Here is an 82,499-nt window from a genome sequence, read left to right on the forward strand (position 1 = left end):
GGAGACGGTCAGCCAGACGCGGGCGAGTTCGGGGTCGACCTCCAGGCGTCCTTCGCCTCGGACGGTCACCTGGGGCGCGTCCGGGGTCGCGTGTTCCTGTGGCATGTCCTGGCTCCTCCGTGTTCGGTGGCGAGCGTCCTCCGAACACTTTCCCACTCCGTAACCCGGGAGGTCTGTTGTCGGCGTGCCGTCTGAGCCAGAATCTACGCGCGTTGTGCGCCATGGTCGGCGCGGGCGTCACAGAACCACAAGGGGAGAGAACACATGCCGCTGAACCGCAGGACGTTTTTGGAGCGCTCGGCCGCCGCCGGGGCCGGAGTGGCCGTCGCCGGAGCCGTAGCCGTTCCCGCCGAGGCCCACGTCCCCGGCCGCCCGCGTCCGCAGAAGCGGTACTCCTTCACCGTGATGGGCACCACCGACCTGCACGGCAACGTCTTCAACTGGGACTACTTCACGGACAGGGAGTTCGACGACAAGGCGCACAACGACATCGGTCTCGCTAAGATCTCCACGCTGGTCGACCAGGTCCGTGCGGCCAAGGGCCGTCGCAACACCCTCCTGATCGACGCCGGTGACACCATCCAGGGCACGCAGCTGTCGTACTACTACGCCAAGGTCGATCCGATCACCCGGGCCGGGGGTCCTGTCCATCCGATGGCGCAGGCCATGAACGCCATCGGCTACGACGCCGCCGCGCTCGGCAACCACGAGTTCAACTACGGCATACCGGTGCTGCGGAAGTTCGAGGAGCAGTGTGACTTCCCGCTGCTCGGTGCGAACGCGCTCGACGCGAAGACCCTGCGTCCGGCTTTTCCGCCGTACAGCATGCACTGTCTGCGTACCCCGCACGGCAGGGACGTGAAGGTCGCGGTGCTGGGTCTGACCAATCCGGGCATCGCCATCTGGGACAAGGCGAACGTCACGGGGAAGATGGTCTTCCCGGGTCTGGAGGAGCAGGCCGCGAAGTGGGTGCCGAAGCTGCGGTCGATGGGTGCGGACGTGGTCGTCGTCTCGGCGCACTCGGGTTCGAGTGGTACGTCTTCGTACGGTGACCAGCTTCCGCACATCGAGAACGCGGCGGGGCTCGTCGCCGAGCAGGTGCCGGGGATCGACGCGATTCTCGTCGGTCACGCGCACACCGAGATCCCGGAGTGCCGGGTGAGGAACAAGGAGACCGGGAAGGACGTCGTCCTGTCGGAGCCGCTGAAGTGGGGTCAGCGTCTCACCCTCTTCGATTTCGACCTGGTGTGGGAGAAGGGCCGCTGGGTGGTCGAGAAGGTCGGCGCGCAGGTCCTGAACTCGAACGCGGTGGCGGAGGACCCGGAGATCACGGGGCTGCTTGCGGACGAGCACAGGAAGGTCGTGGCGTACGTCAACCAGGTGATCGGTACGTCGACGGCCGCGATGACCACGGCGGACGCGCCGTGGAAGGACGAGCCGATCATCGATCTGATCAATGTCGTCCAGGCGGAGACGGTGAAGGCGGCTCTGGCGGGTGGCGCGTACGCGGATCTGCCGGTGTTGTCGCAGGCCTCCTGCTTCTCGCGTACGGCGCGGATTCCGGCCGGTCAGGTGACCATCAAGGACGCGGCCGGTCTGTATCCCTTCGAGAACACGCTGGAGGCGCGTCTGATGACGGGGGCCCAGCTGAAGGAGTACCTGGAGTACTCGGCGAAGTACTACGTCCTGACTCCGGCGGGGGCGCCGGTGGAGACGGCGAAGCTGACCAACGCGGACGGCACCCCGGACTACAACTACGACGCGGTGTCGGGTCTGACGTACGAGATCGACATCGCGAAGCCGGCGGGGTCGCGGATCGTGAACCTGTCCTTCGGGGGTGCGCCGATCGATCCGGTGGCGAGGTTCGTCCTCGCGGTGAACAACTACCGGGCGAGTGGTGGCGGCGCGTTCCCGCACGTCGCGAACGCTCAGCAGCTGTGGGCGAACTCGGACGAGATCCGTAACACGATCATCCAGTGGGTGACGGCGAAGGGGACGGTGGACCCGGGGCAGTTCGCGTCGGTGGACTGGAAGCTGACCCGGGACGGTGTGCCGGTGTTCTAGTACCTCACTGTTGTACGAGGGGCGTCAGCTTCCTGTCCTGGGACGGGATGCTCGGCGCCTCTCGTGTTTCCAGGCCGAAGCTGGTGAAGGCGGTGCGGCGGGGCAGTGGGTAGGGCTCCTTGCCGGTGATGGAGTTGAGGATGGTGGCGCTGCGCCAGGCGGCGAGGCCGAGGTCGGGGGCGCCGACGCCGTGGGTGTGCTTCTCGGCGTTCTGGACGTGGACGGCGCCGGTGACGGAGGGGTCGAGGACGAGGCGGTAGTGCTGGTCGATCCGGGCGCGGCCGGCGGAGTCGTGGCGGAGGTAGGGGTCGAGGCCGGCGAGCATGCGGTCGACGGGGCGTTCGCGGTAGCCGGTGGCGAGGACGACGGCGTCGGTGGTGAGGCGGGTGCGGGTGCCTTGCTGGAGGTGTTCGAGGTGGAGTTCGACCTGGGTGGTGGCGACGCGGCCGGCGGTGCGGACGCGGACGCCGGGGGTGAGGACGGCGTCGGGCCAGCCGCCGTGGAGGGTGCGGCGGTAGAGCTCGTCGTGGATGGCGGTGATGGTGTCGGTGTCGATGCCTTTGTGGAGTTGCCATTGGCGGGGGACGAGTTCGGCGCGGGTCGGTTCGGGGAGGCCGTGGAAGTAGCGGGTGTAGTCGGGGGTGAAGTGTTCGAGGCCGAGTTTGGAGTACTCCATGGGGGCGAAGGCTTCGGTGCGGGCGAGCCAGTGGATCTTCTCGGCTCCGGCGGGGCGGGCTCTGAGGAGGTCGAGGAAGACTTCGGCTCCGGACTGGCCGGAGCCGATGACGGTGACGTGGCCGGCGGCGAGGAGTGTCTCGCGGTGGGTGAGGTAGTCGGCGGAGTGGAAGACGGGGACGCCGGGGGCGTCGGCGAGGGGTTTGAGGGGTTCGGGGACGTAGGGCTCGGTGCCGACGCCGAGGACGACGTTGTGGGTGTAGGCGCGTCCGAGGGCTTCGGCTTCGCCGTCGGGGTCGATCTGGGTGAAGTCGACTTCGAAGAGGTGTCGTTCGGGGTTCCAGCGGATGGAGTCGACCTGGTGGCCGAAGTGGAGTCCGGGGAGGTGTTCGCTGACCCAGCGGCAGTAGGCGTCGTACTCGGCGCGCTGGATGTGGAATTTCTCGGCGAAGTAGAAGGGGAAGAGGCGTTCGCGGGCCTTCAGGTAGTTGAGGAAGGTCCAGGGGCTGGCGGGGTCGGCGAGGGTGACCAGGTCGGCGAGGAAGGGGACCTGGAGGGTGGCGCCGTCGATGAGGAGGCCGGGGTGCCAGTGGAAGGCGGGTTTCTGCTCGTAGAAGGTGGCGGTGAGGCCGCCGGGGACGCCCTGGGCGAGGGCGGCGAGCGAGAGGTTGAAGGGGCCGATGCCGACGCCCACGAGGTCGTGGGGCCGGTCGAGGTCGTCCTTCGGGGTGCTGCCGGTCATCGGTGCGTGCCGCCTTCCACGAGGGTGAGGATCTGTGCCAGGTCGTCGGGGGTGGTGTGGGGGTTGAGCAGGGTGGCTTTGAGCCAGAGGCGGCCGTCGGCGTGGGCGCGGCCGAGGACGGCGCGGCCTTCGGTGAGGAGGGTGCGGCGGATCGCGGCGACGGTGTCGTCGTCGGCGCCGGTCGGCCGGAAGAGGACGGTGGTGAGGGTGGGCCGGGCCCGCAGGTCGAGTCGTGGTGTCTTCTCGACGAGGTCGGCGAGGTCCTGGGCGAGGTTCATGCAGGTGTCGACGAGGGTGGCGAGGCCGGTGCGGCCGAGGGCGCGGAGGGTGACGGCCGTCTTGAGGACGTCGGGGCGGCGGGTGGTGCGCAGGGAGCGGCCGAGGAGGTCGGGGAGTCCGGCGTCGGTGTCGTCGTCGGCGTTGAGGTAGTCGGCGGTGTGGCCGAGGACGGCGAGGTCGGCGGCGTCGCGTACGGCGAGGAGTCCGGCGGCGGCCGGTTGCCAGCCGAGTTTGTGGAGGTCGACGGTGACGGTTCGGGCGCGGTCGAGGCCGTGGAGGAGGTGGCGGTGGGTGGGGCTGAAGAGGACGGGGCCGCCGTAGGCGGCGTCGACGTGGAGTTCGGCGCCGTGGGTCTCGCACGTGTCGGCGATGTCGGGCAGCGGGTCGATCAGGCCTTCGTCGGTGGTGCCCGCGGTGGCGGCGACGAGAGCGGGGCCGGGGATCGTCGCCAGGGCCTCGTCGAGGGCGGCGGGGTCCATCGTGCCGTTCGGGGTGGGGACGGTGAGCGGGGCGGGCAGGCCGAGGAGCCAGGCGGCGCGGTGGAAGGAGTGGTGGGCGTTGGCGCCGACGACGGTGCGGAGGGTCGGGCCGTGGCGTTCTCTGGCGAGGAGCAGGGCGAGTTGGTTGGACTCGGTGCCGCCGGTGGTGACGAGGGCGTCGGGGTGGTGGGCGGTCGGGTGGATCTCGGCGGCGAGGGCTGCGGTGACCTGGGCTTCGAGGGCGGAGGCTGCGGGTGCCTGGTCCCAGGAGTCCATGGAGGGGTTGAGCGCGGAGGCGGCGAGGTCGGCGGCGGTGGCGAGGGCGAGGGGTGGGGTGTGGAGGTGGGCGGCGCAGAGGGGGTGGGCGGGGTCGGCGGCGCCGGCGGTGAGGGTGTGGACGATCGTCGCCAGGGCCTCGTGGGGGTCGGTGCCGTGTTCCGGCAGGGCTTCGCCCAGTGCCTCGCGCATCTGGCGTGCCACGGTCTCGGGGCCGCCGGCGGGGAGGGGGCCGCCGCGCTGTTCCGCGCCGGTGCGAAGGGCGTCGAGGACGGTGTTCAGGAGGGGGCGGAGGGCGTCGGGGCCGGGGGTGGCTCCGGCCAGGGGTGGGGGTGCGGCACGCATGGACGACAGGGTGCCGGGGTTTTAGGTGGTGTGTCCGGAGACGGCCTCCGCGTGACCCGAACGGGGGACAGGGACTCGACGGGGCGCCGCGGAGGGGGTACGGGGCCGGGTACGGCCCGGTGGTCGGGTTGTGCCCACCCGTTCCGCCCCAGCGGAACAGATGCCCACAACCCGACCGGTTCAGCAGACCCTCAGGCCTCGCGGACGCGCAGGGCTCGGCGGAGGTCGTCGAGTTGGTCGGTGAGTTTGCGGTGGAGGGCCGGGATCATCGTGTCGTCCTTGAGGTGGTGTTCGCCGAGGGCGAGGGATTCCGGGTCGATCGCGTAGGAAGGGAAGGCGTAGCGGCCTGCAGCTTCGGCCATGGCGGGGCCTCGGCGGGTGCCGAGGGCGATGGCGGCGTCGTAGAAGCGGGGGACGTATTCCCGTACGAGGTCGGCCTGTTCGGGCTGCCAGAAGCCTTGGGCGGTGGCGGTGAACAGGTAGTTGGAGAGGTCGTCGGAGTCGAAGAGGGCGGCCCAGGCCGTGGCTTTCGCCTCGGGGGTCGGGAGGGAGGCCCGGCAGCGGGCGGCGCCTTCCTGGCCGGTGGCGCTGGGGTCGCGTTCGAGTTCGGCGGCGATCGTGGTCTCGTCGGTGGCGCCGAGGACGGCGAGGCGGGCCAGGATGCGCCAGCGCAGTTCGGGGTCGAGTTCGGGGCCGCCGTGGACGGTGTCCTCGGCGAGCCAGGAGGCGATCTGGTCGGGGGTGGTGGCGCTGTCGACGAGAGCGCGTACGGCGGTGAGGCGCAGGCCGGGTGAGTCGCCGTCCTCGGTGTGGCGGAGCAGGGCGCGGGCGATCTCGCGGAGGGTGGCGAGGGCGGCGGGGCGCTCGTCGGGGGTGACGTACCGGTCGGCGATCTGGGTGCGGGCGAAGCCGAGGACGCCTTGGACGAGGGCGAGTTCGGTTTCCTCGGTGAGGTGGGCGAGGGCGGTCGCCAGGTACTCGCCGGGGGCGAGGTGGCCGTCGCGGACCATGTCGCGCATCGCGTTCCAGGTCACGGCTCGGGTGAGTGGGTCCGGGATGCGGGAGAGGCCGCGGAGGGCGGTTTCTTCGGAGGTCTCGTCGAAGCGGAGTTTGGTGTAGGTGAGGTCCTCGTCGTTGAGGACGACGAGGGCGGGGCGCGGACCGGAGAGCTCGGCGGGGGTCTTCTGGGGGATGTCGAGTGCGCGGCGCTCGCGCAGGACGAGGTCGCCGGAGGGGTCGCGGTCGTAGAGGCCGGCGGCGATGCGGTGGGGGCGGCTGCCGTCGCGGTCGACCGTGAGTTTCCAGTGGAGGCCTTCGCCGCTGATGGTGGGGGTGAGGGTGTCGACGCCGGTGGTGCGGAGCCATTGTTCGGCCCAGCCGTGGACGTCGCGGTCGGTGGCGGCGGCGAGGTTGTCGAGGAAGTCGGCGAGGGTGGCGTTGCCGAACTTGTGGCGTTTGAAGTGGATGTTGATGCCGGTGAGGAAGTCCTTCTCGCCGAGCCAGGTGACGAGCTGGCGGAGGGCGGAGGCGCCCTTGGCGTAGGAGATGCCGTCGAAGTTGAGGAGGGCGGAGGCGGTGTCGGGGACGGCTTCGGGGTCGGGGGCGACGGGGTGGGTGGAGGGTCGTTGGTCGGCTTCGTATCCCCAGGCCTTCCTGGTGACGCCGAAGTCGATCCAGGTGTCGGGGAAGAGGTCGGGGCAGGCTTCGTTGACGGTCTGGTAGCCCATGTACTCGGCGAAGGACTCGTTCAGCCAGATGTCGTCCCACCAGCGGAGGGTGACGAGGTCGCCGAACCACATGTGGGCCATTTCGTGGGCGATGACCATGGCGCGGGTCTGGCGTTCGGTGAGGGTGACGGCGGAGCGGAAGACGAATTCGTCGCGGAAGGTGACGAGTCCGGGGTTCTCCATGGCCCCGGCGTTGAACTCGGGGACGAAGGCCTGGTCGTAGGAGTCGAAGGGGTAGGGCTCGTCGAACTTCTCGTGGTAGCGGTCGTAGCAGGCCTTGGTGACGGCGAGGATCTCGTCGGCGTCGGCGTCGAGGTGGGGGGCGAGGGAGCGGCGGCAGTGGATGCCGAAGGGGAGTCCGGCGTGTTCGGTGCGGATCGTGTGCCAGGGGCCGGCGGCGACGCAGACGAAGTAGGTGGAGAGCAGGGGGGTGGGGGCGGCTTTCCAGGTGCCGTCGGGTTGCTGTGTGGTGATGCTGTTGGAGAGGACGGTCCAGTTGTCGGGGGCGGTGACGGTCAGTTCGAAGGTGGCTTTGAGGTCGGGCTGGTCGAAGGCGGCGAAGACGCGTTGGACGTCTTCCATGAAGAGTTGGGTGTAGACGTATGCCTCGCCGTCGGTGGGGTCCGTGAAGCGGTGCATGCCTTCGCCGGTGCGGGAGTAGCGCATGGTGGTGGTGACGCGCAGCTCGTGGTCGCCCTCGGTGAGGTTCAGGGGGAGCCGGTTGCCGGTGAGGGTGGCCGGGTCGAGGGTTTCTCCGTCGAGGGTGGCGGAGTGCAGGGTGACGGGCTTGAGCTCGACGAAGGTGTTCCCGGCGGTGCGGGCGGTGAACCGGACGGTGCTGGTGGACTCGAAGGTCTCTGCGCCGGTGGTGAGGTCGATGTCCACGAGGTAGTGGTGGACGTCGAGGAGCTGGGCACGGGTCTGCGCTTCGTCGCGCGTCAGTACGGACATGGGCCCTATGCTGCCCGATGCCCGGGGCGGTGGGCAGGGGTGGTGGGGAGCCGTGGGGGATCCCCCGTCGGGTGGTGCCGTCAGGCGACGCCGGTGCCGTCGAGGTGGGCGAAGGCGGCGGTGATGCGGGGGCGGTCGTAGCCGGCCGGTCCCGTGGCGCCGCTGGAGAGCAGGGTGTGGAGCAGGATGCGGGCCTTGGCGGGGTCGAGGGGGCCGGCCGGGATGAGTCCGTGGTGCAGCAGGTCGTGTTCGGAACCGGGGCTGCGGTAGGTGTCCGTGAGGGTCGTGCCGCCGCCGGTGCGGGAGGCGAGGACGACCGGGATGCGCCGGGCGAGTTCGGCGAGGGGTTCGACGAGCGGTGCGGGGGCGTGTCCGCCGCCGAAGGCGGCGACGACGAGGCCTTGGAAGCGGTCGTCGACGGCGTCGAGGAGTTCGCCGCGGTCACCGAGGGAGAGGGTCACCAGGGCGACGCGTACGGAGGGGTCGAGCTTCAGCGGGCGGAGCGCGGCGGGGACGGCGGGGCGGAGCAGGATCCGGGGTCGGCCTTCGACGACGGCGCCGAGGGGTCCCGTGCCGGGCGAGGTGAAGGTGGCGATGGAGGTGGTGTGGGTCTTGCGGGCGTGGCGGGCGGCGTGGATCTCGTCGGCGAGGACGACGAGGACGCCGAGGTTCCGGCAGGCGGGGTCGGCGGCGACGGCGAGTGCGGCGGCGAGGTTGGCGGGGCCGTCGGCGCCGGGCAGGTCGGGTCGGCGCATGGCGCCGGTGACGGCGATCGGCTGCTCGGTGGTGCAGAGCAGGTCGAGGAGGAAGGCGGTCTCCTCCAGGGTGTCGGTGCCCTGGACGACGACGACGCCGGAGCCGTCGGCGACGGCCGCGCGGACCTCGTCGGCGAGGGCGGCGAGGTCTTCGAAGGAGAGGGTGGAGCTGGGGATGCGGCGGAAGTCCCGCAGGACGACGTCCTCGGGGGCGCCGAGGCCGGCGAGGACCTCCTGGCCGGTCATGCGGGCCGCGTCACCGCCTCGTGCGGAGATGGTCCCTCCGAGGGTGAAGACCGTGACGTGGGCCATCAGCGTGCTCCGTCCGCGATCGTCTCGTGGTGGCGGATGACCTCGGCGATGATGAAGTTGAGGAGTTTCTCCGCGAAGGCCGGGTCCAGTTTCGCGCTCTCGGCGAGTTCCCGCAGTCGGGCGATCTGGCGGGCCTCGCGGGCGGGGTCGGCGGGGGGCAGCTGGTGCCGGGCCTTGAGGACGCCGACCTGCTGGGTGCATTTGAAGCGCTCGGCGAGCATGTGGACGACCGCCGCGTCGATGTTGTCGATGCTTTCGCGCAGGCGGGTCAGTTCGGCCCGTACGGAGTCGTCGACGGGCTGGGACGGGGTGGAGTCGCTCATGATCTGCGAGCTTAGACGGATCTCGGGAGGATCGTGGGCGGGTGTTCGGGATCCGGAACGCGGTCGCTCCAGCCGCCGTGTACGGATCGTCCCTGCTGTTCGCGGAAGCGGATGGGGGCGGTGCCGACCCGGCGGGTGAAGAGGCGGGAGAAGTAGGCGGGGTCGTCGTAGCCGACGCGGCGGGCGACGGCGGCGACGGGCAGTTCGGTGGCGGCGAGGAGTTCCTTGGCGCGGCCGAGGCGGACGGTGAGGAGGTAGTCCTTGGGGCTGCATCCGGCGGCGCGGCGGACGGCGGTGCGCAGTTCGGCGGCGGTCATGCCGTGCCGGGCGGCGTGGTCGGCGACGGAGAGGGGCTGGAAGGCGTCGCGGGCGAGGGCGGCGAGGACGGGGTCGCCGTCGGCGTTGGTGTCGGCGCGGGCGCGGCGGAGGGCGACGAGGAGTTCGTGGACGGCGGCGCCGGTCTCGACTTCGAGGAGGGGGTTGCCGGGGCGGGCGGCGCGGGCGATGCGGCCGATGGCGGCGCGGGCGGGGGCGGCGTCGGAGAGGGGGACGACGGGCCGGTCGGGTTCGATGTAGCCGAGTTCGGTGTAGGTGGTGGTGGCGGGTCCGGTGAAGTCGACGAAGGATTCGTCCCAGCCGGTGCCGGGGTCGGCGGCGTAGTGGTGGGGTGTGCCGGGGGTGAGCCAGAGCAGGGCGGGGGCGGTGACGGTGGTGCGGCGGCCGTCGGCGGCCCGGTACCAGCCGCTGCCGGCGGAGATGACGACGGCGACGTGGTGGTCGAGGGTGCGGGGGCCGACGGTGGGCAGGGTGCCGTGCTGGAGTCCGACGCCGAGGCAGACGAGGCCGAGGCGGTGGTGGACGGGGCTGGGTGTGAAGTAGCGCATCCAGGTGTGGTACATGCGGTGGGCCCCTCCGTAACGTCCAAACTGCGACGATCTTTGTCCATGGACCGGCGTGCCGCCAGGGGGTGAGGGTGAGGCCATGAGCACGTTCGCTGTGGGTGACGAGGACTTTCTGCTCGACGGGCGGCCGGTGCGGCTGCTCTCGGGGGCTCTGCACTACTTCCGGGTGCACGAGGGGCAGTGGGAGCACCGGCTCGGGATGCTGCGCGCGATGGGTCTCAATTGTGTCGAGACGTACGTCCCGTGGAACCTGTACGCGCCGGAGCCGGGCCGGTTCGGGGACGTGGAGGCGCTCGGCCGGTTCCTCGACGCGGTGGAGCGGGCCGGGATGTGGGCGGTCGTGCGTCCGGGGCCGTACATCTGCGCCGAGTGGGAGAACGGCGGTCTGCCGCACTGGCTGACCGGTCCGCTCGGACGGCGGGTGCGGACGCTCGACCCGGAGTTCCTGGCGCCGGTGGAGGTCTGGTTCCGGCGGTTGCTTCCGCAGGTGGTGGAGCGGCAGGTCGACCGGGGCGGGCCGGTGGTCCTGGTCCAGGTGGAGAACGAGTACGGGAGTTACGGCAGCGACCGGGGTTATCTGGTGTGGCTGGCGGAGCTGTTGCGTGACTGTGGGGTGAGCGTGCCGCTGTTCACCTCGGACGGGCCCGAGGACCACATGCTGACGGGTGGTTCGGTGCCGGGGGTGCTCGCGACGGCGAACTTCGGTTCGGGGGCGCGGGAGGGGTTCGCGACGCTGCGGCGTCATCAGCCGTCGGGGCCGTTGATGTGCATGGAGTTCTGGTGCGGCTGGTTCGACCACTGGGGGACGGAGCACGCGGTGCGGGGCGCGGGGGACGCGGCGGACGCGCTGCGGGAGATCCTGGAGTGCGGGGCCTCGGTCAATGTGTACATGGCGCACGGGGGGACGAACTTCGGGGGCTGGGCGGGTGCGAACCGGGCCGGTGAGCTGCATGACGGGCCGTTGCGGGCGACGGTGACGTCGTACGACTACGACGCGCCGGTGGACGAGGCGGGGCGGCCGACGGAGAAGTTCTTGCGGTTCCGGGAGGTGTTCGCGGCGTACGCGGAGGGGCCGCTGCCGGAGCTGCCGGAGCCGCCGGTCCGGCTCGCGGTGCCGGTGTCCGGTGTGCCGGACGGCTGGGCGTCGCTGGACGCGGTCCTGGAGGTGCTCGGTGACGAGGAGTCGGTGTCGCCCGTGCCGCCGACCTTCGAGGAGCTGGGCGTGGACCGGGGTCTGGTCCGTTACCGGGTGGCGGTGCCGGGGCCGCGGGAGCCGTACCCGCTCTCTGTGACGGGGTTGCGGGACCGGGCGGTGGTGTACGTCGACGGGGTCCCGGCGGGGGTTCTGGACGCGGAGGAGTCGGTGCTCGCCGGGCCGGTGCCGGGGCCGGCGGTCGTCGACCTGTGGGTGGAGTCGCTGGGCCGGGTGAACTACGGGCCGCGGCTGGCGGAGTCGAAGGGGATCACGGGCGGGGTACGGCACGAGCGGCAGTATCTGCACGGGTTCCGGGCGCGGGGGCTGCGGCTTGACGCGTTCGGGGCGGCGGCGGTTTCGAAGGTGCCGTTCGAGTCCGGGGCGGGCCGGGGCGGGCCGGGCCTCTACCGGGGGTCGCTGGAGGTGGCCGGTGCCGGGGACGCGGTGCTGCGGCTGCCGGGGGCGACCCGGGGCTTCGTGTGGGTGAACGGTTTCTGCCTGGGCCGGTACTGGTCGGTGGGCCCGCAGGAGTCGCTGTTCGTGCCGGGTCCGGTGCTGCGGGAGGGCGCGAACGAGGTGTGGGTGCTCGAGCTGGAGGGGGACGGCGTGCCGGGTGTCGAGCTCGGCGTGCCGTGAGGTCGCGCGATAAACAACGGAGTCACGCGAACGACAGGTGCCCCGGGGCGGAGGCCGCTCCGGGGCACCGGTTCACGTGTCGCCGTTACAGCGTGGCCGCGGCCGACTTGATGGCGGCGGCGAAGGTCGAGACCTCCGTGTAGACACCGGGGTAGCCGGCCCGTGCGCAGCCCTCGCCCCAGCTCACGATGCCGACCTGGATCCAGGCTCCGGCGTTGTCCTTGCGGAACATCGGGCCGCCGGAGTCGCCCTGGCAGGTGTCGACGCCGCCCTGGCTGTAGCCGGCGCAGATCTCCTCGGACGGGACGAGGTCGCTGCCGTAGGAGGCCTGGCAGGAGGCGTCGGAGACGAACGGGACGTTCGCCTTGAGGAGGTAGCGCTGCTGCGATCCGCCCTCGCGGGCGGCGCCCCAGCCGGCCACGGTGAAGGTGCCGCTGTTGTACGCGGTGGTCTCGGCGATCTTCAGGTTGGGCAGGGAGGTGATGGGGCTGGCGAGCTTGATGAGGGCCCAGTCCTTGCCCTTGCCGTTGTAGCCGGGGGCCTGGAGGACCTTGGTGGACCTGACCTTGATGGCGCTGCTGCTCTGCAGGTCCACGACTCCGGCGGTGGCGGTGATGCCGGTGTTGTTGCCGGAGCCGCTCACGCAGTGGGCCGCGGTGAGCACGATCTGCGGGGTGATCAGCGAGCCGCCGCAGCCCATGGAGAGCCGGACCATCCAGGGGAACTCGCCCTGGGCGGCGCGGACGCCGCCGACGACGGGGGCGGGGGCCGCGGAGGCGGTGGTGGTGGGCTGGAGGCTGACGGCCGCCAGGACGACGGCGCCGGCCGCGGCGAGCTTCTGGAGTGCCCGGACCATTCTGTTCTGCTTCACGTGTTCTTCCTTCTTTCATGGGGGGTTGAACCCGACGAGCGATGACATGCGCCCGTCAAGTCGTGTCCGAATTATGGGCAGCGCCCAACTGCCGCCACAAGAAAGCCTTTTCGGCCAGACCGGGTGGCGGGACCGTACAGTGTGAGGGAGGGGGGAATCCGGCATGCCGAACCGTCAGGAGGGCGACCACGTCGCCCACGGCTTCCCGCACCACGCCACCGTCGGGGCCTCGCTCACGGCGCTCTACCGGCGCCTCTCCCCCGACGGCGTGCACCGCTACCCGGCGAGCGTGCCCGCCTCCGACGTGGCCGTCACCGACACCGAGGACCTCCACCTGGGCACCCAGCGGGTGGCCCGCGCCCTCGTCCGGCACCTGCGACTGCCCGAGGCGCGCATGGTGGTGAGTTTCCGGCCGATGGAACACGCGGCGACCGTCGAACTCACCGCCGGGCCGGAGTACTTCGTGGAACTCAACGACCGGTTCAGGACCCGACGCCGGGACATCGGTGCCGCACTCTCCCACGAGATCACCCATGTCCTGCTGCACCGGCTCGGCCTCACCTTCCCCGACACCCGGGAGAACGAGATCCTCACCGATGTCGTCACCACCTACCTGGGCGCGGGATGGCTGCTGCTCGACGCGTACCGGCGGGACGGCGTGGAGAGCCAGAAGCTGGGCTATCTGACCCCGGAGGAGTTCGGGTACGTCCTCGCCAAGCGGGCCGGGGTGTTCGGCGAGGACCCGTCACCGTGGTTCACCAGCGCGGTGGCGTACGAGGCGTGGCAGCGGGGCCGGGCCGAGGCCGACCGGGAGCGGACGTCGCCGCCGCTCGCCGGGGCGGGCTGGGCCGAGCGCCGGCGGTACGGCTGGGAGCGGCGCCGGGGCCGGGCGGGCGCGGGCGCCCCGTACGCCTTCGAGGGCGGAGCGCCCGCGACCGGCGTCTCCTTTCCCTGCCCGGTCTGCCGCCGGCGCCTGAGGATCCCGACGGGGCGGGCGCTGCGGGCCCGGTGCGGGGTGTGCCGGACGGTCCTGGAGTGCGCGGGTTAGGGCGTGCCCGGCGGATCGGGCCGGGGGCGCCCCTGAGGCGTCGCCCCGGGCGGGTCCTGGGCCAGGCTCTTGTGGAAGTGGACGTCCTCGGCGCCGCCCGGGATACCGAGGACGCGTCCGGTCTCCACGTATCCGTGCCGCCGGTAGAAGTCCGGGGCCTGGAAGGTGAAGGACGACACGGTGGCCCGGTCGCAGCCGCGCCGCCTGGCCTCGTCCTCGGCCGCGCGCAGGATCCGGCTCCCCCAGCCGTCCTGCCGGCTCTCCTCCCGCACCCACAGCATGTCGATGCCGAAGAGCCCGCTCCAGGTCCAGCCGGTGAGCCCGCCGATGAGCCCGCCGTGCTCGTCGACGACCTTCACCGACAGCTCGCCCTGGTCCTCGGGGGTGGTGCCGGTGGCCGCGAAGTTGAACGCGTCGAGGCCCTGCTCCAGGAGCTTCGCGAGAGCGGCGTCGCCGTGGCCGACGATCGGCACCGTGCCGTCGTGATCATGGGTCATGCGGCCCGATTCTGGCACGGGCGCGCGGGCGGACGGGCGGACGGGAAGCGCGGGTCACGCCGGTCCCGCTCCCGGGGCCGGGAATCGGATTTGCGCCAGAACCGGACGGCGGGTCAGGGTCGGCGCATGGACACGCTGTTCGACGCCATCCGTGACGGGGACGAGGACGGGGCCGTACGGGCCTTGCGGAACGGGGCCGACCCCGAGTCCCGGGAGGACGGGGAGACCGCCCTGTACCGGGCGGCCGTCGGCGACGAGGCCGGAATCGTACGGGTGCTGCTGGCCGCCGGAGCCGACCCGGGCCGGGCCAGCGGCGAGGACGGCGACGAACTGCCGCTCTGCGGCGCGGCCGTCGGCGGGCACACCGGGGTGGCGCGGGCGCTCCTCGCGGCGGGCGCGCATCCGGACCAGGAGGAGGCGTACGGCTTCACGGCCCTCGCGTGGGCGTTGCGGCTCGGGCACGCCGACACGACCCGGGTGCTCCTGGAGTACGGGGCCGACCCCGACCGGCGCGGGCCCGACGGGATCCTGCCGCTCGTCGCCGCCGCCCGGCGCGGCTCCACCGGCTGCGTACGGGCACTCCTCGACCACGGGGCGACGGCCCGTGAGGCCGCGCTGCGGGAGGCGCGGCGGTGGATCGGCGCCGACATCGCGGCCGAGCTGCGACGCGGGCTCGTCGCCGGGAACGAGGGCGGGCAGACGTACGAGGCCGTGGTCCGCCGGGTCCGGGAGGACGGCGGGGTGACGGTCGTCGTCGAGCTGCTGCGGGAGAACGGTGCCCCCGGGCGCGGCGACGAGCGCCAGACCGGCCACGCCGCGATCGCCACGCTCCTCGAGGCGTCGCTCGGACTGCGCACCTCGCACGAGGAGCTGGCGGCGCGGGCCCTGCGCTGCGGCGATCCGGAGCTGGACGACTGGACGACGGCGGTGGCCGAACTGGCCGGGCGGGCCGACGAGGAGACCTTCGTGGCGGCGGCCGCGTGGTGCGCGTACCGCGATCCGATGCGCCGGGCCCTGGGCGCTCGGGTGCTCGGCGCCCTGCCCGGCTTCGCGCCGAGCGCGGTCCCGGTGCTGCGGCGGCTCGCGGCGGAGGGGGCGACCCAGGCGCGGGAGCCGGCGCTGTCGGTGGTGTCGGCGCTCGGGGAGTGCGCGGACCCGGCCGCCGTGCCCGACCTCCTCGCGGTGGCGGGGCATCCCGACGCGGCGGTACGGCGGGCGGTCGCGGGGGCCCTCGCCGGGATCGTGCCGGCCGGGCACGTGGAGGCGCTCGGGGTGCTGCTCGCGCTGAGCAGGGACGGTGACGCGCGGGTACGGGACTGGGCGACGCTCGCGCTGGCCGAGCTGCCCGACGACACCCCGCTCGTACGGGAGGGGCTCGCGGAGCGGCTCGGCGACACCGATCCGGAGACGGCGGCGGAGGCGGCCCGCGGGCTCGCGATCCGGCAGGACCCGCGCGCGGTGGACGCCCTGGCGTCGGCCCTCGCGGACGGCGCCCCGGAGGGCGCGGCGCGGGAGACGGCACTCGCCGCCCTGGAGTACGTCCACGACCCCCGGGTCAGGACCCGCCTGGAATGGACGCTCCCGCGCCGGACCTGACCGCACAGGAGGTGACGGTTCCGGAACGGCCCGGCAGTTCCGTGATCGATCGGGCCGGCCGGGGTGACCAGGCCCGTCGGGACGGCCGGGGTGACCAGGCCCGTCGGAACGGCCGGGGTGACCAGGCCCGTCGGGACGGCCAGGACGGTCGGGGAGACCAGGCCCGTCGGGACGGCCGAGTCAGTCGGGTCGGTCAGGTCGGTCGGGTCGACCGGGGAGAAGGAAGCGTAGGGGGTCGGGCGTGTCGTCCGTGTCCGCCCTCGGGGCGGCGGCCGGGCCCTGACCGGCTGCGATGAGCTGGTCCACCACGGACATGACGAAGGCGGCGTGCGTACTCCGCACGCCGCCCCGTCCGTCGTGGCCCGAAGGCCCTGGGTGCCGGCCGGCCGTGCGCCCGTCGGCCCCGGGCCGGGAGGGCCCGTGGGCACCGGCCCGCGGGCCGGGAGGTGACACCGGGACCGGTGTGACCACGGCCAGGCACCCCGAGGTGTCGCCAAGACGGTGTGGAGCCGAGGGCCCGGCACCACTCTCGGCCGGGCCCGCACCCGAGCGCTCGGCCGAACCCGTACCTCGCGCACTCGGCCGGGCCCACGCCTCACGCCCCGTACGGGAGCCGCTCCGGCCTACGTGTCGGTCGGCCTCGGCCTGGAGCTCCGCGTGCTGCCCGCGCTCCGCGCGCGGCCGGTGCCCGGGGCCTGGCGCCCGACGCGGCCGGCGCCGGCGGCTCCGCCGCGCCCGCCGCCCGTACCGGAGCCGGAACCCCGGCCCGAGCCGGAGCCGCGACCGGAGCCACCCGTGGAACCGGCGGCGCGGCCCGAAGCCGTGCCCGTGGCCGCGGAACGTCCCGAGCCGGAGCCCGAGCCCGTACCGGCCGCCCCGCCGGCGGGAGCCGGACGGCGGCGGCGACGGCTGCCGCCGCCGCTTCCGCCGCCGGAGGCCGTCGCCTTGCGCGCCGGGGTCGGCTGCGGGGTCTCGATGACGACCGGGACGCCCGAGGGCTCCCGCGCGCCGGTCAGCTCGGTCAGGTGCTCGTCACTGGACTTGATCTGCGCCGTGCGGGGGCTGATGCCCGCGTTCGACATCAGACGGCCCATGTCGCGCTTCTGCTCCGGCAGGACCAGGGTGAAGACGCTGCCGGACTCACCGGCGCGGGCGGTACGGCCGCCGCGGTGCAGGTAGTCCTTGTGGTCGATGGGCGGGTCGACGTTGACGACCATGTCGAGGTCGTCGACGTGGATGCCGCGCGCCGCCACGTTCGTCGCGACGAGCGCGGTCACCTGGCCGGTCTTGAACTGGTCCAGGGTCCGGTTGCGCTGCGGCTGCGAGCGGCCGCCGTGCAGGCCGGAGGCCCGTACGCCGTTCGCGAGGAGCCGCTTGACCAGCCGGTCCACGGACCGCTTGGTGTCCATGAAGAGGATCGTCCGGCCGTCGCGGGCCGCGATCTTCAGCGTGACGGCCTTCTTGTCGGTCTCGTCCATCACGTACAGGACGTGGTGCTCCATGGTGGTGACCGCGCCGGCCGACGGGTCGACCGAGTGCACGACCGGGTCGTCGAGGAACATCTTGACCAGCCGGTCGATGTTCCGGTCGAGGGTCGCCGAGAACAGCAGTCGCTGTCCGCCCGGCTCGACCTGCTTCAGCACCTTCGTGACCTGCGGCAGGAAGCCCATGTCGGCCATCTGGTCGGCCTCGTCGAGGACGGTGACGGCGACCTGGTCGAGCCGGCAGTCGCCCCGCTCGATGAGGTCGTGGAGCCGGCCCGGCGTGGCGATGAGGACCTCGGCGCCGCGCCGCAGCGCGGAGGACTGCCGGCTGATCGACATGCCGCCGACGACCGTCGTGATCCGCAGCCGCAGCGCGGAGGCGTACGGGGTGAGGGCGTCGGTCACCTGCTGGGCGAGCTCGCGGGTGGGCACCAGGACGAGGGCGAGCGGCGCGGTGGGCTCGGCGCGGCGGCCCGCGGTGCGGGCGAGGATCGCGAGGCCGAAGGCGAGGGTCTTGCCGGATCCGGTGCGCCCCCGGCCGAGCACGTCGCGGCCGGCCAGCGAGTTCGGCAGGGTCGCGGCCTGGATCGGGAACGGCTCCGTGACGCCCTGCTCGCCCAGGGTCCGCAGCAGGCCCTCGGGCATGTCGAGGTCGGCGAAGGCGGCCACCGCGGGCAGCGCGGGCGTGACCGTCTCCGGCGGCGTGAACTCGCTCGGCGGCGGGGGCGCGGTGGGACGGCGTCCGCCGCGCGAGCCCTTCGGCTGTGACGTGGACTTCGTCTGGGCGGTGCGGGGGCCGCGCTTGGGGGCGCGTTCGGAGCGGGTCATGCGTGCCTTTCTGGCCGGTGCTCGCGGCACAGCGGGGGCCCGCACCTGCACGGTGCGGGCCCCGGCTGCTCTACCCGGAACACGAGAACGGGCCCCGGATGCTTCTCCCGGAACGCGTGATACGAGCCCCGGCTGTGCTCCCGGGGCACGTGATAGGAACCCCGGATGTCTCTACCGGAACAATAGTGCGCCCCGGGACCTTCCCGCCCCGCGTGACCGGTGCACGGACGGATCAGACCTGACCAGGGCGGTGTGACGTGGGCGACCTCACAGATCGCCCGCCGCCCCGGGCCGGTCAGCCGGACCGCGTGGCGATCCCGTCCAGGACCATGGAGAGGTACTGGCGGGCGATCTCCTCGGGGCTGTGCCGGCCGCCGGGCCGGTACCAGGACGCGGCGACCCAGACGGTGTCGCGGACGAACCGGTAGGTGAGGCGGATGTCGAGGTCGGCGCGGAAGACGCCGTCCGCGACACCGCGCTCCAGGGTGCCGAGCCAGGCCTTCTCGAAGTTGCGCTGCGAGTCGGCGAGGTAGCCGAAGCGGGGCTGGTCGGTGAGGTGGCGGGACTCCTTCTGGTAGATGGCGACGGCGGCGCGGTGCCGGTCGATCTCGCGGAAGGACTCGGTGACCAGGGCCTCGATGGTCTCGCGGGGCCCGAGACCGGCGGCGAGCACGGCGTCGTACCGGCCCCACAGCTCACTCAGGAAGGCCGAGAGGATCTCGTCGAGCATCGACTCCTTGGAGTCGAAGTGGTAGTAGAGGCTGCCGGCGAGCATCCCGGCGGCGTCCGCGATCTTGCGGACGGTGGTGGCGTTGTAGCCCTGGGCGGCGAACACCTCGGCGGCGGTGTCGAGGAGTTCGCGGCGCCGCTCGGGCGCGGCACTCGCCTGGGTCTTCTTCTTGGTCGCTGACACACGCCCATTCTGGGCCTAGGGCCTCTCTTTTGGATCAGGCCGGATCAGGGAGCGGCGTCTGGCGCGTGCGATCGCAAGGCGGAGGAGGGAAGCGACGCGGAGCGGTGGGGGTACCGCCCTGCTCGAGCGAAGCCGAGAGCTTGGGGGAGACCGACGACAACGCGGCGAGCATGCGTGCCAGACGCCGCGAGCCCGGCTTGGTCCGAAAGAGAGGCCCTAGGGGTGCGGTTCCCGGCGCGGCGGGCTGTCGTCGTTGCCTCGTCGGTAGGTCCGTGTCGGGCGCCCCGCCGCCCAGCTGTGGAGGACCATCTCGTCGCCCTCCACCCAGGTCCGTACGATCTCGGCCGGTTCCACCCGGAAGAGGTGGAACGGCAGGGGCGCGCCCGTGTCGGTCGCGTACCGGTCCACGGTCTCGGGGTCGGTGACCTCGACCGCCCGCCCGGAGATCCGGACGTCCCCGCCGCCCATGCCGGTGCCGGAGCCGGGATTGGCGAGGAGCGCGAACCGGGGGTCGCGGCGCAGGTCGAGGGCCTTGCGGGAGTTCGGCATCATGCCGAGCCAGAGTTCGCCGAAGCGGAAGTCCGCCTCGATGCCGCTGAGCCGGGGCGAGCCGTCCTTCCGCAGGGTGGCGAGGGCGTGGTGGGTGTACTGCCCGAAGCGCTCGCGCACGGTCGCGGCGAGTTCGGGTTCGGCGGCCTCGAAGGCCGACCAGGTGGTTCCGGTGTCTTCCATACGTCCAGGAGACACCGGATACCCGACAGCCACTGTCCGGATTGCTCCGGCCGTTCCCGGGCCGGTCGCTCCCGGGCCGGTCGCTCCCCGACAGCCTCAGGAGGTGGCGGCCTCAGGAGGTGGCGGCCTCAGGAGGTGGCGGCCTCAGGAGGTGGCGGCACGTTCCGCCGCGCTGCGCTCGACGCAGAACTCGTTGCCCTCCGGGTCCGCGAGGGTCGCCCAGCCGGTGCCGTCCGGGTTCCTGCGGTCGTCGAGCAGCGTGGCGCCGAGGCCGATCAGCCGCTCGACCTCCTCGTCGCGGGTCCTGTCCTGCGGCTGGAGGTCGAGGTGGACGCGGTTCTTGACCGCCTTCGCGTCGGGCACCTGGATGAAGAGGAGGTTCGCGCCGGGCGACTCGACGGACGCCTCGGGGTCGCCGGGGAAGTCGTCGTCGGCGAGCTTCGCGTCCAGTGCCGCGGCCCAGAAGCTCGCCAGGGCGTGGGCGTCGGCGCAGTCGATCGTCACGTGTCGTACGAGAGATGTCATGGCGTCATGTTCACCCGCGACCCGCGACCGGGACCACCGGTTTCCCACCGCTCAGTCAGCGGTGGCGAGTTGTCTGCCCCCGGTCCCCGCCACGAGCGCCGCGAGGGAGGAGCGGGTGCCCTGGAGGTCGTGGATCTTCTCGTCGATGGCATCGAGCCGGGCGACGAGCATCGGGCTGAGGCAGGGCTCGATCTCCGCCTCGCTGCCGCAGACGCAGTTCAGGACCTCGGCGATGACCCGGGTCGGCAGCCCGGCGCCGAGCAGGGCCCGGATGCGGCGGACGACGGCCGGGGCGTCGGGACCGTACACCCGCTGCCCGCCGGGGGTGCGCTCCGAGTCGAGGAGTCCCTGCTCCTCGTAGTAACGGAGCAGTCGTACGCTCACCCCGGTCTCCCGCGCCAGTTCACCGATCTTCACTGTGACCCCCCTCACTTTCGCCCGGGTGGGCTTGAAGCTCACATCCGTGTGAGCTCCTACGGTTCCGAGCATGACGAACAACACGAACTCCCCGGACACGACGATATTCCAGCTCGGCGGCGACCTCCCGGTCCGGCGTGTCGGGTACGGCACGATGCGACTCGCCGACGGTCCCGGCGACCCGACGGGCCCCGAGGCCCGGATCTGGACGGCGCCGGCGGACCGGGCGGCCGCGGTGGCTCTGCTGCGGACGGCCGCCGAGTCGGGTGTCACCCTCTTCGACACGGCCGACGCGTACGCCCTGGGGGCCGGTGAGGAACTCCTCGCCGAGGCCCTCCACCCGTTCGGCGACGGGATCGCGGTGGCCACCAAGGTCGGCGTGGTCCGGCCCTCCCCCACCGAGTGGGTGCCGCTCGGCCACCCCGCCTATCTGCGCCAGCAGGCCGAACTGAGCCTGCGCCGGCTCCGTACCGAGCGCATCGACCTGCTCCACCTGCACCGCCTCGACGAGAACTTCCCGGTCGCCGAGCAGGTGGGTGCCCTGCGGCAGCTCCAGGAGGAGGGCAAGGTCCGGCACATCGGGCTCTCCGAGGTGACGGTCGTCCAGCTGGCGGAGGCCGAGGAGGTCGCGCCCATCGCCGCCGTGCAGAACCTCTACAACCTGGCGACCCGCGACCACGAGGCCGTCGTCGAGCACACCGCCGGGCGCGGGATCGCCTTCGTACCCTTCTTCCCGGTCGCCATGGGCGGCCACGCGGGCCCGGACGGTCCGGTCGCCCGGATCGCCCGCGAGGTCGGTGCCACCCCGTCCCAGACGGCCCTGGCCTGGCTGCTGCACCGGGCTCCGCACATCGTCCCCATCCCGGGCACGTCCTCGGCGGCCCACCTCGTGGAGAACCTGGGCGCGCTCGACGTCACCCTCACCGAGGAGCAGTTCGCGCGCCTCGACAAGGAGGTGGGAGCGGGAGCGTCCTCATGAGCGGACGATGCCGTGGCCCCGCGCCGCGGCGAGCCACGCCGGGAAGTCGGCGACGATCCGGTCGTACAGCTCCGCGTCGGGGACCCGGCTCGGGTCCTGACCGGCGTGGAAGAAGCCGGAGTTGTCGACGGGCCGCTTCGCGGGGACGTCGAGCTCGTCGAGCCGGCGGAGGAACTCGAACTGCCGGCTGCCGGGGTCGCCGAAGCCGACGAACTGCCAGAAGATCGGCAGCCGGGCCGCCTTGCACACGTACCGCTCGGCGGCGAGCTTGTTGATCGGCCCGCCGTCGGTCTGGAAGACGACGAGCGCGGGTGCGGTGGAGCCGCTGTCCAGGTAGTGGTCGATGACGGCGTCCATGGCGAGGTGGTAGCTGGTCTTGCCCATGTGGCCGAGTCCGGCGACGATCCGGCCGATCCGGCCGGCGTGGTCGTCGAGCCGGATGTCGGTCTCGGCGTCGACGTCGGTGGAGAAGAAGACCACCGGCACGCGTCCGTCGTCGTCGAGCTGCGCGGCGAGCCCGAGGACACGGTCGGCGAGGGCCTGGACGGCGCCGCTGTTGTAGTAGGGCTTCATCGACCCCGAGTAGTCGACGACGAGGTAGACGGCGACCCGCTGCCCGTCGACCCCGTGCCGCTGGAGCGAGGCCCCCGCCTCCTTGTAGAGGCTGACCAGCGCGGGCGCGGTCTCCTCGACCTTCCGCAGACTCAGTGCCATGGACGGTTTCCCCCTCGTTCCTTCGACGTGCTCTGCGCGCTGTCGAAGATACGGCTGTTCGGGGGTGCCCGGTTCCCGTATGGCCATCCGTCAGGCCGTGGAATCATGGCCCCTCCGGGGCGGAGCGGACGGAAAGCGGGGACGGGGCGCGTGAGCACGATGGCGGGGACCGGCGCGGTGGCGGAGACGGGTACGGGTACGGGAACCGCCACGGGGACGGAGACGGGGCCGGGTGGCGACCACAGGGCCCTCCTGATCGGCATCCGGGACACCGAGTACCTGGCGCGCAACCCCCGTCTCGCCGCCGCCTATCCGCCCCTGGCGTGCGTCGACGAGGACGTACGACGGATCGAGGCGGCGCTGCGGGCGTCCGACTACAAGGTGATGTCCTTCCACCCGGGCCACTCGGACGAGGAACACCGCGACACCAGCAAGGACATGATCCTCGCGGCCATGGTCGACTTCTTCGGCTCCTGCGCTCCCGGGGACACCGCCCTCGTGTACGTCTCCGGACACGGCGTCGTGATCGACGGCCAGGACTACATCCTCCCGTGGAGCGCCCGCGCCAGCGCCAGCGGCACCCTGATCCCCGGGACGCTCATCGAGACGGTCGCCCCCGAACTCCTCGGCAGCGTCCCGGAGGGCGTGTCGGTCGTCGTGTGCCTGGACACCTGCCGGACGGAGACCCCCGGTTCCGCGCCCAAGGCGAACAAGCCCCTTGTGGGGAACGAGTACGACGACGTGGTGTGGCTGCGGGCCGGAAGCCAGGGGCAAGCGGCGTTCGCCGACCCGAAGCGGGGCAGCCACTTCGGCTTCGCCCTGTCCGAGGCCCTGTCGCCCGGGCATCCCCCGCAGACCCTCGGAGAGATCACCGGCTTCGTCCGGACCCGGGTCAGATCGCTCACGCAGAAGCTGCACGTACCGCCGCCCGCCGTCGAACTCAAGGCCGCCCGGGGGCGCGAGGACTGGGCGCGGGACCTGCCTCTGTGCCAGGGCTCCGAGGAGACCGTGCGCTGGGCGGAGGTCCTGGAGAAGTCCGCTCTCTGGACGTACACCTCGGGAACTCCGGAGGTCCACATCCGAGTGCAGGAGGCGCTGGGGGAGCTGGCCGCCGAGGTCGCCAGAAGCCGCATCGACACGCAGTCGGAACTCGCCACTCCCTGGCACGACCCCCTCTACCTGGAACGGGTCGTCCATGTCCTCGGCCGGCTCGTCGAGGACGCCCGGCTCCAGCCCTTCGAATACCTCTCCCCCGCCGAGACGGCCACCCTCCTCGCCGCCCCGCTGCTGCACGAGGGCGTCGTCGCCGTCGCGCTCAGCGAACTCGCCTCCCTCCGTCCGGACCGGCTCGACCGCATGGAGGGCAATCGGGGCAAAGACCCCGCGAACGGCCACGACCGGCTGGTGTGCGACGCCGCCGCCGACGTCTGTCGGGCCCACTCCCGCGTGAACGTCACCGCCGCGACCCTGCGGAAACGCAAGGAGGACGGTGCCGCCAAGGCCGCCGACCACTGGCTGCGCCACCGCTTCATCGCGGACTGGGACCGGCTGTGGGACCGGAGCCACAACGACTACGGGAGCGTCCACCACCTGCTCGACATGGTGGTGAAGGCCGTCTCCGCCGGCGCGGTCGGCACGAGCACCCAGCCGGCCACCGTGGACCAGCATGTCCGCCGGGTCCTGCCCCACATGACGGTCGCCCCCGGGTCGAGCCCACGCATCGACGACACCGGCAGCCCGAAATGGAGCCGTACCGAGAAGCCCGTGCCCGGCAACGTCTGGCGGGACCTCGAACTCGCCTACCTCCTGTGGCTCGCGGCCCTCCTCGCCGCGGACCCGCGCCGCATGTCCAGCGTGCTCGTCGACCACCTGGGCGCGCATCTGCCCCTCGCCCCCGCCCGCGTGGTCGCCGCGCTCGCCGGGACCGACTGGGAGAGAGAGGAACGCGACGGCGTCCCGCAGTACGCGCTCCGCCTCTCCTGCCCGCACCCCGCGCTGCACGCCGCGCTCGAAGAACTGACGGCCACCGCCGACGCCTCCGTACGCGACCGCCATCGGCGCTGGCGCGACGCCGGGCAGACCGCGCCAGACCTGCTCAGGGGCGTCCCCCGGCGGGTGACCACCGAGCACCTGAACCCGGACGACCGCACCACGTACACCAAACCGCTGGAGCGCTTCCGGCTCGCCGAGGACGAGATCCGCCCGCTGCTCATGGGCACCCAGCTGTACGGCGATCGGATGCTGGCCGTGCGCGAGCTGTACCAGAACGCCCTGGACGCCTGCCGCTATCGAAAGCAGCGGACCGAGTACGGCCGCAGTCGGGAGGTGTTCCACAGCACCGACCCCGAACTCAGGATCACGTTCCGTCAGGGGTACGAGGGCAACCGCGCGTACATCGAGTGCGAGGACGGCGGCGCGGGCATGAGCCGCGAGAAGCTCACCTCGATGTTCGCCCGCGCAGGCAAGCGGTACGAGCAGGACCCCGACTACGTCCAGGAGCGGCGCAACTGGCGTCGGGCCGGGATGAAGCCCATCCCTTTCAACAGCCGCTTCGGCATCGGCGTGTTCAGCTACTTCATGCTGGCGGAGGAGGTCACGGTCGACACCGCGGCCGTCGACCGCCACGGCAACCTCGCCCGCTCGGTCCTCCCCCTCCACGCCACCGTCCAGTCGGGTTCCGGCCTCCTCCAGATCCGTGAGATCGAGGGCGGCGAACCGAAGGACGGCGGCACCGTCGTGCGCCTCTATCTGAGCGCGGAGCAGGACGGGGAGCAGCCGCCGTCGGTGGTGGAGACGCTGCGACGGCTGCTGTGGGTGAGCGAGTTCCATGTGACAGCGGAGGAACGGGACCGGGACGGGAATCACATCCGCTCGGAGAGCTGGGACCCGGGGGTGCTCAAGGCGCCGGAGGAGCGGGCGGAGGAGTGGTACGGAAAGCCCGTGCCGGCTGGTGCGGGGAGCTGGCTCGTCCAGGGTTACGGGCAGCTCCTCCTCGACGGCATCGTCATGGAGGAGGCACAGGACGTACACGGGTACGTCTTCAATCTTCAGGAGAGGCACCGTCCGGTTCCCAGCGTGAACCGCAACTCCCTGCTCAAGTACGACACGAAGGCCGTCGAGAAGGAACTTCTGGACGCCGTAACGAACGCGGCCCGGCTGCTCGACGAGATGTCGCTCGAGTGGCTGTGGGAACTGGCTGAGCGCGAACCCCGCCTGGCGGTGCGGTTGTTCGGCGAAGCCCGGCCGGATGCGGTCGGGGTGATCGACGCGGACATGACCGAGAACATCCTGTCTTCCGTCCGTGTTCCCCTGCGCCGCGCGGGCCTCCTCGCGATGGACGCCGTCTACATCCACGGCACGAGCGAGACCGGCCCTTGGCCCCGCGGCAGCATCTCCGAGCGCAGGCTTCTGGGGGCGTGGCGCTCGACGGTGCTGGGCGTGCTGTCGGGCGGCGAGGCCGCTTTCAGGCCCGAGCGGTACCCGGGGCCCATCGGTCTGGATGCCGTCCTCTTCTCCCAGAACACATTCCGCAACGACTGGTCGTCCCCGCTGATGGCAGCAGCGAGGGCCGAGGTCCCCTTGGTGGAGAGCGTCCGAGCGCTTCGCCGGTACGCGATCGCCGGTATCCGTGTGCCGGCGGCCCGGAGCATCCGGGAGCTGCGCGAGGTCGGCACGCCCACGCGAAGGATGGTGGAACTCCACCGGGCCTACGCGCAGGCCTCCCGGCCCCGTCACGCGCACGACGACGGAATCCCTGCTGTCCACGCTCCCCTGGTGGCCGTGTCGGCGGACTACGACGTGCCCCCGTCCAGCCTCCTGGACGATCTGGACACCTTGATGCGTCTGGGGATCGAGTTTCCCGATCCGGGACTGCTGCGCTCGGCGGACCTCGGCACGAAGCTCCTCGCTTCCGAGGCCTCACGGCTGGCCAGGATCTCCTCCGACGGGGAGTCCTGGCACAGCGGCGAGGTCCATCCGATCGATCTGTTCGTACGAGCCGGCGTGCCCGCGCAACGGCGCGGGCTGGCCGAGCGCGTCCGGGCACTGGCACCGCTCGGTTTCTCCCTCTCCGACACGGTGGTCGAGGAGACCCTCGACCACCGTCCCCTCACCCCCGCCGAGCAGAGGTTCCTCTCCCGTGACGTCGACGGAATAGGTCCCTGGCTCCCCGTCGGCCGCCTCTCCCTGTGGCAGCTCATCGACCGGGGTGCCCTGCTGAAGCGCCCTCTCGGCCAGGTGGCGAGGGAGATCGACGCCCTCGCTCCCGTCATCGGCGTCCACGCTCCGGAGGTCCCCGCCGTCTGTCACGCCTGGACCCCGGCACTGTGGACCCTCCGCTCGACGGCGAACGATCCGCGCCCGCCCCTGGTCGACGCCATGCGGGGGGACTGGCGGCTACTCCTCGGCGCCCACGAGGCGCAACCCCGCCCGACGGCGGAGGAACTGCGCCGGGAACTCACCTTCCTGGAGGCGTGCGGCGTTCTGACCGCCCCCGTCGAGACGCTCGTGGAACAGTTCGAGCGCCTCTCCCCCTTCCTGGTCTCCCTCCTCGAACTGGCGATCCCCGACTGGCTCGACAGGGAGGACGAGTGGGAGTTCGGCACCGGCGAGGCCCGCTTCCCCCTCCTTCTGAGGCTCGCGACCGACCGTCGCACCACCGTGGGCTCCGTCGTCGACGAGCTGGCACGGGCCGACGTCCGGCTCCCGCTGCGGCTCCCCGACCTCCCGGAACAGGCGCGCTCCCTGACACCCGACCACGCGGAGACAGCCCTCGTCGTCCAGGAATCGCCTGCCGGAGTACGCACGTTCAAGGACTTCCTGACCACCAAGGACCTTCTCGGCCTCGCCGAGAAGCGCCGCTGCACCCTCGGCGAGGCCGCGGCCGCCCTCGACGCGTACCGCTGTCTCGGCGGCCCGGCGCTCCCCGGCACGCTGGACGGCCCGCTCGCCGAGCTCGAACCCACGCTCTTCGACCTCGTAGCCTTCGAAGAGAGCCTGCTCGGACCCGGCGTCCTCGGCCCGCTCGAACTGGTCCTCGTCGCGGGGCGGTTCGGCTGGACGCTCGGCGAGGTGTACGACCGGTACGCGCCCTTCGAGGCCCTCGGGCTGAGGGTCGACATCGAGCCGAAGGGCAAGGAGCGGGACATCGTGCCGGGCTGGGCCGATGTCATCGTGCTCACCGAGCAGTTGACCGGCAGGGCGCCCGCGATCGAGGGAACCGTCACCCCGGAGCACGTCGTTCTGTGTGCGGAGGAGACACGACGCACCGAGGACGAGGTCATCGGCCTGCTGCGGCCCTACGTCCGACTGTTCGAGCTCGACCTGCCTGTGCCCGGAGGACCACGTCCATGAGTTCCACCACGCTCTACAACGAGAACAACCGGCCGCCGGACCAGTTCCTCACAACCTTCCTGTGGGAGGTGCGGGCACCCGACCGTGTCGAGGCCACGGGTGAGTGTCCGCAGTGCCGGTGCGTGATCACCCCGTACTGGACGGACGTGCAGTACGTCGCCAAGGGACCTGCCACACCCGACAGGAGGAAGTTCGACAACGGGGAGCCCAAGCACGTCATCTGCGCCTGCCCGACCTGGCACGTGGGCAGGCCCTCGTCGGTCCCGAGCGGCTGCGGCCACCTCTTCTACATCGCGATGCCACCACAGCGTCTGGGCATCAAGTGGTGACCCCGGAGTTCACGCCCGAACAGATCCGCGAGGCCGAGAAGCGGGTGAGGGAGTGGGAGGAGCCGCCCACGCGGCTGCGGGCGGCGCTTCAGCAGGCGGAGGGGTACCGGAACTTCCTGACCTCCCTCACCGGCCTGCTGACGGTCGTCTTCGTGCTCAAGGGGCAGGAGAACCTGAGCAAGATGACCACCGGGCCGCGGTGGTGGGTGATCGGGCTGCTCGCCGGGGCGTTCCTGCTGCTGCTCGTGGCGTCCTGGCTGATGGTCTCGGCCGTCCACGAGCCTCCGGGGCGCACACTGCCGTCGAGCGGGCTGTACCTGCTCCGCTACGAGAAGGACCGCGCAAAGTCCGTGATCCGCGTGACGTCCTGGTCGCGCTGGATGGCTCTGGTCGGTGTGCTCGCGGTGTCGGCGGCCTCGCTGATCACCTGGATCTTCCCCGGCCCGGTCACCTGACCGGCCACCCGCGTCGGAACGCACCGCGGCGCCCGCCCAGTCGTCCGGTCGGGGACATTCGGGGGGCGCCGCGCTCAGTTCCGCACGTCGTTGTACGGGACGTTCTTGGGTGATCCGGCGGGATGGTCCGGCGGGATCAGACCGTCAGCGAACGGTCCGTCGGGCGGATCGGGGCCGGCAGGGAGCTGGCTCCGGTCAGGTAGCGGTCCACGCCACGGGCGGCGGAGCGGCCCTCGGCGATGGCCCAGACGATCAGCGACTGGCCGCGGCCGGCGTCTCCGGCGACGTAGACGCCATCGACGTTGGTGGCGAAGTCCGCGTCACGGGCGATGTTACCCCGCTCGTCGAGGGCGAGGCCGAACTGGGCGACCAGGCCGTTCTCGACGTCCGTGCCGGTGAAGCCCATCGCGAGCGTGACCAGCTGGGCGGGGATCCTGCGCTCGGTGCCCGGCTTCTGGGTCAGCTTGCCGCCGACGAACTCGACCTCGACGAGGTGGAGGAACTGGACGTTGCCGTCCTCGTCGCCCTCGAAGTGGGTGGTGGAGACGGAGTAGACCCGCTCGCCTCCCTCCTCGTGCGCGGAGGTGACCTTGTACAGCATGGGGAAGGTCGGCCAGGGCTGGCCGGGGTTCCGGTCCTCGCCCGGGCGGGGCATGATCTCCAGCTGCGTGACGGAGGCCGCGCCCTGGCGGTGGGCCGTGCCGACGCAGTCGGCGCCGGTGTCGCCGCCGCCGATGACGACGACGTGCTTGCCCTCGGCGGTGATCGGCGGGGCCACGAAGTCGCCCTCGACGACCTTGTTGGCGAGCGGCAGGTACTCCATCGCCTGGTGGATGCCGTTGAGCTCACGGCCCGGGACCGGCAGGTCGCGGGCGGTGGTGGCACCGGCGGCGATGACCACGGCGTCGAACCGCTTGCGCAGGTCCGTCGCCGTCAGGTCGCGGCCGATCTCGATGCCGGTGCGGAACTTGGTGCCCTCCGCGCGCATCTGCTCGATGCGGCGGTTGATGTGCCGCTTCTCCATCTTGAACTCGGGGATGCCGTAGCGCAGCAGGCCGCCGATGCGGTCGGCGCGCTCGTACACGACCACGGTGTGGCCGGCCCGGGTCAGCTGCTGGGCGGCGGCGAGACCCGCCGGGCCCGAGCCGATGACGGCGGCCGTCTTGCCGGAGAGGCGCTCGGGCACCTGCGGCTTGACGTCGCCCCCGTCCCAGGCCTTGTCGATGATGGAGACTTCGACGTTCTTGATGGTGACGGCCGGCTGGTTGATGCCGAGCACGCACGCGGACTCGCAGGGGGCCGGGCACAGGCGGCCGGTGAACTCCGGGAAGTTGTTGGTGGCGTGCAGGCGCTCCTGCGCCGCCGACCAGTCCTCGCGGTAGGCGTAGTCGTTCCACTCGGGGATCAGGTTCCCGAGGGGACAGCCGTTGTGGCAGAACGGGATGCCGCAGTCCATGCAGCGGCCGGCCTGCTTGCTGATGATCGGCAGCAGGGAGCCGGGGACGTAGACCTCGTTCCAGTCCCGGACGCGCTCGGCCACGGGGCGGGTCTTCGCGACCTCGCGACCGGTGGTCAGGAAGCCCTTGGGGTCAGCCATGGGTCGCCGCCTCCATCATCTTCTCGGTGGTCTCGGCCTCGGAGAGACCGGCGAGCTCAGCGGCGTCCTTGGCGGCGAGCACTGCCTTGTACGTGGTGGGGATGATCTTGCTGAACCGGTCGGCGTTCGCGTCCCAGTCGGCGAGGAGCTTCTCGGCGACCGTGGAGCCGGTCTCCTCCTGGTGGCGGCGCACGACGTCGTGCAGCCACGCCTTGTCGGAGTCCGACAGGGCCTCGATCGCGCCCAGGTTGCCGGAGTTGACGTTGTCCCGGTCGAGGTCGACGACGTAGGCGACGCCGCCGGACATGCCGGCCGCGAAGTTGCGGCCGGTCTCGCCGAGGACGACCGCCGTACCGCCGGTCATGTACTCGCAGCCGTGGTCGCCCACGCCCTCCGAGACGACCAGGGCGCCGGAGTTGCGGACGCAGAAGCGCTCACCGGTGCGGCCGCGGAGGAACAGCTCGCCGCCGGTCGCTCCGTAGCCGATGGTGTTGCCGGCGATGGTGGAGTACTCGGCGAGGTGGTCGGCGCCCCGGTCGGGGCGGACGATCACGCGGCCGCCGGAGAGGCCCTTGCCGACGTAGTCGTTGGCGTCGCCCTCCAGGCGGAGGGTGACACCGCTCGGCAGGAAGGCGCCGAAGGACTGGCCGGCGGAGCCGGTGAAGGTGATGTCGATGGTGTCGGCCGGGAGGCCGGCGCCACCGAACTTCTTCGTGACCTGGTGGCCGAGCATGGTGCCGACCGTGCGGTTGATGTTGCGGATGGCGACCTGGGCGCGGACCGGCTGGGCCTCCTCGGCGGAGGGGGCGTTCAGGGCCTCGGCGGCGAGCTGGATCAGCTCGTTGTCGAGGGCCTTCTCCAGGCCGTGGTCCTGCTCGATCAGGGCGTGGCGGACCGCGCCCTCGGGCAGCTCCGGCACGTAGAAGAGCGGCTCCAGGTCGAGACCCTGCGCCTTCCAGTGGGAGACGGCGCGGCTGGTGTCGAGCAGCTCGGCGTGGCCGACGGCCTCTTCGAGGGTGCGGAAGCCCAGCTCGGCGAGGAGCTCGCGGACCTCCTCGGCGATGAACTCGAAGAAGTTGACGACGAACTCGGCCTTGCCGGAGAAACGGTCCCGCAGGACCGGGTTCTGGGTGGCGATGCCGACCGGGCAGGTGTCCAGGTGGCAGACGCGCATCATGACGCAGCCGGAGACGACGAGCGGCGCGGTCGCGAAACCGAACTCCTCGGCGCCGAGCAGCGCGGCGATGACGACGTCGCGGCCGGTCTTGAGCTGGCCGTCGGTCTGGACGACGATCCGGTCGCGCAGGCCGTTGAGCAGCAGGGTCTGCTGGGTCTCGGCGAGGCCGAGCTCCCAGGGGCCGCCCGCGTGCTTGAGCGAGGTCAGCGGGGAGGCGCCCGTTCCGCCGTCGTGTCCTGAGATGAGGACGACGTCCGCGTGGGCCTTGGAGACACCGGCGGCGACCGTGCCGACGCCGACCTCGGAGACCAGCTTCACGTGGATGCGGGCGGCCGGGTTGGCGTTCTTGAGGTCGTGGATCAGCTGGGCCAGGTCTTCGATGGAGTAGATGTCGTGGTGCGGCGGCGGCGAGATGAGGCCGACGCCGGGCGTCGAGTGACGCGTCTTGGCGACCCACGGGTAGACCTTGTGGCCGGGCAGCTGGCCGCCCTCGCCGGGCTTGGCGCCCTGGGCCATCTTGATCTGGATGTCGTCGGCGTTGACCAGGTACTCGCTGGTGACGCCGAAGCGGCCGGAGGCGACCTGCTTGATCGCGGAGCGGCGGGCCGGGTCGTAGAGGCGGTCCGGGTCCTCGCCGCCCTCACCGGTGTTGGACTTGGCGCCCAGCTGGTTCATGGCGACGGCGAGGGTCTCGTGCGCCTCCTTGGAGATGGAGCCGTACGACATGGCGCCGGTGGAGAAGCGCTTGACGATCTCGGAGACCGGCTCGACCTCGTCGATGGAGATCGCTTCCCGGTCGGAGGAGAAGCCGAAGAGGCCGCGGAGCGTCATGAGGCGCTCGGACTGCTCGTTCACCCGCTCGGTGTACTGCTTGAAGATGTCGTACCGCTTGTTGCGCGTGGCGTGCTGGAGGCGGAAGACGGTCTCCGGGTCGAACAGGTGCGGTTCGCCCTCGCGGCGCCACTGGTACTCGCCGCCGATGTCCAGGGCGCGGTGCGCCGAGGCGACGCCGGAGACGGGGTACGCCTTGGCGTGGCGGGCGGCGACCTCCTTGGCGACGACGTCGAGGCCGGCGCCGCCGATCTTGGTGGCCGTGCCGTTGAAGTAGGTGGCGACGAAGGTCTCGTCGAGGCCGACGGCCTCGAAGACCTGGGCGCCGCGGTAGGAGGCGACGGTGGAGATGCCCATCTTGGACATGACCTTGAGGACGCCCTTGCCGAGGGCGTAGATCAGGTTCCGGATGGCCTGCTCGGGCTCCAGGCCCTCGATGAAGGTGCCGGCGCGGACCAGGTCCTCGACGGACTCCATGGCGAGGTACGGGTTGACCGCGGCGGCGCCGTAGCCGATGAGCAGGGCGACGTGGTGGACCTCGCGGACGTCACCGGCCTCGACGAGCAGACCCACCTTGGTGCGCTGCTTGGTGCGGATGAGGTGGTGGTGGACGGCCGCGGTGAGCAGCAGCGAGGGGATCGGGGCGTGCTCGGCGTCGGAGTGCCGGTCGGAGAGCACGATGAGGCGGGCGCCGCCCTCGATGGCGGTGTCGGCCTCGGCGCAGATCGCGTCGATGCGGGCGGCGAGGGCCTCGCCGCCGCCGGAGACCCGGTAGAGGCCGGAGAGGGTCGCGGCCTTCATGCCGGGCATGTCGCCGTCGGCGTTGATGTGGATGAGCTTGGCCAGCTCGTCGTTGTCGATCACCGGGAAGGGCAGCGTGACGCTGCGACACGACACCGGCGTCGGCTCCAGGAGGTTGCCCTGGGGGCCGAGCGAGGAGCGCAGGGAGGTCACGAGCTCTTCGCGGATGGCGTCGAGCGGCGGGTTGGTGACCTGCGCGAAGAGCTGGGTGAAGTAGTCGAAGAGCAGCCGCGGGCGGGCGGACAGGGCCGCGATCGGCGAGTCCGTGCCCATGGAGCCGAGGGGCTCGCCGCCGGTGCGGGCCATCGGGGCGAGGATGACGCGGAGCTCTTCCTCGGTGTAGCCGAAGGTCTGCTGGCGGCGGGTGACCGAGGCGTGGGTGTGCACGATGTGCTCGCGCTCGGGGAGGTCGGAGAGCTCGATCTCGCCGGTCTCCAGCCACTCCGCGTACGGGTTCTCGGCGGCGAGGGCGGCCTTGATCTCGTCGTCCTCGACGATGCGGTGCTCGGCGGTGTCGACGAGGAACATCTTGCCGGGCTGGAGGCGGCCCTTGCGGACGACCTTGGCGGGGTCGATGTCGAGGACGCCGACCTCGGAGGAGAGGACGACGAGGCCCTCGTCGGTGACCCAGTAGCGGCCGGGGCGCAGACCGTTGCGGTCGAGGACCGCGCCGACCTGGACGCCGTCGGTGAAGGTGACGCAGGCCGGGCCGTCCCAGGGCTCCATCATCGTGGAGTGGTACTGGTAGAAGGCGCGGCGGGCCGGGTCCATGGTCTCGTGGTTCTCCCACGCCTCCGGGACCATCATCAGGACCGCGTGCGGCAGCGAGCGGCCGCCGAGGTGGAGCAGCTCCAGGACCTCGTCGAAGGAGGCCGAGTCGGAGGCGTCGGGGGTGCAGATCGGGAAGATCCGGTCGAGCGCGCCCTCGCCGAAGACGGTGGAGTCGAGCTGGGCCTCGCGGGCGGTCATCCAGTTCCGGTTGCCCTTGACGGTGTTGATCTCACCGTTGTGGGCGACGAAGCGGTACGGGTGGGCCAGCGGCCAGCTCGGGAAGGTGTTGGTGGAGAACCGGGAGTGGACCAGGGCCACGGCGGTGGCGCAGCGGCGGTCCGACAGGTCCGGGAAGAAGGGCTCCAGCTGGCCGGTGGTCAGCATGCCCTTGTAGACGATGGTGCGGGCGGAGAGCGACGGGAAGTAGGTCGCGGCCTCGCGCTCGGCGCGCTTGCGCAGCACGAAGGCCTTGCGGTCCAGCGCGATGCCGGACGTCTCGCCGTCGGCGACGAAGAGCTGCCGGAAGACCGGCATGGTGGAGCGGGCGGAGGCGCCGAGCAGCTCGGGGGCGACGGGGACCTCGCGCCAGCCGAGGACGGTCAGGCCTTCTTCGGCGGCGATCGTCTCGATCCGCTCGACGGCCTGTGCGGGGCCGTCGGCGGGAAGGAAGGCGATGCCGACGGCGTACGCCCCGGCGGTGGGGAGCTCGAAGCCGGTGACCTCGCGCAGGAAGGCGTCCGGGACCTGGAGCAGGATGCCGGCGCCGTCTCCGGAGTCGGGCTCGGAGCCGGTGGCGCCGCGGTGTTCGAGGTTGCGCAGTACGGTCAGCGCCTGCTCGACCAGTGCGTGACTGGCTACACCGGTGAGGGTGGCCACGAACCCGACACCACAGGCGTCGTGTTCGTTACGGGGGTCGTACATCCCCTGCGGAGCGGGGCGACCGTCCATGGGCGACCAGGCGTCGGAACGCATCGGCTCTCCCGTCGTCGTCGTGGCATATGCAGATGCCGAGGGACGACGTTGGCCCTCCGCGAAATTTCGTGCAGGTTACATGATGGCTGGCTTCTCGCGAAGCGGATAGCTCATTCCAGCATGCGGACACCGCCGACACGCAGCGGTGGTGGGGGTTCACCTGTGGGGTGCGGGCACGGATGCCGTCCCGCGGGGGACGGATCGAGGTGGTCCGGATGATCTCCGGGTCTACGGCGACCCGTCACTGTGTGGGCTTCATTGCCCAGTGACGCTCATGCCTCATTCCCGTTGGTCACAGGTTCGAAACCGCCGAGTAACCGGCTACATATGTGGCGTCCTGCATAGTGTCTCATCGAGGTGGCGGTTCGGGCCAGGGATATACGTCACAGGCGATATGCCCGTCTTCTCCCACTAGGGTGCCCCGAAATGACCGAAAGGCCCCGCGGAGGGGCCTCTCGGTCGTCTGTACGGGTACGGAATCCGTTCCCGTCACGGGTCACGGCGCGGGGTTACGGCGCGTGGTTACAGCGCCGGGGGCACGGCGCGGGGTCACAGCGCCGGGGTTACAGCGCGGCCCCGAGGAGCATGCCGAGCCCGTACGTGACGGCCGCCGCGGCCCCGCCCAGGAGCAGCTGGCGCAGCCCGCTGAAGAGCCAGCCGCGGGCGGTCACCCGGGCCACGAGCGCGCCGCAGGCGAAGAGGCCGAGGAGCGCGAGGAGCACGGCCGGCCAGAGCGCGGTCGCCCCGAGCAGGTACGGCAGTACGGGGAGCAGCGCGCCGAGCGCGAAGGAGCCGAAGGAGGAGACCGCGGCGACCATCGGCGACGGAAGGTCGTCCGGGTCGATGCCGAGTTCCTCGCGCGCGTGGATCTCCAGGGCCTGCTCGGGGTCCTTCGACAGCTGCATGGCGACCTCGCGGGCGAGCGCCGGCTCGACGCCCCGGGAGACGTAGAGCGCGGCCAGCTCCTCCATCTCGTCGATCGGGTGCTTGCGCAACTGGCGCCGCTCGACGTCCAGTTCCGCCTGGACGAGTTCGCGCTGCGAGGCGACGGAAGTGTATTCGCCCGCGGCCATCGAGAAGGCGCCCGCCGCGAGTCCGGCGAGGCCGGTGATGGCGACGGTCTGCGGGGAGACCGCGCCGCCGGCGACGCCGGTCATCAGGGCGAGGTTGGAGACCAGGCCGTCCATCGCGCCGAACACGGCGGGACGCAGCCAGCCGCCGTTGACGTCGCGGTGCGTGTGGTTGTCGCGGTGGGCCTCGTGCAGTGGCGCCTGAGCTTCGATGATGGACATGACTCTCCCTCGTTCCGGCGGGCCGGGTCGCACCCGCCGCCCCCAACTCACTCGAACATACGCATGATGTAAGGGGCGCGCCAGCAAGGCAGGCCGTACTTACTAAGGCCTGCCTTGCTGCGTGAACCGGGTCCTGGCGTGGTGTCAGGCGGGTGACAGAGACGTTTCTTCGGCGAGTTCGCGGCCCGGGGTGGCACAGATCCAGGCATCGGGGCGCCATGGGTGCGCCTCTCCCGAGGAAGGGGCCGCGAGATGGTGACCACCACGGCACGCGACACACGTGAACGGGCGAGAGGGGCGCTCCTCGGCCTTGCCGTCGGCGACGCGCTCGGCGCGCCCGCCGAGAACATGCGGCCCTCCGAGATCCGCCGCCGCTGGGGCCGGATCGAGGGCTTCGTGACGGACAGCCCGGCCGGCACCGACGACACCGAGTACGCCATCTTCTCGGCGCTCCTCCTCGCCCGGCACGGCTCGGCCCTCACCGTCCAGCACGTCGAACGGGCCTGGCACCACTGGATCGCCGACCTCGACGAGGGGCCGTTCCGCGGGGCGGGCTTCTCCGAACGCGGCACCCTGGAGAACCTCCGCCGGGGGCTCGCCGCCCCCATCTCCGCCCAGCACCGCCACGCCTGGAGCGACGGTCTCGCCATGCGCGCGGCGCCCTTCGGGGTGTTCGCGGCCGGGCGCCCGGCGGAGGCGGCCCGCCTCGTCGCGATCGACGGCAGCGTCAGCCACGACGGCGAGGGCATCTACGGCGGCCAGGCGGTCGCGGCGGGCGTCGCGGCGGCGATGGCGGGCGCGACGGTCACGTCCGTGATCGCGGCGGCCCTCTCCGTCGTACCGATGGACTCGTGGACGGCCCGCTCGCTGCGCCGCGCGGTGGTCGCCGCCCAGCGCGTCCAGCCGGACCCGCTCACCCGTGAACGCCAGGTCCGCTCGGCGGTCGTCATCGGCGGTTACCCCTGGACGGACCTGGCCCCCGAGGCGGTGGGCCTGGCGTTCGGCGCCTTCGCCGCGGCGCGCGGAGACTTCCGTACGGCCGTCCTCACCGCCGTCAACATGGGCCGCGACGCCGACACCACGGCGGCGGTGGCGGGCGCCCTGGCCGGCGCGATGGCGGGCGCCTCGGCGATCCCGGAGGAGTGGTCGACGGCCATCGCCCCCGTCACCGGCAGCTGCCTCCCCTCGATGCGCGGCTACCACGTCCTGGACGTAGCGGACCTTCTGACCCCGGAGGCGGACACCTGATGAACACGAACGACACGACGACGACGGACATCGCACTCACTGCTGTGGGCAATCGTTCCGCAGGGCGGGACGGGTGGGCACGGCACTTGGTGCCGGGTCCCGAGCCCTTGCTCGCCGCCCACCAGGACCTCGCCGCGCCCACGGTGCCGGGCTCCGGCTTCCTGCTCGGCGCCCACCGGGAACCGCCGCCACCCCCGGCACCGGACGCACAGGTCCACGCCCCGGCCAACGCGAGCCGCGACGCCGTCGAAGGCCTCCTCCTCGGCCTCGCCGCGGGCGACGCGGCGGGATGGCCCGCCGCCAGGCACCGCGCCGCCCGCATGCCCGAGTGGACCCGCCGTCTCACCCGCGAACTCGACACCTTCGCCGAACAGAACGCCACGACCACCCTCCCCGTCCCCATCGCCCTCAACCAGCCGCCGGAACCGCTCCGTCTCGGCCCCTCCGACGACGCCGAGTGGGCGGCCTTCACCGCCGAGGCCGTCCTCACCGCCTCCGGCCAGGTCTTCGCCGGCCTCCCCCCGGAGCGCCGCCTGCGCGCCGCCGTCGACCTCGCCTGGAACGCCCTCGCCGGGCAGGTCGCCGCCGCCGCGGACCGCGCCCCCGAGGTCGAGTCCGCCGTGCTCCCGCTCCGCGCCCGGATCTCCGTACGGGCGGGTCTCGGCAATCTCGCCACCGGGCTGCGCCCGCCCGCCACCGGCCACGACAACCCGCACTTCTTCGACGACGCCGCCTGTGTACGGGCCGTCGTCCTCGCCCTCGTCCACCCCGGAGACCCGCGCGCGGCCGCCGAACTCGCGGAGTTCGACGCCCGGTACACCCAGGACGGCGACGGCGTCCACGGCGCCCGCGCGATGGCGGCGGCCGTCGCCGCCGCGTTCGGCGGGGCGACGGTCGACGAGAGCGTCGAGGCCGCGCTGGAAGAACTCCCGTCCGTCACGGAGATCGGCCGCAACGCCCGGTACGCGGTGAAGCTGGCCCGGACGGCCGGTTCGGCCTTCGAACTGGTGCCGCTCCTGGAGCACCAGATCGTGGACCACGTCTACAGCTACGGGATCGCGGCCGCCGAGACCGTTCCGGTGGCGCTCGCGCTCGCCACCGCCGCCCGGGGCGAGATGACGGCCGCCGTACCGGCCGCCGTCTGCCTCTCGCGGGTCGCCGACTCCGCCCCCGCGCTCGCGGGCGCGCTCACCGGGGCGCTCGGCGGGGGCCGTTCGGTGCCGGCGACGTGGCGCGAGGCGTGCCGGACGCTCGCGGGCTGCGCGCTGCCCCGGCTGGCGGGGACGGATCTGGTCGAACTCGCCGGGCTGCTCGCAGCCACGGAACCGGCCACCCCGGGTGGACAATTCCGACATGACACCCACACTGGATGACCGGATCACCGGCAGTCTCCTCGGGGCCGCCGTCGGCGACGCGCTCGGCGGCCCCGTCGAGGGCTACACCCCCGAGCAGATCGTGGAACGGCACGGCGGCCGGGTCACGGGGATCGTCGGCCCCTGGAACGGCGGCGAGTGGCGCACCGCCCGCCCCATCGCCCCGTACCACAAGGGCGACGGGCACGTCACCGACGACACCTTGATGACCCACGCCCTGATCAGGGTGTACGAGAAGGTCCGCGGCCACCTCGACGCGTACGCGGTCGCGGACCACCTCGTGCCCGAACTCATGGGCTCCCCCGTCTGGATCCCGGAGCTGGAGGCGGAGGCGCTGCCGCTCCAGCGGATCTTCCTGGCCGAGAAGTGGATCGTGGCCCGGCTCCACTACGGCCATGTGGACCCCCGCGAGGCCGGCACCGGCAACATCGTCAACTGCGGCGCCGCGATGTACATGGCACCGGTCGGGCTCGTCAACGCGGCCCACCCGGAGGCCGCGTACGCCGAGGCCCTCGACGTCGCGGGCGCCCACCAGTCCTCGTACGGCCGTGAGGCGGCGGGGGTGTTCGCGGCGGCGGTGGCGGCGGCGTGCGCACCGGACGCCACACCGTCCTCGGTGGTCGGGGCGGCCCTCGCCCTCGCGAAGGACGGCACGCGGTCGGCGATCGAGGCGGTCGCCGAAGTGGCGGCACGGTACACGGACTTCGAGCCGGCCCTGACCCCGCTCCGCAAGGCGGTGGCCCCCTTCGACTCGGTCGGCCCCGACTACCGCTCCCCCTCCCTCGGCGCCCGCCGCCCCTCCCGCCTGCACGCGATCGAGGAGCTCCCGATCGCCCTCGGCATGCTCCTGGTCGGCGAGGGCGACTTCCGCCGTACGGTCCTTGGCGCGGTCAACTACGGCCGCGACTGCGACTCGATCGCCACGATGGCGGGCGCGGTCGTGGGCGCGCTGCACGGAGAGTCCGCGGTGCCCGCCGACTGGGCGAAGCGGGTGGCGGAGGCGAGCCGTCTGGACCTGCACGCCCCGGCGAGGGCGCTGACCGAGGTGACCCGCGAGGTCTTCGCCCGGGACACGGAGCGCCGCCGGGCCCACGAGTCGGCGTTCTCGGCCCTGACGAGCGGCGCCCGGTGAACCTCCGCCTGACCTGGGTCCAGCCGGAGGACCTGGTGGGCCACGAACTCCGCCAGGCCAGGGAGGACGGCCGCGACGCGAGCGCCCTCGCGGCCCGCTGGGCGGCAGCGGGCGGCCCCCCGGCCCCCGGGCCGGCCGGTGCCTCCGAGACACCCCGCCCGGACCTCCGCGACCTGGCGACAGAACTCCTGGACGCCCTGGCGACCCTCCCGACCCCCCTCGCGGAACGTGAACCGACCCGGCTCCCCGCCATCCAGGCTTTGACGACCCCCCGCACCACCCCTCCCCCAGACCCTGACGGGACCGGGGGCTCCGCCACCGCTGTGGGCAATCGTCCCGCAGGGCGGGAGGGGTGGGCGCAGCCCCCGTTGCCGGGTCCCGGCCTCCCGCACCGCGCCCACCAGGCCCCACCCGCACCCCCGCTGCCCGGCACCGACCAGCCGCGCGTAGCGCCGAGCCCCCAAGGGCTCGGGGGGCTCGGGGGGCTCGGGGAGCTCGGGGGGCTCGGGGGGCTCGGGGGCGAAGCCCCCGACGGTCTCCTCCACCGCCTGCACGCCGCCTGGCTCGGTCGTGCCGTCGGGTGTCTGCTCGGCAAGCCCGTCGAGAAGCTGCCCCTCCCGGCCATCCGCGCCCTCGCCCGTGCCACCGGCAACTGGCCCCTCTCCACCTGGTTCACCGCCCGCGGCGTCCCGCCGGAACTGCTCGCCGCCCATCCCTGGAACCGTCGCTCCGCCGCCACCTCCCTCGCCGAGAACATCGACGGGATGCCCGAGGACGACGACCTCAACTACCCCCTGCTCAATCTGCTGCTCCTCCAGCGGCACGGCCGCGACTTCACCACCACCGACGTCGCCCGCCTCTGGCTCGACGAGCTTCCCGCCGGCCGCACCTTCACGGCCGAGCGGGTCGCCTACCGCAATCTCCTCGACGGCGTGGAACCCCCGCTGACCGCCGTCCACCGCAACCCCTTCCGCGAGTGGATCGGCGCCCAGATCCGGGCCGACGTCCACGGCTGGACCCGTCCGGGCGATCCGGTCGGCGCCGCGGGACAGGCCTACCGGGACGCGGTGCTCACCCACACCGCGAACGGCGTCTACGGCGCCATGTTCGTCGCCGCCACCCTCGCCACGGCGGCGAGCGGCACCGCCGACGTCCATCAGTCGCTCGCCGCCGGCCTCGGCGTGGTCCCGCCGCGCTCCCGCCTCGCGGAGGCCGTCCGCCGAGGGATCGGGCTCGCCCACGAGGCGACCGACTTCGACGCCGTCGTCGACCGGCTGCACGCCGAACTCGGCGGGTACCACTGGGTGCATGCCGTCCCGAACGCCGCCCTGCTCGCCGCCGCCCTCACCCACGCCGACGGCGACTTCTCCCGCTCCGTCTGCGCGGCCGTCTCCGGAGGCTGGGACACCGATTCCAACGGGGCCACCGCCGGCTCCGTCGCCGGGCTGCTCGCCGGGCACCCCGACCGGCTGCCCGAGCACTGGACCTCCCCCCTCAAGAACCGTCTCTCGACCTCGGTCCCGTCCTTCGACGGCATCGGCTTCGACACCCTGGCCGAACTGACCCACCTGGAGGCAGTACGCCCATGACCAGCATCGTCGTACTCGGCAGCACCAACATGGATCTCGTCACCTACGTGCCGAGGGCCCCGGCCCTCGGCGAGACGGTCACCGGCCGTTCCTTCCGTACGATCCCGGGCGGCAAGGGTGCCAACCAGGCCGTCGCCGCCGCCCGCGCGGGCGCCGAGGTGGCGATGATCGGCGCGGTCGGCACGGACGACTTCGGGGCACGGCTCCGCGCCACCCTGGAGCACTGCTCGGTGGACACCGATCTCCTGCGCACCGCCGAGGGCTCCTCCGGCACCGCGCACATCGTCGTCGACGACGAGGGCGGCAACGCGATCGTCGTCGTCCCCGGCGCCAACGGCACCGTCACCTCCCTGACCCATGGCGACGAGGCGCTCATCGGCACCGCGGACGCCCTGCTCCTCCAGCTCGAACTGCCCCTCTCCGTCGTCGTGGAGGGCGCCGCGACCGCCCGCCGGCTCGGCGTCCGCACCGTCCTCACCCCCGCCCCCGCCCAGCCCCTTCCGCCCGAACTCCTCGCCGCGACCGACCTGTTGGTGCCCAACGAGCACGAGGCCGCCGCGCTCACCGGACTCACCGACCCGCGCGAGGCCGCCCTGGCCCTGCTCCGGGACGTCCCCGAGGTGGTCGTCACCCTGGGGGCGGCCGGCAGCCTGTACGCGGTGCGGGGCGCCGATCCGATCACGGTGCCCGCCCCCCGGGTCCGGGCCGTCGACACCACCGCGGCCGGCGACACCTTCGTCGGCTCCCTCGCGGTCGCCCTCGGCGAGGGCCGCCCCGCCCCGGAGGCCCTGGCCTGGGCGCAGACCGCCGCCGCGCTCTCCGTCCGGCGGGAGGGCGCGTCGACCTCGATGCCGTACCGCGTCGAGATCGAGGCGGCCTTCCTCTCCCCCGACTCCCTGGAGGCCGACCCCGTATGACCGTCCACGCACCGGTGACCGCGCACACCCCGGCCACCGCACCCCCCGCGCCTCCCGCTCCGCCCCTGCACGGACTGCGCGTCCTGGATCTCGCGACCCTCTTCGCCGGTCCGCTCGCGGCCATGATGCTCGGTGACTTCGGCGCCGACGTCGTCAAGGTCGAGCACCCCCGCAAGCCCGATCCGTCCCGTGGCCACGGCCCCGCGAAGGACGGCGTCGGCCTCTGGTGGAAGGTCCTCGGCCGCAACAAGCGGACGATGACCCTCGACCTGTCCTCGCCGGGAGGCCGTGACACGCTCCTGGCGCTCGCCGCCGACGCCGACGTGATCGTGGAGAACTTCCGCCCCGGCACCCTGGAGCGCTGGGGTCTGGGCTGGGAGGAGCTCTCCACGGTCAACCCGCGCCTCGTCCTCGCCCGGGTCACCGGCTTCGGCCAGTTCGGCCCGTACTCCCACCGCCCGGGCTTCGGCACCCTCGCTGAGGCGATGAGCGGTTTCGCCGCCATCACCGGCGAACCCGAGGGCCCGCCCACCCTGCCGCCCTTCGGCCTGGCCGACTCGATCGCCGCTCTGGCCACGGCGTACGCGGTGATGACCGCGCTCACCGCCAGGACGACGACCGGACGCGGCCAGGTCGTCGACATGGCGATCATCGAACCGATGCTCGCCGTCATCGGACCCCACCCCCTCTGGTACGACCAACTCGGTTACGTCCAGCCCCGGACCGGCAACCGGTCCCGCAACAACGCCCCCCGCAACACCTATCGGACCGCCGACGGCTCCTGGGTCGCCGTCTCCACCTCCGCCCAGTCGATCGCCGAGCGGGTGCTCCGGCTCGTCGGCCGGCCGGAGCTGATCGACGAGCCGTGGTTCGCCGACGGCACGGGCCGGGCCGAGCACGCGGACGTCCTGGACGAGGCGGTCGGCGCGTGGATCGCCCGTCGCACCCGGGACGAGGCGATGGCGGCCTTCGAGAAGGCGGAGGCGGCCATCGCCCCCGTCTACGACATCCGGGACGTCGTCGACGACCCCCAGTACCGGGCGCTCGGCACCGTCACCGAGGTGCAGGACCCCGAACTCGGCCCGATCAAGATGCAGAACGTCCTCTTCCGCCTCTCCGAGACGCCCGGAGGCATCCGCTGGCCCGGCCGCCCCCACGGCGCCGACACCACCGCCGTCCTCTCCGAACTCGGCCTCAGCCCCGCCGAGATCGACCGCCTCCGCGACCAGGGAGCGGTATGAGCGCCCTGGCCGAAGTCGACGCTCTCCACCGGGTCCGTACACCCCTCACCTGGCTGTACGCCCCCGGCGACCGCCCCGAGGTCGTCCGCAAGGCGCTCGCCTCCGGCGCCGACGTCGTGATCGTCGACCTGGAGGACGCGGTCGCCCCGCACCGCAAGGCGTACGCCCTGGACGCCACGGCGGATCTCCTCGCGGACGTCCACCCCGTCCCGGTGCACGTCCGTGTCCACTCCCCGCACGACATCCCCACCCTGGCCTCCCTCCCCGGCCTCCGCGGTCTCCGTGTACCCAAGGTGACACACGCCGCTGACATCCACCGGATCGCCGAGCTGGCCCCTGACGTCGCCCTCTACCCGCTCCTGGAGAACGCCCTCGCCGTGGAGCACGCGTACGCCATCGCGACCGCCCACCCGGCGGTGCGCGGGATCGCGCTCGGCGAGGCCGATCTCCGCGCCGACCTGGGCGTACGGGAGGACAGCGGCCTGGACTGGCCGCGCGGCCGGGTGGTGGTCGCGGCCCGGGCGGCCGCCCTCCCGCCGCCGGCCCAGTCGGTCCACCCCGACATCCGCGACCTGGGCGCGCTGGCCGCGAGCTGCGCCCGGGGCCGGGCCATGGGCTTCCTCGGCCGGGCCGCCATCCACCCCTGCCAGCTCCCGGTCATCGAGCGGGCCTACCTGCCCACCCCTGAGGAGGTCGACGCGGCACGGGAGGTCGTCGCGGCGGCCGGGACCGGGCGGGGCGCGCTCGCCCTCCCCGACGGCCGCTTCGTCGACGCGGCGGTGGTGGAGGGCGCCCACCGGGTCCTCGCCCTCGCGGCCCGGTCGGACTGACACCCGTACCCCGGCAGACGGAAGGGCCGCCGGGACCTCTCGGTCCCGGCGGCCCTTCCCCTGCTGTGAACGATCAGCTCTTGGCGGCGGACCCGGCGCCGTTGTCGGCACCGTGCTCCACGTCCTTCTCGGAATCCGTGCCCTTGCCCGCGTCCGCATCCGTGTCCGCGTCCGCGTCCGGTGCGTCGTCCCGCGGCTCGGCCTCGTCCGCCGGCTCGACATCGTCGGCGTCGTCGACCTCATCCGTCTTGTCGGTCTTATCGGCCTTGTCGGCCTTGTCGGCCTTCGGTTCCACGATCTCCTCGCGGCCGGGGCGGACGCGCGACGAGATCACGATGTAGACCACCGCGAGCACGAAGACGACGATCGCCGTCCACACGTTCAGCCGCAGGCCGAGCACGTGGTGCGCCTCGTCGACGCGCATGTACTCGATCCAGGCCCGACCGGCGCAGTAGGCGGCGACGTAGAGCGCGAAGGCACGCCCGTGGCCGAGCTTGAAGCGGCGGTCGGCCCAGACGACCAGGACGGCGACGCCGACGCACCAGAGCGACTCGTAGAGGAAGGTCGGGTGGTACGTCCCGGCCTCGCGGTTCGCGCTCTCGGTGATCTCGAGCGCCCAGGGCACCTTGGTCGGCTTGCCGTAGAGCTCCTGGTTGAACCAGTTGCCCCAGCGGCCGATGGCCTGGGCGAGGGCGATACCGGGGGCGATGGCGTCGGCGTACGCCGGGAGCGGGATGCCCCGGCGGCGGCAGCCGATCCAGGCGCCCACCGCGCCGAGCGCGATGGCGCCCCAGATGCCGAGGCCGCCCTCCCAGATCTTGAAGGCGTCGACCCAGTTCTCACCCTCGCTGAAGTACAGCTGGTAGTCGGTGATCACGTGGTAGAGGCGTCCGCCGACGAGGCCGAAGGGCACCGCCCAGACGGCGATGTCGGCCACGGTGCCGGCGGTGCCGCCCCGGGCGATCCACCGCTTGTTGCCGTACCAGACGGCGACGAAGACACCGATGATGATGCAGAAGGCATAGCCGCGCAGCGGGATCGGTCCGAGGTTGATCACGCCGGTCGACGGGCTGGGAATGTAGGCAAGGTCCATGGCAGGACCGACGCTACCCTGCCGGGCGGGCGGGACGGCAGCCCGCCCGGCAACGTATGGGTAACTAAGCCGCCGGACTATCCCGCCGAGGGCGAGGCCGTACCGGGCTTCTTGCCCTTGTTGGCCTCGGCGACCCACTTCTTCAGGTTCTCCGGGGAGATCTGCTCTCCCCCCTTCGTCGGGAAGATCGATTCTCCGTTGAGGAGGACGGAGGGCGTGCCGCGGAAGCTGCCGCTCCGGAAGGCCTCGTTCGACTTGACGACCCAGCTGTCGTGCGTGCCCTCGTTGACACAGCTGCGGAAGGCGGGCGTGTCGAGCCCCGGCACCTTCGCCGCCAGCTCGATCAGCTTCTCGTTCTTCCCGAAGGCGTCGTCCGTCTCCTGCGGCTGGTTGATGTACAGCGTGTCGTGGTACGCGGTGAACTTCCCCGCGTCCTGGGCGCACGCGGCCGCGTTCGCCGCGCGCAGGGAGCCGCTGCCGCCCATGTTCCCGTCGATGAGGGTGGCGAGGTGGTACTCGGTCCTGAGGGCGCCGGAGGCCTCGAGCTCGTGGATCGCGTCCCGCATGACGTTCTCGAACTGGGCGCACGCCGGGCAGCGGAAGTCCTCCCAGATCTGGAGCGTCGACGGCGCGTCCGCCCTGCCCGTCGGGATGGCGGGCTTGCCGTCCTCCTCGGTCGCCCCGGTCGGCGCGACGACCGGGCCCGCCTTGTCCGACCCGCCGTCCTTGTCGCCTCCGGCGGCGATCACGCCGACGACCGCGGCCAGGCCGAGGACGCCGACCACCGCCGCCGACACGATCAGGACGCGCCGCTGCTTCTCGCGGGCCTTCTCGCGCTCACGCTGCTGTTGGAGGCGCTCCCGCGCGCTCCCTGACCCGTCACCACGGTTCTTCTCGCTCACACCCCAGGAACGAACCGGGGAGGCACGTACGCGCCTCCCCGGTCCCAGATCCACCCAAATGGGTTACGAAACGCGGCGCACGCCCTCGGCGAGTTCGGCCGCCAGTTCCCTTACGGCGGCGAGTCCCGCGGCCTCGTCGCCGTCGGCGTCGAGGATCCGCTTCACGAACGCGGAGCCGACGATGACGCCGTCGGCGAAGGCCGCGACCTCCTTGGCCTGGACGGCGTTGGAGACGCCGAGCCCGACGCAGACCGGGAGGTCCGCCCTCGTGGCCCGGGTGCGGCGGACGAGATCGGCCGCCTGCTCGCCGACCGACTCGCGGGTGCCGGTGACGCCCATCAGGGAGGCGGCGTAGACGAAGCCGGAGCCGGCCGCCGTGATGGTGGCGAGGCGCTCGTCCCTGCTGCTGGGCGCGACGACGAAGACGGTGGCGAGACCGTGCTTGTCGGCGTGCTCGCGCCAGAGGGCGGACTCCTGGACCGGCAGATCGGGCAGGATGCAGCCGGCGCCGCCGGCCGCGGCGAGCTCCTCGGTGAAGCGCTCGACGCCGTACCGGTCGATCGGGTTCCAGTACGTCATGACGAGGACCGGCTTGCCGGTGGCCTCGTGGGCCTCGCGGACCGTGCGCATCACGTCGGCGATCCGGACGCCGCCGCGCAGGGCGATGTCGTCGGCGGTCTGGATGACCGGCCCGTCGAGGACCGGGTCGCTGTGCGGGAGACCGACCTCGACCACGTCCGCGCCGCCGTCGAAGACGGCCTTGATCGCCGCGATGCCGCCGTCGACGGTCGGGAAGCCGGCCGGGAGGTAGGCGATGAGCGCGGCCCGGTCCTCGGACTTCGCCCGGGCGAGGGTGTCGCTCAACAGCTGGATGTTGCCGCTCACTTCGCGTCCCCCTCGATCTCGGCGGTGCCGGTGCCGGCGTCCGCGGCGACCTCGGCGTCGGTGTCGTACAGGCCGAAGTAGCGGGCGGCCGTGTCCATGTCCTTGTCGCCGCGCCCGGACAGGTTGACGAGCAGCAGGGCGTCCCTGCCGAGCTCCTTGCCGACCTCCAGGGCCCCGGCGAGGGCGTGCGCCGACTCGATGGCCGGGATGATGCCCTCGGTACGGGAGAGCAGCCGCAGCGCCTGCATGGCGGCGTCGTCGGTGACGGCGCGGTACTCGCCGCGCCCGCTGTCCTTGAGGTACGCGTGCTCGGGGCCGATGCCCGGGTAGTCGAGGCCGGCCGAGATCGAGTACGGCTCGGTGATCTGGCCCTCCTCGTCCTGGAGGACGTACGACCGGGAACCGTGCAGGATGCCGGGCTCGCCGGCGGTGAGGGTGGCCGCGTGCTCGCCGGTCTCGACGCCGTGGCCGGCCGGCTCGCAGCCGATCAGGCGGACGTCCGCGTCCGGGACGAAGGCGTGGAAGAGGCCGATGGCGTTGGAGCCGCCGCCGACGCAGGCGATCGCCGCGTCGGGAAGGCGTCCGGCGCGCTCCAGGAGCTGACGCCGGGCCTCGACGCCGATGACCCGGTGGAAGTCCCGGACCATGGCGGGGAAGGGGTGCGGTCCGGCGACGGTGCCGAACAGGTAGTGGGTCCTGTCCACGTTGGCGACCCAGTCGCGGAAGGCCTCGTTGATGGCGTCCTTGAGGGTGCGGCTGCCGGACTTCACGGCGACGACCTCGGCACCGAGCATCCGCATCCGGGCCACGTTGAGGGCCTGGCGCCGGGTGTCGATCTCACCCATGTAGATGGTGCAGTCGAGGCCGAAGAGGGCGCAGGCGGTGGCGGTGGCCACGCCGTGCTGTCCGGCGCCGGTCTCGGCGATGACCCGGGTCTTGCCCATGCGCTTGGTCAGCAGGGCCTGGCCGAGCACGTTGTTGATCTTGTGCGAGCCGGTGTGGTTGAGGTCCTCGCGCTTGAGGAAGATCCGGGCGCCGCCGGCGTGCTCGGCGAACCGCGGCACCTCGGTGAGGGCGCTCGGCCGGCCCGTGTAGTTGACCATCAGGTCGTTGAGCTCGCGGGCGAACTCCGGGTCGGACTTGGCCTTGTCGTACTCGACCGCCACCTCGTCGACGGCGGCGACGAGGGCCTCGGGGATGAACTTGCCGCCGTAGGCGCCGAAGTAGCCCTCGGGGGTGGGGACCTGACCCTCCGGGTCGGGAATGAAGAACTCGCTGGACATGCGGCTGCTCCTCGCGGGGCGGACGCCCCGGATCGCGTGCGGTGATGGGTCACGGTATGCGCGCGACTCGCTCACGTACGGCAACGCCACCGGGCCGAGCCCGTCGCCCGCCCCCGTGTGGGCAATCGTCCCGCAGGGCGGGACGATTGCCCACACGGGACGGCGCCCTAGGCGGCGCCTCCGCCCCTTGTACCCGGACCCGCACCAACAGGTGCGGCGCACATGGGGTGCGGGTCAAGGCGCGGAAGCCTGGGCCCGGCAAGGGGCGGCGGGGCGTGGCCGTGTCAGGTGGCGTTGAAGTCGTACGTGAGAACGCGCGCGAGGCGCGGGCGCCATCGCATGCCGTTGACCTGGCCGGGCTCGGAGCCGATGACGTACCGCACCCGGCGGCCGTGGACACGGCGGGCGGGCGCCCGGCAGCCGCGCGGCCGGCAGCCACGGGCGAGCGGGGCGTGGGCGGGGACGGACGCGGCGGTACGCAGCATCCGGCGCCGTCCCACGGGGTTCGCCGACGGCATGCCGACCGGACCCGGGGCGGTGCCCCGGGAGGTCGGCGTGGCACGGCGGACGGTCATGGATCCGGTCAGCTCCGGCCGTGTCGCAGGGCGGGGTGGGCGCCGGCGGCGACGAGGTCGGCGACGGCGGCCTTCGGGTCGCGGCCGGTGACGAGGGACTCGCCGACGAGGACCGCGTCGGCGCCCACGTTGGCGTAGGCGATGAGGTCGTGCGGACCGCGGACGCCGGACTCGGCGATCTTGACGATGTGCGCCGGGATCTCGGGGGCGACGCGCTCGAAGGTGGTGCGGTCGACCTCGAGGGTCTTGAGGTTGCGCGCGTTGACGCCGATGATCCGGGCGCCCGCGTCGACGGCGCGGTCGACCTCGTCCTCGTCGTGCACCTCGACCAGCGGGGTGAGCCCGATCGACTCGGCGCGCTCGATGAGGGAGACCAGCGCCTCCTGCTCCAGGGCGGCGACGATGAGGAGCGCGAGATCCGCTCCGTACGCCCGGGCTTCCCAGAGCTGGTACGCGGTGACGATGAAGTCCTTGCGCAGGACCGGGATGTCGACCCGGGCCCGGACGGCTTCCAGGTCCGCGAGCGAACCGCCGAAGCGGCGCTGCTCGGTGAGGACGGAGATGACGGCGGCGCCGCCCGCCTCGTAGTCCGCGGCGAGACCGGCCGGGTCGGCGATCGCGGCGAGCGCGCCCTTGGACGGGCTGGAGCGCTTGACCTCGCAGATCACCTTGACGCCGTCCCCGCGCAGTGCGGCGACGCCGTCCTTGGCCTGCGGAGCCTTGGCGGCGCGCTCCTTGAGCTCGTCGAGGGTGACCCGCGCCTGCCGCTCTGCGAGGTCGGCGCGTACGCCTTCGATGATCTCGTCGAGCACACTCACGCGAGGGGCCCCCTTCCGGGACGGTGACGGTGATGATGAACCAGGTTCAGCCACTTCGATCCTATCCGCAGGACGGCCCCGTGACCGCATCGGCCGGAGGCGCGTCCCACCTGCTGGGACTCCCGTCGGGGTCCCCGTGGTGCCGTGCGGAGCCCTCAGGGGGCCAGCGCGGAGCCGAAGGGGAGGTTCCTGACGAGGGTGAAGAGGGCGAGAGCGGCCCCGATGCCCCACCACAGGACCGGGGAGACCGCGAGGCGCATGGGCATCCCGCGGACGGCACGAATCAGCCAGAGGGCCATGAGGACGCCGAAGAGTCCGTAGCCGACGACGGCGAGGGCGTTGGCGCCGAGGGCGGCCGGGAGGTCGCCGTGGACGAAGGCGTGGGCGCTGCGGAGTCCGCCGCATCCGGGGCAGTAGAGACCGGTGAAGCGGAGCAGCGGGCAGACCGGGTAGTGCCCGGGTTCGTTGGGGTCGACGGTCCCGACGTACGCGAAGGCGGCGGCGACTCCGGCGAGGGTGGCGACCGGCGCGGTCAGTCGTCGCGCGAGCGACCTGGGCGGCGGTACGTGGCCTCCGGGACCGGGTCCGGGCCAGGAGGGCGCGTGCGGGGGTACGCGGGCGTCCCCCGGCACCGGGCCATCGGTCCACGCGGGCGCGTGCGGGACCGTGGGAGGACTCTGCGGCCCGGACGCGCCGCTCCCCGCGGGGACCGGCGGGTCCGCCCGGTCGGGCCCGCCCGCCGGGCCCGGTGGGTCCGCCGGGGCGGGTTCACCCGGTCGGGTGGGGGAAGTGTCGGTCACGGCTCCGGCCGTCGGCTGCGGGTCCACCCGGTGATTCTCGCCCCGGACGCGCGGGAGCGCAGCCCGGCACGGCCGGACTGCGCTCCCGGATGCGGCGTGTCGCGTCAGGAACGGGCCCGCGCGGTCGTGGTGGCGGCCTCGCGGGCGGCGGCGACGGTCTCCGACTCCTTCGGCATGCCGAGACCCGCGGCCTTCATCGCGCCGCCGACGATGCCGCCGAGCACGACGACGGCCATGCCGGCCCAGAAGCCGGGTCCGTTGGCGGCAACCATGAAGACTCCGGCGATGCAGAAGCCGATGAAGGAGATGATGACACCGGTCCAGGCGGCCGGGGTGTGTCCGTGGGCGCTGCCCGCCATGAGTTGCTCCTCGTTGCAGTTGCTCGATGGTGAGGTCTCGCGTGCGCGGACTCTCGGCGCTCATTGTCCCGCACGCGGGCGCGTGAGGATGAATCGGGGGTACCGGGACGATCACGCGTCACGGTCGGCGCGCCCGTCACGGGGCGTGGGTGGGGTCCTCGCCGCGGTCCAGGGCCTTCCACAGGTCCTCGGGCCGGTCCGGGTCGGTCGTGGGGGCCTTGCGTCCGGCGCGTGGGACGCCGGAGCGCTCGTAGCGGCCGCCCATCGCGGGCCAGGTCTTGCCGAAGCGCAGCGCGAAGAGGCCGGCGAGCAGGATGAGGGCGGCGCCGGCGGCGGTCACGTACGGCCAGACGGTGTGGGTCAGGCCGGCCACGGCGGCGGCGGTGTCGCCGCTGATCCGGGCGGCCTCCGCGTTCAGGGCGGAACTGTCGGAGGCGCCGAGGACGGCGGCGAGCCCGGCGCCCGCGCCGCTGAGCGCGAGGAGCGCGGCGACGAGGGTGCGGCCGGTGCGGCGGACGGCGAAGACGGCGAAGAGCGCGGCGAGACCGACGATCGCGAGGGCGGTCGGCACGCCGGTGACGGTGCCGCCGTCGGCCTCGACGGGGACGGTGCCGCCGCCGACGGACGCGGTGCCCTCCGCCCAGATCTGGCCGGCGGAAAGCAGGACGACGGTGGCACCGAGGGCACCGAGGAGGAGGGCCGCGGCCAGGCTGCGGCGGCCGCCGGTGGGGACGGCCGCGCGGGCGGCCCGGGGCTGGGGTACGGGTACGGCACTCACGTACCCCACTATCCCCTACCTGCTCAGCCCTCGTTCATCCGGTTGGCGGTGTGGACGGCGCGGAGGACGGCCGCGGCCTTGTTGCGGCACTCGTTGTCCTCGGCGACGGGGTCGGAGTCGGCGACGACACCCGCTCCGGCCTGCACGTACGCGGTGCCGTCGCGGAGCAGGGCGGTGCGGATGGCGATGGCCGTGTCCGCGTCTCCGGCGAAATCGAGATAACCGACACACCCGCCGTACAGGCCGCGCCGGGAGGGCTCGAGCTCCTCGATGATCTGCATGGCGCGGGGCTTGGGCGCGCCGGAGAGCGTGCCGGCGGGGAAGCAGGCGGTGAGGACGTCGAAGGCGGTCCTCCCCTCGGCGACCTCGCCGGTCACGGTGGAGACGATGTGCATGACGTGCGAGTAGCGCTCGACGGACATGAAGTCGACGACCTCGACGGAGCCGGGCGCGCAGACCCGGCCGAGGTCGTTGCGGCCGAGGTCGACGAGCATGAGGTGCTCGGCGCGTTCCTTGGGGTCGGCGAGCAGCTCCTCGGCGAGGTCGTGGTCCTCCTGCGGGGTGGCGCCGCGGTGCCGGGTGCCGGCGATGGGGTGGAGCATCGCGTGCCCGTCCTCGACCTTGACGAGGGCCTCGGGGCTGGATCCGACGACGTCGAAGCCGTTCTCGAAGCGGAACAGGTACATGTACGGGGAGGGGTTGGTGGCCCGCAGGACCCGGTAGACGTCGAGCGCGGAGGCGGTGCACGGGGTCTCGAACCGCTGCGAGGGCACGACCTGGAAGGCCTCGCCGGCCCGGATGCGTTCCTTGACGTCCTCGACGGCGTCCTGGTAGGCCGGACCGCCCCAGAGGGCCGAGAACTCGGGGAGTTCGGAGGCGGGCAGGGCGGTGGGGGCGGTGGCGACCGGGCGGGCCAGGTCGGCCTGCATGGCGTCGAGGCGGGCGACGGCGTGCGCGTACGCCTCGTCGACGCCGGTCTCCAGGTCGTTGTGGTTGATCGCGTTGGCGATCAGCAGGACCGAGCCGTCCCAGTGGTCGAGGACCGCGAGGTCGCTGGTGAGGAGCATGGTCAGCTCGGGGAGCCGCAGGTCGTCCCGGCCGTGCTCGCCGATCTTCTCCAGTCGGCGGACGATGTCGTAACCGAGGTAGCCGACCATGCCGCCGGTGAAGGGCGGCATCCCGGACGCGAGGTCCCGGGGGGTGTGGAGGGTCTCGACGGTGGCGCGCAGGGCCTGGAGGGGGTCGCCGTCGGTGGGGACGCCGACGGGCGGGGTGCCGAGCCAGTGCGCCTCGCCGTCCTTCACCGTCAGGGTGGCGTCGCTGCGGACGCCGATGAAGGAGTAGCGGGACCAGCTGCGGCCGTTCTCCGCGGATTCGAGGAGGAAGGTGCCGGGCCGTTCGGCGGCGAGCTTGCGGTAGAGCCCGACCGGGGTGTCGCCGTCCGCGAGGAGCCTGCGGCTGACGGGGATGACGCGGCGGTCGGCCGCCAGCTTGCGGAAGGTGTCGAGATCCATGGCGCCAGACCCTACTCGGATGCGAGGAGCACGTCGGCGTCGAAGCAGGTCCGGGCGCCGGTGTGGCAGGCGGCCCCGACCTGGTCGACCTTGACGAGGACGGTGTCGGCGTCGCAGTCGAGGGCGACGGACTTGACGTGCTGGACGTGCCCGGAGGTGTCACCCTTGACCCAGTACTCCTGGCGGCTGCGGGACCAGTAGGTGCAGCGGCCGGTGGTGAGGGTGCGGTGCAGGGCCTCGTCGTCCATCCAGCCGAGCATCAGCACCTCGCCGGTGTCGTACTGCTGGGCGATGGCGGGGACGAGCCCGTCGGGGCTGCGCTTGAGCCGGGCGGAGAGGGCCGGGTCGAGATTGCTGCTCATGGCGCCATTGTGCCGCGCCCGCGGGTGGTGTCCGGCGGAGCGTCCACTGGGCGGACCGGCGCCGGCGGTCGTACGCTGGCGGTCATGTCGACCCATGCCAAACGTGAACGGCTTCTGCTCGCCGACCTGTTGGAGGCGGCCGGTCCGGACGCCCCGACGCTCTGCGAGGGCTGGCGGACCCGGGACCTCGCGGCCCATGTGGTGGTGCGGGAGCGCCGCCCGGACGCGGCGGCCGGTTCGCTCGTGCCGGTACTGAAGGACCGGCAGGACCGGGTGATGGCGGAGTTCGCCGACAAGCCGTACGAGGAGCTGATCCGGCTCATCCGTACGGGTCCCCCGCGGTTCTCCCCGTTCACCATCAAGCAGGTGGACGAGGGGGCGAACGTCGTCGAGTTCTACGTCCACGCCGAGGACGTGCGCCGCGCCCAGCCCGACTGGTCGTCGCGCGAGCTCGACCCGGTCTTCGCCGACGCCCTCTGGTCCCGTCTGGAGCGCACCGCCCGTCTCCTCGGCCGCAAGGTCCCGGTGGGCCTCGTGCTGCGCCGCCCGAACGGCCAGACGGTGGTGGCGCACCGGGGCACCCCGGTGGTGACGGCCTCCGGGGAGCCGGGCGAGCTGACGATGTACCTGTACGGGCGCCAGGCCTCGGCCAAGGTGGAGCTGGACGGGGAGCCCGAGGCGATCGACCGGCTGCGGGAGACGAAGCAGCTGGGGCTCTGACGCACCCTGGGACCTGATCCGCCGGACAGGGCCTAGCGGGGCAGTTCGGCGCGGCGGAGGGCCGGGACCACGAGGGCGTACACGCCGGACAGGGCGCAGACCGCGGCGCTGACGACGAAGACGGGGCCGGGTCCCCAGAGGCCGATCGCCGCGCCGGTGAGCGGGAAGCCGAGCGGGGCGATGCCGAGGCTGCCGAGGCCGGAGACGGCGCTCACCCGGCCCAGGTACGCGGGGTCGCACGCGGTCTGGACGACGGCGCCGCACAGGGCCCCGGAGAGGCCGGCGAGCAGGCCGACGCAGAGGGCGAGGCCCACGGCGACCGGCAGCAGCGGGGTGTGGGCGAGCCCGCCGATCGCCACGGCTCCGAGGACGATGGTCCAGCCGAGGACGGCGCCGGCCCGGGGTATCCGGCCCTTGACGGTGAGCAGCAGGGAGGCGGCGCCGGCGCCCGTACCGAATCCGGCGAGGATCCAGCCGATGCCGGAGGCGCCCCAGCCGCGCTGGTCGGCGAGGATCGTGAGGCCGACGTTGAGGGGGCCGGCGAAGCCGAGGTCGCCGAGGAGCACGACGATCATCATCGGGCCGAGGACGCTGTGGCGGCGGAGGTAGCGCAGGCCGTCGACGAGGTCGCCCAGGGCCGTGCCGTCGCCGGTCACCCCGTCGGTACCGTCGCCGGTCGTCCCGTCCGTGCCGGGCAGCGGGCGGAGCTTGAGCGCGGCGAGCAGCGGCAGGGAGAGGGCGAAGAGGATCCCGGCGACGCCGAAGGCGGTGGCGGAGCCGCCGACGGCGATGGCGAGGCCGCCGAGCGGGGCGCCGATGACGGGGCCGAGGCGCTGGGCGATGCCGCGCATGCCCTGGACGCGGGCGAGCTGGTCGCGGGCGGTGATCCGGGGCGGAAGGGCGCCGACGGCCGGCATGAAGAGGGCGTCGACGACGCCGAACACGAGGGCGACGAGGGCGAGGGCCCACAGGCCGGGCGAGGCGAGGAAGAAGACCGCGGCGAGGCCGAGGGCGACGAGGCAGCGGACGGTGTCGGAGGCGATGACGACCCGGCGCGGGCCGAGGCGGTCGGCGATCACTCCCCCGACGAGCATGAGCAGCGCGCGGGGCACGGCGGAGACGGCCATGACGAGCCCGGCCTGGGCGGGGGTGCCGCTGCTGACGGCGGCCCAGGAGAGGGACAGGTAGTAGACGCTGTCGCCGAGCGTGGAGGCGGTGTAGGCGCCGAGCCAGCGCAGGACCTGGGGGTCGCGGTGGGCGGGGCGGGCCGCCGGCGCGATGACGGTGGCCGTCATGAGTGGTACGGGAACGCGTGGAGGTGGACGGCGACGTTCTCGCGGCCCTCGGTGTCGCCGGCCGCCTCGGCGGCACGGGCCTTCTGGTCGTACTTCTCGCAGACGGCGTCCAGCTCCTCGCCGAGTGCCTTGAGTTCGGCCGCGGTGAGGCGGGGCAGCCACTCGCTGCTGACGGAGGCGGAGCGCCACTCGTCGGACCAGGTCAGCCGCTCGTCGAGGAAGCGCCGATGGAGCTCGGTGCGCTGTTCGTTGATGGTGCGGCCGAGGGCGTCGCTCGCGGCGGCCAGCTCGGGCGTGCCGCGGACGTCCTCGTCGTGGATGCTCACGCCGTACGAGCTGGGCTGCCACCAGCGTTCGCGGCCGTCCGTGGACTGGGTCTCGGCCTCCTCGATCAGGCCGTGGTCGGCGAGCTTGCGCAGGTGGTAGCTGACCAGGGAGACGGCCTCGTCGACCTGGTCGGCGAGCTGGGAGGCGGTGGCGGTGCGGGCCACGAAGAGGGCGCGGTAGAGGCGCATCCGCAGGGGGTGCGAGATGGCTTTGAGGGTGCCGAGATCGGTGATCCGGCGGTTCTCCGGCGAGGTCATGACACGACACTAGATAGGAAAGAAAACTTGCGCAACGAACTTTGCACAAATAATCCTGTGCGTCTCGGGAAAGGAAGAGGGCCCCCGGAGGGGCCCTCACGCGCGCGTGCTCAGCGGACCGGCCGGCCCGCCTCCCGCAGCGCGTCCTTGACCTGCGAGATCCGCAGGTCACCGAAGTGGAAGACGGAGGCCGCGAGCACCGCGTCCGCGCCCGCCGCCACGGCCGGCGGGAAGTCGGAGAGCTTCCCGGCGCCGCCGGAGGCGATCACCGGCACCGTGACGTGCTTGCGCACGGCCGCGATCATCTCGGTGTCGTAGCCGTCCTTCGTCCCGTCCGCGTCCATCGAGTTGAGCAGGATCTCCCCCGCGCCGAGCTCGGCGGCCCGGTGGGCCCACTCGACGGCGTCGATGCCGGTGCCCTTGCGGCCGCCGTGCGTCGTCACCTCGAAGGAACCCGACGCGGTGCGCCGGGCGTCGACCGACAGGACGAGCACCTGGCGGCCGAAGCGCTCGGCGATCTCCTGGATCAGCTCGGGGCGCTCGATGGCGGCGGTGTTGACACCCACCTTGTCGGCACCGGCCCGCAGCAGCTTGTCGACGTCCTCCGCCGACCGGACGCCGCCGCCGACCGTGAGCGGGATGAAGACCTGTTCGGCGGTGCGGCGCACCACGTCGTAGGTGGTCTCCCGGTTGCCGGAGGAGGCGGTGATGTCGAGGAAGGTCAGCTCGTCGGCGCCCTCGGCGTCGTACAGCTTGGCCATCTCGACGGGGTCGCCGGCGTCCCGCAGGTTCTGGAAGTTGACGCCCTTGACGACCCGGCCGTTGTCGACGTCCAGGCAGGGGATGACACGTACCGCGAGGCTCACGCGTCCTCACCCCGGTACGCCTCGACCTCGACCTCGACGACCAGGCTGGGGTCGACGAAGCCGGAGACGATGATCATGGAGGCGGCGGGGCGGACGGCGTCGAACAGCTCCTTGTGGGCGCGGCCGACCTCGTCCACGTCCCGGGCGTGGGTGATGTACATCCGGGTGCGCACGACGTGCTCCGGGCCCATGTCCAGCTGCTTCAGCGCCGCGAAGGCCACGTTGAAGGAGTTCATCGCCTGCTCGTAGGGGCCTCCGCCGGCGATCTGGCCGCCGACCACCGACGTACAGCCGGAGACGAGGACCAGCCCGTTCGGCAGCTGCACCGCGCGGGAGTAGCCGAACTGGTCCTCCCAGGGGGTGCCGGTCACCACCTTGCGGAGCTCGGAGGTCACGGCTTCACCGCCGCGAGCGCCTCTTCCAGGGTGAACGCCTCGGCGTACAGCGCCTTGCCGACGATCGCGCCCTCCACGCCCAGCGGGACCAGGCCGGACAGGGCCCGCAGGTCGTCCAGGGAGGAGACGCCGCCGGAGGCGACGACGGGCTTGTCGGTGACCGCGCAGACGTTCTTCAGGAGCTCCAGGTTGGGGCCCTGGAGGGTGCCGTCCTTGGCGATGTCGGTCACGACGTACCGGGAGCAGCCCTCGGAGTCGAGGCGGGCCAGCGTCTCGTAGAGGTCGCCGCCGTCGCGGGTCCAGCCGCGTCCGCGCAGGGTGGTGCCGCGTACGTCGAGGCCGACGGCGATCTTGTCGCCGTACTCGGCGATGACCTTGGCGACCCACTCGGGGGTCTCCAGGGCGGCGGTGCCGAGGTTGACGCGGGTGCAGCCGGTGGCGAGGGCGGCGGCGAGCGAGGCGTCGTCGCGGATGCCGCCGGAGAGCTCGACCTTGATGTCCATGGCCCTGGCGACCTCGGCGATCAGCTCCCGGTTGTCACCGGTGCCGAAGGCGGCGTCGAGGTCGACCAGGTGCAGCCACTCCGCGCCGGAGTTCTGCCAGGCGAGGGCCGCTTCGAGGGGGGAGCCGTAGGAGGTCTCGGTGCCCGACTCGCCGTGCACGAGGCGGACGGCCTGGCCGTCGCGGACGTCGACGGCGGGGAGGAGTTCGAGCACGCTTCCGGTCGACACAGTCACAGGGTTCCGATCCAGTTGGTGAGGAGCTGGGCGCCGGCGTCGCCGGACTTCTCGGGGTGGAACTGGGTGGCCCACAGGGCGCCGTTCTCGACGGCCGCGACGAAGGGCTCGCCGTGGGTGGCCCAGGTCACCTTGGGGGCGCGGATGTTCTTGTTGCCGACCTCCAGGGTCCACTCGCGCACGGCGTAGGAGTGCACGAAGTAGTACCGGGCGTCGGCGTCGAGGCCCGCGAACAGCTCGGTGTCCTCGGGCGCGTCGACCGTGTTCCAGCCCATGTGGGGGACGACGGGCGCGTTCAACGGCTCGACCGTACCGGGCCACTCGTCGAGGCCCTCGCTCTCCACGCCGTGCTCGATGCCGTGCGCGAAGAGGATCTGCATGCCGACGCAGATGCCCATGACCGGGCGGCCGCCGGAGAGCCGGCGGCCGATGATCCAGTCGCCGCGGGCCTCCTTGAGGCCGCGCATGCAGGCGGAGAAGGCGCCGACGCCGGGGACGAGGAGCCCGTCCGCGTTCATCGCCTTCTCGTAGTCGCGGGTGACCTCGACGTCGGCGCCCACGCGGGCGAGCGCGCGCTCGGCGGAGCGGATGTTGCCGAAGCCGTAGTCGAAGACGACGACCTTCTTCGGAGCAGTGCTCATGGTCACGCCCACACGCTCAGTCGGAGGACGCCGGCCGCGAGACACATCGCCGCGCCGATGGAGAGCAGCACGATGAGGGCCTTGGGCATCTGCTGCTTGGCGAAGGAGTAGATGCCGCCGAGCAGGAAGAGCCCGACGACGATGAGGATGGTGGAGAGGCCGTTCACGACTAGAGGGCGCCCTTCGTGGAGGGGAGGATGCCGGCGGCGCGCACGTCACGCTCGGAGGCGTAGCGGAGGGCGCGGGCCAGGGCCTTGAACTGGCACTCCACGATGTGGTGGGCGTTGCGCCCGTACGGGACGTGGACGTGCAGCGCGATCTGGGCCTGGGCGACGAAGGACTCCAGGATGTGCCGGGTCATCGTCGTGTCGTACGAGCCGATCATCGGCGCCATGTTCTCGGGCTCGGTGTGCACGAGGTACGGGCGGCCCGAGAGGTCGACGGTCACCTGGGCGAGCGACTCGTCGAGCGGGACGGTGCAGTTGCCGAAGCGGTAGATGCCGACCTTGTCGCCGAGGGCCTGCTTGAAGGCGGCGCCGAGGGCGAGGGCGGTGTCCTCGATGGTGTGGTGCGAGTCGATGTGCAGGTCGCCGTCGGTCTTGACGGTCAGGTCGAACAGACCGTGCCTGCCGAGCTGGTCGAGCATGTGGTCGTAGAAGCCGACCCCGGTCGACACGTCGACCTTTCCGGTGCCGTCGAGGTCGATCTCGACGACGACGGAGGTCTCCTTGGTGGTGCGCTCAACGCGGCCTACGCGGCTCATCGCTCCTGCTCCTTCATCAATTCACGAACCGCGTCGAGGAACGCGTCGTTCTCTTCGGGGGTGCCCGCGGTGACCCGCAGCCATCCCGGTACGCCGTTGTCCCGGACCAGGACGCCCCGGTCGAGGATCCGCCGCCAGGCCGCGTGCGTGTCGGTGAACTTCCCGAACTGCACGAAGTTGGCGTCCGAGTCGGTGACCTCGCAGCCGATGGCCCGCAGCTCGGTGACGAGCCGGTCGCGCTCGGCCTTGAGCTGTTCGACGTACCCGAGCAGGGTGTCGGTGTGCTCGAGGGCGGCGAGCGCGGTCGCCTGGGTGACGGCGGAGAGGTGGTACGGCAGGCGGACCAGCTGGACGGCGTCGACCACGGCCGGGTGGGCGGCGAGGTAGCCGAGGCGCAGTCCGGCGGCGCCGAAGGCCTTGGACATGGTCCGGGAGACCACCAGGTTCGGGCGGCCCTCGATGAGGGGCAGCAGCGAGTCCCGGTGGCTGAACTCCACGTACGCCTCGTCGACGACCACCATCGAGGGCTTGGCCGCCTGGGCCGCCTCGTACAGGGCGAGGACGGTGTCGGCCGCGACGGCGGTGCCGGTGGGGTTGTTGGGGGAGGTGATGAAGACGACGTCGGGCCGGTGCTCGGCGATCGCCTTCTCCGCCGCCGCCACGTCGATGGTGAAGTCCTCGTTGCGCGGCCCGGAGATCCAGCCGGTGCCGGTGCCGCGGGCGATCAGGGCGTGCATCGAGTACGAGGGCTCGAAGCCGATCGCGGTACGGCCGGGGCCGCCGAAGGTCTGGAGCAGCTGCTGGAGGACCTCGTTGGAGCCGTTGGCCGCCCACACGTTCTCGACGGCGACCGGGTGCTTGCCGGTGCGGGTCAGGTAGCGGGCGAGCTCGGTGCGGAGCTCGACCGCGTCCCGGTCGGGGTAGCGGTTGAGGCCGCGGGCGGCCTCGGCGACCCGTTCCGCGATCCGGGCCACCAGGGGCTCGGGGAGCGGGTAGGGGTTCTCGTTGGTGTTCAGCTGGACGGGGACGTCGAGCTGGGGCGCGCCGTAGGGGGACTTGCCGCGCAGCTCGTCGCGGACGGGGAGATCGTCGATTCCGGTCACTTGGTCTCCGGCACCTTCCATCCGAACCTTGCCTTGATCGCCGCGCCGTGGGCCGGGAGGTCCTCGGCCTCGGCGAGGGTCACCACGTGGTGGGCGACGTCGGCGAGCGCGTCCCGCGTGTAGTCCACGATGTGCACGCCGCGCAGGAAGGACTGCACGGAGAGGCCCGAGGAGTGGCAGGCGCAGCCGCCGGTGGGCAGGACGTGGTTGGAGCCGGCGCAGTAGTCGCCGAGCGAGACGGGGGCCCAGGGGCCGACGAAGATCGCACCCGCGTTGCGGACGCGGTCGGCGACGGCGGCGGCGTCGGCGGTCTGGATCTCCAGGTGCTCGGCGCCGTACGCGTCGACGACCTTGAGTCCGTCGGCGAGGTCGCGGACGAGGACGATCGCGGACTGGCGGCCGGCGAGGGCGGGGACGATCCGGTCGTCGACGTGCTTGGAGGCGGCGACCTGGGTCTTCAGCTCGGCCTCGGTGGCGGCGGCCAGCTCGTCCGAGTCGGTGACGAGGACGGACGCGGCCATCGGGTCGTGCTCGGCCTGGCTGATGAGGTCGGCGGCGACGTGCACGGGGTCGGCGGTGGAGTCCGCGAGGATCGCGATCTCGGTGGGGCCGGCCTCGGCGTCGATGCCGATGCGGCCCTTGAGGAGGCGCTTGGCGGCGGCGACGTAGATGTTGCCGGGGCCGGTCACCAGGTTGACGGGGGCGCAGCCGGGCTCGTCGGCGGTGCCTTCCGTGCCGTACGCGAACATGGCGACGGCCTGGGCGCCGCCGGCGGCGTACACCTCGTCGACGCCGAGCAGGGCGCAGGCGGCGAGGATCGTGGGGTGCGGCAGTCCGCCGAACTCCTTCTGCGGCGGCGAGGAGACGGCCAGGCCCTCGACGCCGGCCTCCTGGGCCGGGACGACGTTCATCACGACGGAGGACGGGTAGACGGCGCGGCCGCCCGGCACGTACAGGCCGACGCGGTCGACCGGGATCCACTTCTCGGTGACCGTGCCGCCGGGAACGACCTGGGTGGTGTGGGTGGTGCGGCGCTGTTCCCGGTGGACCATGCGGGCGCGCCGGATGGACTCCTCGAGGGCGGCGCGGACGGCCGGATCGAGTTCGTCGAGGGCGCGGCTGATCGCCTCGGCGGGGACGCGCAGGCTCGGGACGCGGACGCCGTCGAACCTCTCCCCGTAGTCGATCACCGCTGCGGCGCCATGATGCCGGACGTCCTCGCAGATCGGCCGCACCTTCTCCAGGGCGGCTTCCACGTCGAACTCGGCACGGGGCAGCAGGTCGCGCAGGGCGGAACCCTCGGGGAGGGCCTCGCCGCGCAGATCGATTCGAGAGATCACGGGTCAATTCTCGCAGACGGCCCGGAACGCCGGTCGTCCGTATCACCAGCTGATACATGCCAATCACTGACTGATACACGTCACACTGGCGTCTTGTCGCCACTCCTGACCGTTAGCGTTCAGCCCGTCACGCAGCGGGAAGAACGGCTGTACGAATCCGCGGAGCCCCCGGGAAGGGCGTCGCGGAATCGTGGGAACGGATCGTGGAAAGCGAGGGGGGCGGCAGTGACCGAGCCGCACGAGGACGGGATGCCGGACGGTCTCACGGGCCCGGAGCGGGCCGTGTGGCGGGCGTTCCGCATCGGCAGGACGTGTGATCTGACGGAGGGGATCGCGGAGCGGGACGACCCCTTCGGGGGCTGGGAGTGGGGGGAGGAGCGGAGCGTCCGCGCCGACGTGGTGGCGCTGCTGCTGCTCGCGGGACCGACGGCCTGGTCCGGGCGGGTGGCCGCGCTGAAGCTGCGCGGGGTGCGGATCACGGGCGTGCTCGACCTGGCGGGCGGCACGGTAGGGCCGTACGTCGAGCTGCACGGCTGCCGGTTCGACAGCGAGGTGGTGGTGCCCGAGGCCCGCTTCGGCACGCTGCGGATGGTCGGGTGCGCGCTGCCGCGCCTGGAGGCCGCCCGGCTGCACACCGAGGGGGACCTGCACCTTCCGCGCTGCCGGGTGAGACACGGCATCCGGCTCACCGACGCGCAGATCGGCACGGACCTGCTCGTCAACCAGATCCAGGTGTGGCCGGACCGGCGGGGCCGGGCCATCACCGCGGACGGTCTCGTGGTCGCCCAGGACCTCCAGGCGGAGCTGATCGAGACGTACGGGGAGCTGAGCCTGCGCGGGGCGAAGATCGGCGTCTCGCTCAGCCTGCGGGGCAGCGTGCTGCGCGGCGCGCAGGGCCGCCGCGCGCTCAACGCCCCTCAGCTGACGGTGGAGCGCTCGCTCTATCTGAACGCGGCCTGGGTGTACGAGGAGTCCGGGGACGCCGGCTCCGCCGGCGGCTCGACGGCCACCCCGCCGTACGGGGTGACGCCCGCCCAGGGCGCCCGCCGCAAACCGGTGGAGTTCCACGGCGGGGTGCGGCTCGACGACGGCCGGTTCGGTGACGCGGTGGATCTCCATTACGCCCGGTTCCTGCTCGACGGGGGCCGCCGGGAGGAGGTCTCGCTGCGCCGGATAGTCACCCCGGAGCTGAGGTTCAACGGGGAGCGCCCCGAGGAGGGCCGTGTCGTGCTCAACGGCGCCAAGGTCGTCACGCTGATCGACCTGTCGACCAGCTGGCCGGGCCCAGGCGGGCTCGCGATGGGCGGCTTCGCCTACGAGAACCTCGTGCCGTACGGACACTTCCCGCTGGCCCGGCGCCTGGAGTGGGTGGCGGCGGCGACCCCGGAGTACGCCCCCGAGCCGTACGAGCGGCTCGCGACGGTCCTGCGCAACAGCGGGGAGGACGCCGACGCCCGCGTGGTGCTGCTCGCCAAGCAGCGGCGCAGACGGGAGACCCTGCCGGTGGCGGGCAAGCTCTGGGGGTACCTCCAGGACTGGACCGTGGCGTACGGCTACCGGCCGGGGCGGGCGGCGCTGTGGATGGCGGTCCTGTGGGCGGCGGGCACGGTGGCGTTCTCCCGTTACCGCCCGATACCGCTGAAGGCGGAGGAGGCGCCCGCCTGGAACGGTCCGCTGTACGCCCTCGACCTGCTGATCCCGGTGATCAACCTCGGCCAGGACGGCTACTGGCGGCTCGAAGGCGCCTGGCAGTGGGCGGCGGCGGTGCTGATCCTGCTCGGCTGGATCCTGGCGACGACGGTGGCGGCGGGCGCGACCCGGCTCCTGAGCAGGGGCTGAGGCGGCGGAGGTTTGGTGTACGGGGTGTGAGGCGGGCTGCCGTGGCGGGGGGAGCCGGGAGAGAATACGTCGCACCATGTCCTTGCTCCGTGTCCTGATCGGCGCCGCCCGCTCGGCCCGGCACGCCCCGCGACTCGCCGCCGGGTTCGTCCCGGACGACGACGTGCTGCTCGACGCCCCGGACGAGCGGCTCGCGCCCGCCCTGGTCGCCGCCGCCCTCGCCGATCCGGAGCCCGCCGCGAAACTGCTCGCCACCACCAGGGACGCCGGCGAGTGGGAGGACCGCGACCGGTACGTCACCCGGCTCGCCACCTTCGCGTACCACCGGGGCGACTGGCTGACCCGTTGGCTCTCCGCCGCGCCCGGCGACCCCGACGCCCTGCTCGTCGGGGCGCAGCTCGCCGTCCGCAAGGCCTGGGAGTCCCCCGCGCGGGCCGAGCGGCTGCGCGAGCTGGGCCCGCTGGTCCGGGCGGCCGCCGAGACGGCTCCGCGCGACCCGGTGCCGTGGCGGCTCGCCCTGGACCACGCGCGCGGGGCGCACGCCGGGCACGCCGTCTTCGAGTCGCTCTGGGAGCAGGCCGTGCGCCGCTCCCCGCACCACTACGGCTCTCACGTCGCGGCCCTCAAGTACCTCTCCGCGCAGTGGTACGGCTCGCACCGCGCCGCCTTCGACTTCGCCGAGCAGGCGGCCGACGACGCCGCCCCGGACTCGCTGGTGCGGGCGTTGCCGGTCCGTGCCGCCTACGACCGACTCCGGGTGCGGACGCACCGGGACCCGTCCGTGCCGGAGACGCGGATCGACCGGGCGGTGAACCGCGCCCTCGCCCTGTCGGCGGCCTTCCCCACCGGCGACCCGTGGCCGGCGGAGGTCCGCAACCTGCTCGCGTACGTGCTGGTCGAGCGCGCGCGGTGGGAGGAGGCGGGGGAGGAGTTCGGCCGGATCGGTGTCCACGCGACCTCGTTCCCGTGGGGGGCCGCGCGGGGTGCCGTACGGGAGGATCCTCCCCCGAGCTCTCGGCTTCGCTCGGGCAGGGGGGACCCCCTCCTCCGGTTCCTCGCCGCGCGGGACCTGGTCCGGGGCGAGCTGGCCCGCCGGACGCCCCTGTGGGACACCGGACGTGGACGGGCCGGACGGGGCGGGTCCGGCGGCCATTAGGCTTGACCGCTGTGACCACCGCTCGCCTGCCTCTGTTTCCGCTCAACACGGTGTTGTTCCCGGGCCTCGTGCTGCCGCTGAACGTCTTCGAGGAGCGTTATCGCGCCATGATGCGCGAGCTGCTCACGATCGACGACTCGGAGCCGCGCCGCTTCGCCGTCGTCGCCATCCGCGACGGCCGCGAGGTCGCGCCGACCGCTCCCGGCCTGCCGGACCAGACGGCGCTGCCGGAGAAGGGCCCGGCCGCGGGCTTCGGGTCCGACCCCATCCAGTCCTTCCACCGGGTCGGCTGCATCGCCGACGCGGCGTCGATCCGGGAGCGCTCGGACGGCAGCTTCGAGGTGATGGCGACCGGGACGACCCGGGTGAAGCTGCTCTCGGTCGACGCGAGCGGGCCGTTCCTGGTGGCCGAGATCGAGGAGCTCCCGGAGGAGCGGGGCGAGGAGGCCGGCCCCCTCTCCGAAGGGGTGCTACGGGCCTTCCGCAACTACCAGAAGCGGCTCGCGGGAGCGCGGGAGCGTTCGCTGACGACGAGCGAGCTGCCGGACGACCCCTCGGTGGTGTCGTACCTGGTGGCGGCGGCGGCGGTGCTCGACACCCCGTCGAAGCAGCGGCTGCTCCAGGCCCCGGACACGGCGACCCGGCTGCGCGAGGAGCTGACGCTGCTGCGCGCGGAGACGGCGGTGCTGCGGCATCTGCCGTCGCTGCCGGTGGTGGACCTGACGCAGACCCCGACGTACCCGAACTGACCCGGCCCCGGCCGGCACCGACCCGGCCGGCCCGGGTCGAGGAAGAGCGAGCGCGTGGCGAAGAAGCAGAAGAAGAACGGCGGGGGCACCCCGGCGACGGTGGCCCTGACGGCGGCCGGCACCGCGTTCACCCTGCACGCGTACGAGCACGACCCGGCCTCCCCCTCGTACGGCGAGGAGGCGGCGGAGGCCCTCGGCGTCTCCCCCGACCGCGTCTTCAAGACGCTGGTGGCGGACGTCGACGGCGAGCTGACGGTCGCGGTGGTCCCGGTGGCGGGCCAGCTCGACCTGAAGGCGCTGGCCTCGGCGGTCGGCGGCAAGCGCGCGGCGATGGCGGACCCGGCGGCGGCGGAGCGCACCACGGGCTACGTCCGCGGCGGCATCTCCCCGCTCGGCCAGCGCAAGCGGCTGCGCACGGTCCTCGACGCCTCGGCCTCGGACCACGCGTCGATCTGCGTCTCGGCGGGCCGGCGCGGCCTCGAGGTGGAGCTCTCCCCCACGGATCTGGCCGCCCTCACGGCCGCGGTCGTGGCCCCGATCGGCCGCGCCTGACGGTCGTCCTCCCGGCGGCCGCCGGGAGGACGACCGCCGGGACGGCCCGTCAGCGCGGGCTGTCAGCGCGGGCTGTCAGCGCGGGCTGGGGCCCTGGTCGTACGCCTTCGGCTGGTCCCACGGCTCCGGTTCGGGGTCGCGGGGGCCGAAGAGGGCCGTGAGCGCCAGGTGCGTGACCATCGCGGCGAGCGGCCAGGCCAGCATCGCCGCGGCCGCCAGGTTCAGTTCGAGCGGTGCCTCGAAGACGACGTCGGGGCCGACCTCCTTCGCGTGGGCGACGACGTTCCGGGTCGGGCCGAAGTACGTCCCGAGGCCCCAGGCGAGCAGCGAGCCCAGCACGCCGCCGAGCGCGAGTCCGAGCACCAGCGGGACGCCGCCCTTGCGGCGCAGCAGGAAGACGACGAGGCCGGCGACCGCCCCGAAGGCCAGCGCGAGGAGCACGAACGTACCGTCCGCGCCGATCGCCGACTCCCCCTCGGAGTTCCGGAGGTAGACCCCCTCGCCGTCCGAGATGAGCAGGACGCGCGGGGCCAGGTTCAGCCACAGCACCCCGAGCAGCGCCCCCGCGACCGCCGAGACGAGGGTCACCAGCACGCCCTGCACGACCTCGGCCGCCGTGATGGGATCCCCCGCCGGGCCGGGCATCGGCAGGGACGGCGGCGGCCGGTCGGGGTCGTGCGGCTGCGGCTGGTGAGGCGGAGTCAGAGGTGCGGTCACCCCGCCATCGTGCCAGGTGTGCCCGTGTCCCGCCTCAGCGGACGGCGGCCCGCCGGTACGCCCAGGTGGCGACCACGAGGGAGACCACGCCGACCACCCCGCAGACGGTGAGGTCGAGGGCGACGGCCGCCCAGTCGGGGCGCGGGCCGAAGGTACGGGCCAGGGCCTCCACGCCGTACGTCGACGGCAGCAGGTCCCGTGCCCAGCCGATGGGCTCCGGCAGCCGCTCCGCCGGGAGGACGCCGAGGAGCAGCGCCGCCGACATGCCGAGCTGACCGAGGAGGGTGGCCAGTTCCTGACGGGGCGCGAGGAGTCCGAGGGCGGCGCCGAGCCCGGCGAGCGCCGCGCCTGCGAGCGGGACGACGGCGGCGAGGATCCAGAGGTGGCCAAGCGGCAGCCCGAAGAGCACGGAGCCGACGACGGCGGTGACGGCGGTGCCGGGCACGGTGAAGGAGGCGTACGCCCCGGCCGCGCCGAGCACGACTGCGGCGGGCGGCACGGGCAGGGTGGCGTAGTGGTCGAGGCCGCCGGTCGCCCGCAGCTGCCCGAAGTACTGGGCGAGCAGGTTGAGCGCGACGAAGGCGACGACGAGGACGGTGGAGCCGGCCACGACGGCGCGTGCCTCGGAGCCGCCGTCGACGACCCCGCGCATCAGGACCATGATCCCGATGGACTGGAAGGTGGCCACGAAGAGGAGCGGGATCCGGGCGACCCGGGCGCGGGAGAGCTGCGCGCGGTAGACGGCGGCCATGGCCGGAAGCAGCCGGGCTCGTGGGGCGAGGGGCGCCGCGGCGTCCTCGTCGTCGGCCCGGGCGGAAAGCGCGCCGGTCGGCAGGACCTCGGCGGGCACGGTGCTCACTGCGTACAGCTCCTGACGGTCACGTGCGGGACGCGGAGGCCTCGGGGATACGGGCGGGCGGGGAGCGCCCGGGGAGCGTGGGACGCCCAGGGATCGGGGAGCGCCCGGGGGTCGGAGAGCGCCCGGAGGTCGTGGAGGGTCACGCCTTCACCAGTCCCTCGGTCGCTCCGCCCAGCGCCAGGTACACGTCCTCCAGGCTGGGCGTCGCCAGGGTGAAGTCGTCGAGTGCGGCGAAGGCGGCCCCGCCGGTGACGGTGGCGACGGCCGCGCGGGCCGCGTCGGGGGCGAGCCGGAGATGCCAGCGCCGCCCCGTCTCCTGGGCGAGTCCGCGCAGCGCGGCGACCTCGGGCAGGTGGAGGGGCGCCGACTCGCGCCACACCAGCTCGACGCGGACCTCGCCCGCGACGCGTTCCTTGAGTCCGGCGGGGGTGTCGCAGGCGATGACCCTGCCGTGTTCCAGGACGGCGACCCGGTCGAGGACGGTCTCGGCCTCGATGACGTTGTGGGTGACGAGCAGCACGGTGGTGCCGTGTTCGGCGCGCCGCCGGTCGACGGCCGCCCAGACGGCGCGGCGGGCGACGGGGTCCATGCCGGTGGTGGGTTCGTCGAGGACGAGGACGGGGCGCCGGCCGACGAGCGCGGCGGCGAAGCAGGCGAGCCGTCGCTGTCCGCCGGAGAGCTTCCTGAGGGGCCGGGAGGCGAGCTCGCCGAGGCCGAGTTCCGCGAGGACGGCGTCGCGCTCGGCGCGTGCGTCGCGGGCGGTGAGGCCGCGCAGCCGTCCGGTGGTCTCGGCGGCGAGGGCGACGGTCAGCTCGTCGAGGGCGGTGGACTCCTGGCCGAGGTACGCGAGGAGCCGGGCGGCCCGCTCGGGGTGGCGCACGAGATCGTGGCCGAGGAGCCGGACGGTGCCGGAGTCGGGACGCATGAGTCCGGTGAGCTGGCGGACGAGGGTGGACTTGCCGGCTCCGTTGGGGCCGAGCAGGCCGAAGATCTCGCCGCCGCGCACGTCGAGGCTGATCCCGTCGGTGGCCCGCACCTCGGGTGTCGCGGGCGTGCCGCGCCTGCCGCGCGTGGCGGGGTACGTCTTGACCAGTTCCCGCACCGCGCACACCGTACTCACGGGGGAAGAGACTACGGGGTCGCCGGGCCGGCTCCGGGCGCGGGGGCGTGTTCGGTGGCGGCCCGGACGTCGATCTCGCGCCAGAATCCCGCCCGGATCGCGTACCGGTCGTGCTCGTCGATCTGGTCGTCCTTGTGGGCGAGCAGACCGAATCGCGCCGCGTAGCGGAGGAGTTCGCCGTCGATGCGGTGGGGGATGCGGGGGTAGAGGGTGGACAGCTGCTGGACGTGGCTCTGCTCGGGGAGCCGTTCCATCCACCGTCGGGCGAACACCTGTCCGACCTCGAACGGGTCGCCCCCGACGGTGGTGATGTCCTCCTCGCGGTCCGCCCAGCGCTGCTCGGCGCTGGTGAGGGTGGCGAGGGTGGGCAGGGAGGCGGTCTCGGCCGGTTCGCCGAGGGTGGGGGCGGGGCGCTCGATCCAGCCGCGGTCGGAGGACCAGCGGAGCGCGCTCGTACCCTGCGGCACGGGGCCGCCCTGGCCGGCGGAGGGTGTGCCGGGGCCGCGCAGTCCGGCCAGGTCCTTGGGGGTGGGGACGACCTTGCCGGGGGCGGGGACGGGTGCGCCGGCGCCGTGGCCGGGTTCGCCGTCGCGGACGTGACCGTTGCTTCCGGCGTGGCCGTCGTCCCGGTGGGCGTGACCGCCGCCGTGGGCGTGGCCGTCGCCGTGGGCGTGGCCGTCGCCGTTGACGCGGCCGTCACCGCGTCCGTGGCCTCGGCCGTCGGCGGTGGGGGCCTCCCCGGCGGGCCGGGTCGCGGCCGTCTCGCCGGCGGACCGTCCAGCGGAGGCCGCGAGGGCCGCCTCGGGCAGCGGCGCGGAGAGGATGGCGGCGATCTCGGGGCGCGGCGCGGGCGGCGGCGAGCAGATGCCGGTGAGGTCCTTGGGGCGGACGGCGCGGGTGATCCAGGCCCGGTCGAGGACCCGGCGTTCGTCGGCCTCGGCGACCAGGTCCTCGGACTGGTTGTAGTCGCCGTCGGCGGCCTGGACGGCCCAGAGGTGGACGGCGACGCCGTGCTCCTTGGCCGACATCAGGCCGGGCAGCAGGTCGCCGTCCCCGGTGACGAGCACGATGTCGGAGCAGGCCCTGTTCCTGGCGAGCTCGGTCAGCTCGGTGTGCATGGCCGCGTCGACGCCCTTCTGGGCCCAGCGTCCGTCGCTCCGGGTCAGCGCGCCAAGCCGGACGGTGACCCGGGGCATCACCCGCAGCCGGCGGTGCTCGGGCTGGGGCACCCGGTCGGGGGCGCCGTCGAACCAGTAGATCCGCAGGAGGGGCAGCCCGGTCTCGGCCTCGGCGCGCTGGCGCAGCTGCTGGATGAGCCCGGCGTGGTCGACGGTGATCCTGGAGCGGGTCGGTTCCCCGGCGAGGAGACTGGCGGCGGCGCCCAGCAGGTAGCCGGCGTCCACCAGGACGACGCAGCGGTCCACGTGTTCCACCCTCTTTCGGGAACCTCGGGATCGGAGTTGCTTCGGATTTCCTTCGAGTCTGCCCGAAGGCCGGGAGCTCGACGGCCGGAACTGGATCATCGGCGTGGCGGATGTCACGTTCGCGGCGACCTTACGCTCCGCAATGATCCAACATGCGACGGTTCGCGCGGTATGTGAGTCTGACAGCGGCCCTGGCCCCTAGGTCCCTTTGAGGAGGCATCCCCATGGCCAAGAACCGCAATCAGAGCCGCAGCCAGAAGCAGCAGTCGCCCGCCGAACGCGGCGCCCAGCAGGCTCAGCAGTCGTCGATGGAGTCCCAGGCCGAGCAGCGCGCGAGCCAGGTCACCCCGGGTGACATGGCACGCAAGGGCCGTCAGAAGCGCTTCGGCCACAACTGACGGTTTCCGAGTACGGCAAAGGGGCGCGCCCGTGACCACGGGCGCGCCCCTTGCGCGGGGGCCGGGAGGTGCTAGCCCGCCAGGCAGGACGGGCCGAGCAGCACCTTCAGGTCGCCGAAGAGCGCCGGGTCGGGCTGCACCCGGTGCCGGTCGAGCCGGAGCACGGTCGTCTTCCGGGGGCCCTGGAGCTTGATCCGTACCTCGGTGTTGCCCTTGTGGTGGCCGAGGATCTCGCCGAGCCGGGTGACCATCGGCGGGGTCACCTTGACGGTGGGGATGGTGAGGATCACCGGCGCGTTGGTCCCGGCGTTCGACAGGTCGGGGACCATCAGCTCCATGGCGACGAGACGGGGCACGTCCTCGCGCTTGTCGAGCCGTCCCTTGACGAAGACGACGGTGTCCTCGACGAGCTGGGTGGAGACCAGCTGGTAGGTGGCCGGGAAGAACATGCACTCGATGGAGCCGGCCAGGTCCTCGACGGTGGCGATCGCCCAGGCGTTGCCCTGCTTGGTCATCTTCCGCTGGAGGCCGGAGATGATGCCGCCGATGGTGACGACCGCGCCGTCGGAGTGCTCGCCGCCGGTGAGCTGGGAGATCGCGGCGTCCGTCTTGTCGGACAGGACGTGCTCGATGCCGAAGAGCGGGTGGTCGGAGACGTACAGGCCGAGCATCTCGCGCTCCTGGGCGAGCAGGTACGACTTCTCCCACTCGACGTCGGAGAACTCGACGTCGAGGCCGAAGCCGGGCTCGTCGGTCGCCTCGTCGCCCATGCCGCCGAAGAGGTCGAACTGTCCCTCGGCCTCCTTGCGCTTGACCGCGACCACGTTGTCGATCATGGGTTCGTGGTGGGCGACCAGGCCCTTGCGGGTGTGGCCCATCTCGTCGAAGGCGCCGGCCTTGATCAGCGACTCGACGGTCCGCTTGTTGCAGACGACGGCCTCGACCTTGTCGAGGAAGTCCGGGAAGGAGGAGTACTTCCCCTTCGCCTTGCGCGTCTTGATGATCGACTCGACGACGTTGGTGCCGACGTTGCGGACGGCGGAGAGGCCGAAGAGGATCACGTCGTCGCCCTGGGCGGCGAAGTTCGACTCGGACTCGTTGACGTTGGGCGGCAGGACCTTGATGCCCATGCGGCGGCACTCGTTCAGGTAGACGGCCGACTTGTCCTTGTCGTCCTTGACCGAGGTGAGCAGTCCCGCCATGTACTCGGCGGGGTGGTTGGCCTTGAGGTAGGCGGTCCAGTAGGAGACCAGGCCGTACGCGGCCGAGTGGGCCTTGTTGAAGGCGTAGCCGGCGAAGGGCACCAGGACGTCCCAGAGCGCCTTGATGGCCTCGTCGCTGTAGCCGTTCTTCTTGGCGCCGGCCTGGAAGATGGTGAAGTTCTTCGCCAGCTCGTCGGGCTTCTTCTTGCCCATCACGCGGCGGAGGATGTCGGCCTCGCCGAGCGAGTAGCCGGCGATGATCTGGGCGGCCTTCTGCACCTGCTCCTGGTACACGATGAGGCCGTAGGTGACCGCGAGCACCTCTTCGAGCGGCTTCTCCAGCTCGGGGTGGATCGGGGTGATCTCCTGCTGCTTGTTCTTGCGCAGGGCGTAGTTGGTGTGCGAGTTCATGCCCATCGGGCCCGGCCGGTACAGGGCGGACACGGCGGAGATGTCTTCGAAGTTGTCGGGCTTCATCAGCCGCAGCAGCGAGCGCATGGGCCCGCCGTCGAACTGGAAGACGCCGAGGGTGTCGCCGCGCTGGAGCAGTTCGAAGGTCTTCGGGTCGTCGAGCGGCAGGGCGAGCAGGTCGAGGTCGATGCCCTTGTTGGCCTTCACCATCTTGACGGCGTCGTCCATGATGGTGAGGTTGCGCAGGCCCAGGAAGTCCATCTTGAGCAGGCCGAGCGACTCGCACTGCGGGTAGTCCCACTGCGTGATGGTGACGCCGTCGGTGTGCCGCACCCAGATCGGCGCGTGGTCGACGATCGGCTCGCTGGACATGATCACGCCGGCCGCGTGCACGCCCATCTGGCGGACCAGGCCCTCGACGCCCCGGGCGGTGTCGATGACCTTCTTGACGTCCGGCTCGTTCTCGTACATCGCGCGGATCTCGCCGGCCTCGCTGTAGCGGGGGTGCGAGGGGTCGGTGATGCCGTTGAGGTCGATGCCCTTGCCGAGGACGTCGGCGGGCATGGCCTTGGTGAGCCGGTCGCCCATGGCGTACGGGTAGCCGAGGACGCGCGCGGAGTCCTTGATCGCGTTCTTCGCCTTGATCTTGCCGTACGTGCCGATCATGGCGACCTTGTCGGAGCCGTACTTCTCGGTCACGTAGCGGATCACCTCGACGCGCCGGCGCTCGTCGAAGTCGATGTCGACATCGGGCATCGAGATGCGCTCGGGGTTGAGGAAGCGCTCGAAGATCAGGCCGTGCGGGATGGGGTCGAGGTCGGTGATGCCCATGGCGTACGCGACGATCGAGCCGGCCGCGGAGCCTCGGCCGGGGCCGACGGCGATGCCCTGCTTCTTCGCCCACATGATGAAGTCGGCGACGACGAGGAAGTAGCCGGGGAAGCCCATCGAGATGATGGTGTCCATCTCGTACTCGACCTGCTTCATGCGGTCCTCGGGGATCCCGTTCGGGAACCGGCGGTGCATGCCCCGCATGGTCTCCTCGCGGAACCAGCTGACCTCGGTGTACCCCTCCGGGATGTCGAACTTCGGCATGAGGTTCTTCTCGACGAACATGCCGTCGGTGCTGACCTGCTCGGCGACCAGGAGGGTGTTGCGGCAGCCCTCCTGCCAGGCGTCCGAGGAGTCCACGGCGTACATCTCGTCCGTGGACTTCAGGTAGTAGCCGGTGCCGTCGAACTTGAACCGGTCCGGGTCGGAGAGGTTCTTGCCGGTCTGGATGCAGAGCAGGGCGTCGTGGGCGGTGGCCTCGTGCGCGTAGGTGTAGTGCGAGTCGTTGGTGACCAGGGGCGGGATGCCGAGCTTCTTGCCGATCTCCAGGAGCCCGTCGCGGACGCGGCGCTCGATCTCGATGCCGTGGTCCATCAGCTCCAGGAAGTACCGCTCCTTGCCGAAGATGTCCTGGTACTCGGAGGCCGACTTGAGGGCCTCGTCGAACTGGCCGAGGCGGAGCCGGGTCTGCAGCTCGCCGGAGGGGCAGCCGGTGGAGGCGATGAGCCCCTCCGACCACTTCGAGATGGTCTCCTTGTCCATCCGGGGCCACTTCTGCAGCCAGCCCTCGGCGTACGCGTCGGAGGAGAGCTTGAAGAGGTTGTGCAGTCCGGTGGCGTTCGCCGCCCAGATCGTCTTGTGGGTGTAGCCACCGGAACCGGAGACGTCGTCCCGCTTCTGGTGCGGCTGGCCCCACTGGATCTTCCGCTTGTTGCGCCGGGACTCGGGGGCGACGTACGCCTCGATGCCGATGATCGGCGTCACCCCGGCCTTCTTCGCCGAGTGGAAGAAGTCGTACGCCCCGTGCAGGTTGCCGTGGTCGGACATGGCGATATGGGTCATGCCCATCTCGTTGCACGCGTTGAACATGTCCTTGAGCCGCGCGGCACCGTCCAGCAGCGAGTACTGGGTGTGGACGTGGAGGTGCGTGAAGGGCGGCTTGGTCACGGCGAGGGGTCTCCGTAGCGGTCACAGGGGTGGCTGGGGGGACCGTGGAAGTCTACGTCGGGCGAATGACGGTCGAGGGGCACTCACCGCTAGGGTCGCGCGTTGAGAGGCAAGGAACACCTGTCCCAATTGTCGCGCTCAGTCTTCCCGCACGCCCGGTTCCAGGAGGCACCTTCGATGTCGGTCCCGCAGCCCACCGCCGCCGAGCGCGGTGAGCACATCCTCGCCGTCTTCGACACCGCCTTCGGCGAGCTCCTCGCCGCCGACCCCGCGGCCTTCCGCGTCAAGTTCCGGAAGATGGCCGGCTCCGCCTTCGCCTTCTACCGGGGCACCGCCTGCCTCTTCTACGCCGACCTGGAGAAGGAGGCCCACGGCGGCCCCTACCTGGACGAGCGCACCGGCCGGGTCTGGATCCACGGCGATCTGCACGCCGAGAACTTCGGCACCTACATGGACGCCAACGGCCGGCTGATCTTCAACGTGAACGACTTCGACGAGGCGTACGTGGGCCCCTTCACCTGGGACCTCAAGCGGCTCGCCGCCTCCCTGGCCCTCCTCGGGTACGCGAAGGCGCTCGGCGACGGCCAGATCACCGACCTCGTGCGGATCTACGCCGCCGCCTACCGGGAGCGGATCCACGCGCTCGCCACCGGCGCCGAGGGCGACTACGCGTCGGAGCTCTCCTCCTTCACCCTGGAGACCTCCGACGGGGCGCTGCTCGGCGCCCTGCGCGAGGCGCGCTCGCTGACCCGCTTCGGGCTGCTCGACTCGATGACGGAGATCCGCGACTCCGAGCGCCGCTTCTCCGCGGGCGGCGGCGCGATCGAGCTGGACGCGGCCACCCGCTACAAGGTCCTCGCCGCCTTCGACGGCTATCTGGAGACCCTGCCGGAGTCCAGCCTGGCCCGCCCCGACTCGTACCGGGTCAAGGACGTCGTCGGGCGGCGCGGCATCGGCATCGGCTCGGCCGGCCTCCCCTCGTACAACATCCTGCTCGAGGGCAACAGCGACGCCCTGGAGAACGACGTCGTGATCTACCTGAAGCAGGCGCAGACCCCGGCGGTCTCCCGCCACGTGACGGACGCGGCGGTACGGGAGTACTTCCGGCACGAGGGCCACCGCACCGTGATCTCGCAGCGGGCGCTCCAGGCGCACGCGGACCCCTGGCTCGGCTGGACCGAGCTCGACGGGGCCGGGCAGCTGGTCGCGGAGGTCTCGCCGTACGCGGTGGACCTGGACTGGTCGGACATCGACGACCTGGAAGAGATCGCCGCGACCGTCGCGGACCTGGGCCGGGCGACGGCGACCATGCACGCGGCGGCGGACGACTCCAGCGGCCACTCGCTGGTGCCGTTCTCGACCGAGCGGGCCATCGACGCGGCGATCGCCGCCGACGAGGAGGGTTTCGCGGACCTCCTGGTGGACTTCGCGCACGACTACGGGGCACGCGCGCGGGCCGACCACCAGATCTTCGTGGACCTCTTCCGCAACGGCCGGATCCCGGGACTCTGAGGGTGGGGCCGGTGAGGCTTCGCACAGCTTTCCCTTAGCGACTCCTTACGGCCCGGCATGGCACACTCCACGACGATGGACATGGCAGGGACGCAGCTGAGAGCGCTGCGGGCGGCGTTCTTCACGGCGGTGGTCGTGACGCTGTCCGTGGCGTCCCACGTGCTGCTCTCGCGCGTGCCGCTGCCGCTCGGCACGGTCGTGCCCGTCGCCGTCGGCGTCTTCGCCGTGGCGTACGCGCTGGCCGGCCGCGAACGCGGGCTCGGCCCGATCGCCGGGCTCCTCGTCCCGCTGGAACTGGCCGCCGACACGCTCTTCACCAGCGGTCAGGCGGTCTGTTACGGCGCCGCCGGCGGCCCGGTCGCCGGTTCGCTGCGCACGGTGGGCGTGGAGGTCTTCTGCGGCGGCGCCGTGGGCGCCCCGCTGCCCGGTGTGGCGGGCGCCGGGAGCGGCACCGCGGCCGCCCTGCTCGACTCCCCCGACCCGGCGCTGCCGTGGCTGCTGCTCCTCGCCCATGTGGGCGTCGGTCTTTCGGCCGCGGTCTGGCTGCGCGGCGGCGAGCGGGCGCTCGCCCGGCTGCTCACCGCGGCCGCGGCCGCCGCTTTCCGGCCGCTGCTGCTCGTGGCGGCCTTCTTCGGTACGGTCGGTCCGGCGCCGCGGCGCGCCGAGCCGACCGTGGGACGGCCCCGGCCCTCCCGTACCCGGCTCCTCACGCACTCCGTGGGGCGGCGGGGACCGCCGTGCCCGGCCTTCGCCCTCGTCTGAGCGGCACAGGCCCACCGGCACGCAGCCCCTTCCCCTTCCGGTCCCGGCACGGACCCTTCCGGTCCCGGCGGACCCCACCTCACGGAGATCACGATCATGAGTGCACGCAATTCCCAGGCCAACAAGGCAGCCGCCCGCGAGCGGCTGCGCGTCGAGCGCGAGCGTCAGGCGAAGAAGGACCGGGCGCGCCGGCAGGTCGTCGTCGGCGTCTCGGCCGTGGCCGTACTGGCCGCCGCCGGCGGCATCGGCTACGCCGTGGTGCAGTCCAACAAGCCCTCCGCGTGGGAGGCCGCGGCGAAGGCGACGACCGTGACGGCCCCGAAGAACACCTCGGGCACGAACGGCACGACCGTCGTCGTCGGCGAGGCCTCCGCGAAGAAGACCCTGGAGCTGTACGAGGACTCGCGCTGCCCGGTCTGCGCGACCTTCGAGCAGTCCGTGGGCGCCACGGTCGAGAAGGACGTGGCGGCCGGCAAGTACAAGGTCAAGTACGTCGGTGCCACCTTCATCGACGACGCCGCCACGGGCGAGGGCTCGAAGAACGCCCTCTCGGCGCTCGGCGCGGCCCTGGACGTGAGCCCCGAGGCCTTCCTGAAGTACAAGTCGGCGCTCTACTCGACGAAGTTCCACCCGGAGGAGAACGACGACAAGTTCGCCAAGGACTCCTACCTCCTGGAGGTGGCGGACTCCGTACCGGCCCTCAAGGGCAACGCGGCGTTCAGGAAGAACGTCGAGGACGGCACCTTCGACGCGTGGGCGATGAAGATGTCGAAGGCCTTCGACGCCAGCGGGGTGACGGGCACCCCGACCCTGAAGATGGACGGCAAGCCGGTGACGGTGGCGGGCAGCGACAACCCGCCGATGACGGCGACCGAGTTCACCACGGCGATCGACGCGGCCCTCAAGGGCTGACCGCGGCCGTCCTCCCCTTCGCTCCCCTGGTCCGCGCCTCTCCGACGGATCAGGGAGCGACGGGCGAAGCGACGGATCAGGGAGCGAAGGAGAGCATGCGGGGCTCGTTCCGGGTGTCGTCGCCGTCCAGGTTCGCGGGTGTGAGGACGAGCCGGTCGCCCACGTAGGCGTTCTCCCCGACGACCCCCACTCCGAACTCGACCCTCGCGGTGGACGCGGGGAGCTTCAGCACGTCCTTGATCGTGCCGACGCCGCCCGGGCCGACCCGGAAGACCCGCCCGGGCTTGCCGCCCGTGCTCACCTCGTAGACGAACCCGGTCCTCCCCGGTCCGACGCGCAGGGGGAAGTAGCCGTACGAGGGCGTGTCCGACTTCACGCCCCAGACCAGCTTTCCGGTACCGAGGTCATAGGCGCCGACACGGTCGGTGCCGCCCAGGACGACGAGCCCTCCGCCGACGACGGCCTCCCGGCACGCCTGGGCGTCGCCGGAGGTGTCCACCGAGTCCCCGCAGTGCTCGAAGCCCTTCCCCCGGGGGTCGATGGTCCTGCGGGCCCGGCCGTCGGGCCCGAGGGCGACGACCCGCCAGTCGTCGGCGTGCGTCTCCCGGCCCGCGGTGGTGATCACGACCGGGTCGACGGAGAGCACCTGGCCGACCCTCCGGCCCGGCTCCGTCCGGAAGCGCCACCGGACCTTGCCCGTGGCCGGGTCGATCTCCCGGACCTGGTGGTACGACTTCTCCGTCAAGGAGATCGCGCAGACGGCGAGCACCAGGAGCCGGCTGCCGCCCGCCACCCGGCCGGGATGGCACTTCCCTGGGTTCTCCATGGGGATGTCGTACAGCTTCCTTCCGTCGGCGACCCGGTACGCGGCGGCCTTCATGCTGTAAACGAACGCGACGGTGCCGCCGCCGATCGCGCTGTCCACCATGATCGTGTCGTCCCCCGCGCCCGTCTCGGTCAGCTCCTTGTGCCAGCCCTCCTTGCCGGTGCGCAGGTCGATCATCCGGAGCTGGTTGCACCGGGCGCCGGTCCACGCCTCGACGTTCTGGAGGATGATGACGACCTTGCCGTCGGGGGTCGCGTTGACCGGGGTCTCGCAGACGGGGGTCGGGAGGGTGATGCTCCACAGCTCGGCGCCGTCGCCGAGCCGGTGGGCGACGACCTTCTTGTAGACGGCCTGGACGACGGTGTCGCCGACGATCCAGAGGTCCTCGGTCGGGATGTGCCGGCGGGGCAGGTCGGTGCGGTCGTCGACGATCCAGGCGCTCGCCTCGCCGGCCACGCGCTTGCGTGCGATCTCCTCGTTGGTCGGGATCCGGGAGGGCTTCGGCGCGGGGCGGGCGGTCGCCGTCGGCGGTGCCGTCGTGGTGGGCGGGGTTCCGCGCTCCGCCCTGGCGCGGTCCGCCCCGTCGCGCTCACCGAGGACGTACCCGCCGGTGCCGACGAGCAGCAGCAGGGCGAGGCCCGCGGCGACCAGCGGCCACCGGCGGCGGTGCGGGCGGGGTGGTGGCGGGCCGTATCCCCCGGGGGCGTACGGGTTGTCCGGCACGGGCCAGGACGGCGGACGGTGCCTGTACCAGGGCTCGTTCGACTGCGACATCCGGTTCCCCCTGCGACGGTGCGAGCGGCCCCTCCGAACTGCCTTCCGGAAAGGCCTCCTGATCCCGGGTCAGGTTAGCGACCACCCAGGACACCCGCCCGCGGCCGGGGTGCGACCGGTGGGCGACGGGCCGGCGAACTTCCGGATATCGCCTGCCCTTCGACCATACCCGCCAGTAATCTGACCGACCGTGACCAGTCGAATCCTTTCTTCTTCCCCCAGCCGGCGCACGGTCGTCAAGGCCGCCGCCGCCACCGCCGCCACCGTGCCCGCCCTCCTGGGCGCGGCCTCCGCGGCCCACGCGGTCTCCGGGGCGACCGCGTTCCTGCACGGCGTCGCCTCCGGCGACCCGCTGCCCGACGGCGTCCTGCTCTGGACGCGCGTCACCCCCACTCCCGAGGCCATACCCGGCTCCGGCCTCGGCGCCGACGTCCGGGTCGGCTGGGAGCTCGCCGAGGACCGGGGCTTCACCCGGATCGTGGCCTCCGGTACGACCACGGCGACCGCGGCGTCCGACCACACGGTGAAGGCGGACGTCCGGGGGCTGCGCCCGGCCACCTCCTACTGGTTCCGCTTCACCGCGGACTCCGCCGTCTCCCCCGCCGCCCGCACCCGTACCGCGCCGGCCGTCGACGCCGCCGCGCCCGGTGTGCGGTTCGGCGTGGTCTCCTGCTCGAACTTGGAGGCCGGCCACTTCTCCGCGTACCGCCATCTCGCCGCCCGCGCCGACCTGGACGCGGTCCTCCATCTCGGCGACTACCTCTACGAGTACGGCAGCGGCACCTACCCGGAGGAGAAGTACACGGTCCGCCGGCACGAGCCGCGCCACGAGATCGTCTCGCTGGCCGACTACCGCACCCGGCACGGCCACTACAAGACGGACCCGGACCTCCAGGCGCTGCACGCGGCCCATCCGGTCATCGCCATCTGGGACGACCACGAGTTCGCCAACGACGCCTGGGCGGGCGGGGCCGAGAACCACACCCCCGGCGCCGAGGGCGAGTGGGCGGCCCGGGTGGCCGCCGCCAAGCAGGCGTACTTCGAGTGGATGCCGGTCCGCGCCTCCACGGAGGGCACGGTCTACCGCCGCCTCCGCTTCGGCAGGCTGGCCGATCTGCACCTGCTCGACCTGCGCTCCTTCCGCTCGGCCCCGGCGAAGACGGGCAGCGGCACGGTCGACGACCCGGAGCGGAGCGTCACGGGCCGCGCCCAGCTGGACTGGCTGAAGTCGGGTCTCGCGGACTCGGACGCGACCTGGCAGCTGGTCGGCACCTCGGTGATGATCTCGCCGGTCGCCTTCGGCGCCCTGCCCGCCCACCTCCTGGAACCGCTCGCCGGGCTGATGGGTCTGCCGAAGGAGGGGCTCGCGGTCAACGTCGACCAGTGGGACGGGTACACGGACGACCGGAGGGAACTGCTCGCGCACCTGACCTCGCGGGCCGTCCGCAACACGGTCTTCCTGACCGGCGACATCCACATGGCCTGGGCCAACGACGTTCCGGTGAAGGCGGCGACGTATCCGTTCTCGGCCTCGGTCGCGACCGAGTTCGTCGTCACCTCGGTGACCTCGGACAACCTCGACGACCTGCTGCACGTGGCTCCGGGGACGCTCTCGGTGGTGGCCGCGGGCGCCGTCAAGGCGGCCAACCGGCACGTGAAGTGGGTGGACATGGACCACCACGGTTACGGCGTGCTCGACGTGACCGCCGACCGCTCGCAGATGGACTACTACACGATCTCCGACAAGGCGGATCCGGCCGCGACGACGGCCTGGGCGCGCTCCTACCGGACCCTCAGCGGCACGCAGCGCGTCGAGCGGGTGCACCAGCCCGTCCGCTGACGTTCTCCTGTTGTTCCCCTGGCGGACCATCATGGTTGATTTTCAGCCATGATCACTTCTGTTAACAGGAGCTCACATCGCTACGGCGGGTGGCCGGTTTTCGAGATCGAATCCGGACACACCACCCGCCTCCGCCACCTCGACTGTTACGTCGACGTCTCAAACTCCGGAACCGGCCCAAGATTTTCTTCCCGATGCCCCGAATTGCTCCATGAATGATTGGGCCTGATCACTTCTCAACGAGCCCTGACATGGACGCGTAATCTCCCCGCAGTGGCGAGGAAGTTCCTCCCCACCACCCCCCGCGAGGAGTCACCGTGCGTGCTCTTGTCCGTATATCGCCGCGTATGTCACGTCGTATGCTCGGCACTGCCGTGATGGCCGGAACCCTGGCCCTGGCACCCCTGTCCGCCCCGGTGGCCACCGGCGCCGCCACCACCACCCTGGCCGGCGCCTCGGCCGAGGAATGTGTCGACGGCCACGACGACCACGAGGCCCTCTCCGGCGCCCGCAAGGCGCGCGGTGCCGAGAGCCACGCCCACGAGCCCAACGAGGTCACGGCCGCCCAGGCCAAGGCCATGGACGACGACTTCAAGAAGAAGCTGTCCGCGGCCCGCGCCGAGGGCCGCCTCAGCGCCACGGCCGGCGCCGCCGCCGTGGTGAACATCCCGGTCTACTTCCACGTCATCCACTCGGGCACGACGGGCAAGCTGTCCGCCACCCAGATCAACAACCAGATGGCGGTCCTGAACGCGGCGTACGCCGGCCAGGGCACCGGCAACGTGAACTCCAACTTCCAGTTCACGCTGGCCGGAACCACCTACACGGACAACGCCTCCTGGTACAACCTGGCCTCCGGCTCCACCGCCGAGAAGGCGATGAAGCAGACCCTCCGTCAGGGCGGCGCCGGCGCGCTGAACTTCTACACCGCGAACCTGAGCGGCGGCCTCCTCGGCTGGGCGACCTTCCCGTCCTCGTACGCCTCGAACCCGTCCATGGACGGTGTCGTCGTCCTCGACTCCTCCCTGCCGGGCGGCTCGGCGGCCAACTACAACGAGGGCGATACCGCCACCCACGAGGTCGGCCACTGGATGGGCCTCTACCACACCTTCCAGGGCGGCTGCAACGGCGCCGGTGACTCCGTCGCCGACACCCCGGCCGAGAAGAGCCCCGCGTACGAGTGCCCGACCGGCCGCGACTCCTGCGCCTCCAAGGCCGGCGTGGACCCGATCCACAACTTCATGGACTACACGTACGACGCCTGCATGTACCAGTTCACCCAGGGTCAGGTGACCCGGATGAACGACTACTGGACCGCGTACCGCGCCTGATCAGGCCGGACAGCGGCGTGGGGGGGGGGGGGGGGGGCCCCCGCCCCCCGCCCCCCCCGGCGCCGCCGACCGCAAAACGACAAAAGGGCCACGCCCCCCCCCCCCCCCCCCCCCCCCCCCCCCCCCCCCCCC

General features: G+C 72.4%; 71 protein-coding genes (1 of these 71 only partly in view). 26 read left to right on the top strand and 45 right to left on the bottom strand.

Annotation, left to right across the window (positions count from 1 at the left end):
- On the bottom strand, positions 1-105 hold the 5' end (the start) of the coding sequence (locus ACFWUY_RS02000; RefSeq protein WP_384100941.1) for an SIMPL domain-containing protein. Its footprint begins 582 nt before the window's first position; 105 of the gene's 687 nt are visible here — the first part of the coding sequence; it begins with the start codon at positions 103-105; the stop codon falls past the left edge of the window.
- 159 nt (positions 106-264) lie between these two features.
- On the opposite strand from ACFWUY_RS02000, the gene ACFWUY_RS02005 reads away from it, so the two are divergent.
- The gene (locus tag ACFWUY_RS02005) at positions 265-2,064 is read left to right on the top strand and encodes a bifunctional metallophosphatase/5'-nucleotidase (protein ID WP_384100943.1); all 1,800 of its coding nucleotides are present in this window, start codon (positions 265-267) and stop codon (positions 2,062-2,064) included.
- A 4-nt stretch (positions 2,065-2,068) separates the two neighbouring features.
- Here ACFWUY_RS02005 and ACFWUY_RS02010 read toward each other — a convergent pair whose 3' ends face one another.
- The 6 genes from ACFWUY_RS02010 to ACFWUY_RS02035 all read right to left on the bottom strand — a co-directional run bounded on the left by ACFWUY_RS02010 (position 2,069) and on the right by ACFWUY_RS02035 (position 9,827).
- Complete coding sequence (locus ACFWUY_RS02010) at positions 2,069-3,481, bottom strand: lysine N(6)-hydroxylase/L-ornithine N(5)-oxygenase family protein (RefSeq protein WP_384100945.1); 1,413 nt, start codon at positions 3,479-3,481, stop codon at positions 2,069-2,071.
- Positions 3,478-4,860: a pyridoxal phosphate-dependent decarboxylase family protein gene (locus ACFWUY_RS02015; RefSeq protein WP_384100947.1), complete on the bottom strand. Its 1,383-nt coding sequence runs from the start codon at positions 4,858-4,860 to the stop codon at positions 3,478-3,480. The genes ACFWUY_RS02010 and ACFWUY_RS02015 overlap by 4 nt, the downstream gene beginning before the upstream one ends.
- A gap of 191 nt (positions 4,861-5,051) precedes the next feature.
- Positions 5,052-7,538 (bottom strand): aminopeptidase N, encoded by a 2,487-nt coding sequence (gene pepN, locus ACFWUY_RS02020; protein ID WP_384100949.1) that lies wholly within the window; start codon positions 7,536-7,538, stop codon positions 5,052-5,054.
- Positions 7,539-7,618: 80 nt separating this feature from the next.
- Complete coding sequence (locus ACFWUY_RS02025; RefSeq protein WP_384100951.1) at positions 7,619-8,605, bottom strand: asparaginase; 987 nt, start codon at positions 8,603-8,605, stop codon at positions 7,619-7,621.
- Complete coding sequence (locus tag ACFWUY_RS02030; protein WP_384100953.1) at positions 8,605-8,928, bottom strand: chorismate mutase; 324 nt, start codon at positions 8,926-8,928, stop codon at positions 8,605-8,607. The genes ACFWUY_RS02025 and ACFWUY_RS02030 overlap by 1 nt, the downstream gene beginning before the upstream one ends.
- 11 nt (positions 8,929-8,939) lie before the next feature.
- Positions 8,940-9,827, bottom strand: a complete 888-nt coding sequence (locus ACFWUY_RS02035; RefSeq protein WP_384100955.1) for an AraC family transcriptional regulator — start codon at positions 9,825-9,827, stop codon at positions 8,940-8,942.
- Positions 9,828-9,909: 82 nt separating this feature from the next.
- On the opposite strand from ACFWUY_RS02035, the gene ACFWUY_RS02040 reads away from it, so the two are divergent.
- Positions 9,910-11,661: a beta-galactosidase family protein gene (locus ACFWUY_RS02040; RefSeq protein ID WP_384100957.1), complete on the top strand. Its 1,752-nt coding sequence runs from the start codon at positions 9,910-9,912 to the stop codon at positions 11,659-11,661.
- Positions 11,662-11,746: 85 nt separating this feature from the next.
- On the opposite strand, the gene ACFWUY_RS02045 is transcribed toward ACFWUY_RS02040, so the two are convergent.
- Complete coding sequence (locus ACFWUY_RS02045) at positions 11,747-12,517, bottom strand: S1 family peptidase (RefSeq protein ID WP_384101398.1); 771 nt, start codon at positions 12,515-12,517, stop codon at positions 11,747-11,749.
- A gap of 178 nt (positions 12,518-12,695) precedes the next feature.
- Between ACFWUY_RS02045 and ACFWUY_RS02050 the strand changes: the two genes are divergently transcribed.
- The gene (locus ACFWUY_RS02050) at positions 12,696-13,580 is read left to right on the top strand and encodes a hypothetical protein (protein WP_384100959.1); all 885 of its coding nucleotides are present in this window, start codon (positions 12,696-12,698) and stop codon (positions 13,578-13,580) included.
- Here the strand turns inward: ACFWUY_RS02050 and ACFWUY_RS02055 are convergent.
- Complete coding sequence (locus ACFWUY_RS02055; protein ID WP_384100962.1) at positions 13,577-14,077, bottom strand: GNAT family N-acetyltransferase; 501 nt, start codon at positions 14,075-14,077, stop codon at positions 13,577-13,579. The two genes, ACFWUY_RS02050 and ACFWUY_RS02055, sit on opposite strands and share 4 nt — an antisense overlap.
- A gap of 126 nt (positions 14,078-14,203) precedes the next feature.
- Here ACFWUY_RS02055 and ACFWUY_RS02060 point away from each other — a divergent pair, with 126 nt between their 5' ends.
- Complete coding sequence (locus ACFWUY_RS02060) at positions 14,204-15,673, top strand: ankyrin repeat domain-containing protein (protein ID WP_384100964.1); 1,470 nt, start codon at positions 14,204-14,206, stop codon at positions 15,671-15,673.
- A 623-nt stretch (positions 15,674-16,296) separates the two neighbouring features.
- Here the strand turns inward: ACFWUY_RS02060 and ACFWUY_RS02065 are convergent.
- The 5 genes from ACFWUY_RS02065 to ACFWUY_RS02085 all read right to left on the bottom strand — a co-directional run bounded on the left by ACFWUY_RS02065 (position 16,297) and on the right by ACFWUY_RS02085 (position 20,572).
- Positions 16,297-17,985, bottom strand: a complete 1,689-nt coding sequence (locus tag ACFWUY_RS02065) for a DEAD/DEAH box helicase (RefSeq protein WP_384100968.1) — start codon at positions 17,983-17,985, stop codon at positions 16,297-16,299.
- A 295-nt stretch (positions 17,986-18,280) separates the two neighbouring features.
- Positions 18,281-18,898: a TetR/AcrR family transcriptional regulator gene (locus ACFWUY_RS02070; protein WP_384100970.1), complete on the bottom strand. Its 618-nt coding sequence runs from the start codon at positions 18,896-18,898 to the stop codon at positions 18,281-18,283.
- A gap of 216 nt (positions 18,899-19,114) precedes the next feature.
- Entirely contained in the window at positions 19,115-19,630 is a 516-nt protein-coding gene (locus ACFWUY_RS02075; protein ID WP_384100973.1) for a pyridoxamine 5'-phosphate oxidase family protein, read from the bottom strand.
- A gap of 144 nt (positions 19,631-19,774) precedes the next feature.
- A complete protein-coding gene (locus ACFWUY_RS02080; RefSeq protein ID WP_384100976.1) occupies positions 19,775-20,155 on the bottom strand; it encodes a VOC family protein in 381 nt (126 codons plus the stop codon).
- 51 nt (positions 20,156-20,206) lie between these two features.
- Positions 20,207-20,572 carry a MerR family transcriptional regulator gene (locus ACFWUY_RS02085; RefSeq protein ID WP_384100979.1) on the bottom strand — a complete coding sequence of 122 codons (366 nt, stop codon included), beginning with the start codon at positions 20,570-20,572 and terminating at the stop codon, positions 20,207-20,209.
- A gap of 70 nt (positions 20,573-20,642) precedes the next feature.
- On the opposite strand from ACFWUY_RS02085, the gene ACFWUY_RS02090 reads away from it, so the two are divergent.
- Positions 20,643-21,551, top strand: coding sequence for an aldo/keto reductase (locus ACFWUY_RS02090; RefSeq protein WP_384100981.1), 909 nt, complete (start codon positions 20,643-20,645; stop codon positions 21,549-21,551).
- On the opposite strand, the gene ACFWUY_RS02095 is transcribed toward ACFWUY_RS02090, so the two are convergent.
- Entirely contained in the window at positions 21,546-22,265 is a 720-nt protein-coding gene (locus ACFWUY_RS02095; protein ID WP_384100984.1) for a VWA domain-containing protein, read from the bottom strand. The two genes, ACFWUY_RS02090 and ACFWUY_RS02095, sit on opposite strands and share 6 nt — an antisense overlap.
- A gap of 159 nt (positions 22,266-22,424) precedes the next feature.
- On the opposite strand from ACFWUY_RS02095, the gene ACFWUY_RS02100 reads away from it, so the two are divergent.
- From ACFWUY_RS02100 to ACFWUY_RS02110, 3 genes are read left to right on the top strand one after another with little or no spacing between them, the layout of a single operon-like run.
- The gene (locus ACFWUY_RS02100; RefSeq protein ID WP_384101399.1) at positions 22,425-27,617 is read left to right on the top strand and encodes a caspase family protein; all 5,193 of its coding nucleotides are present in this window, start codon (positions 22,425-22,427) and stop codon (positions 27,615-27,617) included.
- Positions 27,614-27,946 carry a hypothetical protein gene (locus ACFWUY_RS02105; protein WP_384100989.1) on the top strand — a complete coding sequence of 111 codons (333 nt, stop codon included), beginning with the start codon at positions 27,614-27,616 and terminating at the stop codon, positions 27,944-27,946. The genes ACFWUY_RS02100 and ACFWUY_RS02105 overlap by 4 nt, the downstream gene beginning before the upstream one ends.
- Positions 27,943-28,401 carry a hypothetical protein gene (locus tag ACFWUY_RS02110; protein ID WP_384100991.1) on the top strand — a complete coding sequence of 153 codons (459 nt, stop codon included), beginning with the start codon at positions 27,943-27,945 and terminating at the stop codon, positions 28,399-28,401. The genes ACFWUY_RS02105 and ACFWUY_RS02110 overlap by 4 nt, the downstream gene beginning before the upstream one ends.
- Before the next feature lie 136 nt (positions 28,402-28,537).
- On the opposite strand, the gene ACFWUY_RS02115 is transcribed toward ACFWUY_RS02110, so the two are convergent.
- The 3 genes from ACFWUY_RS02115 to ACFWUY_RS02125 form a co-directional block, all read right to left on the bottom strand.
- Positions 28,538-29,998 (bottom strand): glutamate synthase subunit beta, encoded by a 1,461-nt coding sequence (locus ACFWUY_RS02115; protein WP_384100994.1) that lies wholly within the window; start codon positions 29,996-29,998, stop codon positions 28,538-28,540.
- Positions 29,991-34,550, bottom strand: coding sequence for a glutamate synthase large subunit (gene gltB / locus ACFWUY_RS02120; protein ID WP_384100996.1), 4,560 nt, complete (start codon positions 34,548-34,550; stop codon positions 29,991-29,993). Before gltB ends, ACFWUY_RS02115 begins: the two co-directional genes overlap by 8 nt.
- Positions 34,551-35,113: 563 nt before the next feature.
- Complete coding sequence (locus ACFWUY_RS02125; protein WP_384100998.1) at positions 35,114-35,842, bottom strand: VIT1/CCC1 transporter family protein; 729 nt, start codon at positions 35,840-35,842, stop codon at positions 35,114-35,116.
- A gap of 252 nt (positions 35,843-36,094) precedes the next feature.
- On the opposite strand from ACFWUY_RS02125, the gene ACFWUY_RS02130 reads away from it, so the two are divergent.
- Genes ACFWUY_RS02130 through ACFWUY_RS02160 form a run of 7 tightly spaced genes read left to right on the top strand, consistent with a single transcriptional unit; the run spans position 36,095 to position 44,172 of the window.
- Positions 36,095-37,090: an ADP-ribosylglycohydrolase family protein gene (locus ACFWUY_RS02130; RefSeq protein WP_384101000.1), complete on the top strand. Its 996-nt coding sequence runs from the start codon at positions 36,095-36,097 to the stop codon at positions 37,088-37,090.
- Complete coding sequence (locus ACFWUY_RS02135) at positions 37,090-38,463, top strand: ADP-ribosylglycohydrolase family protein (protein ID WP_384101002.1); 1,374 nt, start codon at positions 37,090-37,092, stop codon at positions 38,461-38,463. Before ACFWUY_RS02130 ends, ACFWUY_RS02135 begins: the two co-directional genes overlap by 1 nt.
- A complete protein-coding gene (locus tag ACFWUY_RS02140; protein ID WP_384101004.1) occupies positions 38,444-39,595 on the top strand; it encodes an ADP-ribosylglycohydrolase family protein in 1,152 nt (383 codons plus the stop codon). Before ACFWUY_RS02135 ends, ACFWUY_RS02140 begins: the two co-directional genes overlap by 20 nt.
- Complete coding sequence (locus ACFWUY_RS02145) at positions 39,592-41,184, top strand: ADP-ribosylglycohydrolase family protein (protein ID WP_384101006.1); 1,593 nt, start codon at positions 39,592-39,594, stop codon at positions 41,182-41,184. The genes ACFWUY_RS02140 and ACFWUY_RS02145 overlap by 4 nt, the downstream gene beginning before the upstream one ends.
- Positions 41,181-42,101, top strand: a complete 921-nt coding sequence (gene rbsK / locus ACFWUY_RS02150) for a ribokinase (protein WP_384101009.1) — start codon at positions 41,181-41,183, stop codon at positions 42,099-42,101. The genes ACFWUY_RS02145 and rbsK overlap by 4 nt, the downstream gene beginning before the upstream one ends.
- Positions 42,098-43,342 carry a CaiB/BaiF CoA transferase family protein gene (locus ACFWUY_RS02155; protein ID WP_384101011.1) on the top strand — a complete coding sequence of 415 codons (1,245 nt, stop codon included), beginning with the start codon at positions 42,098-42,100 and terminating at the stop codon, positions 43,340-43,342. Before rbsK ends, ACFWUY_RS02155 begins: the two co-directional genes overlap by 4 nt.
- Positions 43,339-44,172, top strand: a complete 834-nt coding sequence (locus tag ACFWUY_RS02160; protein WP_384101013.1) for an HpcH/HpaI aldolase/citrate lyase family protein — start codon at positions 43,339-43,341, stop codon at positions 44,170-44,172. The genes ACFWUY_RS02155 and ACFWUY_RS02160 overlap by 4 nt, the downstream gene beginning before the upstream one ends.
- A gap of 73 nt (positions 44,173-44,245) precedes the next feature.
- Here ACFWUY_RS02160 and lgt read toward each other — a convergent pair whose 3' ends face one another.
- From lgt to hisI, 11 genes are all read right to left on the bottom strand, one after another.
- A complete protein-coding gene (lgt, locus tag ACFWUY_RS02165) occupies positions 44,246-45,265 on the bottom strand; it encodes a prolipoprotein diacylglyceryl transferase (RefSeq protein WP_384101015.1) in 1,020 nt (339 codons plus the stop codon).
- A 77-nt stretch (positions 45,266-45,342) separates the two neighbouring features.
- The gene (locus ACFWUY_RS02170) at positions 45,343-46,167 is read right to left on the bottom strand and encodes a DsbA family protein (RefSeq protein WP_384101017.1); all 825 of its coding nucleotides are present in this window, start codon (positions 46,165-46,167) and stop codon (positions 45,343-45,345) included.
- 63 nt (positions 46,168-46,230) lie between these two features.
- On the bottom strand, positions 46,231-47,052 hold the full coding sequence (gene trpA / locus ACFWUY_RS02175) for a tryptophan synthase subunit alpha (protein WP_384101021.1): 822 nt from the start codon (positions 47,050-47,052) through the stop codon (positions 46,231-46,233).
- Complete coding sequence (gene trpB, locus ACFWUY_RS02180) at positions 47,049-48,335, bottom strand: tryptophan synthase subunit beta (protein WP_384101023.1); 1,287 nt, start codon at positions 48,333-48,335, stop codon at positions 47,049-47,051. Before trpB ends, trpA begins: the two co-directional genes overlap by 4 nt.
- Positions 48,336-48,619: 284 nt before the next feature.
- Entirely contained in the window at positions 48,620-48,910 is a 291-nt protein-coding gene (gene trpM, locus ACFWUY_RS02185) for a tryptophan biosynthesis modulator TrpM (RefSeq protein ID WP_384101025.1), read from the bottom strand.
- An 8-nt stretch (positions 48,911-48,918) separates the two neighbouring features.
- Positions 48,919-49,728 (bottom strand): indole-3-glycerol phosphate synthase TrpC, encoded by an 810-nt coding sequence (gene trpC, locus ACFWUY_RS02190; protein ID WP_384101027.1) that lies wholly within the window; start codon positions 49,726-49,728, stop codon positions 48,919-48,921.
- Between the two features lie 155 nt (positions 49,729-49,883).
- Positions 49,884-50,360 (bottom strand): DUF2752 domain-containing protein, encoded by a 477-nt coding sequence (locus ACFWUY_RS02195; RefSeq protein ID WP_384101029.1) that lies wholly within the window; start codon positions 50,358-50,360, stop codon positions 49,884-49,886.
- 272 nt (positions 50,361-50,632) lie between these two features.
- Complete coding sequence (locus ACFWUY_RS02200) at positions 50,633-50,887, bottom strand: HGxxPAAW family protein (RefSeq protein WP_384101031.1); 255 nt, start codon at positions 50,885-50,887, stop codon at positions 50,633-50,635.
- Positions 50,888-51,023: 136 nt separating this feature from the next.
- Positions 51,024-51,674: a TIGR02234 family membrane protein gene (locus tag ACFWUY_RS02205; RefSeq protein WP_384101034.1), complete on the bottom strand. Its 651-nt coding sequence runs from the start codon at positions 51,672-51,674 to the stop codon at positions 51,024-51,026.
- 14 nt (positions 51,675-51,688) lie between these two features.
- Positions 51,689-53,179: an anthranilate synthase component I gene (locus ACFWUY_RS02210; protein ID WP_384101036.1), complete on the bottom strand. Its 1,491-nt coding sequence runs from the start codon at positions 53,177-53,179 to the stop codon at positions 51,689-51,691.
- Between the two features lie 11 nt (positions 53,180-53,190).
- Complete coding sequence (gene hisI / locus ACFWUY_RS02215) at positions 53,191-53,541, bottom strand: phosphoribosyl-AMP cyclohydrolase (RefSeq protein ID WP_073806713.1); 351 nt, start codon at positions 53,539-53,541, stop codon at positions 53,191-53,193.
- An 84-nt stretch (positions 53,542-53,625) separates the two neighbouring features.
- On the opposite strand from hisI, the gene ACFWUY_RS02220 reads away from it, so the two are divergent.
- Positions 53,626-54,261, top strand: a complete 636-nt coding sequence (locus ACFWUY_RS02220) for a TIGR03085 family metal-binding protein (RefSeq protein WP_384101038.1) — start codon at positions 53,626-53,628, stop codon at positions 54,259-54,261.
- A gap of 32 nt (positions 54,262-54,293) precedes the next feature.
- Here the strand turns inward: ACFWUY_RS02220 and ACFWUY_RS02225 are convergent, their stop codons facing one another.
- The 10 genes from ACFWUY_RS02225 to hisD all read right to left on the bottom strand — a co-directional run bounded on the left by ACFWUY_RS02225 (position 54,294) and on the right by hisD (position 61,985).
- On the bottom strand, positions 54,294-55,556 hold the full coding sequence (locus ACFWUY_RS02225) for an MFS transporter (RefSeq protein WP_384101040.1): 1,263 nt from the start codon (positions 55,554-55,556) through the stop codon (positions 54,294-54,296).
- Positions 55,553-56,140: an ArsR/SmtB family transcription factor gene (locus ACFWUY_RS02230; RefSeq protein WP_384101042.1), complete on the bottom strand. Its 588-nt coding sequence runs from the start codon at positions 56,138-56,140 to the stop codon at positions 55,553-55,555. Before ACFWUY_RS02230 ends, ACFWUY_RS02225 begins: the two co-directional genes overlap by 4 nt.
- A gap of 110 nt (positions 56,141-56,250) precedes the next feature.
- Positions 56,251-57,006 (bottom strand): imidazole glycerol phosphate synthase subunit HisF, encoded by a 756-nt coding sequence (gene hisF / locus ACFWUY_RS02235; RefSeq protein ID WP_384101044.1) that lies wholly within the window; start codon positions 57,004-57,006, stop codon positions 56,251-56,253.
- Positions 57,003-57,401 (bottom strand): RidA family protein, encoded by a 399-nt coding sequence (locus ACFWUY_RS02240; RefSeq protein ID WP_384101046.1) that lies wholly within the window; start codon positions 57,399-57,401, stop codon positions 57,003-57,005. Before ACFWUY_RS02240 ends, hisF begins: the two co-directional genes overlap by 4 nt.
- Positions 57,398-58,132, bottom strand: coding sequence for a bifunctional 1-(5-phosphoribosyl)-5-((5-phosphoribosylamino)methylideneamino)imidazole-4-carboxamide isomerase/phosphoribosylanthranilate isomerase PriA (gene priA / locus ACFWUY_RS02245; protein ID WP_384101048.1), 735 nt, complete (start codon positions 58,130-58,132; stop codon positions 57,398-57,400). The genes ACFWUY_RS02240 and priA overlap by 4 nt, the downstream gene beginning before the upstream one ends.
- A 2-nt stretch (positions 58,133-58,134) precedes the next feature.
- Positions 58,135-58,779, bottom strand: coding sequence for an imidazole glycerol phosphate synthase subunit HisH (gene hisH, locus ACFWUY_RS02250; protein ID WP_384101401.1), 645 nt, complete (start codon positions 58,777-58,779; stop codon positions 58,135-58,137).
- Positions 58,780-58,781: 2 nt separating this feature from the next.
- A complete protein-coding gene (locus ACFWUY_RS02255; RefSeq protein WP_384101050.1) occupies positions 58,782-58,946 on the bottom strand; it encodes a hypothetical protein in 165 nt (54 codons plus the stop codon).
- Positions 58,947-58,948: 2 nt separating this feature from the next.
- Positions 58,949-59,542 (bottom strand): imidazoleglycerol-phosphate dehydratase HisB, encoded by a 594-nt coding sequence (gene hisB / locus ACFWUY_RS02260; protein WP_030211590.1) that lies wholly within the window; start codon positions 59,540-59,542, stop codon positions 58,949-58,951.
- Positions 59,539-60,645, bottom strand: a complete 1,107-nt coding sequence (locus ACFWUY_RS02265; RefSeq protein WP_384101052.1) for a histidinol-phosphate transaminase — start codon at positions 60,643-60,645, stop codon at positions 59,539-59,541. The genes hisB and ACFWUY_RS02265 overlap by 4 nt, the downstream gene beginning before the upstream one ends.
- Positions 60,642-61,985 carry a histidinol dehydrogenase gene (hisD, locus tag ACFWUY_RS02270; RefSeq protein WP_384101054.1) on the bottom strand — a complete coding sequence of 448 codons (1,344 nt, stop codon included), beginning with the start codon at positions 61,983-61,985 and terminating at the stop codon, positions 60,642-60,644. The genes ACFWUY_RS02265 and hisD overlap by 4 nt, the downstream gene beginning before the upstream one ends.
- 225 nt (positions 61,986-62,210) lie before the next feature.
- Between hisD and ACFWUY_RS02275 the strand changes: the two genes are divergently transcribed.
- From ACFWUY_RS02275 to ybaK, 4 genes are all read left to right on the top strand, one after another.
- Positions 62,211-63,824, top strand: a complete 1,614-nt coding sequence (locus ACFWUY_RS02275; protein WP_384101056.1) for an oxidoreductase — start codon at positions 62,211-62,213, stop codon at positions 63,822-63,824.
- A 76-nt stretch (positions 63,825-63,900) separates the two neighbouring features.
- Positions 63,901-64,980, top strand: a complete 1,080-nt coding sequence (locus tag ACFWUY_RS02280) for a hypothetical protein (RefSeq protein WP_384101058.1) — start codon at positions 63,901-63,903, stop codon at positions 64,978-64,980.
- Positions 64,981-64,991: 11 nt separating this feature from the next.
- Complete coding sequence (locus ACFWUY_RS02285) at positions 64,992-65,729, top strand: LON peptidase substrate-binding domain-containing protein (protein WP_384101060.1); 738 nt, start codon at positions 64,992-64,994, stop codon at positions 65,727-65,729.
- Positions 65,730-65,783: 54 nt separating this feature from the next.
- Complete coding sequence (ybaK, locus tag ACFWUY_RS02290) at positions 65,784-66,281, top strand: Cys-tRNA(Pro) deacylase (RefSeq protein WP_384101062.1); 498 nt, start codon at positions 65,784-65,786, stop codon at positions 66,279-66,281.
- Between the two features lie 75 nt (positions 66,282-66,356).
- Here ybaK and ACFWUY_RS02295 read toward each other — a convergent pair whose 3' ends face one another.
- The 4 genes from ACFWUY_RS02295 to ACFWUY_RS02310 form a co-directional block, all read right to left on the bottom strand.
- Positions 66,357-66,998, bottom strand: coding sequence for a DUF2567 domain-containing protein (locus ACFWUY_RS02295; protein WP_384101064.1), 642 nt, complete (start codon positions 66,996-66,998; stop codon positions 66,357-66,359).
- A 34-nt stretch (positions 66,999-67,032) separates the two neighbouring features.
- Positions 67,033-67,857: an ABC transporter permease gene (locus ACFWUY_RS02300; protein WP_384101066.1), complete on the bottom strand. Its 825-nt coding sequence runs from the start codon at positions 67,855-67,857 to the stop codon at positions 67,033-67,035.
- Positions 67,858-67,996: 139 nt separating this feature from the next.
- A complete protein-coding gene (locus tag ACFWUY_RS02305; RefSeq protein ID WP_384101068.1) occupies positions 67,997-68,977 on the bottom strand; it encodes an ABC transporter ATP-binding protein in 981 nt (326 codons plus the stop codon).
- Between the two features lie 11 nt (positions 68,978-68,988).
- Entirely contained in the window at positions 68,989-70,410 is a 1,422-nt protein-coding gene (locus tag ACFWUY_RS02310; RefSeq protein ID WP_384101070.1) for an NYN domain-containing protein, read from the bottom strand.
- Between the two features lie 215 nt (positions 70,411-70,625).
- Between ACFWUY_RS02310 and ACFWUY_RS02315 the strand changes: the two genes are divergently transcribed.
- Positions 70,626-70,799, top strand: a complete 174-nt coding sequence (locus ACFWUY_RS02315) for a hypothetical protein (RefSeq protein WP_384101072.1) — start codon at positions 70,626-70,628, stop codon at positions 70,797-70,799.
- Between the two features lie 71 nt (positions 70,800-70,870).
- Here the strand turns inward: ACFWUY_RS02315 and dnaE are convergent, their stop codons facing one another.
- The gene (gene dnaE, locus ACFWUY_RS02320; RefSeq protein ID WP_384101074.1) at positions 70,871-74,410 is read right to left on the bottom strand and encodes a DNA polymerase III subunit alpha; all 3,540 of its coding nucleotides are present in this window, start codon (positions 74,408-74,410) and stop codon (positions 70,871-70,873) included.
- A 177-nt stretch (positions 74,411-74,587) separates the two neighbouring features.
- Here dnaE and ACFWUY_RS02325 point away from each other — a divergent pair, with 177 nt between their 5' ends.
- From ACFWUY_RS02325 to ACFWUY_RS02335, 3 genes are all read left to right on the top strand, one after another.
- Positions 74,588-75,922, top strand: a complete 1,335-nt coding sequence (locus tag ACFWUY_RS02325; protein ID WP_384101076.1) for a DUF2252 domain-containing protein — start codon at positions 74,588-74,590, stop codon at positions 75,920-75,922.
- A gap of 75 nt (positions 75,923-75,997) precedes the next feature.
- Positions 75,998-76,684: a hypothetical protein gene (locus ACFWUY_RS02330; protein WP_384101403.1), complete on the top strand. Its 687-nt coding sequence runs from the start codon at positions 75,998-76,000 to the stop codon at positions 76,682-76,684.
- A gap of 96 nt (positions 76,685-76,780) precedes the next feature.
- Positions 76,781-77,596 carry a DsbA family protein gene (locus ACFWUY_RS02335; RefSeq protein WP_384101078.1) on the top strand — a complete coding sequence of 272 codons (816 nt, stop codon included), beginning with the start codon at positions 76,781-76,783 and terminating at the stop codon, positions 77,594-77,596.
- A gap of 76 nt (positions 77,597-77,672) precedes the next feature.
- On the opposite strand, the gene ACFWUY_RS02340 is transcribed toward ACFWUY_RS02335, so the two are convergent.
- The gene (locus ACFWUY_RS02340) at positions 77,673-79,196 is read right to left on the bottom strand and encodes a PQQ-binding-like beta-propeller repeat protein (RefSeq protein WP_384101080.1); all 1,524 of its coding nucleotides are present in this window, start codon (positions 79,194-79,196) and stop codon (positions 77,673-77,675) included.
- 190 nt (positions 79,197-79,386) lie between these two features.
- Between ACFWUY_RS02340 and ACFWUY_RS02345 the strand changes: the two genes are divergently transcribed.
- Positions 79,387-81,036: an alkaline phosphatase D family protein gene (locus ACFWUY_RS02345; protein WP_384101082.1), complete on the top strand. Its 1,650-nt coding sequence runs from the start codon at positions 79,387-79,389 to the stop codon at positions 81,034-81,036.
- A 359-nt stretch (positions 81,037-81,395) separates the two neighbouring features.
- Positions 81,396-82,367: a zinc metalloprotease gene (locus tag ACFWUY_RS02350; RefSeq protein ID WP_384101084.1), complete on the top strand. Its 972-nt coding sequence runs from the start codon at positions 81,396-81,398 to the stop codon at positions 82,365-82,367.
- Positions 82,368-82,499 lie beyond the last annotated feature (132 nt).

This window comes from Streptomyces sp. NPDC058664 (assembly GCF_042716635.1).
Lineage (GTDB): Bacteria > Actinomycetota > Actinomycetes > Streptomycetales > Streptomycetaceae > Streptomyces.

What these genes read in the sequence shown, in the direction of transcription:
- ACFWUY_RS02155 (WP_384101011.1), top strand. Translation starts at nt 42,098, where the DNA reads ATGACCGTCCACGCACCGGTGACCGCGCACACCCCGGCCACCGCACCC.
- ACFWUY_RS02160 (WP_384101013.1), top strand. Translation starts at nt 43,339, where the DNA reads ATGAGCGCCCTGGCCGAAGTCGACGCTCTCCACCGGGTCCGTACACCC.
- ACFWUY_RS02040 (WP_384100957.1), top strand. Translation starts at nt 9,910, where the DNA reads ATGAGCACGTTCGCTGTGGGTGACGAGGACTTTCTGCTCGACGGGCGG.
- ACFWUY_RS02015 (WP_384100947.1), bottom strand. Translation starts at nt 4,860, where the DNA reads ATGCGTGCCGCACCCCCACCCCTGGCCGGAGCCACCCCCGGCCCCGAC.
- ACFWUY_RS02105 (WP_384100989.1), top strand. Translation starts at nt 27,614, where the DNA reads ATGAGTTCCACCACGCTCTACAACGAGAACAACCGGCCGCCGGACCAG.
- ACFWUY_RS02030 (WP_384100953.1), bottom strand. Translation starts at nt 8,928, where the DNA reads ATGAGCGACTCCACCCCGTCCCAGCCCGTCGACGACTCCGTACGGGCC.
- pepN (WP_384100949.1), bottom strand. Translation starts at nt 7,538, where the DNA reads ATGTCCGTACTGACGCGCGACGAAGCGCAGACCCGTGCCCAGCTCCTC.
- ACFWUY_RS02340 (WP_384101080.1), bottom strand. Translation starts at nt 79,196, where the DNA reads ATGTCGCAGTCGAACGAGCCCTGGTACAGGCACCGTCCGCCGTCCTGG.
- gltB (WP_384100996.1), bottom strand. Translation starts at nt 34,550, where the DNA reads ATGCGTTCCGACGCCTGGTCGCCCATGGACGGTCGCCCCGCTCCGCAG.
- ACFWUY_RS02075 (WP_384100973.1), bottom strand. Translation starts at nt 19,630, where the DNA reads ATGGAAGACACCGGAACCACCTGGTCGGCCTTCGAGGCCGCCGAACCC.
- ACFWUY_RS02095 (WP_384100984.1), bottom strand. Translation starts at nt 22,265, where the DNA reads ATGGCACTGAGTCTGCGGAAGGTCGAGGAGACCGCGCCCGCGCTGGTC.
- ACFWUY_RS02140 (WP_384101004.1), top strand. Translation starts at nt 38,444, where the DNA reads ATGACACCCACACTGGATGACCGGATCACCGGCAGTCTCCTCGGGGCC.
- ACFWUY_RS02025 (WP_384100951.1), bottom strand. Translation starts at nt 8,605, where the DNA reads ATGGCCCACGTCACGGTCTTCACCCTCGGAGGGACCATCTCCGCACGA.
- ACFWUY_RS02080 (WP_384100976.1), bottom strand. Translation starts at nt 20,155, where the DNA reads ATGACATCTCTCGTACGACACGTGACGATCGACTGCGCCGACGCCCAC.
- ACFWUY_RS02060 (WP_384100964.1), top strand. Translation starts at nt 14,204, where the DNA reads ATGGACACGCTGTTCGACGCCATCCGTGACGGGGACGAGGACGGGGCC.
- hisI (WP_073806713.1), bottom strand. Translation starts at nt 53,541, where the DNA reads ATGAGCAGCAATCTCGACCCGGCCCTCTCCGCCCGGCTCAAGCGCAGC.
- ACFWUY_RS02225 (WP_384101040.1), bottom strand. Translation starts at nt 55,556, where the DNA reads ATGACGGCCACCGTCATCGCGCCGGCGGCCCGCCCCGCCCACCGCGAC.
- hisH (WP_384101401.1), bottom strand. Translation starts at nt 58,779, where the DNA reads ATGAGCACTGCTCCGAAGAAGGTCGTCGTCTTCGACTACGGCTTCGGC.
- ACFWUY_RS02335 (WP_384101078.1), top strand. Translation starts at nt 76,781, where the DNA reads ATGAGTGCACGCAATTCCCAGGCCAACAAGGCAGCCGCCCGCGAGCGG.
- ACFWUY_RS02230 (WP_384101042.1), bottom strand. Translation starts at nt 56,140, where the DNA reads ATGACCTCGCCGGAGAACCGCCGGATCACCGATCTCGGCACCCTCAAA.
- ACFWUY_RS02130 (WP_384101000.1), top strand. Translation starts at nt 36,095, where the DNA reads ATGGTGACCACCACGGCACGCGACACACGTGAACGGGCGAGAGGGGCG.
- ACFWUY_RS02035 (WP_384100955.1), bottom strand. Translation starts at nt 9,827, where the DNA reads ATGTACCACACCTGGATGCGCTACTTCACACCCAGCCCCGTCCACCAC.
- lgt (WP_384101015.1), bottom strand. Translation starts at nt 45,265, where the DNA reads ATGGACCTTGCCTACATTCCCAGCCCGTCGACCGGCGTGATCAACCTC.
- ACFWUY_RS02135 (WP_384101002.1), top strand. Translation starts at nt 37,090, where the DNA reads ATGAACACGAACGACACGACGACGACGGACATCGCACTCACTGCTGTG.
- ACFWUY_RS02090 (WP_384100981.1), top strand. Translation starts at nt 20,643, where the DNA reads ATGACGAACAACACGAACTCCCCGGACACGACGATATTCCAGCTCGGC.
- ACFWUY_RS02210 (WP_384101036.1), bottom strand. Translation starts at nt 53,179, where the DNA reads ATGGATCTCGACACCTTCCGCAAGCTGGCGGCCGACCGCCGCGTCATC.
- ACFWUY_RS02005 (WP_384100943.1), top strand. Translation starts at nt 265, where the DNA reads ATGCCGCTGAACCGCAGGACGTTTTTGGAGCGCTCGGCCGCCGCCGGG.
- ACFWUY_RS02115 (WP_384100994.1), bottom strand. Translation starts at nt 29,998, where the DNA reads ATGGCTGACCCCAAGGGCTTCCTGACCACCGGTCGCGAGGTCGCGAAG.
- ACFWUY_RS02055 (WP_384100962.1), bottom strand. Translation starts at nt 14,077, where the DNA reads ATGACCCATGATCACGACGGCACGGTGCCGATCGTCGGCCACGGCGAC.
- trpM (WP_384101025.1), bottom strand. Translation starts at nt 48,910, where the DNA reads ATGACCGTCCGCCGTGCCACGCCGACCTCCCGGGGCACCGCCCCGGGT.
- ACFWUY_RS02050 (WP_384100959.1), top strand. Translation starts at nt 12,696, where the DNA reads ATGCCGAACCGTCAGGAGGGCGACCACGTCGCCCACGGCTTCCCGCAC.
- ACFWUY_RS02125 (WP_384100998.1), bottom strand. Translation starts at nt 35,842, where the DNA reads ATGTCCATCATCGAAGCTCAGGCGCCACTGCACGAGGCCCACCGCGAC.
- ACFWUY_RS02065 (WP_384100968.1), bottom strand. Translation starts at nt 17,985, where the DNA reads ATGACCCGCTCCGAACGCGCCCCCAAGCGCGGCCCCCGCACCGCCCAG.
- ACFWUY_RS02010 (WP_384100945.1), bottom strand. Translation starts at nt 3,481, where the DNA reads ATGACCGGCAGCACCCCGAAGGACGACCTCGACCGGCCCCACGACCTC.
- ACFWUY_RS02330 (WP_384101403.1), top strand. Translation starts at nt 75,998, where the DNA reads ATGGACATGGCAGGGACGCAGCTGAGAGCGCTGCGGGCGGCGTTCTTC.
- rbsK (WP_384101009.1), top strand. Translation starts at nt 41,181, where the DNA reads ATGACCAGCATCGTCGTACTCGGCAGCACCAACATGGATCTCGTCACC.
- ACFWUY_RS02200 (WP_384101031.1), bottom strand. Translation starts at nt 50,887, where the DNA reads ATGGCGGGCAGCGCCCACGGACACACCCCGGCCGCCTGGACCGGTGTC.
- hisB (WP_030211590.1), bottom strand. Translation starts at nt 59,542, where the DNA reads ATGAGCCGCGTAGGCCGCGTTGAGCGCACCACCAAGGAGACCTCCGTC.
- ACFWUY_RS02315 (WP_384101072.1), top strand. Translation starts at nt 70,626, where the DNA reads ATGGCCAAGAACCGCAATCAGAGCCGCAGCCAGAAGCAGCAGTCGCCC.
- ACFWUY_RS02325 (WP_384101076.1), top strand. Translation starts at nt 74,588, where the DNA reads ATGTCGGTCCCGCAGCCCACCGCCGCCGAGCGCGGTGAGCACATCCTC.
- ACFWUY_RS02350 (WP_384101084.1), top strand. Translation starts at nt 81,396, where the DNA reads ATGCTCGGCACTGCCGTGATGGCCGGAACCCTGGCCCTGGCACCCCTG.
- ACFWUY_RS02220 (WP_384101038.1), top strand. Translation starts at nt 53,626, where the DNA reads ATGTCGACCCATGCCAAACGTGAACGGCTTCTGCTCGCCGACCTGTTG.
- ACFWUY_RS02100 (WP_384101399.1), top strand. Translation starts at nt 22,425, where the DNA reads ATGGCGGGGACCGGCGCGGTGGCGGAGACGGGTACGGGTACGGGAACC.
- ACFWUY_RS02045 (WP_384101398.1), bottom strand. Translation starts at nt 12,517, where the DNA reads ATGGTCCGGGCACTCCAGAAGCTCGCCGCGGCCGGCGCCGTCGTCCTG.
- ACFWUY_RS02280 (WP_384101058.1), top strand. Translation starts at nt 63,901, where the DNA reads ATGTCCTTGCTCCGTGTCCTGATCGGCGCCGCCCGCTCGGCCCGGCAC.
- trpB (WP_384101023.1), bottom strand. Translation starts at nt 48,335, where the DNA reads ATGTCCAGCGAGTTCTTCATTCCCGACCCGGAGGGTCAGGTCCCCACC.